The sequence below is a fragment of the Methylobacterium sp. Leaf100 genome (assembly GCF_001422845.1).
GTDB lineage: Bacteria > Pseudomonadota > Alphaproteobacteria > Rhizobiales > Beijerinckiaceae > Methylobacterium.
This window is the reverse complement of the sequence record NZ_LMMW01000004.1, coordinates 1-113,772: the sequence shown is the minus strand read 5'-3', so window position 1 is coordinate 113,772 and position 113,772 is coordinate 1. Positions and strand designations below refer to the sequence as shown.

98 protein-coding genes and 1 tRNA gene (1 of these 99 only partly in view) are annotated in these 113,772 nt (G+C 70.7%); 56 read left to right on the top strand and 43 right to left on the bottom strand.

Annotated elements, in window-relative coordinates:
- A protein-coding gene (gene rarD, locus ASF25_RS05165) for an EamA family transporter RarD (protein WP_056263939.1) crosses the window boundary here: on the bottom strand, nt 1–717 show its 5' portion. 141 nt of this gene lie to the left of the window's left edge; 717 of the gene's 858 nt are visible here — the first part of the coding sequence; the start codon lies at nt 715–717; its stop codon lies beyond the left edge, outside the window.
- A gap of 171 nt (nt 718–888) precedes the next feature.
- A complete protein-coding gene (locus tag ASF25_RS05160; RefSeq protein ID WP_056303688.1) occupies nt 889–1,233 on the bottom strand; it encodes a hypothetical protein in 345 nt (114 codons plus the stop codon).
- 264 nt (nt 1,234–1,497) lie between these two features.
- Between ASF25_RS05160 and ASF25_RS05155 the strand changes: the two genes are divergently transcribed.
- The 5 genes from ASF25_RS05155 (at nt 1,498) to metC (ending at nt 7,261) form a co-directional block, all read left to right on the top strand.
- Nucleotides 1,498–2,598: an amino acid ABC transporter substrate-binding protein gene (locus tag ASF25_RS05155; protein WP_082502498.1), complete on the top strand. Its 1,101-nt coding sequence runs from the start codon at nt 1,498–1,500 to the stop codon at nt 2,596–2,598.
- Between the two features lie 228 nt (nt 2,599–2,826).
- Nucleotides 2,827–3,987 (top strand): ABC transporter permease subunit, encoded by a 1,161-nt coding sequence (locus ASF25_RS05150; protein WP_056263937.1) that lies wholly within the window; start codon nt 2,827–2,829, stop codon nt 3,985–3,987.
- Nucleotides 3,988–4,004: 17 nt separating this feature from the next.
- On the top strand, nt 4,005–5,141 hold the full coding sequence (locus ASF25_RS05145) for an amino acid ABC transporter permease (protein ID WP_244472902.1): 1,137 nt from the start codon (nt 4,005–4,007) through the stop codon (nt 5,139–5,141).
- Nucleotides 5,138–5,893: an amino acid ABC transporter ATP-binding protein gene (locus ASF25_RS05140; RefSeq protein ID WP_056303686.1), complete on the top strand. Its 756-nt coding sequence runs from the start codon at nt 5,138–5,140 to the stop codon at nt 5,891–5,893. The genes ASF25_RS05145 and ASF25_RS05140 overlap by 4 nt, the downstream gene beginning before the upstream one ends.
- Nucleotides 5,894–6,073: 180 nt before the next feature.
- On the top strand, nt 6,074–7,261 hold the full coding sequence (metC, locus tag ASF25_RS05135) for a cystathionine beta-lyase (RefSeq protein WP_056303684.1): 1,188 nt from the start codon (nt 6,074–6,076) through the stop codon (nt 7,259–7,261).
- A gap of 857 nt (nt 7,262–8,118) precedes the next feature.
- Here metC and ASF25_RS05130 read toward each other — a convergent pair.
- The 4 genes from ASF25_RS05130 to ASF25_RS05115 are packed head-to-tail and all read right to left on the bottom strand — an operon-like array spanning nt 8,119 to nt 11,528.
- Nucleotides 8,119–8,724 carry a pyridoxamine 5'-phosphate oxidase family protein gene (locus tag ASF25_RS05130; RefSeq protein WP_056168041.1) on the bottom strand — a complete coding sequence of 202 codons (606 nt, stop codon included), beginning with the start codon at nt 8,722–8,724 and terminating at the stop codon, nt 8,119–8,121.
- On the bottom strand, nt 8,721–9,041 hold the full coding sequence (locus ASF25_RS05125) for a lipid-A-disaccharide synthase N-terminal domain-containing protein (protein WP_056097410.1): 321 nt from the start codon (nt 9,039–9,041) through the stop codon (nt 8,721–8,723). The genes ASF25_RS05130 and ASF25_RS05125 overlap by 4 nt, the downstream gene beginning before the upstream one ends.
- 4 nt (nt 9,042–9,045) lie before the next feature.
- Complete coding sequence (locus tag ASF25_RS05120) at nt 9,046–9,771, bottom strand: glycosyltransferase (RefSeq protein WP_056303682.1); 726 nt, start codon at nt 9,769–9,771, stop codon at nt 9,046–9,048.
- Nucleotides 9,772–9,788: 17 nt separating this feature from the next.
- Nucleotides 9,789–11,528, bottom strand: coding sequence for a glycosyltransferase family 39 protein (locus tag ASF25_RS05115; protein WP_156368866.1), 1,740 nt, complete (start codon nt 11,526–11,528; stop codon nt 9,789–9,791).
- A 251-nt stretch (nt 11,529–11,779) separates the two neighbouring features.
- Between ASF25_RS05115 and ASF25_RS05110 the strand changes: the two genes are divergently transcribed.
- From ASF25_RS05110 to ASF25_RS05085, 6 genes are all read left to right on the top strand, one after another.
- Nucleotides 11,780–12,484 (top strand): DJ-1/PfpI family protein, encoded by a 705-nt coding sequence (locus ASF25_RS05110; RefSeq protein ID WP_056303680.1) that lies wholly within the window; start codon nt 11,780–11,782, stop codon nt 12,482–12,484.
- Between the two features lie 153 nt (nt 12,485–12,637).
- Complete coding sequence (locus tag ASF25_RS05105) at nt 12,638–13,984, top strand: O-antigen ligase (RefSeq protein WP_056303678.1); 1,347 nt, start codon at nt 12,638–12,640, stop codon at nt 13,982–13,984.
- On the top strand, nt 13,981–15,150 hold the full coding sequence (locus tag ASF25_RS05100; protein WP_056303676.1) for an acyltransferase: 1,170 nt from the start codon (nt 13,981–13,983) through the stop codon (nt 15,148–15,150). Before ASF25_RS05105 ends, ASF25_RS05100 begins: the two co-directional genes overlap by 4 nt.
- Nucleotides 15,151–15,159: 9 nt before the next feature.
- A complete protein-coding gene (locus ASF25_RS05095; RefSeq protein ID WP_082478826.1) occupies nt 15,160–17,073 on the top strand; it encodes an acyltransferase family protein in 1,914 nt (637 codons plus the stop codon).
- A 121-nt stretch (nt 17,074–17,194) separates the two neighbouring features.
- Nucleotides 17,195–17,530, top strand: coding sequence for a hypothetical protein (locus ASF25_RS05090; RefSeq protein ID WP_056168026.1), 336 nt, complete (start codon nt 17,195–17,197; stop codon nt 17,528–17,530).
- A 111-nt stretch (nt 17,531–17,641) separates the two neighbouring features.
- The gene (locus ASF25_RS05085) at nt 17,642–19,462 is read left to right on the top strand and encodes a methanol/ethanol family PQQ-dependent dehydrogenase (protein WP_056303674.1); all 1,821 of its coding nucleotides are present in this window, start codon (nt 17,642–17,644) and stop codon (nt 19,460–19,462) included.
- Between the two features lie 133 nt (nt 19,463–19,595).
- Here ASF25_RS05085 and ASF25_RS05080 read toward each other — a convergent pair whose 3' ends face one another.
- Nucleotides 19,596–20,027: a hypothetical protein gene (locus ASF25_RS05080; protein WP_056168020.1), complete on the bottom strand. Its 432-nt coding sequence runs from the start codon at nt 20,025–20,027 to the stop codon at nt 19,596–19,598.
- Nucleotides 20,028–20,133: 106 nt separating this feature from the next.
- Nucleotides 20,134–21,282, bottom strand: coding sequence for a replication protein RepA (locus ASF25_RS05075; RefSeq protein ID WP_056303671.1), 1,149 nt, complete (start codon nt 21,280–21,282; stop codon nt 20,134–20,136).
- Between the two features lie 525 nt (nt 21,283–21,807).
- Between ASF25_RS05075 and mazG the strand changes: the two genes are divergently transcribed.
- Nucleotides 21,808–22,659, top strand: a complete 852-nt coding sequence (gene mazG / locus ASF25_RS05070; protein WP_056303669.1) for a nucleoside triphosphate pyrophosphohydrolase — start codon at nt 21,808–21,810, stop codon at nt 22,657–22,659.
- A 127-nt stretch (nt 22,660–22,786) separates the two neighbouring features.
- Here the strand turns inward: mazG and ASF25_RS05065 are convergent, their stop codons facing one another.
- The 4 genes from ASF25_RS05065 to pabB are packed head-to-tail and all read right to left on the bottom strand — an operon-like array spanning nt 22,787 to nt 26,007.
- Nucleotides 22,787–23,146: a DoxX family protein gene (locus ASF25_RS05065; RefSeq protein ID WP_056303716.1), complete on the bottom strand. Its 360-nt coding sequence runs from the start codon at nt 23,144–23,146 to the stop codon at nt 22,787–22,789.
- A 41-nt stretch (nt 23,147–23,187) separates the two neighbouring features.
- Entirely contained in the window at nt 23,188–24,006 is an 819-nt protein-coding gene (locus tag ASF25_RS05060) for an aminotransferase class IV (RefSeq protein WP_056303668.1), read from the bottom strand.
- Nucleotides 23,993–24,616, bottom strand: coding sequence for an aminodeoxychorismate/anthranilate synthase component II (locus tag ASF25_RS05055; protein ID WP_056303666.1), 624 nt, complete (start codon nt 24,614–24,616; stop codon nt 23,993–23,995). Before ASF25_RS05055 ends, ASF25_RS05060 begins: the two co-directional genes overlap by 14 nt.
- On the bottom strand, nt 24,613–26,007 hold the full coding sequence (gene pabB, locus ASF25_RS05050) for an aminodeoxychorismate synthase component I (protein ID WP_056303664.1): 1,395 nt from the start codon (nt 26,005–26,007) through the stop codon (nt 24,613–24,615). The genes ASF25_RS05055 and pabB overlap by 4 nt, the downstream gene beginning before the upstream one ends.
- 242 nt (nt 26,008–26,249) lie before the next feature.
- Between pabB and rimO the strand changes: the two genes are divergently transcribed.
- On the top strand, nt 26,250–27,596 hold the full coding sequence (gene rimO, locus ASF25_RS05045; protein ID WP_056303662.1) for a 30S ribosomal protein S12 methylthiotransferase RimO: 1,347 nt from the start codon (nt 26,250–26,252) through the stop codon (nt 27,594–27,596).
- Here rimO and pncA read toward each other — a convergent pair.
- From pncA to ASF25_RS05030, 3 genes are all read right to left on the bottom strand, one after another.
- Nucleotides 27,578–28,213, bottom strand: a complete 636-nt coding sequence (pncA, locus tag ASF25_RS05040; RefSeq protein WP_056303660.1) for a bifunctional nicotinamidase/pyrazinamidase — start codon at nt 28,211–28,213, stop codon at nt 27,578–27,580. The two genes, rimO and pncA, sit on opposite strands and share 19 nt — an antisense overlap.
- A 43-nt stretch (nt 28,214–28,256) precedes the next feature.
- Nucleotides 28,257–29,231, bottom strand: coding sequence for a quinone oxidoreductase (locus ASF25_RS05035; RefSeq protein ID WP_056303658.1), 975 nt, complete (start codon nt 29,229–29,231; stop codon nt 28,257–28,259).
- Between the two features lie 114 nt (nt 29,232–29,345).
- A complete protein-coding gene (locus ASF25_RS05030; RefSeq protein ID WP_056303714.1) occupies nt 29,346–30,737 on the bottom strand; it encodes a GntP family permease in 1,392 nt (463 codons plus the stop codon).
- Between the two features lie 193 nt (nt 30,738–30,930).
- Between ASF25_RS05030 and ASF25_RS05025 the strand changes: the two genes are divergently transcribed.
- Nucleotides 30,931–32,154 (top strand): FAD-dependent monooxygenase, encoded by a 1,224-nt coding sequence (locus ASF25_RS05025; RefSeq protein ID WP_056303713.1) that lies wholly within the window; start codon nt 30,931–30,933, stop codon nt 32,152–32,154.
- A 3-nt stretch (nt 32,155–32,157) separates the two neighbouring features.
- Here the strand turns inward: ASF25_RS05025 and ASF25_RS05020 are convergent, their stop codons facing one another.
- Nucleotides 32,158–33,405: a patatin-like phospholipase family protein gene (locus tag ASF25_RS05020; protein WP_082502496.1), complete on the bottom strand. Its 1,248-nt coding sequence runs from the start codon at nt 33,403–33,405 to the stop codon at nt 32,158–32,160.
- A 200-nt stretch (nt 33,406–33,605) separates the two neighbouring features.
- On the opposite strand from ASF25_RS05020, the gene ASF25_RS05015 reads away from it, so the two are divergent.
- Together ASF25_RS05015 and hspQ are read left to right on the top strand one after the other, a co-directional pair.
- Nucleotides 33,606–34,658, top strand: a complete 1,053-nt coding sequence (locus tag ASF25_RS05015) for a CoA ester lyase (RefSeq protein WP_056303657.1) — start codon at nt 33,606–33,608, stop codon at nt 34,656–34,658.
- 68 nt (nt 34,659–34,726) lie between these two features.
- On the top strand, nt 34,727–35,080 hold the full coding sequence (gene hspQ, locus ASF25_RS05010) for a heat shock protein HspQ (RefSeq protein ID WP_056263904.1): 354 nt from the start codon (nt 34,727–34,729) through the stop codon (nt 35,078–35,080).
- Between the two features lie 107 nt (nt 35,081–35,187).
- Here the strand turns inward: hspQ and ASF25_RS05005 are convergent, their stop codons facing one another.
- Nucleotides 35,188–35,964 (bottom strand): invasion associated locus B family protein, encoded by a 777-nt coding sequence (locus tag ASF25_RS05005; RefSeq protein WP_056167979.1) that lies wholly within the window; start codon nt 35,962–35,964, stop codon nt 35,188–35,190.
- A 461-nt stretch (nt 35,965–36,425) separates the two neighbouring features.
- Here ASF25_RS05005 and ASF25_RS05000 point away from each other — a divergent pair, with 461 nt between their 5' ends.
- Nucleotides 36,426–37,634 carry an AMP-binding protein gene (locus tag ASF25_RS05000; RefSeq protein WP_244472901.1) on the top strand — a complete coding sequence of 403 codons (1,209 nt, stop codon included), beginning with the start codon at nt 36,426–36,428 and terminating at the stop codon, nt 37,632–37,634.
- 289 nt (nt 37,635–37,923) lie between these two features.
- On the top strand, nt 37,924–38,265 hold the full coding sequence (locus tag ASF25_RS04995) for a hypothetical protein (protein WP_056167974.1): 342 nt from the start codon (nt 37,924–37,926) through the stop codon (nt 38,263–38,265).
- Nucleotides 38,266–38,392: 127 nt separating this feature from the next.
- On the opposite strand, the gene mfd is transcribed toward ASF25_RS04995, so the two are convergent.
- Nucleotides 38,393–41,992, bottom strand: a complete 3,600-nt coding sequence (gene mfd, locus ASF25_RS04990; RefSeq protein ID WP_056303655.1) for a transcription-repair coupling factor — start codon at nt 41,990–41,992, stop codon at nt 38,393–38,395.
- A gap of 104 nt (nt 41,993–42,096) precedes the next feature.
- Nucleotides 42,097–42,390: a succinate dehydrogenase assembly factor 2 gene (locus tag ASF25_RS04985; RefSeq protein WP_056097355.1), complete on the bottom strand. Its 294-nt coding sequence runs from the start codon at nt 42,388–42,390 to the stop codon at nt 42,097–42,099.
- A 227-nt stretch (nt 42,391–42,617) separates the two neighbouring features.
- On the opposite strand from ASF25_RS04985, the gene recG reads away from it, so the two are divergent.
- On the top strand, nt 42,618–44,762 hold the full coding sequence (gene recG, locus ASF25_RS04980; RefSeq protein ID WP_056303653.1) for an ATP-dependent DNA helicase RecG: 2,145 nt from the start codon (nt 42,618–42,620) through the stop codon (nt 44,760–44,762).
- Nucleotides 44,763–44,871: 109 nt separating this feature from the next.
- Here recG and ASF25_RS04975 read toward each other — a convergent pair whose 3' ends face one another.
- From ASF25_RS04975 to ASF25_RS04950, 6 genes are all read right to left on the bottom strand, one after another.
- Complete coding sequence (locus ASF25_RS04975) at nt 44,872–45,630, bottom strand: DUF502 domain-containing protein (RefSeq protein WP_056167963.1); 759 nt, start codon at nt 45,628–45,630, stop codon at nt 44,872–44,874.
- A gap of 123 nt (nt 45,631–45,753) precedes the next feature.
- A complete protein-coding gene (locus ASF25_RS04970; protein WP_056303650.1) occupies nt 45,754–47,019 on the bottom strand; it encodes a PHB depolymerase family esterase in 1,266 nt (421 codons plus the stop codon).
- Between the two features lie 28 nt (nt 47,020–47,047).
- Nucleotides 47,048–47,467: a hypothetical protein gene (locus ASF25_RS04965; RefSeq protein WP_056167957.1), complete on the bottom strand. Its 420-nt coding sequence runs from the start codon at nt 47,465–47,467 to the stop codon at nt 47,048–47,050.
- Between the two features lie 143 nt (nt 47,468–47,610).
- Nucleotides 47,611–49,452, bottom strand: coding sequence for a glutamine--fructose-6-phosphate transaminase (isomerizing) (gene glmS, locus ASF25_RS04960; protein WP_056167954.1), 1,842 nt, complete (start codon nt 49,450–49,452; stop codon nt 47,611–47,613).
- A 149-nt stretch (nt 49,453–49,601) separates the two neighbouring features.
- Entirely contained in the window at nt 49,602–50,978 is a 1,377-nt protein-coding gene (gene glmU / locus ASF25_RS04955) for a bifunctional UDP-N-acetylglucosamine diphosphorylase/glucosamine-1-phosphate N-acetyltransferase GlmU (RefSeq protein WP_056303648.1), read from the bottom strand.
- Between the two features lie 144 nt (nt 50,979–51,122).
- Nucleotides 51,123–51,368, bottom strand: a complete 246-nt coding sequence (locus ASF25_RS04950) for a hypothetical protein (RefSeq protein ID WP_056167940.1) — start codon at nt 51,366–51,368, stop codon at nt 51,123–51,125.
- 303 nt (nt 51,369–51,671) lie between these two features.
- Here ASF25_RS04950 and ASF25_RS04945 point away from each other — a divergent pair, with 303 nt between their 5' ends.
- The 3 genes from ASF25_RS04945 (at nt 51,672) to ASF25_RS04935 (ending at nt 55,527) form a co-directional block, all read left to right on the top strand.
- Nucleotides 51,672–53,219 carry a glucan biosynthesis protein D gene (locus ASF25_RS04945; RefSeq protein ID WP_244472900.1) on the top strand — a complete coding sequence of 516 codons (1,548 nt, stop codon included), beginning with the start codon at nt 51,672–51,674 and terminating at the stop codon, nt 53,217–53,219.
- Nucleotides 53,220–53,269: 50 nt separating this feature from the next.
- Nucleotides 53,270–55,366, top strand: coding sequence for a glucans biosynthesis glucosyltransferase MdoH (gene mdoH / locus ASF25_RS04940; protein ID WP_200927276.1), 2,097 nt, complete (start codon nt 53,270–53,272; stop codon nt 55,364–55,366).
- 71 nt (nt 55,367–55,437) lie between these two features.
- Nucleotides 55,438–55,527 (top strand) — tRNA-Ser (locus tag ASF25_RS04935).
- A gap of 222 nt (nt 55,528–55,749) precedes the next feature.
- On the opposite strand, the gene aroQ is transcribed toward ASF25_RS04935, so the two are convergent.
- Entirely contained in the window at nt 55,750–56,202 is a 453-nt protein-coding gene (gene aroQ, locus ASF25_RS04930; RefSeq protein ID WP_056303644.1) for a type II 3-dehydroquinate dehydratase, read from the bottom strand.
- A 205-nt stretch (nt 56,203–56,407) separates the two neighbouring features.
- Here aroQ and ASF25_RS04925 point away from each other — a divergent pair, with 205 nt between their 5' ends.
- The 7 genes from ASF25_RS04925 (at nt 56,408) to ASF25_RS04895 (ending at nt 62,098) form a co-directional block, all read left to right on the top strand.
- Nucleotides 56,408–57,238 carry a 3-keto-5-aminohexanoate cleavage protein gene (locus ASF25_RS04925; protein WP_056167930.1) on the top strand — a complete coding sequence of 277 codons (831 nt, stop codon included), beginning with the start codon at nt 56,408–56,410 and terminating at the stop codon, nt 57,236–57,238.
- 114 nt (nt 57,239–57,352) lie between these two features.
- Complete coding sequence (gene rutR, locus ASF25_RS04920) at nt 57,353–57,994, top strand: HTH-type transcriptional regulator RutR (RefSeq protein ID WP_056167927.1); 642 nt, start codon at nt 57,353–57,355, stop codon at nt 57,992–57,994.
- A gap of 321 nt (nt 57,995–58,315) precedes the next feature.
- The gene (gene rutA, locus ASF25_RS04915) at nt 58,316–59,440 is read left to right on the top strand and encodes a pyrimidine utilization protein A (RefSeq protein ID WP_056168112.1); all 1,125 of its coding nucleotides are present in this window, start codon (nt 58,316–58,318) and stop codon (nt 59,438–59,440) included.
- Entirely contained in the window at nt 59,440–60,183 is a 744-nt protein-coding gene (rutB, locus tag ASF25_RS04910) for a pyrimidine utilization protein B (protein ID WP_056263065.1), read from the top strand. Before rutA ends, rutB begins: the two co-directional genes overlap by 1 nt.
- A 23-nt stretch (nt 60,184–60,206) precedes the next feature.
- Nucleotides 60,207–60,599 carry a pyrimidine utilization protein C gene (rutC, locus tag ASF25_RS04905; RefSeq protein WP_056167916.1) on the top strand — a complete coding sequence of 131 codons (393 nt, stop codon included), beginning with the start codon at nt 60,207–60,209 and terminating at the stop codon, nt 60,597–60,599.
- A 3-nt stretch (nt 60,600–60,602) separates the two neighbouring features.
- On the top strand, nt 60,603–61,397 hold the full coding sequence (rutD, locus tag ASF25_RS04900; RefSeq protein WP_056303642.1) for a pyrimidine utilization protein D: 795 nt from the start codon (nt 60,603–60,605) through the stop codon (nt 61,395–61,397).
- A 59-nt stretch (nt 61,398–61,456) separates the two neighbouring features.
- Nucleotides 61,457–62,098, top strand: coding sequence for a flavin reductase (locus ASF25_RS04895; protein ID WP_082502500.1), 642 nt, complete (start codon nt 61,457–61,459; stop codon nt 62,096–62,098).
- 22 nt (nt 62,099–62,120) lie between these two features.
- Here ASF25_RS04895 and hpxZ read toward each other — a convergent pair whose 3' ends face one another.
- The 5 genes from hpxZ to ASF25_RS04870 form a co-directional block, all read right to left on the bottom strand.
- A complete protein-coding gene (gene hpxZ / locus ASF25_RS04890; protein WP_056167911.1) occupies nt 62,121–62,501 on the bottom strand; it encodes an oxalurate catabolism protein HpxZ in 381 nt (126 codons plus the stop codon).
- A 5-nt stretch (nt 62,502–62,506) separates the two neighbouring features.
- Nucleotides 62,507–63,910: an AtzE family amidohydrolase gene (locus ASF25_RS04885; RefSeq protein ID WP_056167908.1), complete on the bottom strand. Its 1,404-nt coding sequence runs from the start codon at nt 63,908–63,910 to the stop codon at nt 62,507–62,509.
- A gap of 11 nt (nt 63,911–63,921) precedes the next feature.
- Nucleotides 63,922–64,122 carry a DUF4089 domain-containing protein gene (locus tag ASF25_RS04880; protein WP_056167906.1) on the bottom strand — a complete coding sequence of 67 codons (201 nt, stop codon included), beginning with the start codon at nt 64,120–64,122 and terminating at the stop codon, nt 63,922–63,924.
- A gap of 81 nt (nt 64,123–64,203) precedes the next feature.
- Nucleotides 64,204–64,893 (bottom strand): isochorismatase family cysteine hydrolase, encoded by a 690-nt coding sequence (locus ASF25_RS04875; protein ID WP_056303639.1) that lies wholly within the window; start codon nt 64,891–64,893, stop codon nt 64,204–64,206.
- Nucleotides 64,894–65,050: 157 nt separating this feature from the next.
- Nucleotides 65,051–65,791, bottom strand: a complete 741-nt coding sequence (locus ASF25_RS04870; RefSeq protein WP_056303637.1) for a GntR family transcriptional regulator — start codon at nt 65,789–65,791, stop codon at nt 65,051–65,053.
- A gap of 305 nt (nt 65,792–66,096) precedes the next feature.
- Between ASF25_RS04870 and ASF25_RS04865 the strand changes: the two genes are divergently transcribed.
- From ASF25_RS04865 to ASF25_RS04840, 6 genes are all read left to right on the top strand, one after another.
- Nucleotides 66,097–67,044, top strand: coding sequence for a hypothetical protein (locus ASF25_RS04865; RefSeq protein ID WP_200927272.1), 948 nt, complete (start codon nt 66,097–66,099; stop codon nt 67,042–67,044).
- A 62-nt stretch (nt 67,045–67,106) separates the two neighbouring features.
- On the top strand, nt 67,107–68,471 hold the full coding sequence (locus ASF25_RS04860) for an 8-oxoguanine deaminase (protein ID WP_056167894.1): 1,365 nt from the start codon (nt 67,107–67,109) through the stop codon (nt 68,469–68,471).
- A gap of 2 nt (nt 68,472–68,473) precedes the next feature.
- Nucleotides 68,474–70,045, top strand: coding sequence for an ABC transporter ATP-binding protein (locus tag ASF25_RS04855; protein ID WP_056303635.1), 1,572 nt, complete (start codon nt 68,474–68,476; stop codon nt 70,043–70,045).
- Between the two features lie 12 nt (nt 70,046–70,057).
- The gene (locus ASF25_RS04850) at nt 70,058–71,146 is read left to right on the top strand and encodes an ABC transporter permease (RefSeq protein WP_056303633.1); all 1,089 of its coding nucleotides are present in this window, start codon (nt 70,058–70,060) and stop codon (nt 71,144–71,146) included.
- Between the two features lie 28 nt (nt 71,147–71,174).
- Nucleotides 71,175–72,101, top strand: coding sequence for an ABC transporter permease (locus ASF25_RS04845; protein WP_056303630.1), 927 nt, complete (start codon nt 71,175–71,177; stop codon nt 72,099–72,101).
- A gap of 58 nt (nt 72,102–72,159) precedes the next feature.
- Entirely contained in the window at nt 72,160–73,245 is a 1,086-nt protein-coding gene (locus tag ASF25_RS04840; RefSeq protein ID WP_056303628.1) for a BMP family ABC transporter substrate-binding protein, read from the top strand.
- A gap of 68 nt (nt 73,246–73,313) precedes the next feature.
- On the opposite strand, the gene ASF25_RS04835 is transcribed toward ASF25_RS04840, so the two are convergent.
- Nucleotides 73,314–73,574, bottom strand: coding sequence for a hypothetical protein (locus ASF25_RS04835; RefSeq protein WP_056167878.1), 261 nt, complete (start codon nt 73,572–73,574; stop codon nt 73,314–73,316).
- A 450-nt stretch (nt 73,575–74,024) separates the two neighbouring features.
- Entirely contained in the window at nt 74,025–74,921 is an 897-nt protein-coding gene (gene uraD, locus ASF25_RS04830) for a 2-oxo-4-hydroxy-4-carboxy-5-ureidoimidazoline decarboxylase (protein WP_056303706.1), read from the bottom strand.
- Nucleotides 74,922–75,097: 176 nt separating this feature from the next.
- On the opposite strand from uraD, the gene ASF25_RS04825 reads away from it, so the two are divergent.
- From ASF25_RS04825 to ASF25_RS04765, 13 genes are all read left to right on the top strand, one after another.
- Complete coding sequence (locus ASF25_RS04825) at nt 75,098–76,501, top strand: nucleobase:cation symporter-2 family protein (protein ID WP_082502492.1); 1,404 nt, start codon at nt 75,098–75,100, stop codon at nt 76,499–76,501.
- Between the two features lie 121 nt (nt 76,502–76,622).
- Complete coding sequence (gene pucL / locus ASF25_RS04820; RefSeq protein ID WP_056303625.1) at nt 76,623–77,462, top strand: factor-independent urate hydroxylase; 840 nt, start codon at nt 76,623–76,625, stop codon at nt 77,460–77,462.
- A 456-nt stretch (nt 77,463–77,918) separates the two neighbouring features.
- On the top strand, nt 77,919–78,170 hold the full coding sequence (locus tag ASF25_RS04815) for a hypothetical protein (RefSeq protein WP_082502499.1): 252 nt from the start codon (nt 77,919–77,921) through the stop codon (nt 78,168–78,170).
- Between the two features lie 341 nt (nt 78,171–78,511).
- Nucleotides 78,512–79,618, top strand: a complete 1,107-nt coding sequence (locus ASF25_RS04810; RefSeq protein WP_056303620.1) for a BMP family ABC transporter substrate-binding protein — start codon at nt 78,512–78,514, stop codon at nt 79,616–79,618.
- An 86-nt stretch (nt 79,619–79,704) separates the two neighbouring features.
- A complete protein-coding gene (locus ASF25_RS04805; protein WP_200927275.1) occupies nt 79,705–80,856 on the top strand; it encodes an ABC transporter permease in 1,152 nt (383 codons plus the stop codon).
- 10 nt (nt 80,857–80,866) lie between these two features.
- Nucleotides 80,867–81,790: an ABC transporter permease gene (locus tag ASF25_RS04800; protein WP_056303616.1), complete on the top strand. Its 924-nt coding sequence runs from the start codon at nt 80,867–80,869 to the stop codon at nt 81,788–81,790.
- A gap of 8 nt (nt 81,791–81,798) precedes the next feature.
- A complete protein-coding gene (locus tag ASF25_RS04795; RefSeq protein ID WP_056303615.1) occupies nt 81,799–82,827 on the top strand; it encodes a formamidase in 1,029 nt (342 codons plus the stop codon).
- Nucleotides 82,828–82,841: 14 nt separating this feature from the next.
- A complete protein-coding gene (locus ASF25_RS04790; RefSeq protein WP_056167850.1) occupies nt 82,842–83,564 on the top strand; it encodes an isochorismatase family cysteine hydrolase in 723 nt (240 codons plus the stop codon).
- Nucleotides 83,561–85,114 carry an ABC transporter ATP-binding protein gene (locus tag ASF25_RS04785; protein ID WP_200927274.1) on the top strand — a complete coding sequence of 518 codons (1,554 nt, stop codon included), beginning with the start codon at nt 83,561–83,563 and terminating at the stop codon, nt 85,112–85,114. The genes ASF25_RS04790 and ASF25_RS04785 overlap by 4 nt, the downstream gene beginning before the upstream one ends.
- Nucleotides 85,115–85,274: 160 nt before the next feature.
- Nucleotides 85,275–85,532 (top strand): hypothetical protein, encoded by a 258-nt coding sequence (locus ASF25_RS04780; protein ID WP_056303701.1) that lies wholly within the window; start codon nt 85,275–85,277, stop codon nt 85,530–85,532.
- Between the two features lie 156 nt (nt 85,533–85,688).
- On the top strand, nt 85,689–86,660 hold the full coding sequence (locus ASF25_RS04775; protein WP_082483570.1) for a LysR family transcriptional regulator: 972 nt from the start codon (nt 85,689–85,691) through the stop codon (nt 86,658–86,660).
- Between the two features lie 101 nt (nt 86,661–86,761).
- Nucleotides 86,762–88,627 carry an allophanate hydrolase gene (atzF, locus tag ASF25_RS04770; protein ID WP_056303612.1) on the top strand — a complete coding sequence of 622 codons (1,866 nt, stop codon included), beginning with the start codon at nt 86,762–86,764 and terminating at the stop codon, nt 88,625–88,627.
- 67 nt (nt 88,628–88,694) lie between these two features.
- The gene (locus tag ASF25_RS04765) at nt 88,695–90,131 is read left to right on the top strand and encodes an acetamidase/formamidase family protein (protein WP_056303609.1); all 1,437 of its coding nucleotides are present in this window, start codon (nt 88,695–88,697) and stop codon (nt 90,129–90,131) included.
- A gap of 6 nt (nt 90,132–90,137) precedes the next feature.
- Here ASF25_RS04765 and ASF25_RS04760 read toward each other — a convergent pair whose 3' ends face one another.
- On the bottom strand, nt 90,138–92,927 hold the full coding sequence (locus ASF25_RS04760) for a molybdopterin cofactor-binding domain-containing protein (RefSeq protein ID WP_056303607.1): 2,790 nt from the start codon (nt 92,925–92,927) through the stop codon (nt 90,138–90,140).
- On the bottom strand, nt 92,924–93,739 hold the full coding sequence (locus tag ASF25_RS04755) for an FAD binding domain-containing protein (protein ID WP_056263078.1): 816 nt from the start codon (nt 93,737–93,739) through the stop codon (nt 92,924–92,926). Before ASF25_RS04755 ends, ASF25_RS04760 begins: the two co-directional genes overlap by 4 nt.
- 290 nt (nt 93,740–94,029) lie before the next feature.
- Between ASF25_RS04755 and ASF25_RS04750 the strand changes: the two genes are divergently transcribed.
- The 3 genes from ASF25_RS04750 to ASF25_RS04740 are packed head-to-tail and all read left to right on the top strand — an operon-like array spanning nt 94,030 to nt 97,522.
- A complete protein-coding gene (locus tag ASF25_RS04750; RefSeq protein WP_056303606.1) occupies nt 94,030–95,166 on the top strand; it encodes a PspA/IM30 family protein in 1,137 nt (378 codons plus the stop codon).
- Entirely contained in the window at nt 95,163–95,819 is a 657-nt protein-coding gene (locus ASF25_RS04745) for an OB-fold-containig protein (protein ID WP_056303604.1), read from the top strand. Before ASF25_RS04750 ends, ASF25_RS04745 begins: the two co-directional genes overlap by 4 nt.
- A gap of 14 nt (nt 95,820–95,833) precedes the next feature.
- Nucleotides 95,834–97,522, top strand: a complete 1,689-nt coding sequence (locus ASF25_RS04740) for a flotillin domain-containing protein (RefSeq protein WP_056303601.1) — start codon at nt 95,834–95,836, stop codon at nt 97,520–97,522.
- 12 nt (nt 97,523–97,534) lie between these two features.
- Here ASF25_RS04740 and ASF25_RS04735 read toward each other — a convergent pair whose 3' ends face one another.
- Nucleotides 97,535–98,599, bottom strand: coding sequence for a YeiH family protein (locus ASF25_RS04735; protein WP_056167824.1), 1,065 nt, complete (start codon nt 98,597–98,599; stop codon nt 97,535–97,537).
- 147 nt (nt 98,600–98,746) lie between these two features.
- Between ASF25_RS04735 and ASF25_RS04730 the strand changes: the two genes are divergently transcribed.
- Nucleotides 98,747–99,001, top strand: coding sequence for a hypothetical protein (locus tag ASF25_RS04730; protein WP_056303599.1), 255 nt, complete (start codon nt 98,747–98,749; stop codon nt 98,999–99,001).
- A 45-nt stretch (nt 99,002–99,046) separates the two neighbouring features.
- On the opposite strand, the gene ASF25_RS04725 is transcribed toward ASF25_RS04730, so the two are convergent.
- The 5 genes from ASF25_RS04725 to chlG form a co-directional block, all read right to left on the bottom strand.
- A complete protein-coding gene (locus tag ASF25_RS04725; RefSeq protein WP_056303598.1) occupies nt 99,047–100,165 on the bottom strand; it encodes a hypothetical protein in 1,119 nt (372 codons plus the stop codon).
- A 135-nt stretch (nt 100,166–100,300) separates the two neighbouring features.
- Nucleotides 100,301–101,029 carry an amino acid ABC transporter ATP-binding protein gene (locus ASF25_RS04720; RefSeq protein ID WP_056168099.1) on the bottom strand — a complete coding sequence of 243 codons (729 nt, stop codon included), beginning with the start codon at nt 101,027–101,029 and terminating at the stop codon, nt 100,301–100,303.
- Between the two features lie 89 nt (nt 101,030–101,118).
- Entirely contained in the window at nt 101,119–101,811 is a 693-nt protein-coding gene (locus ASF25_RS04715; RefSeq protein WP_056167813.1) for an ABC transporter permease subunit, read from the bottom strand.
- A gap of 41 nt (nt 101,812–101,852) precedes the next feature.
- A complete protein-coding gene (locus ASF25_RS04710; protein ID WP_056303596.1) occupies nt 101,853–102,575 on the bottom strand; it encodes an amino acid ABC transporter permease in 723 nt (240 codons plus the stop codon).
- A gap of 534 nt (nt 102,576–103,109) precedes the next feature.
- A complete protein-coding gene (gene chlG / locus ASF25_RS04705; protein WP_056303594.1) occupies nt 103,110–104,006 on the bottom strand; it encodes a chlorophyll synthase ChlG in 897 nt (298 codons plus the stop codon).
- A 265-nt stretch (nt 104,007–104,271) separates the two neighbouring features.
- Between chlG and ASF25_RS04700 the strand changes: the two genes are divergently transcribed.
- The 4 genes from ASF25_RS04700 to ASF25_RS04685 all read left to right on the top strand — a co-directional run bounded on the left by ASF25_RS04700 (nt 104,272) and on the right by ASF25_RS04685 (nt 108,741).
- A complete protein-coding gene (locus tag ASF25_RS04700) occupies nt 104,272–105,651 on the top strand; it encodes an FAD/NAD(P)-binding protein (protein ID WP_056303592.1) in 1,380 nt (459 codons plus the stop codon).
- Nucleotides 105,652–105,841: 190 nt separating this feature from the next.
- Entirely contained in the window at nt 105,842–106,024 is a 183-nt protein-coding gene (locus ASF25_RS04695; protein WP_056167800.1) for a hypothetical protein, read from the top strand.
- A gap of 302 nt (nt 106,025–106,326) precedes the next feature.
- The gene (locus ASF25_RS04690) at nt 106,327–106,710 is read left to right on the top strand and encodes a response regulator (RefSeq protein WP_056168094.1); all 384 of its coding nucleotides are present in this window, start codon (nt 106,327–106,329) and stop codon (nt 106,708–106,710) included.
- Between the two features lie 54 nt (nt 106,711–106,764).
- Nucleotides 106,765–108,741 (top strand): AI-2E family transporter, encoded by a 1,977-nt coding sequence (locus ASF25_RS04685; protein WP_056303590.1) that lies wholly within the window; start codon nt 106,765–106,767, stop codon nt 108,739–108,741.
- 177 nt (nt 108,742–108,918) lie between these two features.
- On the opposite strand, the gene ASF25_RS04680 is transcribed toward ASF25_RS04685, so the two are convergent.
- Together ASF25_RS04680 and ASF25_RS04675 are read right to left on the bottom strand one after the other, a co-directional pair.
- Nucleotides 108,919–111,888: a response regulator gene (locus ASF25_RS04680; protein ID WP_056167795.1), complete on the bottom strand. Its 2,970-nt coding sequence runs from the start codon at nt 111,886–111,888 to the stop codon at nt 108,919–108,921.
- A gap of 77 nt (nt 111,889–111,965) precedes the next feature.
- Nucleotides 111,966–113,363 (bottom strand): pentapeptide repeat-containing protein, encoded by a 1,398-nt coding sequence (locus ASF25_RS04675; RefSeq protein WP_056303699.1) that lies wholly within the window; start codon nt 113,361–113,363, stop codon nt 111,966–111,968.
- Between the last annotated feature and the right edge of the window lie 409 nt (nt 113,364–113,772).

Below are 113,772 nucleotides of genomic sequence, written 5' to 3'. Positions count from 1 at the left end.
GCTCGGGGCGAGGTACTGCATCAGGCCGAGGGTCGCGAGCGTCAGGCGCTCGGCCGCGGCCGCGAACCAGATCAGCGGCAGGGCGGTGGTGACGCCCGTGAGCACGAGGAGGCCGGCCCGCACGGGATCGCCCGTCACCACGGGCGGCGCGAACAGGACGAGGTAGCCCAGGGCCACGGGCAGCAGCACGGCGGTCTCGGCCGCGAAGCCCACCATGGCGTCGACCCCCACCACCTTGCGCACGAGGCCGTAGAGGGAAAAGCTCGCCGCGAGCGCCAGGGACACCCAGGGCAGGTGGCCGGCCACCACCACCGCCAGGAGCACCGCCCCGGCGGCCAGGGACACGGCGGCGACCTGGACCGGGCGCAGGCGCTCGCCGAGCACCGCGGCCCCGAGCACCACGCTCACGAGCGGGTTGATGAAGTAGCCCAGACTGGCGTCCAGCATGTGCCCGGATTGGACGGCGCGCAGGTAGAGCAGCCAGTTCACGCCGATGAGGACGGCCGAGAGCACGAGGAGCCCGTGCCGGGGCCTCAGGGGGAACGGGCTGCGCACGCGGCGGCGCAGGGCCACCAGCAGGCCGGTGACGAGAACGGCCGACCAGACGATGCGGTGGGCCAGGATGCTGGTGGCCGGCACCGCGTCGAGGAGCCGGAAATGCACCGGGACCACGAGGCCCCAGCTGAGATAGGCGCCGAGCGCGTAGATCAGGCCCAAGGTCGTAGGCTCCCGCTCCCGCAGGCCGTCCCGCGGACGGGGCTTATACCAGACGGCGCGGCGTGGAACGCATCGTCGTCTGCCCGCGCGACCGCGCGGCGGCGGAGGTCCGCCGAGCGGCGCCGAGACCGGCCGTCGGCCGGGGGATCGGCGCCGCTCGGTCTGCGAGCATCAGCGCGTGCGCGACAGGGTGACGGCGGGATCGCCGCGCATGAGGGCGTTGAGGCGCTCGGTGTCGAACCCCTCCACCGCCTTCGGCCGCGCGGCCTTGGCGGTCTTCGTCGGGGCGGGCGCCCCGGCCAGGGGGCCCGTGCCGGAGCCGCCCAGGGGCGAGGCCCCACCGGTGCCGAGGGAGCCCGTCGCCAGGGGGTCGGCCATCACCGGGCGCGCCAGGGTGGGCACGGGCGGTGCCGGCACCACCACCGGATGGGCGAGGCGATCGACGCAGGTGAAGCCGATGATCGTCAGGCTGACCCCGAAGAGGCCGCCCACGGCAAGGAAACGCAGGATACGCACGGCGACGCACTTCCGAGATACGCGAACAACACGAACCGCAACAGCTTTAGCCCAGGGCCGTTAACGAACCGCGCGACGCGGCGCGCCCCCGACCCGTCGATCGGCCGGGCCACGCGAATTCACCCTGGCGACGCCACCGCTTCGTCCTGTCTAGGTCCTTGGTACGGCGCGGGTTTTCCGCTCGGAAGCGGGGACCGCTTTTGCGAAACCCACCGAGCCTGCTAGAGCTCGCCCCGATCCCCCCACGAACCCCTACGGAGACGCATGCGCGTGGTTGGACCAAGGCCGGCCCTGCTCCTCGCCCTGGCGCTCCTCGGCACGCCCCTCCCCGCCTGGGCCGAGCCGGCCAAGACCGATTCAGTCAAGACCGATTCGGTCAAGACCGACGCCACCAAGACCGGCACCGGCAAGGCCGAGGGCACCCTGGCGCAGGTGAAGGCGCGCGGGCACCTCGTCTGCGGCGTCAGCCCCGGGGTGGCGGGCTTCAGCGTGCCCGACGGCCAGGGCCACTGGACCGGCCTCGACGTCGATTTCTGCCGGGCGTTGGCGGCGGCGATCTTCGACAACCCGGAGGCCGTGCGCTTCATCCCGCAATCCTCCGCCGCGCGCTTCACCGCCCTGCAATCGGGCGAGATCGACGTGCTCGCCCGCAACACCACCTGGACCCTGTCGCGCGACACGGCGGCCATGAACTTTCCGGCGATCACCTTCTACGACGGGCAGGGGTTCCTGGTCCGAAAGGCCCTGAACATCGGCGCCGTCAAGCAGCTCGACCGGGCGACCATCTGCCTGCAGCAGGGCACCACCACGGAGCTCAACCTCGCCGACTGGTTCCGCACCCGGGGCCTGACCTACCAGGTCGTCACCTTCGCCAACAGCGAGCAGACGCTCGGCGCCTACGAATCCGGCCGCTGCGACGCCTACTCGACGGACCAGTCCTCCCTCTACGGCGAGCGCCTGAAGACCGCCCACCCCGACGAACACGTGATCCTCAGCGAGGCCATCTCCAAGGAGCCCTTCGCCCCGGGCGTGCGCCAGGGCGACGACCAGTGGCGCGACATCGTCGCCTGGACGCACTACGCCATGCTCGACGCCGAGGAGGCCGGCATCCGCCAGGACAACGTGGAGCAGATGCGCCGGGAGGCCCCGAGCCCCGACGCGCGGCGCATCCTCGGCCTCGAGGGCGGCTACGGCGAGCGCCTCGGCCTGACGGCGGACTGGGTCGCCCGGATCGTCCGCCACGTCGGCAATTACGGCGACAGCTTCGCCCGCAACCTCGGCGACGGCACGCCCCTCAAGATCCCGCGCGGCCTCAACGCCCTGTGGAACCAGGGCGGCCTGCAATACGGGCCCCCGATCCGGTGAGGGGCGTTTTGCGGAACGCGGATGCGCCCCCCCTCTCCCCCCTGCGGGATGCGGCACACCTGGCATGTGGAGACGCGGGTCCCCTCTCCTGGAAGGAGAGGGACAGGGTGAGGTGTGTGGGTTCTCCGGAGAGTTCGCACACCTCACCCCAGCCCTCTCCTTCCAGGAGAGGGAGTCCGTCGCGCTTCACGCCCTCGGGCCGGGGCCAATGGCGAGGGACCTCGTCGAATGGCTGAGCCCCGCGTCTCCTCCTGGCGGGCCCTCGTCGTCCAGGCCGCCCTCGTCCTGGCACTGGCGGCGCTGGCGTATTTCGCCGCCACCAACGCCGCCCAGAAACTCGCGCGCCAGGGGATCGTGGCCGGGTTCGGCTTCCTCGAGCGCCCCGCCGGGTTCGACATCGGCCAGAGCCCGATCCCGTACGCGGCCGCGACGGCGACCTATCTCGATGCGTTCCTCGTCGGGCTCCTCAACACCCTGCTGGTGTCGGCCCTCGCCATCGTCCTCTCGACGGTGCTCGGCTTCGCCCTCGGCATCGCCCGGCGCTCGTCGAACCTGCTCGCCCGGTCGTTCGCGGCCGCCTACGTCGAGGGGTTTCGCAATCTGCCGCTGCTGCTGCAATTGCTGGTCTGGTACGTCGCCGTGCGGGTCGCCCTGCCCGCGGCGAGCGATCCCGCCGCGTGGGGCGGCGCGTATCTCAGCCAGCGCGGCCTCTTCCTGCCCCGCCCGGATTTTTCCGGATTGGCCGCCCTTGTGCCCCTAGCTTTCGCCGCCGGCCTTTTCGCGATGGGGCTCCTCCTCCGCATGAGCCGCCGCGCCGTGGCCCTGGGCCGGAAGCCCGTCCCCGTGCTGTGGCCGGGTGCGCTCCTCGGCCTCGGCCCGCCGGCGCTCGCCTGGGCCGGCCTCGCGCTCGCGGGGCATCCCGTGCCGGTGGCGTGGCCGGCGCGCGGCCCCTACGACATCGCGGGCGGCCTGGCCCTGCGGCCGGAATTCGTGGCCCTCCTCGTCGGGCTCTCGACCTACTCGGCCGCCTTCATCGCCGAGATCGTGCGCTCGGGCCTCGACAGCGTGCCGCGCGGCCAGCGCGAGGCCGCCGCCGCCCTGTCGCTCAGCGGCGCCCAAGCCCTGCGCCTCGTGGTGCTGCCCCAGGCCATGCGGGTGATCGTGCCGCCGCTGACGAGCCAGTATCTCAACACGACGAAGAACTCGTCGCTCGCCGTGCTCATCGGCTACCCCGACCTCGTCCACGTCTTCATGGGCACGGTGCTCAACCAGACCAACCAGGCGGTGGAGGTGGTGGCGATCACCATGGGCGTCTATCTCAGCCTCAGCCTCGCGACCGCCCTCCTGATGAACCGGTACAACGCCCGCGTGGCGGGGGGCCGGCCATGAGCCGCGCCGATGGGTTCTTGACCGAGGGTTACGTGCGGAAAACCCTGATCCCGCCGGCCCCGCCGCCGCGCCGCCTCGGCGGGCCCCTCGCCTGGGTTCGGACCAACCTGTTCGCGAGCTGGACCGACGGCCTCGTCACCGTCCTGATCCTGGCGGCGCTGGCCTGGCTCGTGCCCCTGGCCCTGCGCTTCCTCGTGTTCGACGCCGTCTGGACCGGGACCTCCGGCGAGGCCTGCCGGCCCGAGGTGGTGGGCCACCCGGTCGGGGCCTGCTGGGCCTTCATCGGAGAGAAAATCAACTACCTCGCCTACGGTTCCTACCCGGCGGCCGAGCGCTGGCGCCCGAACCTGTTCTTCGCCCTGCTGGCCTTCGGGGCGGGCTGGATGCTGTGGCTCGGCGCCCCGAAGCGCGCCTGGGGCGCGGCCTACCTGTTCGTGGTGTTCCCCGTCCTCGCCTACGCGCTGCTGGCCGGAATGCCGGCGCTGGGCCTCGTTTCCGTCGCCACCGGCCTGTGGGGCGGCCTCCTCGTCACCGTGGTGGTCTCGATGGTGGGCATCGTCGCGTCCCTGCCGCTCGGCATCCTCCTGGCGCTCGGCCGGCGCTCGGACTGGCCGGTGGTGCGCTACGCCTGCATCGGCTTCATCGAGTTCTGGCGCGGGGTGCCCCTCATCACCGTGCTGTTCATGGCCAACGTGATGCTGCCCCTGTTCCTGCCGGGGGACCTCACGGTGGACCGGCTGGTGCGGCCGCTCGTCGGCATCGCGCTGTTCGCCTCCGCCTACATGGCCGAGGTGGTGCGCGGCGGCCTCCAGGCGATCCCGGAGGGCCAGATGCGGGCCGCCCTGGCGCTGGGGCTCACGAAGACCCAGGCCCTGCGCGCCGTCGTGCTGCCCCAGGCCCTCAAGATCGTGGTGCCGGGCATCGTCAACACCCTCATCGGCCTGTTCAAGGACACGACGCTGGTCTCCATCGTGGGCATCGCCGACTTCATCCGCGTGCTGGAGGCGGCCCGCGCCGACCCGCGCTGGTCGGCCCCCGCCGTGCCGGCCACGGCCTACGCCTTCGCGGCCCTGTTCTACTTCGCGATCTGTTTCGGCATGGCCCGCTACGCCGGCTTCATCGAGCGCCGCCTCGCGGCGGGGGATGCGCGATGACGGACACGCCTGCCCAGAATACGCCCGCCGTGGAATTCGCGGGCGTCGACGCCTGGTTCGGCACCACCCACGTCCTGCGCGACATCGACCTCACGGTGGCGCGCTCCGAGACCCTGGTGATCTGCGGCCCCTCCGGCTCGGGGAAATCGACGCTCATCCGCGCGATCAACGGCCTCGTCGCGCACCAGTCCGGCACCATCCGGGTCGCGGGCCTCACCCTCGACGGCAGCGCCAAGGCCACCGACGCCGTGCGCGCCCGGGTCGGGATGGTGTTCCAGCAGTTCAACCTGTTCCCGCACCTCACGGTCCTGGAGAACTGCACGCTGGCCCCCCTCCACGTCCGCCGCCTCGGGCTGAATGCGGCCCGCGACCTCGCCATGGGCCACCTCGCGCGGGTGCAGCTCGCCGACAAGGCCGACCGCAGACCCGCCGAACTCTCCGGCGGCCAGCAACAGCGGGTCGCCATCGCCCGCGCCCTGTGCCTCGAACCGGAGGTGATGCTGTTCGACGAGCCGACCTCGGCCCTCGATCCCGAGATGGTGCAGGAGGTCCTCGACACCCTCACCGAGCTCGCGGGCGCCGGCACCACGCTGCTGTGCGTCACCCACGAGATGGGGTTCGCCCGGGCGGTGGCCGACCGGGTGGTGTTCATGGACGAGGGCCAGATCGTCGAGATCGCCGCGCCGGACGCCTTCTTCGACCGGCCCCGGCACCCGAGGACGCAAGGGTTTCTGAGCCGCATCCTGGGGTGAGGCGGACGGTCTGCGCGCATCCCCCTGCCTTCCGAACGAGTGGACTTGATGCGTCCGATCGATCCGAGGAAGCGAACGAATCTCCCGTCACAGGTCGAGTGCCTGGGAGGCTGACTTGACGGCCCACCCCCCGCCGGGCTGTGGTCGCCCCATCCTCCAAAAATCCGCCCGAAGGCGCCGATGTCCAACTCCCCGCCCCGCGATCCCGCACGCTTCGGCCCGAGCACCCGCCTCGTCCATGCCGGGCGCGATCCCTCCGCTCAGCACGGCTTCGTCAACACGCCGATCTATCGCGGCTCGACGGTGCTGTTTCCCACCTACGACGACCTCAAGCACCGGCGCGGGCGCTTCGATTACGGCACCTCCGGCACGCCGACGACGGAATCCCTGACGCGCGCCTGGAGCGAACTCGCGGGGGCCGCCGGCACCGTGCTGACCCCCTCGGGGCTGGCGGCGCTCACCGTCGCCCTCATGGCCGTGGTCTCGGCCGGCGACCACCTGCTGGTCAGCGATTCCGCCTACCGCCCCACCCGCATCTTCTGCGATGGCGTCCTGAAGCGCTTCGCGGTGGAGGTGGAGTATTACGACCCGTTGGTCGGCGCCGGCATCGGCGCCCTGATGCGCGACACCACCAAGGCGGTCCTGGTGGAGGCGCCGGGCTCGCAGAGCTTCGAGATGCAGGACGTGCCGGCGATCAGTGAAGTGGTCCATGCGCGGGGCGCCGCCGTCATCATGGACAACACCTGGGCGACGCCGCTGCTGTTCCCGCCCCATGCGCGCGGCGTCGACATCGCGGTGGAGGCCGGCACCAAGTACCTCTCCGGCGGCTCGGACCTGCTGCTGGGCCTCACCTCGGCCAACCAAAAATACTGGCCGGCCCTGCACCGGACTTTCGAGCACTTCGCCATGTGCGCAGGCCCGGAGGACGTGTTCCTGGCCCTGCGGGGCTTACGCACCATGGCGCTGCGCCTGCGCGAGCACGGCGCGCAGGGGCTCGCCATGGCACGCTGGCTGCAAGCCAGGCCGGAGGTGGCCCGGGTGCTCCATCCCGCGCTCCCCGAGGATCCCGGCCACGCCATCTGGCGCCGCGACTTCTCCGGCGCCTCGGGCCTGTTCGGCGTGATCCTCCGCCCCGCCCCCGAGCGCGCCGTGGCGGCACTGCTCGACGGCCTCGAACTGTTCGGCATGGGCTTTTCCTGGGGCGGCTTCGAGAGCCTCGTCATCCCGTTCGACTGCCGCACCTACCGCACCGCCACCACCTGGGCCCCGGAGGGCCCGGGCCTGCGCTTCCACATCGGGCTCGAAGACGTCGCGGACCTGCAGGCGGACCTCGACGCGGGGTTCGCGCGGCTGCGCGCGGCGATGTGAACCGCAGAACGCCTGCGCGCGTCCCTCATGGGCCATCGGCCTCACCACGGCAGGATCGGTCCCACCTTGAACACCGAAATTTCTTGACAATATTCCTATTTCGTGGTTCGGTCCKGGCACTCGCCTCCCACGCGGGAGGCCCCCCGGCGAACCGGGTCGGGGGGCTCGGGGGAGGAGACGGCGCCCCGCGTCGATGGCCCGGTCTCGCCATCGCCCCGGGCCGCATCGGCGACGCAAGGTGTTCTGGACGGGGAGGAGCCGTGTTNGGCGCGTAGCGAGCGAGCCGGCAGCGACAGGGGGGCTCGGGGGAGGAGACGGCGCCCCGCGTCGATGGCCCGGTCTCGCCATCGCCCCGGGCCGCATCGGCGACGCAAGGTGTTCTGGACGGGGAGGAGCCGTGTTGAGGCGAGGAACCGGGACCCTGGAGCACACCGAGACAACGGACGGTCCGCCCACTACGAGGCGGGCTCGGGGCTTGACCCTGATCAGTCGGCTGCCGCACCGGCGTTYCCGTAAGGGACGTCGCGTCGCGCGGAGGTGGGCCGCTACTAGCCGAGTCGCCGAGGCCGAGAAGACGCCGTGACGAAACGGATCGGTCCCGAAAGGGGCCGGGCCGGGGGACGCCGGGAGACCGGCTAAACTTACAAAAACAGGGTCTCGCGGCGTCCCGCGTCTCCCGTTTCCTCAGGCCGTCCCCCGCGCCGAACCGGCGGCGGGGCGCTGGCGCGTGNCGGCTAAACTTACAAAAACAGGGTCTCGCGGCGTCCCGCGTCTCCCGTTTCCTCAGGCCGTCCCCCGCGCCGAACCGGCGGCGGGGCGCTGGCGCGTGGGGAGCGCCCCCGGAACAAGGGGCGGCGTCACGGCGCCAGCCAGGCGCCCGTCCACCCCGCCGCCCCGCGTTCCCACCCCGCCCGGCGGTGCCCGCGCCGGTCGAGGAACAGGAAGTCGAGGCGGGTCGCCGTCACCACCACGGCGCAGAAATTCGGGCGCGCGAGGTCCAGGTCGGCGCCGTCCTCGGGCTGGGTGTAGGCGTCGCCCGCGGGCAGCGCCGTGCCGGGGGCCGGAGCGATCCCGTAGCAGGTCCGGCTCATGACCCGCGAGGCGGCCCAGGCGGCCTCGGCCACGGCGTCGTCCGTGTGGAGGCGGGCCGGCCCCGAGACCCGGATCTGGATCTTCGAGGCGGTGTCGTAGCCGTGCAGGGCGGCCCGGCCGGTGGCGGCGATCTCGCCGGCCTTGGCCGAGCGGCGGTCGCAGTGGAACCGGAGCGTTCCCGCAGCGGGATCGGCTTCGCGCAGGACCACGGTCCGCACCTGGGGGTGCCCGTCGGCGTCGACGGTGGCGAGGGCCGGCATGTGGAAGGCGTTGCGGCGCAAGGCCGGCCCCTCGTGCAGGAGGCGCCAGAGTTCGAAGAAGCTGGCGTCGAGGTCGTCGTAGAACGCCGGCAGGGGCGCGAAGGCCGTCATCGGGCGCGCCGCTCGCGCAGGATGAGGACGACGTTGCGCAGGTAGATGAAGGTCGACAGCGCCTGCCCGAAGATGATCACGGGTTCGCGCCGCACGAGGCCGTAGACCAGGGTCATCAGGCCGCCCGCGATGGAGAGGAACCAGAACGCCAGGGGGATCACGCTGCGCCCCGCCCGCTCGGAGGCGAGCCACTGCACCACGAAGCGGGCGCCGAACACCGCCTGGGCGAGGATGCCGAAGACGAGCCACCCGTCGAAGCGCACCACGAAGACGTCGTAGACGTAGCCGCGGATATCCGCGGCGAGCTGGATCAGCATGGGGTCAGGGTCCCGTGATGTCGGTGACCGAAGGCGTGACCCGCTTGCGGCGGATCAGCCACCACACCCCGGCGAGATCGAGGAGGCCGACCCAGAGCCGGTCGAACAGGCCGTATTTCGAGGCCCCGGTGAAGCGCGGGCGGTCGATCACGTCGCGGTGGACCACGGCGTAGCCCTCGCGGGCCACCAGCGCCGGCATGAAGCGGTGCAGCCCGTCGAAATACGGCAGGCGGGCATAGACCTCGCGGCGCACGAGCTTGTAGCCGCAGCCGGTGTCGCGGGTGGCATCCTTGAGGATGCGGACCCGCACCCCGTTGGCGATGCGCGACTGTAGGGTCTTCAACCGGCCGTCCTTGCGCCCGACGCGCTGCCCCTGGGCGAGGCCGACGCGCGGGCCGCCCTCCTCGAGGGCCGCCAGCAGGGTCGGCAGGTAGGCCGGATCGTTCTGGCCGTCGCCGTCGAGGAGGGCGCAGATCGCCCCGCGGGCGGCGGCGATGCCGGTCTGCACCCCGGCGGACTTGCCGGCCGTGCGGTCGTGGCGCAGCACCCGGAGCCAGGGCCGGTCGCGGCGGGCGAGGTCGAGGGCCGCGGCGGTGCCGTCGGTGGAGCCGTCGTCCACGTAGATCACCTCGAACGGCGCCAGGGACGCGCAGGCCGCGCCGATCTCGGCGACGAGGCTCGCGATGTTGCCGACCTCGTCCTTCACCGGCACGATCACGGAGAGACGCATGGGGGATTCCCGGGGGTTCAGGGCGTCGGTTCGGGCGCGTGGGCGTAGGCCGTGAGGTCGACCCTTCGTCCGCCGTTGATGTTGAAGCCCGAGACGGTGCCGACCGGGGCCGGCACGAACCCGACGCCCGCGGCGGCCTCGGCGAAGGCCGGGGCGAAGCGGCCCTCGACGTAGAGCAGGCGGCAGCCCTCGCCCCGGAGGAAGGCGGCGGCCTCGGCGGCCGTGTCCATCATCGCCAGATCCGTCCCGATGAGGAAGACGAAGCTCGGCTCGCGGTAGCCGAGGCTCGCCACCTTCGGCGCCGCGCAGGGCACGCGGTCGCGCAGGGCGGCGAGGCGGGGCGAGACCTTGAGGGCGGCCATCACCGGCTGGGTCAGACCGAACACCGCCGGCGAGAGCAGGGCCGAGGCGAGGATGCCGAGGCACAGGGCCCGCTCCGCCGCCCCCCGGGCGAAGGCGCGCCAGGCGAGGACCGCCACGGCGCAGGCGGCCAGCAGCAGCGGCAGCCCGGCCCAGGGCAGCGTCCGGTCGTAGGTCCAGGCGAAGGCCGAGAGCCCCAGGGTCAGGCCCACCGGGATCAGCACCACGAGGCCGGCCGTGAGCCGCGCCCCCCGGCGTTCGGGGTCGAGGGCGCCGCGCGTCAGGGCGAGCACGGTGAGGATCGCGAGGGCCGGGAACAGGGGCAGCACGTAGTGCGGCAGCTTCGTCGGCACGATCTCGAACAGGAGCCAGGTCGGCACGATCCAGGCGAGGAGGAAGGCGATTCCCGCTTCGCGCCGGTTCGCCCAGGCGAAGGGCGCGCCGAGCGCCGCGAAGGCCGCGCCGGGCCAGAAGGTGCCGAACACCGCGAACAGGTAGGCGCCCGGTGGCGCCCAATGCTTCTCGGAGCCGCCCTGGACCTTGCTCATCATGTCGTGGCCGACGGCCTCGCCGTAGAAGGCGCCGCCGCTCTTCCAGGTGATGGCGACGAACCAGGGCGCCACGATGAGGAGCGTGAGCGGCAGGCCGAGGTCGGGCCGCAGCGCCTGCAGCCACCGGCCGGAGCGGGCGTGGAGCGACAGCACCAGGGCGGGCAGCCCGCAGAACAGGGGCACCATCGGGCCCTTCACCAGGATGCCCACGGCGAGGCCGAGCCAGAAGGTCAGGACGGTGGCGGTGCCGAGGGTCCGGCCGGCCGATCCGTCGGCCCGGCCGAGCCAGGCCCGCGCCAGGGACCCGAAGGTCGCCATGGCGCAGGCACAGAGCAGCGCGTCGGTCTTGGCGAGGCGCGCTTCGGCGGAGAGCACCACGCAGGCGGCGAACAGGGCGGCGGCGAGCAGCGCGCTCCGCCGGGGCAGGAAGGCCAGGGCCGACCAGTAGGCGAGGAGCACCGCCCCGATGGCGCCGAGCAGCGAGGGCAGGCGATAGAGCGCGATGGTGGTGCGGGCGTTCGGGATGCCGAGGGCCTCGCCGGCCCCGACGAAGGCGGCCTGGGCCCAGTAGATCCCCACGGGCTTCTTGTGGCGCGCCTCGGCCTGGAAGCGGATGTCGACGAGGTCGCCGGTCTCCAGCATCTGCTTGGAGGCCTGGGCGAAGCGCGGCTCGTCCCGGTCCATGGGCTGGAGCGAGGCGAGCCCCGGCAGGAAGCAGACGAGGCAGAGCGCCACGAGGAGGGCACAGGCCCGGCCATGGCTCAGCGCCGCGGCGTCGAGGATCGCCTGCGGCCACGCGAACAGGTCGCGACGGCCCGGGCGAGACGCGAAGGCGCGGTCGGTCATGCGGGAGGACGGGCCGGAAAGGCGGGCATGCGGCTCCAGACTGGCACGCGCCCGGCGATTCCGGTCGATGCCGCGAAGGCCGGCGGTGTCGATGATGCGGCCCCGAATGTCAAATTCCGCACGGGCCCGGGCGGGGCCCGCGAGGAAGCGAGAAAAGCGGGCGCCCGGTCGTTTCCGGTCCGGATATGATGGAGCGTGTGCGTGAGCCGGGGCGCCCCGCGAATCACGCACCCCAGAACCAGGGTCCTCACATGAGCCTCCACATCGGCCTCCTCGCCTTCCCGAACGTGCAGCAGCTCGATCTCACCGCGCCCTACGAGGTGTTCGCGATGATCCCGGGGGCGACGGTGCATCTCGTCGCCGCCGGCCTCGACCCGATCCGGAGCGCCACCGGCCTCGTGCTCGCCCCCACGGTGACCATGGCCGCGTGCCCGGTCCTCGACGTGCTGTGCGTCCCCGGCGGGGTCGGGGTGAACGCCCTGATGACCGATCCGGTCGTGCTGGCCTTCGTGCGCGAACGGGCGAAAACCGCCCGCTTCGTCACCTCCGTCTGCACCGGCGCCCTGGTGCTGGGCGCGGCCGGTCTCCTTCGGGGCCGGCGCGCCACCACCCACTGGGCCTCCCTCGACCTGCTCGCGGCCTTCGGCGCGACGCCCGTGGCCGAGCGCGTGGTGCGGGACGGCAACCTCGTCACCGGCGGCGGCGTCACGGCGGGGATCGACTTCGCCCTGGCGCTGGCCGCCGAACTCGTCGGTCAGGAGGAGGCGGAAGCGATCCAGCTCGGCCTCGAATACGCCCCCGCCCCGCCCTTCGACGCCGGCACGCCGGACACGGCGCCGCCGCCGGTGCTCGCCGCGGCCCGCGCGCGCCTCGCCGCCTCCCGGGCCGCGCGCGAGGCCCTGGTGCGGTCGATCACCGGCCGCGCGCCGGAGATCTGGGGCGAGCCGGAATCCTGATCCGGACCGGGGTCCGGCCTTTGCGGGTTCTCAAGTATTCTGCCCGCAGGATACGGAGGACGGATCGCGCTATCCTGGGTGATCCTCGGGGCCGAGTTCCTGTCCCGATGGGGGGCTTTCTCGTCCCGACACAGTTCATGGGAGTTGCAGCCGATGACCACGGGAGTCGCCGACCCCGCGCGACAGGTGTCCGCCCGTGCGCTGGGTCCCGACGCCCTGCGCGTCACCGCCATGGTGGCGATCCTCCTCGTGATGCTGGTGGGCGCCAACCCGTTCCACGACGGCACCGCGCCCGAGAACGCGGCCTCGGGGGCGGGCGGCAACCTCGGCAACCAGATCCTGTTCCTGATCATGGGCGGCCTCGCCGGCACGATTCTCTTCGCCCGCGGCGCCGCCGCCCTACGGCCGCTGGCCAGCCTGCCGATCCTGCTGATGCTCGCCTGGCTCGCCGTATCGACGGTGCTGTCCATCGAGCCCCTGGTCTCGGCCCGCCGCCTGGTCTCCCTCGTGATCGTCACCGCGGCGGCGGTGTCGCTTCTCGTGGCGGCGCGCGACGCGCGCCAGTTCGCCACGGTGCTGGGCGCCACGGTGCTGGGAATCGTGGGCATCAGTTATCTCGGCCTCGTGCTCGTGCCCGAGCGCGCCATGCACACGGCCTTCGACCTCATCGAGCCCGAGCACGCCGGCAGCTGGCGCGGGGTCTACGCGCACAAGAATGCGGCGGGCGCCGCCATGGGGGCGTTCGTGTTCGTCGGCCTGTTCTGGGCGGGGACGGGGCAGCGCATCCTCGGCTTCCTGCTCGCGGGCGCCGCCGCCCTGTTCCTCGTGTTCACGAACGCCAAGACCTCCGTCGCCATCACGCCCGCGGTGCTCGCCCTCACCTGGTTCTGCACGTGGTCCGGGGCGACCGTCTGGCGCCGCCTCGTACTGCTCGCGCCCCTCGCCCTCCTCCTGACGGTGACGGTGGGGTCGGTCCTGGTGCCGGAGATCGGCGCCCTGGTGGCGCGTCTGGCCGGCGACCCGACCTTCACCGGCCGCACGGAGATCTGGGAGTTCGCTGCCGACAACATCGCCAGGCGTCCCATCGCCGGCTACGGCTACGGCGCGTTCTGGGAGAGCGTGTTCTACGGCGGCGGCGCCGACGCGGCGACCTGGGTCAACCGGGCCACGGACGCGCACAACGGCTATCTCAACACCGCCCTCGAATCCGGCCTCGTCGGCCTCGCTCTCACCCTGTGGTGGCTCGTCTGGGCGCCCGTGAGCGACCTCCAGGCCCGGGCCGGGGGCCGCTCCATCGCCCCCCTGACGATGCTGTTCCTGCGCCTGTGGCTGTTCATCATCCTCGTGGCGGTGTTCGAATCGGTGTTCTACCAGGCCACCAACGGGCTCTATTTCCTCCTCGTGGTGTCGGTGCTGGGCCTGCGCTACCTGGCGCGGACCCGGGTGGTCGCGGGTGGGGACCGGGCGGAAGGGGACCGGGCGGAAGGGGACCGGGCATGACGCCGCGCGCGGACCAGGCCGGCCCCGCGGGCCCCCATCCGGTGGTGGAGCCCCTGCCGGCGCTGACCTCCCTGCGCTTCGTGGCGGCGGCCTACGTCCTCGCCTTCCACTTCGCCGGCTACGAGGCAGGCCGTGCGGCGATGCCCGATGCGGTCTTCCTCGGTTACTCGGGCGTGACGTTCTTCTTCCTGCTGTCGGGCTTCATCCTGGCCTACAACTACCAGCGGGTGGACCTGTCGCCGCGCGCCGCGCGCCTGCGCTTCCTGCGCGCGCGGGTGGCACGGGTCTATCCCGTCTACCTCCTGGCCCTCGCCATCGGCTTGCCGTGGTTCGTCGTCTGGACGGCGAAGGTCGTGCCCCCGCTCCAGACCCTGATGGCCTCCGGCGCGGTGCTGGCGCCGCTCGGCCTCCACGCCTGGGTGCCGGGCGCGGCCTGCTCCCTCGACTGTCCGAGCTGGTCGGTCTCGGCGGAGCTGTTCTTCTACGCCCTGTTCCCCCTCCTCCTGCCGCTCGCCCTCAGGCGGCCGGGCCCGACGGCGCTCGTCACCCTCGCGGCCTGGGCCGCGTCCGTCGCCCTCGCGATCCTGGCCTGGAACCGCTTCGCCCCCGGCCTCTCCCTCATCGCGCCGACCACGGACGCGGCGACCCTCCTGGCGCAGGCGATCAAGTACAATCCCCTGCTGCGCCTGCCGGAATTCGTGGCCGGCCTGCTCCTGTTCGTCCTGTGGCGGCGGGTCCGCCTGCCCCTCGGGGTGCTCCTCACCTGGGCGGGAGCGGCGGCCCTGGCTCTCGTCGCGGGGGTCGAGACGATCCCCGAGCCGCTCATGCACAACGGGCTCACCGCCGTGGTCTGGGCACCGGTGATCCTGGCCGGCGCCCAGGTCCGCTCCGGCCCGCTCACGGCCGGGTGGTTCGTCTTCCTCGGCCGCATCTCCTTCGCCCTCTACCTCCTGCACGTGCCCGCCTACGCCTTCGTGTCGAGCCTCGACCGGACCGTCCTCGCCGGCCGCCTCGCCGGCACGCCCTGGCTCACCGTCGCGCTCGCGACGCTCCTGTCGCTCGCCGCCGCGAGCGCCGTGCACCTGGCGATCGAGGAACCGGCGCGCCAGCGCCTCCTTCGGCCCCGCGCGCCCGCGCGCGAGGCGGCGCCCCTGCCCTCGGCCTGACGAACCGGCATGTCGCAGCTCCCTCCGCAGGCCCATTCGCTCACCCTCGCGGCCGGTCCGCCCTCGGCGCCCCTGCACATGGCCTATCGCCCGGACATCGACGGCCTGCGCGCGGTGGCCGTCCTTGTGGTGCTGTTCTTCCATGCCGGCGTGCCGGGCCTGTCCGGCGGGTTCGTTGGCGTCGACGTGTTCTTCGTGATCTCGGGCTACGTGATCACCCGGGGCATCCTCGCCGACGTGGCGGCGGGCCGGTTCTCCCTCGTCCGGTTCTACGAGCGCCGCATCCGCCGCATCCTGCCGATGCTGGTGGCGACGATTCTGGCCACCTACGCCCTCGCCCTGCTCTATCTGCCTCCCGGCGCCATGGACGATTACGCCCGCAGCGTCGTGGCGGCCGCGGCCTTCGCCGCCAACGTGTTCTTCTGGAAGACCACCGGTTACTTCGACCTCGAGGCGCAGACCCGGCCCTTGCTGCACACCTGGTCGCTCTCCGTCGAGGAGCAGTTCTACCTCGTGGTGCCCATCGCCTTGCCGCTGCTCCTCGCCCGCTCGCGGCGGGTCGCGGCGGCGGCTCTTCTCGCGGCCCTGCTGGCCTCCCTCGCCCTCGGCATCGTCCTGACGAACAGCGCGCCCGGCGCCAACTTCTACCTCCTGCCCACCCGCGCCTGGGAACTCCTCGTCGGTGCCCTCCTGGCCTTCGCGGCCGACTGGACGCCGCCGCGCGCCCTGCGCGAGGCCATGGCGACGGGCGGCCTCGGTCTCGTCGCCACCGCGGTCCTGGCCTACGACGAGGCGACACCGTTTCCCGGCCTGAACGCCCTGGCGCCGTGCCTCGGAGCAGCCCTCCTCATCGCCGCCGGGAATGGCCCGACCGCCATCGGCCGGGTCCTGTCGGCGCCGCCCTGCGCCGGCCTCGGGCGGATGTCCTACGCCCTCTACATGGTGCATTGGCCCGTGGTGGTGTTCGCTCGCTATGCCCTGCTGCGCGAGCCGGCCGGGTGGGAGATCTGTGCCGTCGTCGCGGCCTGCCTCGTCTTCGCCTACGCCGCCTGGCGCTGGATCGAGACGCCGTTCCGGTATGGGCGATCCACCGGAACACGGGACGGTCATCGTCCGCTCTTCGCCGCCACGGCCGCTGCCCTGACGGTCCTCGCGGCCCTCGGCCTCGCCGGCACCCTCGCGGAGGGCTTTCCCGCGCGCTTTCCCGACATTCGGCCGGGCGCCCTCGCGGCCCTCGAGCGGGCGGGCTGGAAGGGCGGGCGCTGCTTTCTCGAGAACCAGCGCGTCGCGGACTGGGCGGGAGCCGAGTGTCTGCTGGCCCGGGACGCGCCCGCCACCGCCCTGCTGTGGGGCGATTCCTACGCGGCCCATTACGTGCCCGGCCTCGTGCGCAACGCCCCCACCCTGAGCCACGCCATCCTCCAATACACCTTCGCCGGCTGCCCGCCGCTCCTCGCCTACGCCTCGCGGGCCAAACCCGGCTGCCGCGACTTCAACGCCCACGTCTTCGAGATCATCCGCGCCTACGGCATCGACAGCGTGGTGCTGGCCGCCCGCTGGGACCTCCTGCCCGCCCGGACGCTGGCCAACCTGCCCGACACCATCGCGCGTCTCACGGCGGCGGGGGTCGCCGTCTCGGTGATCGGCCCCTCGCCGCTGTTCGCGTTCGACGTGGGCGTGCTGGGCGCGCGCGGCGCCGGCACCCGGGTCGACGGCTCGGCGGCGTGGTTCGCCCACCGGGGCGATCCGGCGATCCGACGTCTGTCGGCGAAGGCCCGCTTCGCCGACCCCCTGCCGACCTTCTGCGACGGCCCCCTGTGCCGCTACCGCGCGGACGGCACCGACCTGTTCCTCGACACCGGCCACCTGTCGCAGGCGGGCAGCGAGCGGGCGGTGCGGGCATATTTTCCCCTCCTGCGCTGAGCCGGGGATCACAATCGCGCCCAGATCATGTCAGCGAGCGTTCAGCCGGGCGGGGGCATTTTGGTTGGCGATCCGGTCCTCGCGGCCGGATCGCCCTCACAACAGCAGAAGGGTCTGTTCCATGTCTGTGAACGCGCTCGTCGCGGCTCTCGCCGTCGCCTGCGGTGTCGGCCTCGCCTCGGCCGCCCATGCCGCTCCGCTGCCCCCGGCTCCCGCCGGCACCCTCGCGGCCCCGTTTGCCGGTTCCCCCACGGATGCCACGGTGCAGACCGTCGCCTTCGGTTGCGGCCCCGGTTGGGCGCCCAATCGCTGGGGACGGTGCCGGCCGATCTACCGGGGCTACGGCTACGGACCGCGTCCGTTCTACGGCCCGCGGCGCTTCTACGGGCCGGGCTACGCCTACGGACCACCGCGCCCGTTCTACGGCCCCCGCCCCGTCTACGGGCCGTTCTACTGATTCGGCTCCCGATCGAGGACGCGGGCGGGCTCTCCGCCCGCGTCCCTTCGCGCATGAGCCGTGAGGGTTGAAATCGCCTAGACCTCCCCGAACCACACCCGAGGGGATCCCATGCGTCGCGCGCTACCGCCCTGTCCCGGTCTTGGTCTTGGTCTTCTTGGTCTTGCCGCCCTGGCCGGAGCCACCACCCTCCCCGCGGGAGCCCAGGAGCCGGCCCAGGACGCGACGGGCGGGCCGGTGCTCCAGACCGTGGACGCGGCCAACACCCGCTATTCGCCCCTCGACGGGATCACGGCCGAGAACGTCGCCCGCCTCCAGGTCGCCTGGACCTTCTCGACGGGCGTGTTGCGTGGGCACGAAGGCGCCCCGCTGGTGGTCGGTGCGGTGATGTACGTCCACACGCCGTTCCCCAACATCGTCTATGCCCTGGACCTCGACCACGACGGCCGCATCCTCTGGAAGTACGAGCCCAAGCAGGATGCGTCCGTCGTCGCGATGCTGTGCTGCGACACGGTCAATCGGGGTCTGGCCTACGCGGATGGGGCGATTCTGCTGCACCAGGCCGACACCACGCTGGTGTCCCTCGACGCCGCGACCGGCCGGGTGAATTGGGCGGTCCGCAACGGCGATCCGGCCCGGGGCGAGACCAACACCGCCACGGTCCTGCCGGTGAAGGACAAGATCCTCGTCGGCCTTTCGGGCGGCGAGTTCGGCGTGCGCTGCCACCTCACCGCCTACGACGCGAAGACGGGCCGGCGCCTCTGGCGGGCTTACTCCATGGGCACGGACGCCGACATGCGCGTCGATCCCGAAACCACCACCGTGCTGGGCCGGCCCATCGGCCGGGATTCCTCCCTGGCCTCGTGGGAGGGCGACCAGTGGAAGACCGGCGGCGGCTGCACCTGGGGCTGGTACGCCTACGATGCCGCCCTGAACCTCATGTATTACGGCACCGGCAATCCCTCGACCTGGAACCCCGGCCAGCGCCCCGGCGACAACCGCTGGGCGCAGTCCATCGTCGCCCGCGATCCGGATACGGGCCGGGCGCGCTGGCTCTACCAGATGACGCCCCACGACCAGTGGGACTACGACGGCGTCAACGAGATGATCCTGACCGACCAGGCGATGGACGGCCGCATGCGGACGCTGCTCACCCATTTCGACCGCAACGGCTTCGCCTACACCCTGGACCGCGCCACGGGCGAACTCCTGGTGGCGGAGAAGTTCGATCCGGCGGTGAACTGGGCCACGCACATCGACCTCGACCGGGCCTCGAAAACCTACGGCCGGCCCGTCCTCGATCCGCGCTACGCCCCCGAGCGGACCGGCGAAGACGAGACCACCCCGGGCATCTGCCCCGGCGCCATCGGCGCCAAGAACCAGCAGCCGGCGGCCTACTCGCCCCGGACGCGCCTGTTCTACGTGCCGACCAACCACATCTGCATGACCTACGAGCCGTTCCGGGTGACCTACACGCCCGGCCTGCCCTATGTCGGCGCCACCCTGAGCCTGCAGCCGCCGCCGGGCGACGGCCACACCGGCAGCCTCACGGCCTGGGACGGGGTGCGCGGACGGATCGCTTGGTCGATCCCCGAGCCGTTCTCCGTGTGGTCGGGCGTCCTCGCCACCGCCGGGGACGTGGTGTTCTACGGAACCCTCGAAGGCCATCTCAAGGCCGTCGATGCCCGGACCGGCCGGGAACGCTACCGGTTCAAGACCCCGTCGGGCATCGTCGGCAACGTGACCACCTACACCCACAGGGGCCGGCAATACGTGGCGGTGCTCTCAGGAATCGGCGGCTGGGCCGGCATCGGGCTGGCCGCCGGTCTCACGGACCCCAACGACGGCGCCGGGGCGGTGGGCGGCTACGCGGCGCTCGCGAACTACACGGCGCTGGGGGGCCAGCTCACGGTGTTCGCCCTGCCGGACTGATGTCCGGGTTCGAAGGGTCGAGCCCTTCGCGGGTCCAGGCAGAAATTTACAAAGACCGGCCCTGGGTTCTGCGTCGGGCTCTGCCCGACACCCGCCGAAGGGGTGACCCCTTCGGGATCCCGGACCGGAAGGCTCACGCCCGATCGGCCTCCTCCTCCGAGGGTGCGTAGACCGCGTCACCGAGGCGCCGCAGGGGGCCACCGGGGCCGGAGCGCTTCCACAGGCGGGTGTTGAGGGCGGCCACCGGATCGTGGCCGGGCAGGTCGAAGCCGCGCGCCGTCAGGCCGGGCAGGATCTCGCCCGCATGCAGCGGCCGGTTGGCCTCGTGCAGGATGTCGAGGGCGGCGGCCACCAGGGCGCGCCCGTGGCGGCGGGCGGCGGCGATGTCCTCGCCCGGGCGTGCCTCGGGTTCGGCCGTCGGCGCCGGAGATGGGCGGGAGGCCGCACCGAGGCGGCGGCCGAGTTCGAGGTAGAGGGCATGGTCGGCGATCTGCCGGTCGAGGGCGTCGCGCTGTCGACGCAGGACAGCCAGAGCGGCTTCGATCTCGGCCTCGTTCGGAAACATCGCCATTCCATGGAATATTCTAACTAATCCCTGCCCGTAGGATTATCAGAATATTCCATGAAGACAAGAGAATGCGTATTATTCCCTGCCTTCCATCACCGACGCGTCAGGCCGCGACGGCCTTCCGGGCCGGCTTGCCGGCCCGCGGCGGAATCAGCAGGGCGCCGGCATCGGCCGGCTGGAGCAGCATGCCGTTGTCGTCCAGCCGGATCGGCAGCTTCGGGAACACCTCCTGCAGATGGGCGAGATCCGCCTTGAAGGCCTGCCGGAAGCTGCGGATGCTGGCATTGTCGGCGCCGAACTGCCTGTGCAGGTTGTCCCAGGTGAGCCGGAGGGGACGCTGGAGCGCGCGCAGGCGGTAGCCGACCCAGAACAGCAGATCGAGCTTGCGCGCGGAGCCCGAGAACGCCCGAGCCGCGCGGATGTCCACCGGCAGGGCGTGCTGGATAAGATTGTCGTAGAAATCCTGGTGGAACTGGACGCTCTTCTGCCAGACCACCCCGTCGGCGCCCTGCGGCAGCCACAGGTCGAGCTGGCGGAACGGCGGGACGTTGAGGGTGCTGGCGCTGCCGGCACCGTCCCACAGGCCGATCTGCAGGGTGCAGGCGGCGAGCCGCGCCAGCTGCTCCTTGAACTGCCGGATGGTGCCGCGCTCGCCGCCGGTGACGGCGAATCCCATCTCCTTCATGAAGCCCGACAGGCTGTCGGCCACCGCGATGGTGGGGCTTCGCTGGCGCACGGCCTCGGTGCAGAGGTGCAGGAGCACGAGGCGAGCCTTGGGGCCGTAGGGCAGGCCCTGGAACTCCATCTCGCCGGTGGCGGGGTTCTTCAGGCGTCCGGCCAGGAGACTGAGGGAATTCTTGCCGTATTCCCGGAAGAATTCGCGGGCGTCGCCGGGGTCCCGGTAGGGCAGGCCGCAGAGCGCCAGCACCGAGTGGATGTGCTGGAGGTTCTCGGGCCCCGTGGGCTCGTTCTCGATGACCTCGCGCACGGCGTCGCGCCGGCGCTGGTCGCGCGCCATGGCCTGCCGCCGCCCGGCGACGGCCCCGCGGGCGGCGGCCTCGGCGTCCCGCGCCCGCTGCCGGTGCAAGATGGTCTCCGCGATGGTGGCGAACAGGAAGCCGCCACGCGCCGCCTCGACCTCGGCCAGGAGATCGGCGTCGCGGATGCCCGCCAATGTGTCCTCGATCCCCAAAAGCCGCGATCCCGAACCCGTGCCGTCCGCGCCGATGCGGCGCCATGAGGACGGGACCATGCCCGATCCGGGGCACGGGAGTCTCACGGGCGGACGGCGTCATCCCGGCTATCCACCGGTCGGGACTCGTGAATTCGATCCTGCGGGTCGCGCGTCCGGACCGGGCGAGGGCGGCACGCAGAGTTCGATACGGGGTCGGTTTTCGAACTATCCCCGGAGTTCACCGGCCGGATCCGGTTTCCACGCCGAACCCAATACGCGGATGCGCCGAATCCCATACGCCCACCCCCGTTTCCCACGCAGAGTTCGATACGGACCGGCGCAGAGTTCGATACGAAACCACGCAGAGTTCGATACGCGAACAGGGCTCAACCCCTTCCGCGCACGCAGGTTTTCGACTCCCCATATAACCTGCATAACTGACTCTCTGAGAATCTCTTACTGATACCTTTCCTAAGGGGATCGGGCGCCGTTCGGTTTAACGAACACGCCGGGCAAAGGGGGTTTTGGGGGGACTTTTGAAGAGATGCGCACCGCCTGTCCCGGATCTGTCCCCAGCCTCACCCCTCCACGGCCGGATCGGCTATGGGTTCCTTCGCCCTCGCCGCAAACGTCCCGGAGTCTCCCTTGACCATCGACGCGCTCCTGACCCTGATGGCGGCCCTGCGCGACCCGGAGACGGGTTGCCCCTGGGACCTCGCCCAGACGCACGCCTCCATCGCACCCTACGCCGTGGAGGAGGCCCACGAGGTCGTGGACGCCATCGAACGGGGCGACGCGGCGGATCTGCGCGACGAGCTCGGCGATCTGCTGCTCCAAGTCGTGTTCCACGCCCGGATCGCCGAGGAGGCCGGGCGCTTCACCTTCGCGGACGTGGTGGACGCCATCGTCGCCAAGATGGTCCGGCGCCACCCGCACGTGTTCGCCCCCGATGGCGGCCCGGTACCGGCGGACTCATCCTTGCGCGATCCGGCGGCGGTGGAGCGGCAATGGGCGGCGATCAAGGCGGCCGAGCGGGCGGGGCGGCCGACGCGCGACCCGGGTCCCCTCGACGGCATCGCCCGCGCCCTGCCCGCCCTCAGCCGCGCGGAAAAACTCTCGGCCCGGGCGGCGACCTACGGCTTCGACTGGTCGGACCCGGCCGACGTCGTCGCCAAGGTCCGCGAGGAGACCGACGAGGTCGCCGATGCCATGCTCAACGGCACCCGGGCGGACGTGGCCGAGGAGGTCGGCGATCTGCTGTTCTCGGTGGCCAACCTCGCCCGCCATCTCGGGATCGATCCGGAATATTCCTTGAGATCAGGGAATACGAAGTTCGAGCGGCGCTTCACCGCCATGGCGGCCCGCCTCACGGCCGACGGGAATACGCTGGGCGACGCGTCCCTAGACACCATGGAGGCCGCCTGGACGGCGGTGAAGCGAGCCGAGAAGAGGTGAGAGTCAGGGTGCGAAGGGCTAGCCCTTCGCGGGTCCAGGGCGGAGCCCTGGAGGTCTTCGTCGGGCTCTGCCCGACACCCGCCGAAGGGGTGACCCCTTCGGAATCTCGGACACGGACGCCCTGCCCTCACCTGGTCCGGCGGGGCCAGTCGATCGCGTGGGTGGCGTAGAGGGCCCACCAGACGAAGACCGGCTGAAACGCGAGGCGCGGCCCGTGATACCACCACGAATCAGGCAGGCCGGCGACGGGGATGCCCTCCACCGCGTGCTTGATGTTGGCCGGGAACACGCAGACGGCGTAGAGGGCGAGCCCGATGCCGGCCCAGCGCCGGGTCGGCGGCCAGATCAGGCCGGCGACGCCGGCGAGTTCGCAGAGGCCCGTGAGGATCACCACGCGGCGCGGGGCCGGCACCCAGTCCGGCATGATCGGCAGGAACGCGTCGGGGGCGGCGAGATGCACGATCCCGATGAAGCCGTAGGCCGCCATCAGGGCGAGGCGCAGCCACCAGCGGTGATCGCGCGGCCCGGTCACGCTTGCATGGCCGCGCGCAGGGCCTCGCTCAAGGCCGTGACGGCCGGATGCTCGGCAAACGCCGTCGCGCCGACGGCCCGCACGGGGGCCAGCCCGCGCAGGGAATTGGTGAGGAACACCGCCTCGGCGCCGAGGAAGTCCGGGAGTTCGAGGGGCCGCTCCTCGACCACGAGCCCGAGGCCCGGGGCCAATCCTAAAAGTTCGGCGCGGACGATGCCGGCGAGCACGCCCTCCGACAGGGGCGGGGTGACGAGGCGGGTGCCGAACACCGCGAACAGGTTGCCGGTGCCGGCGCAGGCGACGCGCCCGTGGGTGTTGCAGAACAGGGCCTCGTCGAACCCGGCCGCCCGCGCCTCGGCCGCCGCCAGCACGGCGTCGAGGTAGCCGAGCGTCTTCCAGCGCGCGGCCGGCGAGGTGTCGTTGCGGCGGATGTCCGTGGGATGCAGCGTCAGGGAGGCGAAGGGCAGGGCGGGCGGGAGCGGCGCCGCGCTCGCCCACAGGACCGGGTGCGGCTCGGCCGGGGGCGCGAGGCCGCGCGGTCCCGCGCCCCGGGTCACGGTAGTGCGGATCGCCGCCAGCTCCCCTGCCCCGTCGGCCACGGCCCGCATGGCTTGCGTGATGCGCGCCGGGTCGACGAAGAACCCGAGGGCCCGCGTGGCGGCGGCCAGACGCGCGACATGCGCGGCCTCGAACACGATGCGGCCGTCGCGGGCGAGCGCCGTGTCGAACACCCCGTCGCCCAGGGTCAGGCCCCGGTCGGCGAGGTCGAACTGGGCCGTCGGCCCCGCAATGAGGGCGCCGTCAAACCACGGCATGGGACCGCACCCGCTCCTGCCCCTCCCCCGCGCGCCAGGCGCGGGCCAACTCCAAAAAGTTGCCGAACAGGGCGTGGCCGTGCTCGGTCAGCACGGATTCCGGGTGGAACTGGATGCCCCAGGTCGGATGCTGCGTGTGGGACAGGGCCATCACCTCGCCCTCGGCCGAGACGGCGTCCACGGTGAGCGACCTTTCCATGCCGGGCTCCGGCGTGACGATGAGGGAATGGTAGCGTCCCACCTGCATCGGGCTCGGCAGGGCGGCGAACAGGCCTTGCCCCCTGTGGGTGATGGGGGTCGCCTGGCCATGGAGCGGCCGGCCTGCCCGTTCGACGCGACCGCCGAAGGCCGCCCCGATGGCCTGGTGGCCGAGGCAGACGCCGAGCAGGGGGATCGCGCCGGACAGCTCGCGGATGGCGGGGAGCGAGATGCCGGCCTCGGCGGGCGTGCAGGGGCCGGGCGAGATCACGATCGCCTCGGGGGCGAGCGCCCGGATGCCGGCGACATCGACGGCGTCGTTGCGCACCACCCGCACGGTCTGTCCGAGTTCCTCGAAGTACCGCACCACGTTGAAGACGAAGGAATCGTAATTGTCGATGACGAGGATCACGGCGCGCTCTCCCCGTCTGGCTCGAACGCCTGGAACACCCGCGCGGCCTTGGTCAGGGTCTCCTCGTATTCGCGGCCCGGGTCGGACAGCAGGGTGACGCCGCCGCCCGCCTGAAGCACGGCCGTGTGGCCGTCCATCACCACCGTGCGGATGGCGATGGAGGTGTCGAGGCTACCGTCGAAGCCCAGGGCCCCGATGGCGCCGCAATAGAGTTCGCGGGCGTCGCCCTCGATCTCGGTGATGATGTCCATGGCGCGCAGCTTCGGTGCTCCGGTGATGGAGCCGCCGGGGAAGGTCGCCTGGATCAGGTCGATGGCGTCCATCCCGTCCTTCAGGGTTCCGGTGACCACGGACACGAGATGGTGGACGGAGGCGTAGGATTCGAGCCCGCACAGGACCGGCACCCGCACGCTGTGCGGTTCGCAGATGCGCGAGAGGTCGTTGCGCAGGAGGTCGACGATCATGATGTTCTCGGCGCGCTCCTTGGGGTCGGCCTGGAGCGCGGCCCCCAGGCGCGCATCCTCCGCCAGGTCGGCGACGCGGCGCACCGTGCCCTTGATCGGGCGGGTCTCGATGTCCCGCCCCGAGAGCTTAAGGAAGCGCTCGGGGCTGCTCGAGGCGACGCGTAGGGTCTCGAAGGCGAGATAGGCGCCGAAGGTCGCCGGGTTGGTGGCGCGCAGGCGGCGGTAGAGACCGAGCGCATCGAAGCCCGCCGGCAGGCTGGCCTCGAAGCGCTGGGCGATGTTGGCCTGATAGATGTCTCCGGCGCGGATGTAGTCCCGCACCCGCTCCACCGCGGCCTCGTAGGCGCCCTTCGTGAAGTTGGAGTGCCAGACCAGGGGACCCTGCGCCGCCGGCTCGGGCGTCGGACGGGCGCCGGAGAGGCAATGCGCGAACAGGGCGAGGCGCGCCTGCGCCCGGGCCTGCCGGGCGGCGGGGTCTCGCTCGGGAAAGCCCGTGGCCATGAGCCGGCAGGTGCCGCTCTTGTGGTCGATGGTGAGCACCGTGTCGTAGAGGTTGAAGGCGATGTCGTCGCACAGGCCCGCGCGCCGGGCCGGGGCCGCCACCCGCTCCAGGCGTTCGCCGAGATCGTAGGCGAAGTAGCCGATGGCCCCGCCGGTGAAGCCCGGCTCGCCCGGCTCTGGGTCGATCCGATAGGGGGCGAGGCAGGCGCGCAGGGCGTCGAGGCCGGTACCGGGCACGGGCGCGCCGTCCAGGGTGGCCTGACCGTCGCGATACCGGAACCGGGCGAACGGGTCCGCCGCCAGGGTCGAGGTCCGGCCGAGGGTCGGGTGATGCATGGCGCTGTCGAGGAAGGCGAGCCCCGGCAGGTGCGCCAGGGCTTCTGCCGCCGCGACGGGATCGACGAACGGGATGTCTGCGGTCCACATGATGATGGGGGCTTAGAGAGTCACGCGGCAATGGGATACCCGCCCTGCCCTGCGGCAAGGATTCCGGGTTTTTCCGAGTTGGCACGCGCTTGGCCGCCGGGGAAGCGGTCGCGATGCATGGCGCGCCCGAAACGGTGAGGCTCGCAAGCCGGCCCGGATGCGGCTATAGAGTTGTCAACTCACCCGATTTCCTCGAATCACCGGCCGTTCGACACTCGTTCGACCGCTCCCGACGAGTGCCCATGACCGCTTCACCCCTGCTGCCGCCGGCGTCTTCGAAGGCCGCGCCCAAGATTTCGTTCGTGTCGCTGGGCTGCCCCAAGGCGCTGGTGGATTCCGAGCGCATCCTCACCCACCTGCGGGCGGAGGGCTACGAACTCGCCCGGCGCCACGACGGGGCGGACGTCGTCATCGTCAACACCTGCGGCTTCCTCGATTCGGCGAAGGCCGAATCGCTCTCGGCCATCGGCGAGGCCATGGCGGAGAACGGCCGGGTCATCGTCACCGGCTGCATGGGCGCGCAGCCCGAGGAGATCCGCGAGAAGTACCCGAACCTCTTGGCCGTCACCGGGCCGCAGGCCTACGAATCCGTGGTGGCGGCGGTGCACGAGGCGGTGCCTCCGGCCCACGATCCGTTCCTCGATCTGGTGCCGCCGCAGGGGGTGAAGCTCACCCCGCGCCACTACGCTTACTTAAAGATTTCAGAGGGGTGCAACAATCGCTGCACCTTCTGCATCATCCCGTCCCTACGCGGCGACCTCGTCAGCCGACCTGCGGGCGACGTGCTGCGCGAGGCGGAAAAACTGGTGAAAGCCGGCGTCAAGGAACTGCTGGTGGTCTCGCAGGACACCTCCGCGTACGGCGTCGACATCCGCTACGCCACGAGCCCATGGCAGGGCCGCGAGGTCCGGGCGAAGTTCTACGATCTCGCCGCCGAGCTCGGTGAACTCGGGGCCTGGGTACGGATGCACTACGTCTACCCCTACCCGCACGTGGACGACGTCATCCCCCTGATGGCCGAGGGCAAGATCCTGCCCTATCTCGACATGCCGCTGCAGCACGCCTCGCCCTCCGTGCTCAAGCGCATGCGCCGGCCGGGCAACCAGGAGAAGCAACTGGAGCGCATCCGGCGCTGGCGCGAGATCTGCCCGGATCTCGCCATCCGCTCGACCTTCATCGTCGGATTTCCCGGCGAGACCGAGACCGAGTTCGAGGAGCTGCTCGCCTGGATCAAGGAGGCGAAACTCGAGCGCGTCGGCTGCTTCGCCTACGAGCCGGTGAAGGGCGCGCCCGCCAACGAACTCGGTGACGCGGTTCCGCCGGAAGTCCAGGCCGAGCGCAAGCGCCGGTTCATGGAGGCGCAGCAGATCGTCTCCGCGCGCCTGCAGAAGGCGCGGGTCGGCAAGCGCCTGCCTGTCATCATCGATGCGGTGGAGGGCGGCATCGCCAAGGGGCGCTCGAAATACGACGCGCCGGAGATCGACGGCAACGTCCACGTCACCTCCCGCCGCCCGCTCCGCATCGGCGACATCGTCACCGTGAAGATCGAGCGGGCGGACGCCTACGATCTCTACGGCAGCGCGGTGTAGGCCGCGCTCTCGACGAAACCGACCCCGGCCGCCGCCATGGCGGCCATGGCGCGGGCGACCGAACCCTCGATGTCGATGCCCCTCACGGCATCGGTGACGACCACGGCCTCGAACCCCGCTGCGCGGGCATCGAGGGCAGTCCAGCCGACGCAGTAATCCGTGGCGAGGCCGCACACGACCACGCGGGTGAACCCGCGCTCGCGCAGGTAGCCGGCGAGCCCGGTGGGCGTGGTCCGGTCGGCTTCCAGGAACGCCGAGTAGCTGTCGACATGGCGGTGGTGCCCCTTGCGGATCACCAGTTCGGCGCGCTCGGCTCGGAGCCCGGGGGCGAGGACGGCACCGGCCGTTCCCCGCACGCAATGCTCCGGCCACAGCACCTGGCGGCCGTAGGGGAGCACCACGCTCTCGAACGCCGCCCGGCCCGGATGGCTGGTGGCGAAGGAGACGTGGCCCGGCGGGTGCCAGTCCTGGGTCACCACCACGTGGGCGAACCGGTCGATGAGGCGGTTGATCGGGGCGATCACCGCGTCGCCGTCCGGCACGGCGAGCGCCCCGCGGGCCAAGAAATCGACCTGCACGTCGACGACGAGGAGGATATCCGATGATCCGGGGATCACGGCGTCCTCCGATCCCGGGAGAACAGGATCCGAGTGGACAGGATCACGGGATCATCACCGTGGCGCCCGTGGTCTTGCGGCTGGCGAGATCGCGGTGGACTTGGGGGGCCTCCGAGAGCTTCGCCTGGGCGTGGACGGGAATCGTCACCGCGCCGCTCGCCACCACGGAGAACAGGTTCTTGGCCATGGCGTCCAGGGTCTCGCGCTTGCCCGCATGGGCGAAGAGCGAGGGGCGGGTGGCGTAGAGCGAGCCTTTCTGGCCGAGGAGCGCGAGGCTGAAATCGTCCACGGGACCCGAGGCCGAGCCGAAACTCACGAAGAGACCCAGCGGGCTGATGCAGTCGAGGGACGCCGGGAAGGTGTCGCGGCCGACGCCATCGTAGACCACCGGCACGCCCTTGCCGCCGGTGATCTCCTTCACCCGGGCGGAAAAGTCCTCGTCGCGGTAGAGGATGACGTGGTCGCAGCCGTTGGCCCGCGCGAGTTCCGCCTTCTCGGTCGAGCCGACGGTGCCGATGACGGTGGCGCCGAGGTGCTTGGCCCACTGGCAGGCGATGAGGCCGACGCCGCCGGCGGCCGCATGGAACAGGATCGTGTCGCCGGCCTTCACCCGATACGTCCGGTGCAGGAGATACTCGGCGGTGAGGCCCTTCAGCATCATCGCGGCGGCGGTGGTGTCCTCCACCCCGTCGGCGAGATGCACGGCGGCGCTGGCCTGGATCACCACCTCCTCCGCATAGGTGCCGGCGGCCGAGCCGTAGGCCACGCGCTCGCCGGCCCGGAACTCGGTCACGCCCTCGCCCACCGACACCACGGTGCCGGCGCCCTCATTGCCGGGGGTGAAGGGCAGTTGCGGCACCTTGTAGGCGCCCGAGCGGAAGTAGATGTCGATGAAGTTGACGCCGATGGCGCTCTGGCGGACGCGGATCTGCCCTGGGCCCGGCTCGGCCACCGTGACGTCCTCGTAGCGCATCACCTCGGGGTCGCCGTATTCGTGGACTCGGATCGCCTTCGGCATGGGGCTTAGCTCCTCGTGGTATTCAGTTCAGAGCCGACATAGACGGTGTGCTGCGAAGGGCAATGGCGCATCGCCCCTGCCCGGCGGGTGAGCCGTTCGCGGAGCCCCTGCGCCTCATACGATCCCGGTGAGGTAGTAGATTGCGATCACCACGAACACGGCCGTCGTCTTGAGAACCGTGATGGCGAAGATGTCGGCGTAGGCCTGCCGATGGGTCAGTCCGGTGACGGAGAGAAGCGTGATCACGGCGCCGTTGTGAGGCAGCGTGTCCATGCCTCCGCTCGCCATGCTGGCCACCCGGTGCAGCACCTCCATGGGGATGCCGGCCCCTTGCGCCGCCGCGATGAAGGTGCCCGACATGGCTGCGAGCGCGATGCTCAAGCCGCCCGAGGCCGAACCGGTGATGCCGGCGAGCGCCGTCACGGTGACGGCCTCGTTCACCAGGGGGTTCGGGATCGCCGAGAGCGCCTCGCGGATGGCGAGGAAGCCCGGGAGTGCTGCGATGACCGCGCCGAAGCCGTACTCGGAGGCGGTGTTCATGGCGGCCAGTAGCGCACCCGCTACCGCCGCCCGGCTGCCCTCGGCGAAGCCCTGGGCGACGGGCTTCCAGGCGAAGGCCAGCACCGTGAGGATGCCAGCGAGCAGCGCCAGCTCAACGGCCCAAATGACGGTGACCGAGGCGATCGTCGTCACGATGGGCTTGTCGAGGCCGGCGAGCGCCGTCTCGACCTTGGACCCGTAGAGGCGCGGGATCGCTGCCGTGAAGGCGAGGTTCGCGAGCCCCACCACCACGAGCGGCAGGAGGGCGATGGCCGGGTGCGCCCGCGCGGCGACATCCATCACCGCCGGTTCGTTGGTGTGGCCGCTGCCGTAGCCCTCGCCCCTCCGCTTGGCCGCCGCGATGCGCGCATCCAGGTAGGCGACGCCGATGACGAGGATGAAGGCCGCGCCGATGAGCCCGAGCCAGGGGGCCGCCCAGGTGGTGGTGTTGAAGAAGGTGGTCGGGATGATGTTCTGGATCTGCGGCGTGCCCGGCAGGGCGTCCATGGTGTAGGAGAACGCGCCGAGCGCGATGGTGCCGGGGATCAGGCGCTTCGGGATGTCGGAGAGGCAAAACGCTTCGGCCGCGAACGGGTAGACCGCGAACACCACGACGAAGAGCGAGACGCCCCCATAGGTGAGCAGGTTGCACACCAGAACGATGGAGAGGACGGCCCGCCTGGCGCCGACGACCTCGATCACCGCCGTGACGATGGAGCGCGAGAAGCCCGACATCTCGATGACCTTGCCGAACACGGCGCCCAGCAGGAACACGGGCAAGTACAGCTTCACGAAGCCGACCATCTTCTCCATGAACAGGCCGGAGAACACCGGCAGCACGGCGGAGGGATCGGTGAGCAGCACGGCCGCGAGCGCCGCGATGGGGGCGAACAGGATGACGCTGAAGCCGCGATAGGCCACCAGCATGAGGAAGCCGAGCGCGAAGAGCGCGATGGCGAGGTTCACGGGCATCTCCGGCGCGGGCGGACGGGTGTTCTCGCCCGGGATGCTAACCGGCGCTGTTTTCCCGCACCATCGCGTCCCTTGACCGATCCGGGCTCCTCCCTCTGTAAGGGGTGACGGATCGGCCGGTCTGTCCCACGTCGACACCTGCCTTCGATCCCCGCATCGGATGGGCCGTGCCCAGGAGAACAACCCCGTGGCCCCATCGCCTGATACCGTTTCGCGCGTGGGGGCCCCCTTCGCCGTGGCCGTCGTCGGCGCCGGGGCCGCCGGCCTCGGGGCCGCCCTGGCGCTCGCCCGCGACGGCATCCCCACCGCCCTCGTCGGCCGGCACGCGCCCGTGGCCGACGGGCGGACCGTGGCCCTCCTCGACGGGTCGGTGCGCTTCCTCAGGGCGCTCGGTGCCTGGGAGGGCATTGCTCCTCACGCGAGCCCGCTGGCCGAGCTCCACATCGTCGACGACACCGGCAGCTTGTTCCGGCCGCCCCCGGCCCGCTTCGTCGCGACCGAGATCGGCCTCGATGCCTTCGGCTGGAACGTCGAGAGCGCCCGGCTCGTCGAGAGCCTGCGGGCGCAGGCCCGGGGCATGGCCAACCTCACCCTGTTCGAGAGCGACGCGGCCGAGTTCCACGTGGGCGCGGAGGCCGCCGATCTCACCCTCGCGGACGGCACGCGCCTGTCCGCCCGCCTCGCGGTCGGGGCCGACGGTGCCCGGTCGAAGCTGCGGGCTGCCGCCGGTCTCGTCCCCCGGGAATGGTCCTACCCGCAGGCCGCCATCACCACGATCCTCGCCCACACCCGTCCGCACCGGGACGTCTCGACGGAGTTCCACACGCGGCAGGGGCCGTTCACCCTGGTTCCGCTGCCTGGTGGCCACCGCTCCAGCCTCGTTTGGGTGATGGACGACAGGCGGGCGCAGGCCCTGGCGGCCCTCGACGAGGCCGGGCTCGCACGCGCCGTGGAGACCCAGGCGCAGGGGATGCTGGGGGCCATGCGGATCGACGGGCCGCGCGGCCTCGTCCCCATGCGTGGCCTCGCCCTGACGAGTCCGGTTTCCGCCCGCCTCGCCCTTGTCGGCGAGGCGGCCCATGTCTTCCCGCCCATCGGCGCGCAGGGCCTCAACCTCGGTCTGCGCGATGCGGCGGCCCTGCGGGACGCCGTCGTGGAGGCGGTGGGCGACGGACGCGACCCGGGCTCGCGGGCGGCACTGGCGGGGTTCGCCCGGGGTCGCAGTCGCGACGCGCGCCTGCGGACCCTGGCGGTGGACACCCTCAACCGAAGCCTGCTCACCGGCTTCCTGCCCGTGGACGCCCTGCGCGGCCTCGGGCTCCTCGCCATGACGACGATCGCACCCTTGCGCCGGATCGTCATGCGCGAGGGCGTGGTGCCTCGTCTCGGTGCCCCGAGCTTGATGCGGTGACGTTCAGCGCCGGGCCAAATCCTTGACGGCGTGGCCCGAGGACGTGTGCTGCGGCTCCGTCGCCCCCGGTCGCGAGACCGTCGGGCGATCGGCGTCGATGCCCTCCCCGGTGAACGCCGTGCCGGCCCGTCCCAGGGCCTCGCCGTGGGCGAACAGCGCCCTCATGTAGGTCTGGTCGAAGGGCACCGTGCTCGTCCGGGTGAAGCGCCCGTCGATTTCGGCGACACGAAGGTCGAGGCCCGTGCGCTGGGCGAACCCCCGGCTGAGCGCGAGGGCGGCGCGGGTCTGCGCCTTGATCGCCGCCGACATGGACCGGCCGAGCACGCTCAGGGTGGTGCGCGAGGCCATCTGGAAGTGCGGCGCAAGCGTGTTGTTGATCACGAGGTAGACCCGGTGGGTCGGCAGGGCGACCGGGTCGGCGGAGAGCAGCGTCGCTTCGGGGGCGAGGTAGTACGGCGCCGTGGTCCCGCCGTCGTCGTGCATTTCCTGGATCGGCCTGGACCCTGCCATGGCCTGCACCATCACCGGCGGAAACACCCCCGGCACCGCCGAGGACGCGAGGATGATGTCCCGGAAAAGGGCGAGGGCCTTCGGGCCGCCCGTCGCGGCGATGGCGCCCATGTCCCACAGCACCGGCCGCTCGGAATCCACCGCCGTGGTGGCGATGAGGAGACGCCGTCCCTTTGCGTGCTCGGCCGCGATGGCCTGAAGCAGCTTCGGGGTCACCGATTGGTCGATGCGCCGCTTGAGCGGCCAGGTGTCGGTCAGGGCTTCGTTGGTGCCGCCGAATTCGAAGACGTCGGCGGCCGAGATGTCCGTGTAGGCCTTGTGCAAGGCTTCATCGCCGCCCGACCCGACGAAGGCGAAGGGGGCGATCATCGCACCCGTGCTGACGCCCGTGATCACGCCGAAGCTCGGCCGGGTGCCGGCCTCGCTCCACCCCTTGAGGAGACCGGCCGCGAAGGCGCCGTTCTCGCCGCCGCCCGAGAGCACCAGCCAGGGGTCGGCGACGGCCCGCGCGTCGTCGAGGAGCCGGGCGAAGGCGGCCGGATCGTCACCGGGGATGCGCAGGCCCGCGGGAAGTCCGTCGGGTCGCGCCGATGCGGCGTCCGCGGCGGTGAAGACGGTGCGTTCTGGGGGCCTGCCTCGCTCGGCGGCGGAACCCGGCTGTGGGAGGCCGAGACCGATGACGGCCGCGCACACGAGCGCCGTGGACCGGAGGCCGATACGGCTGATCGATGATCCGGACATGGGTCCGTCCTTCGTTCGTCGTCGAGGTGCCCGCCTCGTCCTCAGAACGTGAGGCGGCGGGTCTCGTTCCGGATGGTCCTCTCATCCCGGCCGAGTGGCAAATGGTTTGGTGTGTCCGCGCACCTTTACGACGGGGGCAGGCTTGAACTAACCGCTGGGGCGGGACCCCGACACACAAGAACACGGAGCCTGAGACGCCGATGAAATTGCCCCGCCGCTTCTTCCAGCCGCTCGCCACCGGCGCGCCCGCACCGTTCCGTGAGCTTCCGGTGAAGCTCGAGCGCATGATCCACTTCGTGCCGCCGCACAACGACAAGGTCCGCGCCCGCGTGCCCGAGCTTGCCGCCACCGTCGACGTGGTGCTGGGCAACCTCGAGGACGCCGTGCCCGTCGATCAGAAGGAGGCCGCGCGCAAGGGCTTCGTCGCCATGGCGCGGGCCACCGACTTCGCCGCGTCCGGCACCGGCCTGTGGACCCGCATCAATGCCCTGAACTCGCCTTGGATTCTCGACGACCTGTTCGAGATCGTCTCCCAGGTCGGCGACAAGCTCGACGTGGTGATGGTGCCCAAGGTCGAAGGGCCGTGGGACATCCACTACGTCGACCAGCTGCTCGCCCAACTCGAGGCGCGGCACGGCGTGAAGAAGCCCATCCTCGTCCACGCCATCCTGGAGACGGCCGAGGGTGTGGCCAACGTCGATGCCATCGCCTCCGCCTCGCCGCGCATGCACGGCATGAGCCTCGGCCCCGCCGATCTCGCGGCGTCCCGCGGCATGAAGACCACCCGCGTCGGCGGCGGCCACCCGGATTACCGCGTCATTGCCGATCCGACTTCGGACGGCGCCGTCCGCGCCTCCGCCCAGCAGGATCTCTGGCACTACACGATTGCGAAAATGGTCGATGCCTGCATGGCCAACGGCCTCAAGGCCTTCTACGGCCCGTTCGGCGACTTCTCCGACGGGGACGCCTGCGAGGCTCAGTTCCGCAACGCCTTCCTCATGGGCTGCGCCGGGGCCTGGACACTGCACCCGAACCAGGTCGCCATCGCCAAGCGCGTGTTCGCGCCCGATCCGGCGGAGGTCGCCTTCGCGGTGCGCATCGTCGAGGCGATGCCCGACGGCACCGGCGCGGTGATGCTGGACGGCAAGATGCAGGACGACGCCACCTGGAAGCAGGCGAAGGTCATCGTCGATCTCGCCCGCCTCGTGGCCGACAAGGACCCGGAACTCGCCAAGACCTACGGTCTGACCTGAAGGCGTCGGTTGTCGTCGGCGGCATCGTCGCCGATGACAACCGCGGCGGGCCGGCTTATCTGACGGGGATGAGCGATACGATTTCCACCGCGCCCGAAATGAGAACCGCCAAGTTCGGCTTAGGCGCCGTGGTCCGGCACCGGATCTATCCGTTCCGCGGCATCGTGTTCGATGTCGATCCGGTGTTCGACAACACCGAGGAATGGTGGCTGGCGATTCCCGAGGAGGTTCGGCCGCGCAAGGACCAGCCGTTCTATCACCTGCTCGCCGAGAACGCCGAGAGCGAGTACGTCGCCTACGTCTCCGAGCAGAACCTTGTGCCGGATACCTCCGGCGAGGCCCTGCGCCACACCGGCATCGCCGAGGTGTTCGAGCGCGATGCGGAGGGCACCTACCGGATGCGGACGTCCCAGGCGAACTGACCGCAAGTTCGAAAGCCCCCGAAACGAGAAAGGCCGGGCGATCCTTCGCCCGGCCTTTCTCGTTTCGAATCCCAGCGGATCGCGGCGTGGCCGCGATCCGATCGCTCTCAGGGCTTGGGCGCGGCGGCCGGAGCCGGGGCAGCCGCACCACCGGTGGCGTTCTGCTGCTCGAGTTTCTTGCGCATGTCGTCGCTGCGCTTCTCCAGCTCGGACTGGAGCTTCTTCTGCTGCTCTTCCAGCACCTTCGGGTCGATGGCGGGGCCGTCGAAGGCCTTGCCGAAGCCGGCGAGCGGCACCGCGAAGGTGACCTCGCGCTGGGTCTGGTTCTGGACGCTGACGTTGAGGGTGGTGCCCTTCTTCATCGCATTGACGACGTCGTTGCCGACGCCGCCGGCCTCGGCGAAGCAGCCATTGGGGAAGCAGACAGCGAACTTGCCCGGCGTGCCCTGCTGACCGTCGACGGTGAAGCGGATGCCCGGCTGCAGCAGCAGGCCCAGCGGCAGCAGGTAGCGCACCACGCGTACGTTCTGCTGGGCGTTCTTCATGTCGTAGACGGCGACGGCGAGGACCGGCTGGCCCTGATCGGAGACGAAGTCGCGGGTGGTGTAGCAAACGTCCGTTGCGCTCGCCTGGTCCTTGCCGCAGACCTTGGTCCACTCGGTCTGGGACGGCTCGGACTTCACGTTGACAGTTTGGGGACCGGTCTGCTGCTGCGCCATGCCGCCGCCCGCGGGAGCGGCCGGTGCCGTCGGGGCAGGGGCCGTCGGCGCAGGCGCGCCCGGCTTCGGCTTCGGAGCCTGCGCGAGGGCCGGTCCGGCAAGACCCGCCAGGGCAAGGAACGCGGCGATGCGCAGCGGGCGCGCGGGACGGTTGGCGAAGGACATCAGGTCTGGCCCCTTGGAATCTGGAAATCGACGGACTTGTATGGGAGGCGCGGCCGGGACGCGAGGTCCCGGTGGGCGTTTGGACGCGAAGCGACACGGTGACGACGGACTAGGACCCGCGCACCGGCTTGGCGGCCCAGCGCCGGCAGATCGGGTGTGTCCCGATCCCGCCTGAACGATTGCGCGCCTGCTTTCCTCAGGGAATGCGGCGAAGACATGACACCTGCCCCGTTCGGGCCGTTCGGGCAGGGCGGTTTAAGGCGCGCTTAACCCTAAGGGTTCATGAACGTGGGGCATCGGGAGTTCAAGCGCACGTGTCGGCGCAGCCAGCCATCTCATCCCCTTCACCGGGCTTCGCGACCGGCGCTGCCGCGCCGCACGCTCCGGCCTCGCCCCGTCCCGCCCTGCTGAGCCTCCCGAGGTCCGCGGGCGATGCGACCGCCGCGCCGCGCGACCCCCTCTTGCGCGGCCAGCGCCTGTGCAGCCTGCTGGCCGCCACGGCCCATGCTTACCCGCAACGGATCGCCTTCGTCGATTCGCCGGATAAGCACCGCCGGAGTGGACGCCAATCCATCGTCTGGACCTACGCCGCCGCTGCCGAGATCGTGGCTCGCCTCGCCAACGGCCTCCGCGGCTGGCGGCTTCCGGCGGAGAGCCGGATCGGGATCGCCCTGCCGGACGCTATCGAGGGAGCCCTCGCCATCCTCGCGGTGGAAGCGGCCGGGCACGTTCCGGCCCTCCTGCCCGCAGCTCTGGACGAGGACGGCCTCGTCCTCGCCGTTCAGGCCGCCGGCATCAGCGCGGTCCTGACCCAGGCCCGCTTCGGCGCGACCCATCCGGCCGAGCGCCTGCGCCGGGTGGCCGCCCGGTATTTCGGCCTGCGCTACCTCGCCGCCTTCGGGCCGGACGTGCCCGACGGCGTCATCAACCTCGATGCCATGGTGCTCGACCAGTCCGGTGGCCCGTTCGCCCCGGGACCCGGCGGCTTGGTCAGCTTCGCCGGGGGCGATCCCGCCTGCCCGATCCACCGCAGCGCCGATGCCCTGGCGGCCGCCATCGCAGTGCATGGGATCACCGCCCGGATGGCGCCGGGCGAGCGTCTCCTCACACTCCTGCCCGGCAGCGACCTGCGCGGGCTCGTCACGGGGCTCGGTGCCGCCCTCGTGGCCGGCGCGACCTTCGAGGCGATGCCGATGTTCGAGGCGGCGGGATTCGCCGAGGCCCTGGCGCGCCCGGTGGCGACCCACCTTGTGGTGCCGGCGGCCTTGGAGGCCAACTTCGCCGCGAGCCACCTGCCTGCGACCCTTGCCAGTCTCGTACTCGTGCACCGCACGCCGAGCCGCTTCCCCCAGCGCCGCCTGTCCTCCCGTCCGGACGCGATTCCGGTGATCGACGTGGTCGCCTTCGAGGAGATCGCCCTGCTCACCGGCGCACGCCGTGACAACGATGTCACCCTCACGTTGGCGGCTCCCGAACGGGCCGATCCCCGGTCCATCCTGATGAGCCTGCGCCGCGACCCCGATGGCGCCCTCGCCTTTCGGGGACTCGCCTGTCACGCGGGGCCGCTGCAACGCGGCATTCCCCAACCGGATTTCGCGGATGGGTGGCTGCCCTCGCCGTTTCGCGTGCCCGTCGCCGGCGGCCGCGCCATGGGCGTCGAGGATCACTGAGGCATCGCACGCGAGCGCGTGACCAAATCGATCGCGTCACGTCATAAAATCGAGATCAAGCCGGATCCCAGTCGATCGAATCATCTGAATTTCAAAAATACCCTTTTGAGCAGTGGTTTGCCACGAGATCCGCAAGCCCCGCATGAAGGGCGGTTCTGGTTCGTTGCCGTCGCGCTCCCGTCCCATGATGTGAAAACCATGTTTTCATGTCGGCGAACCAATCGTCGCCGTGTGTGTTGTCACACGGGTCCCTTCCCAAGGGACGATGGATGGACTACCGCTGACGCTCATGGGTGCGCTGCAACAGGTTCTCGTTGTCGATGATGGCCGTCGGGCCATCGACCGATCGCTGGCTGCGGAGCTCGCGGAGCTCGGCTATGCCAGCGTCACCGCCTCCCTGGAGGCGGCACAGGACGTGCTCGCGGTTATCGCGCGCCCGGCTGCCATCCTGCTGCAGGTGTCTTCGCGCGATCCGGCCTATGCGTTGCTGTCCGAGCGCTTGCGCGAGCAGATGCGCCATGCCGGCATCCCGGTCATCGTCGTGGATGAGCTCATGGCCGGCCAAGCCGGAACCCGCATCGATCTGCAGAGCGAGATCGGCCCCTACGTGCTCAACGAGCCCGATCTCTAGAGGCCACCACAAAGCGGTCCGGGCGATTCGGCTCTGAGAAAGAATGTGAGCGTTCGCCCGTAAGCCCTTTATAGAATTCACGGAATCAGGTTCGACGGGCGCGCTGCAAAGCGCGTCCGTTTCACGTTCAGGCCGCCTTCGCCTTCTTGACGCGTGCGATCTTCGACAATTCACGCAGGATCGTGGTGGTGATCTTGAGGCGCTCGGGGATCGAGTCGAGGTCGCGGATGAACACGATGCTCATGTCCGGACGCACCTTGGCGAAGGACGCTTGGCCGGCGACGTAGGCGACGAGGCCCTGCGGGTTGGCGAACGACCGGTCGCGGAAATGCACCACGGCGCCCTTTGGGCCGGCCTCGACCTTCTCGACGTTGCAGTCGCGACACAGGATCTTGATGGTGACGATCTTGAGGAGCTGCTCCACCTCCGGCGGCAGCGGCCCGAACCGATCGATGAGTTCGGCGCCGAAGCTTTCCATCTCGGCATCGTTCTCGAGGGTCGAGAGCCGGCGGTAAAGGCCGAGCCGCACGGTGAGATCCTCGACGTAGTCCTCCGGGATGGTGACCGGGGCGCCCAGCGCGATGGTGGGTGACCAGGCCTCCTCCACCGGCTCCTCGATGCCGGCCTTGAGCGCGGTGACGGCATCCTCCAGCATCTGCTGGTAAAGCTCGTAGCCGACCTCCTTGATGTGTCCCGACTGGGCGTCACCCAGCAGATTGCCGGCGCCGCGGATGTCGAGGTCGTGGGAGGCGAGCTGGAAGCCGGCGCCCAAGGTGTCGAGGGTCTGGAGCACCTTCAGGCGCTTGTCGGCCTGCACCGTCAGGGTGCGGTTGGCCGGCGTCGTGAACAGCGCGTAGGCCCGGGCCTTGGCGCGCCCGACGCGGCCGCGCAGCTGGTACAGCTGGGCGAGGCCGAACATGTCGGCCCGGTGCACGATCAGCGTGTTGGCCGTCGGAATGTCGAGGCCGGATTCGACGATGGTCGTCGAGAGCAGAACATCGTACTTGCCCTCGTAGAACGCCGTCATCACGTCCTCGAGCTGGCCCGCCGCCATCTGGCCATGGGCGACCGCCACGGTCGTCTCGGGCATCTCGGTGTCGAGGAATTTCTTGACCTCGGCCAGATCCTCGATGCGTGGCACCACGTAGAACGACTGGCCGCCGCGATAGCGCTCGCGCAGCAGCGCCTCCCGGATCAGCAGCGGATCGAACGGCGTCACGGAGGTGCGCACTGCGAGGCGGTCCACCGGCGGCGTCGCGATGATGGAGAGTTCGCGGACCCCCGTCATGGCGAGCTGCAGGGTGCGGGGGATCGGCGTCGCCGAGAGGGTGAGCACGTGCACGTCGGCCTGGAGCGCCTTGAGACGCTCCTTGTGGGCCACGCCGAAATGCTGCTCCTCGTCGACGATGATGAGGCCGAGATCCTTGAACGCCACGTTCTTGGCCAGCAGCGCGTGGGTGCCGATGACGATGTCGACGGTGCCGGCGGTGAGACCGTCGCGCACCCGCTTCATCTCGGTGTTGGAGACGAAGCGCGACATCTGGGCGACCTCGACGGGCAGGCCTTTGAAGCGCTCGGCGAAGGTCCGGTAGTGCTGGCGCGCCAGGAGCGTGGTGGGCACCACCACCGCCACCTGCTTGCCGCCCATGGCGCCGGCGAAGGCCGCACGCAGGGCCACCTCGGTCTTGCCGAAGCCGACGTCGCCGCACACCAGCCGGTCCATGGGCCGGCCCGCGTTGAGGTCGGTGAGCACCGCGTCGATGGCGTTGGCCTGGTCCTCGGTCTCGTTGAAGGCGAAGCGCGCCGCGAACTCGTCGGTGAGGCCTTCCGGCGCGTGCAGGCGCGGGGCCTGGCGCACGAAGCGCTCGGCCGCGACCCGGATGAGCTGGCCCGCCATCTCGAGGATGCGCTTTTTCATCTTGGCCTTGCGGGCCTGCCAGGCGCCGCCGCCGAGACGGTCGAGGGCGACCTCGGCATCCTCCGAGCCGTAGCGGGTCAGAAGCTCGATGTTCTCCACGGGCAGGAGCAGCAAGCCGCCCGCATACTGGATCTCGAGGCAATCGTGCGGTGCCCCCGCGGCCGTCACCGTCTTCAGGCCGACGAACCGGCCGATGCCGTGGTCGGCATGGACCACGAGGTCGCCGGCCTGGAGCGCCTGGACTTCGAGGATGATGTCCTGCGGGCGCTTGGCCTTGCGCTTCTGGCGCACCAGCCGGTCGCCGAGGATGTCGCCTTCCGAGATCACCGCGAGCTTGTCGACGGTAAAGCCGCTCTCCAGGCCCCACACCGCCACCGCCACGTCGGTGCCGCGCTTGAGTGCGTTCACCGCCGTCAGGGTGTTGATGGCGATGGGCTTCTTGAGCCCATGGTCGGAGAGCACGCTGCACAGGCGGTCGCGCGAGCCGTCGGACCAGGATCCAAGGATCACGTGATGACCGGATCCCTGCAGGTCCTTGACGTGCGCCACCGCTGCATCGAACACGCTGGCCGATTCGTCGGCGCGCTCGGCCGCGAAGGTGCGGCCTTGCCGACCCTCGCAATCGATGGTCAGGCGCTCCGGGTTTTCGGACAGGGTGAAGGGCGAAAGCCGGGCGATCGCTGCCGCCGCCACCCGGTCGCGCCACTCGTTGGGCGTCAGGTACAGGGCCGAGGGCTTGAGGGGCTTGTAGGGCGCGACCCCCGGGGACGGGGCCTTCACCGCCTCGGCGCGGGCATCGTAATAGTCGCGGATCAGGGTGAGGCGCTCGGTGGCGGCCTCGTCGACCTGCGCGTCGAACACCAGGGGCACGCCGGCGACGTAGTCGAACAGGGTGTCGAGATGGTCGTAGAACAGCGGCATCCAGTGCTCGAGGCCGGCGTAGCGCCGGCCCTCGCTGATGGTCTCGTAGAGACGGTCGTCACGGGTCGCGGCACCGAAGCTTCCGATGTAGCCCTGGCGGAAGCGCCGGATCGTCTCCGTGGTGAGCTGGACCTCGCTCATGGGGACGAGGTCGAGGGAGCGCAGCTGCCCGATGGTGCGCTGGGTCTCGGGGTCGAAGGCGCGGATCGATTCGAGGGTGTCGCCGAAGAAGTCGAGGCGGATCGGGTTGGGCAGGCCGGGCGGCGACAGGTCGAGGATGCCGCCGCGCACGGCGTACTCGCCGGTGTCCCGCACCGTCCCCGTGCGCAAGAAGCCGTTGGCCTCGACCCAGGCGGTGACCTGATCCATGGGCACCACGTTGCCGATGGCGGCCGAGAAGGTCTCGACGGCGATCTTCTCTCTGGGCGGCACCTTCTGAATCAAAGCATTGACCGTGGTGCACAGGATGCGCGGCTGCTCCTCCGACGAGCGCGAGCGGGAGAGCCGCGACAGGGCGGTCATGCGCTGAGCCGCGATGGCGGCGTTGGGCGAGACGCGGTCGTAGGGCTGGCAGTCCCAGGCCGGGACGCTCATGGCCTCGATCTCGGGGGCGACGAACTTCAGGGCGTTGACGAAGGCCGTCGCGCGCCCGGAATCGCGCGCGACGTGGACGAGGACCGCCGGCCCCTCGACATCGCGGCTCAGCGCCCGGGCGAGATCCGCCACCACGACGGCGTCGAACCCTTCCGGCACGTTGGCGAGCGTCGGGCTGTCGCCGCGTTTGAGCGCCTCCAGCGCGCGGGCGAGGGGCCCGGATTTCGGCAGGGCGAAGCGCGCCACGGGGGGCTTCGGGGCGGGCGCGGGGGCTTTGGGTTGGGGTTTTGCCATCGGGTCGGGTGTCTGAACTCGTTCGGTGGGCGAGGCGCAACGCGGCATCCCTCCCCGTAGGGGAAATCGAGGGCGTCGGACGGTCCCGTGCGGTGGCGCGGTGTCTAGTGAATCGGCGCGTCGTGCTTATGGAACGCCTTGAGGCGGCGGTACACGGGGGTATCGTAGTTCTGCGGCGTCTCGTCCTCGCCCGTGAGCCAGCGGAACAGGTCGCGGTCCGGCACCTCGATGAGCGCCTCGAACAGGGTCAGTTCCTCCTCCGTCAGGGTGCCGATCTCGGCATCGGCGAAGCGGCCCATGATGAGGTCCATCTCGCGGATGCCGCGATGCCAGGCGCGGAAGAGGGTGCGGCGGCGGCGTGGATCGAGGTCCGCGCTGGTGCGGGTGGTTCCGGACATGGGCTCGCCTGTGATGCTGTGATCCGGGGATGACGGGAACTCGGTATCAAGGGATCCCGGGATCGGAGGATCTTCGGACCCGGGCCGATGCGGCATCCGCGCCGGGACCAAGCCTTTCAGGACGTATATAGAGGCACCGCGTCGCGTCACCATCCCGCCCGGCGCATGCGCCAACCTCTTAAGGCCACCGCCTTAGCGTCCGCGAAAACCGCCCTCGCCCGAGCCGCATGACCGACGACCCCCGCCCTGCCCCGCTCCGCCCGACCATCCTCGACCCGCTCTTCGCACCGGCGCGCGGCTTGCCGGGCATCGGACCGAAGATGGCGCCGATGATCGAGCGGCTGCTGGGCACCCCCGAGCAGCCGGCCCGCATCGTCGATCTCCTGTTCCACCTGCCCCAGGGCGGCGTGGTGCGAAAGCTCCTCGGCTCCATCGCGGAGGCGCCGCCCGGCGAGCCGGTGTCCCTCGGCGTCACCGTGACCGAGTACCGCCCGCCCCAAGCCGGCGCCGGCAAGCGCCCGTTCCGGGTTCTGGTGGAAGATGCGACGGGCGACATCACCCTGGTGTTCTTCGGCATGCCGGCCCCCCGGGTGGAGAAGATGCTGCCGCTGGGCGCCCACCGCTACATCACCGGCCGCATCGACCTCTACGACGGCCACCGCCAGATGGTGCACCCGGCCCGCATCATCGACGAGGCGGGGCTCGCCGCCCTCCCCGTCGTCGAGCCGGTCTACGGCGCCACGGAGGGGCTAACCTCGCGGGCGATCTCGAAGCTGGCGCACGCGGCGCTGGAGCGCCTGCCGGTGCTGCCCGAATGGCAGGACCCGGCCTGGCTGGCCCGCGAGAATTTGCCGACCTTCGCCGACGCATTGCGCGCCGAGCATCGCCCGGAGAACGCCCCGCCGCCCGTTCCGGACGGCGCGACGAGCGCACCCCGGACGCCTGCCCGGAGGCGTCTTGCCTACGACGAACTCCTGGCTTCGCAACTGGCGCTCGCGCTGCTCCGCGCCCGCAACCGCCGGGCACCGGGCCGGGCCAACGCGGGCGACGGGCACTTGAAGGACCGAATCGAGGCCGCCCTGCCCTTCGGGCTCACGGGTGCCCAGAAGCGCGCCGTCGCGGAGATCCGCGCCGATCTCGCCTCCGATCGGCGCATGCTGCGCCTGCTCCAGGGCGATGTCGGCTCGGGCAAGACCGCCGTGGCGCTGCTGGCCATGGCCTCCGCCATCGAGGTCGGGCGGCAGGCGGCGCTCATGGCCCCCACGGAAATCCTCGCCCGCCAGCATTTCGAGCGGCTCGGGCCCATGGCCGGGAGCCTGCGCCTGCGCCTCCTCACCGGGCGCGACCGGGCCGCCGAGCGCCGCGCGACGCTCGCAGACCTTGCGGCCGGCACCATCGACATCGTGGTCGGCACCCATGCCCTGTTCCAGGACAGCGTGGTCTTTCGCGATCTCGGCGTGGCCGTGGTGGACGAGCAGCACCGCTTCGGCGTCCACCAGCGCCTGGCGCTCGGGGCCAAGGGCCAGGCCGTCGACATCCTGGTGATGACCGCCACACCCATTCCCCGCACCCTGGCGCTGACCTGCTTTGGCGACATGGACGTCTCGGTGCTCGACGAGAAACCCGCCGGCCGCCAGGCCATCGTCACCCGCCTCGTCTCCACCGACCGCCTCGACGAGGTGGTGGCGGGGTTGGGCCGCGCGTTGGCGGCCGGCGACCGGGTCTACTGGATCTGTCCCCTGGTGGCCGAATCCGAGTTCATCGATCTCGCAGCGGCGGAGGAGCGGTTCGCGGATCTGCGCCACAGCTTCGGCGACGCCGTCGGGTTGATCCACGGCAAGATGCCGGGGCCGGACAAGGACGCCGCCATGGAACGGTTCTCCGCCGGCGTCACGAAGATCCTCGTCTCCACCACCGTGGTCGAGGTCGGCGTCGACGTGCCGGAGGCGACCATCATGGTCATCGAGCATGCCGAGCGTTTCGGGCTGGCCCAGCTCCACCAGCTGCGCGGTCGGGTCGGGCGGGGCGCCAGGGCATCCACCTGCCTGCTGCTCTATCGCGGGCCGCTGGGGCAGGTCTCGCGGGCACGCCTGGAGATGATGCGCGAGACCGAGGACGGGTTTCGCATCGCCGAGGAGGACCTGCGCCTGCGCGGCGAGGGCGAGGTACTGGGCACGCGCCAATCCGGCCTGGCCGCCTTCCGCCTCGCGAGCCTGGAGACCGACGCCGAACTGCTGCAGGTCGCCCGCGACGACGCCCAACTCGTGGTCCAGCGCGATCCCGGCCTGAAGAGTACCCGCGGACAGGCCCTCAGGGTGCTGCTCTACCTGTTCGAGCGCGACGCCGCGATCCGGCTTCTTGGCGCCGGATGACCCCTCATACCAACTCCGGTTGATCCCTTCGCGATGCGGATCTGGGCCTCGCTCAAGCGCCGCGCCGGCTGCCTGAGACTGTCTCCGAATGGATCATCCGGAAGCAGTCTCAGGCGTCCACCGGGGCGGCGGGCTTCACCGCCGCTTCCTGCGCATGGCGCAAGGTGGCGGCCATGGCCTGGATCCGTGCGTGCGGATCGTCGGGCTGGATCACGCCCGCCGACATGACGAGTTTGGCCGCATCGTCCACGCTCATGGCGATCTCCACGATGTCGTGGCGCGGCAGATAGAAGAAGAACCCCGTGGTCGGATTGGGCGCGCAGGGCAGGAACACGCCGACATGGTCGCCGCCGGGCGCCAGGGCGTTCTGCACGTCGGGCGCGGCCGGCGCCGACAGGAACACCACCGACCAAGTGCCCTTCACCGGAAATTCCACGAGGCCGACAGTGCGGAACGAGGTGCCGTTGGCCGAAAACAGCGTCTCGAAGATCTGGCGCAGGCCCTTGTACAGCCCCGAGATCACCGGGGTCCGGGCGAGCAGCACCTCGCCGAACTCGACGACGCTGCGGCCGACGAGGTTGGCCGTGAGGAAGCCCAGCAGGGTCACCGCCAGGAAGGCGATGACGAGGCCGAGGCCTGGGATCGAGAACGGCAGGTAATGGTCGGGCAGGTAGCTCGCCGGCACCAGGGGCTTCACCCAGCCGTCGATGAGGCTGATGAACCACCACGTGATGTAGATGGTGATCGCCAGGGGGCCCGAGACGATGATGCCGGTGAGGAAGTAGGTCCGCAGGCGCCCGCGTGCGCTCACCCGGGGGCGGGCGCCTGCGGGCTCTGGTTCGGGGACCGGTGGGATGAGTGTCGCCACGGATGCACTTTCGGCGCGGGGAACGGCGCCCGAGGATCGTCGGCCGGCCCCGGCCCGCTTGCGTAGAGGTAGCCGCAGACGGGGCCGGGCTCAAGGTCGCGCCTGCGCGCCCGGCCCGCTGGTTCAGTGTCGGGTCGGGCGTTCCGCGAGCGTGTGCGCCAGGAAGAAGCGCACCATCTCGGCGCTGGCATCGGGGCCGCGCGGATCGGTGTAGGACCCGTCCGGGCTGCCGCCGGACCATGCGTGGCCGGTGCCGTGCAGGAGCCAATGCTCCAGCACGGCGCGACCGGCCTCGTCGGTCCGGACCGTGCGGGTGTAGCGGGTGCCCCCCGGCGCGGTGCCGTTGGTGACCGTGGTACCAAGAGCCTCGGCGGGCGTCGCCTGGGCGATGACCCGTTCGCCGTTGACGGGATGGACCGTGCGGTCGCCGTCGCCGTGGAAGACGATGGTGGGCACGGCCGGCCCGTTCCCCCGCGCCTGCACCGCCCCGCCCCCGTTCATGGCCGCGAAGGCGGAGGGCATGTCGCGGGCCGCCCCGCAGGCGAGGCCCGAATGGACGCCGACCGCCGCGAACAGGTCGGGATAGGTCGCGGCCATGATGGCCGCCGCCGCCCCGCCCGCCGAGAGGCCGGCGACGTAGACGCGGGTTGCGTCGCCGCCGAACTCGGCCACCACCGCCCGGGCGATACCGGCGATGAGGGCCGGTTCGCCGCCCTCGCGCTGCTGGTCGCCGGCGTTGAACCAGTTCCAGCATTTCTGCGCGTTGGCCGAGGGGGGCTGCGCCGGATAGGTTGCGAGGAAGCCCTGCGTCTCGGCCAGCGCGTTCATGCGGGTACCGGCGGCGAAGTCGTCGGGCGACTGGGTGCAGCCGTGCAGCATCACGATCACGGGGAGCGTCTCGCCCGTCCGGCCACTCGGCACGTAGACCTTGTAGTCGCGGGCGCCCCCCGCACTGGTGAAGCGGCGTGTCTCGAAGCGGGCGCCCTCGGGCACCGGAATCGGCTTCGTGGCGGGGCCTCGGCCAAGTCCCTGACCGAGTCCCTGACCGAAACCTTCGAGGTTCGGCATCGCCGCCAGACCGCCGGCCTTGGTGAAGCGCTCGGATAGGGCGCGCAGGGCCTGTGCGGGGTCGGGCCGTGCCGCCTGCGTGGGGGCGTCGGCGGTGGTGTCCCTGTCTGCCCCCGGCGCCGTCCAGGCCCCGGTGCCGTCCGTCGGGGCCACCATGTCGAGGATCGGGCGCGGGCGCTTCGTGTCCTTCGGTGCGTCCGCCTCGGGCGCAGGCTTGCCCTGGAGCAGGGCCATCGCCTCGGCGAGCCGCCCGGCCTGGGTCAGGCGGGTGACGGCGGCCATGTCGATGGCGGAGAAGTGGGTTGCGTCGAATGGGGCCATGGATCGGAATCCTTGTCGGTGAGGGAGTTCAGGCGATGCGGTCGGCGAGGGCCGCCTTGACCGCCGGGCTCGCCTGGAAGGCACCCAGCACCTGCACGGAGGCGATGGCGGCGCGGGCGAGTTCGGGGGTGACGTCGGGGGCGATGCTGGCGAGGCCGAGCACCTGGATGTGGAGCGGCGCGCCGGCGTCGCGCGCCGCCTCAAGGGCGGCGCGGCTGTAATGGGAGAGCCCGAGTTCGAGGCCCTTGCGGGCCACGGACTGGCGCACGGCCTCGCCCTGGCGTTCGAGCTGGTTGCGCACGGCGGTGCGGATGAAGTCGGCCCGGTTGGCGAAGAAGCCGTCGCGGACCATCAGGTCGATGTGCCCGAGATCGACGAAGCCGAGATTGACCGTGACCTTCTCGCTGTCGGGCAGCTTCGGCCGCAGGGCGTGAACGTTGTTTTCCATCTCCAGAACCCCCTCAGACCATCCGGTTGGATGGTCTGAAGATGGCCACGGGATGGAAAAGCGCAAGGGTCGGCGATCGGTCGCCGTGGGCGGGACTGCGTTTCAGGGCTGGCTGATGATGGAGCGGGACGATTCCCGCGCGGTTATTCCACCGTCACGGATTTCGCGAGGTTGCGCGGCTGGTCCACGTCTTTCCCCATGAACACCGCCGTGTGGTAGGCGATGAGCTGGATCGGCACGGCGTAGACGATGGGCGCCACCACCGGATCGCAGTCGGGCATGGTCACCGTCGCCATGGTCTCGAGGCCGGCCGCCGCGGCGCCCTTGGCGTCGCCGATGAGGATGATGCGGCCGCCGCGCGCCGCCACCTCCTGCATGTTCGACACGGTCTTCTCGAAGATCGCGTCGTGGGGGGCGATGACGATGACCGGCACGCTCTCGTCGATGAGGGCGATGGGGCCGTGCTTGAGTTCGCCCGCCGCATACCCTTCGGCGTGGATGTAGCTGATTTCCTTCAGCTTCAGGGCGCCCTCCAGCGCCATCGGGTAGCTGGTGCCGCGCCCCAGATAGAGCACGTCACGGGCCTTCGAGACCTCGCGGGCCAAAACCTCGATCTCGCCCTCGCGCTTGGCCGCCTCGGCCATGAGGCCCGGCACGGTGATGAGGGCGTCGACCAAGCCGCGCTCGCGCTCCGCGCTCAGGGTGCCGCGCGCCCGGCCCGCCGCGATGGCGAGGCACAGGAGCACGGTGAGCTGGCACGAGAACGCCTTGGTGGAGGCGACGCCGATCTCCGGGCCGGCCAGGGTCGGCACCACGGCGGAGGCCTCGCGGGCGATGGTCGAGGTCGGCACGTTGACCACCGCCAGGGTGTGCTGGCCTTGGCTCTTGGCGTAGCGCAGGGAGGCCAGTGTGTCGGCGGTCTCGCCCGATTGCGAGATCACCAGGGTGAGGCCGTCGCGGTCGAGGGGCGGCTCGCGGTAGCGCGCCTCGGAGGCGACGTCGATCTCCACGGGCAGGCGCGCCAGGGTCTCGAACCAGTATTTGGCCACGAGCCCGGCGTAGTAGGCCGTGCCGCAGGCGGTGATGGACAGCCGCGAGAGCGTGGCGAAATCGAACGGCAGGTCCCCCGGCAGGGCGACGCGGCCATTGGCCAGATCGACGTAGTGGGCGAGGGTCCGGCCCACGACCTCCGGCTGCTCGTGGATCTCCTTCGCCATGAAGTGGCGGTGGTTGCCCTTCTCGACCCGGTAGGCCTGGGCGACGATGCGCTGGCGCGGGCGTTCGACCATGGCCCCGCCGATGTCGCGGATCTCGGCGCCCGCGCGGGACAGGACCGCCCAGTCGCCCTCCTCCAGGTAGGTGATCTCCTCGGTGAACGGCGCCAGCGCCAGGGCGTCGGAGCCGAGATAGGTCTCGCCGATCCCTGCTTCCCTTTGGCCGAACCCGATGGCGAGCGGCGCGCCGTGGCGGGCGCCGATGAGCAGGTCGTCGTGGCCGGCGAACAGGATGCCGAGGGCGAAAGCGCCGTGCAGGCGCGGCAGGCAGGCGGCCACGGCCTCGATGGGGCTTAAGCCCCCCTCCATGGCGTGGCTGATAAGCTGGGCCACGACCTCGGTGTCGGTCTCGCTCTCGAAGCGGACCCCGAGGCCCTGCAGCTCGGCCTTGAGTTCGCGGAAATTCTCGATGATGCCGTTGTGGACCACGGCGAGGCGCGCCGTGGCGTGTGGGTGTGCGTTGGTCTCGTTGGGGCGCCCATGGGTCGCCCAGCGGGTGTGGCCGATGCCGATGGCGCCGGCGAGGGGCTCGTCGCGCAGGCGCGCCTCGAGGTTGGCGAGCTTGCCCTCCGCGCGCCTGCGTTCCAGGCGCCCCTGCGTCAGGGTGGCGATGCCGGCCGAATCGTAGCCGCGATACTCGAGCCGGCGCAGGGCCTCCACGAGCTGCCCGGCCACGGCGTCCCGTCCGACGATGCCAACGATTCCGCACATGGGTCGTGTCTCTCACAAACGGGCCGCCAAACCGCGGCCGAGCCGGGCTTGTATCGGATTGGAACAGGCGCGCCACCCGGTCGACGCCAAGGGTCGCCGGCAAACCCTCAACGCAAGCTTGAGGCAACCGGCCCAACCGCCCGCATGGTTTACGATTTTGCGCGCTTGGCCTTCTCGGCGGCCAGAGCCGCACGCTTGCCCGGCGCCCATCCGGCGAGGTTGCGCTGGCGCGCCCGCGAGACGGCCAGCGCGTCCTCGGGGACATCGGCCGCGATCACCGAGCCCGCCCCGACGATGGCACCGGCCCCCACGGTGACGGGGGCGACGAGGGCGGTGTTCGAGCCGATGAAGGCGCCCGCCCCGATGGTGGTGCGATGCTTGTTCACTCCGTCGTAGTTGCAGGTGATGGTGCCGGCCCCGACATTGGCGCCCGCCCCGATCTCGGCGTCGCCGAGGTAGCTCAGGTGGTTGGCCTTGGCGCCGGCGCCGAGGCGCGCGTTCTTGATCTCGACGAAGTTGCCGACCCGTGCGCCCGCCTCCAGCACCGCGCCGGGGCGCAGGCGGGCATAGGGACCGATCTGGACGCCCGGCGCCAGGGTGGCGCCTTCGAGATGCGAGAAGGCGTGGACGACAGAGCCGTCACCGACGGTGACGCCAGGGCCGAACACCACATGAGGCTCTACAAGAACGTCCTGGCCCAAAACCGTGTCGAAACTGAAGAAAACCGTCTCAGGGGCGATCAGGGTCGCCCCGCCGAGCTGCGCTGCGCGCCGCAGGCGACTCTGGATCTCGGCTTCGGCGACGGCGAGTTGGATCCGGTCGTTGACGCCCTGCGCCTCGGCTTCGTCCACGGCCACCACGGCTACGGTGAGCCCGTCCGCGACGGCGAGGGCGACGGCGTCGGGCAGGTAGTACTCGCCGGCCGCGTTGGCGTTGCCGATGCGCGCGAGGAGGTCGAGGGCGTGCCGGCCCGAGAGCGCCATCAGCCCGGCATTGCACAGGGTCACGGCCCGCTCTGGGGGTGTGGCGTCCTTCTCCTCCCGGATGGCCACCACCCGTCCGCCGTCCGTCAGCACGCGGCCGTAGCCCGTGGGGTTCGGACTGTCGAAGGCCAGCACCGCCACGGCGGCGCCGTCGGCCAGGGGTGCGCGCAGGCGGGCGAGGGTGGCGCCGGTGACGAGGGGGGTGTCGCCGAAGGCGACGATCACGTCGTCGTCGCCGGCCGTCAGGGCGTCGCGGGCGGCCAGCACCGCGTGGGCGGTGCCGAGGCGCTCGGCCTGGGGAAACACGGCGGCGCCCGGGGCCATCCGCTCGATCTCCCGGGCAACGGCCGCCTGCCCCGGCTCCACCACCACGGCGATGCGGCCCGCGCCGGCCTCGCGGGCGGCGGTGAGCACGTGGCCGAGCATGGTCCGCCCGGCCACGGCGTGGAGGACCTTGGGCCGATCCGAGCGCATCCGCGTGCCCTTGCCGGCGGCCAGCACGATGGCGGTGAGGCTGCGCCCGGTCGTCGTCGCTGCATCCATCGGTCGGTCCCAGTCCTTACGCGCGCTGCCGGTGCGCTACTGCGCCACCGCCGGGTCTGGCAAGGCCCCGGCTGACTCCCGCCGGGTTCGCAAACACCTTCCCTGGAACAAGCGCCTTCACTGGAACAAGCACCGCCCTCGGAATCAGCGACCGGAGAGGATCAGCGTGATCAGCACGGCGGCGACGCAGACGAACATGACGCAGCCCAGCGCCAGGCTCGCCAGTGTCGTCGTGGAGATGTAGGTGCCGGCGACGTGGCCCAGCACCCGGGCGATGCCGCCACCCCCGCCCCGCGGGGAATGCTCCTGACCGGGATGGCCGCAGGCGGGGCAAGCCAAGGCCTGCGTGGACACACGGTGCGTGCAGGCGGGGCATGGAATCAGTGCCATGAAGAGCCTCCGTTGCGGCGTCGACGATGACCATCGACGGTCTGGATGTGCCATAAGCGCGCCGGCTCGGCCAGACGGCCAGGCTTGTGTGGGGCGAACCGGCTCCGACGCGTCGAACGGGACCGGGGACTTGGGCGTTGTGTGACACTTAATCTCCAGTTCAGGCCGACGCATGGTAGACCCTGCGCCTGAGCCGCGCTCTCCATCAATCCGGCGCCCGAGCGCGCCCAAACGACAGGTCCCATGACGCTGCCGCTCCCAGGTTCCCACGCTGCCGTTGCTCACCCGTCCGACGCTCCCGCGATGGCAGGTTCCCAGGACCATACCCGCCGCGATCTTCTCCGTGGGGCCGGCGTGGTGGCGTTGTCCGGAGGGCTCGCCGCCCTGCCCGCGCGTGCCTTCGCCGACGAGGCTCCGTCCCTTCCGGCGGCCGGCACGCCATTCCAGGCCGGATTGGTCACCGACCTCGCCCGGGCCCTGGCCGCGCGCGCCTACGTCGCCCCGCGCACGGACGATTTGCCCGAGACCCTGACGGGCCTCAACCGCGAGCAATATGCCGGGATTCGGACCGTGCCGGGGAGCGCGGTCTGGGCCGACGCCGACCTCGGCTTCACCATCGAACCGCTCCATCGCGGCTCGGTGTTCAGGGGACGGGTCGCCCTGGCGCTCATCGAGGACGGGGTCGTGCGCCCCGTGGCCTACGACCGCGCCCGCTTCGAGACGGACACCACCCAGATCCCGACGTTCAAGGACGACCCGGGGTATTCCGGTTTCAAGCTCCGGGCCCGGTTCGCGGGCGGCGAGCTCACGGATTTCGCTTACCTCCAGGGCGCTTCGTTCTTCCGCCTCGTCGCGGCCGGCCAGGGCTTCGGCGTCACCGCGCGCGCCCTCACCCTGCGACCGGCCGATGCACGGGGTGAGGAATTTCCCGAGTGGCGTGCCGTCTGGATCGAACGGCCCGGTCCCGGCGGCCCCCTCGTCCTGCATGCCCTGGTCGATTCGCCGTCCGCCACGGCGGCCCTGCGCATGAGCCTGCGCCCGGGAGCGGCTTCGCTCTGCGACGTCGAGGGAACGGTGTTCGCGCGGACCGCCATCGATCACCTCGGACTCGGGGGCATGACCACGAGCTACCTGTTCGGTCCCCACGACCGTCGCGGCGCCGACGATGCGCGCGCCGCCGTCCATTCCTCGGGCGGCTTGCAGATCCGCACGGGCTCCGGCGAGGCGATCTGGCGCCCGGCGCGCAACCCCGAGACCCTGCAGGTCTCGTCCTTCGTCGACGACAGCCCGAAGGGCTTCGGGCTGATGCAGCGGGCGCGGGATTACCGCAGCTTCCAGGACGACATCCAGCATTGGGAATGGCGCCCGTCCCTGTGGCTCGAGCCCCTCTCCGCCTGGGGACCGGGGTCCGTGACCTTGCTCGAAATCCCGAGCGATTCCGAATTCAACGAGAACATCCTAGCCTATTGGCGGCCGAAAGCCGGCCTCGCGGCGGGGGCCGAGCGGGCGTTCAGCTACCGCCAGCACTGGTGCTGGCAGCCACCCGAGCCGGTGCCTGTGGCCGTGGTTTCCGGCACCCGCGCCGGGCGCGGGACGAACGACAACCGGCGCCTCTTCCTCGTCGACTTCACCGGGGAGGGTCTCGCCGAAGCCGGCGACCTGCGGACCCAGCTCTCGGTCGGCCCCGGCGCCATCACGGCGAGCACCCTCTACCGCTACCCCGACCGCAAGACCGTGCGCGTCGCCTTCGAGCTCGACCCGCGTGGCGAGAAGGCGTGCGAACTGCGCCTCGCCCTGCAACGGGGCGACACCCCCCTCACCGAAACCTGGCTCTACCGTTGGACACCGTGAACGCACCCGCGCCTCAAGTCGCCCCGGCACCCGCCCCGTTCCGTCCGGCGATGCCGCCCGAGGCGCCCCTGGCCATGCCGGTGCAGCGCCTCGACACCTGGGACGAGGGCGCCGGCCACGTGCCTTCGGTCCGCCATGGAAAGCCGTGGCTGGCCCGCCTCTTCGTGTTCGGCGCGGCAGCACTCCTCACCGCCTACGGCGCCATGCAGATGTACGAGGTGGTGGCGGTCTCGGGCGGCACCACGGCCCTGCAATACGTGCTGCTCGCCCTGTTCACCCTGAACTTCTCCTGGATCGCGCTCGCTTTCACCGGCGCGATCCTGGGCTTCTTGGTGCTCCTGCGCCGCCCCAAGGCCCCTGCCCTGCCGACGGCGCTCACCACCCGCACGGCGGTGGTGATGCCGGTCTACAACGAGGCCACGGCCCGGACCTTCGCCGCCATCGAGGCCATGCGCGTCGAGATCGATGCCACCGGCCTGGGCCACGCCTTCGACTATTTCGTGCTGTCGGATTCGACGTTGAGCGACGCCTGGATCGCCGAGGAGCGCGCGTTCCTGGATCTTCGCGCCCGCTGGGGCGACGCCGCCCGTCTGTATTACCGCCACCGGCCGAAGAACCATCACCGCAAGGCCGGCAACATCGGCGACTTCGTCTCGCGCTGGGGTGCCACCTACGACCACATGCTGGTGCTCGATGCCGACAGCCTGATGACGGGCACGTGCGTGGTGCATCTGGCCGCCGCCATGGAGGCCGACCCGGATTCCGGCATCATCCAGTCGCTGCCGCTCATCATCAACCGCAACACCCTGTTCGCGCGCGTCCAGCAATTCGCCGCGCGGATCTACGGGCCGGTCATCGCCACCGGCTTGTCGGTGTGGTCGGGCCGCGACGGCAATTACTGGGGCCACAATGCCATCATCCGCACGAAGGCCTTCGCCGCCGCCTGCGGCCTGCCGGACCTGCCCGGCAAGCCGCCCTTCGGCGGCCATGTGCTCAGCCACGACTTCGTGGAAGCCGCCCTGATCCGGCGCGCCGGCTGGAGCGTGACCATGCTGCCCGACCTTCCCGGCTCCTACGAGGAGAGCCCGCCCTCCCTCATCGATGTGGCCGTGCGCGACCGGCGCTGGGCGCAGGGCAACCTCCAGCACAGCCGCATCATCGGGGCCTCCGGCCTCAAACCGGCCTCGCGCCAGCACTTCGCCACGGGCATCGCCGGTTACGTCGCCTCGCCGCTCTGGCTCGCCCAGCTCGTGGTCGGTATCGCCCTCGTGCTGCAGACCGCCTACGTGCGGCCGGAATACTTCACGAGCGAGTTCGGGCTCTACCCGGTCTGGCCGCGCTTCGATCCCGTTCGCGCGCTCCGGCTGTTCGGGATCACCATGGGCATCCTGCTCGCCCCGAAGTTTCTGGGGCTCATCCTGGCGCTGATCGACGGCCCCGTGCGACGGGCCTGCGGGGGCGCCGTCCGCCTCGTTCTGTCGAGCCTGATCGAGATCCTGCTCTCGGCCCTCATCGCGCCCATCGCCATGCTGATCCAGTCGGGCTCTGTGTTCCAGATCCTCGTCGGGCGCGACACCGGCTGGAACCCGCAGCGGCGCGACGACGGCTCGATCCCGTGGAGCGACATCGTCCGCCGCCACCGCTGGCACATGGCGCTCGGCCTCGTCACCGGGATCGCCGCCTTCGCCATCGCAACCTCCCTGTTCCTCTGGATGTCGCCGACGATCCTCGGCCTCGTGCTCGCGATCCCGATCTCGTGGGCGAGCGGTCAGCTCGCTTGGGGGCTGGCCCTCAAGCGGCTCGGCCTGCTCATGACCCCGGAGGAGCGCGACCCGCCCGCCATCGCCACGCAGGCGGGCCGCCTCGCCGCCCGCAATGCCGCGCAGGGCCTCGACGATGCGGACGCCCTGCGGGCCCTCCACGCCGAGCCCGCTTTCGCAGAGGCCCACGCCGCCATGCTGCCCCAGGCCGCACCCCGGCCGCGCGGCGTCATCGACACGGACCGGGCGCTGGCCCAGGCCAAGGTGGTGGAAGCCCACACCCTCGACGAGGCCGCCGCCTGGCTCTCGCCGAAGGAGCGCATGGCCCTCCTGCACGACCGCGCGCTTCTCGACCGCCTGAGCCGCCTCGAGGCCAGCGCCGCCTGAGTTTTCGATTTCCGACCGCGGCGTTCTCCGTTAGAACCCTCCCACCCCGCCGGCTCCGCGCCGGCGCGGACGGAAGGGTGGCCGAGTGGTTTAAGGCAGCGGTCTTGAAAACCGCCGTGGGGGCAACTCCACCGTGGGTTCGAATCCCACCCCTTCCGCCAAGTTTTTCGACCGGCAAGGTTTTCGTAGGGCTCTCGACCCAAGCCATGGGTCAAGCCATGGCTTGGGTGGAAGAACTTCCGATATAGGCGTGAGGCTGGGGTCGGCCGCCCGTATCGCTTCGGCATGACTTCGATGGGCGACGGAGCCACCCGCAAGCCGCGGCCTTTTTGTGCCCGAGGACGCTCGACCCGCTCAAGACCGGGCGCGGCGGCCTGATCGCGTCAGACTTGGCCCTGCAACCCGCGAAGATGGGAGATGTGGCGAACCGCCAGAACGTAGCCGTGCGTGCCGAAGCCGGCCAGCACCGCAGTCGCGGCGAGCGAGACGTAGGAATGGTGCCGGAAGGCCTCGCGCTTGTGGACGTTGGAGATGTGGCACTCGACGATGGGAACCTCGCACGTGGCGAGGGCGTCGAGGATCGCGATCGACGTGTGGGTGAAGGCCCCCGGATTGATGACGATCCCCGCCGACCCGACCCGGTACTGGTGAATCCAGTCGATGATCTGGTGCTCGGCATTGCTCTGGTGGAAGTCGACCGTGAGCCCGAACGCCTCGGCCTCGGCCCGGCAGAGCGCCTCGACATCGCCGAGGGTCTCGTGCCCGTAGATCTCGGGCTGGCGCTTGCCGAGGAGGTTCAGGTTGGGGCCGTTGAGGATCAGGATGGTGTCGTTCATGGAAGGCTCCATCGTTGAAGGGTCCTGACAACGGCCGTTGCACGGACGCGCAGGTCCCGTCGCGGCTTGCCAAGCCCGCCTTTACGTCTCCGCCGGCCCCGAGGCCACCGCTGCCGTCGGCCTCCCCCTGTCGGGTGACGGTAGGGCGTCCCTTCGGCATCCGACGCCCCGCTGCCGCGTTGACGAAAGCAGGGAGACCCACGCCATGAGCCAGCCCGTCGTCGTCGCCGTCGCGATCACCGGTTCCGTGCCGCGCAAGGCGGACAATCCCGCCCTGCCCGTCACGGTGTCCGAGCAGATCGAATCGACCCATGCCGCCTACGAGGCCGGCGCGACGCTGGCCCACATCCATGTCCGCAACGACGACGAGACCCCCTCCTCCGATCCAGACCGGTTCGCCGCCGTCCAGGCGGGCCTGCGCACGCATTGCCCGGGCATGATCGTGCAGTTCTCCACCGGCGGGCGCGGACGCGACCCGGCGAGCCGGGGGCTCTCCCTCCAGCATGCCCCCGACATGGCCTCGCTCTCGACGGGCTCGGTCAACTTCCCCACCATCGTGTACGAGAACCCGGCCGCCCTCGTCGCCGATCTAGCAGGTCGGATGAAGCGTTTCGGGGTGAGACCCGAGATCGAGATCTTCGATCTCTCGCACCTGCACGGCGCCAGGCGCCTCGTGGAGGCCGGGCTGATGGACGACCGGCCCCACGTCCAGTTCGTCATGGGCGTGCAGAACGCGATGCCGGCCGACGAACACCTCCTCGACATTCTGCTCGCTGAGCTGCGCCGCGTGCTGCCGAAGGCGACGTGGACGGCCGCCGGCATCGGACGCCATCAGGCGCCCGTGATGGATTGGGCCCTGGCACGCGGCGCAGACGCCGTCCGCACCGGGCTCGAGGACAACATCCGCCTCACCAAGGATCGGCTCGCCGCTGGCAACGCCGAACTCGTAGGCCTCGCCGTGGAGGCGATCGCGCGGCACGGCCGGACCGTCGCGAGCCCGGCCCAGGCCCGCACCCGCCTCGGCCTCACCGCCTGATCCGGCGCGGTCGACTGTTCCGGCCCTCGCGTCCCCTTTGTCGCGCCCGCACGGGATCGGGTAGGAACGGGGACGCGCCCGGCTCTCCGGGCGACGTCCCGGGAGGCGAGCGGATTGGCTGACGGCTTTGTGGCAGCGCCCGTGCGGCGTCGGCGGCGCGCCGGAGCGCTGCGGCGCGACGCGGTTCTGGATGCCGGCCTCGCGGTCTTCTCGACCCTTGGCCTTCATGGGGCGAGCCTCGATCAGATCGCCGAGCGCGCCGGCCTCTCGAAGACCAACCTGCTCTATTACTTCGCCTCGAAGGAGGCTCTCTACGTCGCCGTGCTGCGACGGGTGCTCGATGTCTGGCTCGATCCGCTTCAGGCCCTCGATTCCGGGAGTGAGCCGGCCGAGGCGCTCAAGGCCTACATCCGCGCGAAGGTGACCCTGTCGCGCGACGCACCCCAGGCGTCCCGCCTGTTCTGCCTCGAGATCGTCCAGGGCGCTCCGCTCCTGCGGGCGGAACTCGAAGGCCCCCTGCGGGCCTTGGTCGACGCCAAGGTCGCCGTGCTGAGCGGCTGGATGGACGAAGGGCGGATCCAGCCGCACGACCCGCATCACCTCGTCTTCTCGGTCTGGGCGATCACCCAGCACTACGCCGATTTCGCCGTGCAGGTCGACGCGATCACCGGGCACGATCTGTCGGACGAAGCCTTCTTCGAGCGGACCGTGGCCAGTACCCAGAGACTGATCCTGGCGGGCCTCGGACTCGCCTGATTCGGCGGCGTCGCCGGATCCGGGTCCGAGCGCTGCCGTTCTCGCCGTTCCGATGGGCAGGACCCGCACAGCGCGCGCGCATGCCGCGGAGAGTTTGTGCAGATGGTCAAACTTCCTGATTTTGAAGTTTGACCATCTGGTCCGAATAGCTAGCCTGAGGATGTGCCGTACCACTTCGGTCGAGTCCGAAGCCGTACGGCGGAAGACTTGACGGGTCTCATGTCGCGGCACGCAATGCTGCCGTCGGAACGCGAGGGTGCCATGACCGAGCCCAAAGCCGAGACTGAGGCCGAGCCCATGGCCGAACCCATGGCCGAACCGATGAGCATCGGTGTTTTCATTCCGATCGGTAACAACGGCTGGCTTCTCTCGGAGAACGCGCCTCAATACATGCCGAGTTTCGAGCTGAACAAGCAGGTGACGTTGAAGGCCGAAGGGTACGGCCTCGATTTCGCGCTCTCGATGATCAAGCTGCGGGGGTTCGGCGGCAAGACCGAGTTCTGGGACCACAACCTCGAATCGTTCACGCTGATGTCGGGGCTCGCCGCCGTCACCAGCCGGATCAAGCTCTACGCCACCGCCCCGACCCTGTGTCTGCCGCCCGCCATCGTCGCCCGGATGGCGTCGACCATCGACTCGATCTCGAACGGCCGCTTCGGCCTCAACCTGATCACCGGCTGGCAGAAGCCGGAATACGCGCAGATGGGCCTCTGGCCCGGCGACGAATACTTTGCCCGGCGCTACGAGTATCTCTCGGAATACGCGCAGATCCTGCGCGATCTCTGGGAGACCGGCCGCAGCGACCGCAAGGGCGACTTCTTCCAGATGGACGATTGCCGCCTGAGCCCGCGCCCGCAGGCCGACATGAAGATCATCTGCGCCGGGCAGAGCGGCGCCGGCATGGCGTTCACCGCGACCTATGCCGATTACAATTTCTGCTTCGGCAAGGGCGTGAACACGCCCACCGCCTTCGCCCCCACCGTGGCGCGGCTGGAGGACGCCAAGGCGAAGACCGGCCGCGCGGTCTCGTCCTACGTGCTCTTCATGATCATCGCCGACGAGACCGACGAAGCGGCCCACGCCAAATGGGAGCATTACAAGGCCGGCGCCGACGGGGAGGCGATCGCCTGGCTCGGCGTTCAGGGCTCGGCCGATACCAAGTCGGGGGCCGACACCAACGTCCGCCAGATGGCCGATCCGACCTCCGCGGTGAACATCAACATGGGCACCCTGGTCGGCTCCCACGCCACCATCGCGCGGCTCCTCGACGCGGTCATGACCGTGCCGGGCACCGGGGGCGTGCTCCTCGTCTTCGACGATTTCTTAGCGGGCCTCGACGCGTTCGGACAGAAGATCCAGCCGCTGATGAAGACGCGTCGGCACATCACCGGTGATGTCGCGCCCCTGACGCGGGGCGACTCGGCCTCCCTGGCACAGGTGGCGTGATGCGGGGCGAGATCCCGGCGGGCTACCGCGACGCGACGGGCCGCGTCGGCGGCGTGACGCTTCCCGCCCGGCCCGAGCCGATCGCCTTCGACGCGGGCGCGAGTGCGCTCATCGTCGTCGACATGCAGAACGCCTACGCGACGAGGGGCGGCTACCTCGATCTCGCCGGCTTCGACGTTTCCGCGACCGGCCCGGTCGTCGAGCGGATCGCCGCGGCCGTCGCCGCCGCCCGGGCGGCGGGACTCCTGGTGATCTGGTTCCAGAACGGCTGGGACGCCGATTACGTCGAGGCCGGCGGTCCGGGTTCGCCGAACTGGCACAAGTCGAACGCCCTCAAGACCATGCGCCGGCACCCGGAGAGGAACCACAGGCTCCTGGCCAAGGGCACCTGGGACTACGCCCTGGTCGACGCGCTGAGGCCGGAGCCGGGCGACATCGTCCTGCCGAAGCCGCGCTACAGCGGCTTCGCCAACACCGCCCTCGACAGCATGCTCAGGGCCCGCGGCATCCGCACCCTGATCTTCACCGGCATCGCCACCAACGTCTGCGTGGAATCGACCCTGCGCGACGGCTTCTTCCTCGAATATTTCGGCATCGTCCTGGCCGACGCCACCCATCAGGCCGGCCCGCCGAGCCTGCAGGCGGGGGCACTCCTCAACATCGAGACCTTCTTCGGCTGGGTCTCGGACGTCGGCGCCTTCGCCGAGGCGCTCGCCGCCGAGCCCCCCCGCAACGCCGAGTAACTCTTAATCGAAAGCCTCCCAGAATGCCGAAGACCGTCGTGATTCCCCCCGGCACCGGCAAGCCGCTGGCGCCCTACGTGCCCGGAACCCTGGCGGATGGCGTGCTCTACGTCTCGGGCACCCTGCCCCTCGATGCGGAGGCCAACGTCGTCCATGTGGGGGACGCGGCCGCGCAGACCCGCCACGTCCTCGAGACGATCAAGGGCGTGGTCGAGGCCGCCGGCGGCGGCATGGACGACGTCACCTTCAACCACGTCTTCCTGAAGGACTGGGCCGACTACGCCGCGATCAACGCCGTGTATGCCGCGTACTTTCCGGGCGAGAAGCCGGCGCGCTACTGCATCCAGTGCGGGCTCGTGAAGCCCGACGCGCTCGTCGAGATCGCCTCGGTGGCCCATCTCGGCAAGGCTGCCTGAGGGATGGCCGTGCCGGTCCATCACGCGGTCCATCACGCGGTCCATGGCCGGGCCGGCGGCCGAACCGTGCTGCTTTCGCCGGGGCTCGGCGGGGCGGCGGGTTATTTCGCGCCGCAGATGCCGGCGCTGGCCGAACGCCGTCGCGTCGTCACCTACGATCATCGCGGCACCGGTCGCTCGCAGGGCCCCCTGGAGCCCGGCCACGACATCGCGGCCATGGTGCGGGACGTGCTCGTCCTCCTCGACGGGCTCGCCATCGAATCGGTCGACCTCGTCGGGCACGCGCTCGGCGGGTTGATCGGGCTGCAACTGGCGCTGACGCACCCCGAACGGGTCGGGCGCCTCGTCGTCATCAACGGATGGGACAGCATCGACCCGGCGACCCGCCGTTGCTTTGCGGCCCGGAAGGCCCTGTTGACGCGGGACGGTCCCGAGGCCTTCGTCCGAGCCCAGGCGATCTTCCTGTATCCGGCGCCCTGGATCTCGGAGAATGCGGAGCGGCTCGCGGCGGACGAGGCCCACGCGCTGGCGCATTTCCCCGGCACCGACGCCGTTCTGGCGCGCATCGCCGCCCTGGAGGCGTTCGACTTGACGGGACGCCTCGGCGCGGTGCCGCACGAGACCCTGGTGATGGCCGCGCGCGACGACGTGCTGGTGCCGTTCACCGCGTCGGAGCGGCTCGCCGCCGGATTGGCGAACGCCCGCCTCGATCTCGCGCCCGATGGGGGGCACGCCCATTCCGTGACGCGGCCGGAGCTGGTCACCACGGCCCTCCTGCATTTCCTCGATCGGCCGTGACGGCGCGAATGGCGATGGACCCGCGAATGGACCCGCGCTTGGACTTGGAGTCGACCGACATGACCGGGACCGAGGGACCCGACGACGCGCCCGTCGCGGCCGGCGCCTATCGCGATGCCATGGCGCGGCTCGCCAGCGCGGTGCATCTCGTCACCACCGACGGGCCGTGGGGGCGTGCCGGCTTCACGGCCTCGGCCGTCTGCAGCGTCAGCGATGCGCCGCCGACCCTGCTGGTCTGCCTCAACCGCGCGTCCTCCGCCCACCCGGTCTTCGACCGGGCCGAGAGGCTGTGCGTCAACATCCTCGGTGCCGGACAGCAGCACGTCGCGGGCGCCTTCGGCGGCAAGCGGTCGATGCCGGAGCGCTTCGCCGCCATACGCTGGTCCACCGGCGCGCGCGGGCTGCCCGTTCTCGCCGACGCGTTGGCGACGTTCGAATGCCGGATCGCGAGCCGGAGCCGCGTCGGCACCCACGATGTCCTGTTCTGCGAGGTGGTCGGCCTCGGCGAGGCGTCCGGTGCGGACGCCCTCGTGTATGCGGACCGGCGCTACCACGCGGTGCCGTGCGCACCCGTCGCCGAGGCGCCGGGAGAATACGAGCGCATCGTCGGCGTGCACGAAGCCGGCGGCACCGATCGGGCGGTAATCGCCAAAGCGCCCGAGGGGGCGTGGAGCCGCGCCGTCACCGCCGCGGCGAAGTGACGGAGCCTGAGCGGCGTCGGCCTCAGGCGTCGATGACGCTCACATGGGCCGCGACGACCTTCCAGCCATCGGGGAACCGGACCCAGGTCTGGCTCTGGCGCCCGATGCGATCGGGCGCCGTCGGGCGCGTGAACAGCGTCATCGCGACGGCGCAATCGCGGCCGTAGGTGGTGATGACCGTGCCGGAGAGATCGCGCGCCAGACCCTCGGCCGAGCGGGACCGGCGGAAGGCGCGGATCGCGTCCATGCCGTAGAGGTTCTCGCCCCCGCCGTAGCGGATGGTGCGGGGATCGTCGTGGAACAGCGCTTCCAGGGTCGGAACGTCGTTGCCGACGAGGGCCGCCTCGTAGCGGGCGAACGCGGCCTCGACCTCGGCTTTCACGGTGGGATCGTCGATGGGCATGCGGCTCACGCGAAATTGGCGACGGGCGCGCGAACGACGCCCGCGCGTTCGAGATGATGGGCGACCCGGAGCGCCAGATCCTCGCGCCACGGTGCGGCGATGACCTGCACGCCGAGCGGCAGGCCCGTGTCGAGCCAGACCGGCACGGCGACCACGGGCAGGCCGATGAACGAGATCGGCTGGGTGAACAGGCCGATATTGGCGCGTACCGGCAGCGTGACGCCGTCGAGCACGAAGGCTGTCTGCCCCGCGCGCGGCGCCCGGCAGGGTGTGCAGGGCGCGAGGATCACGTCGACCTCGCGGAACAGGTCGAGCACGGCCGCGCGGTACCAGCGCCGGAAGCGTTGGGCGCGCTCGACGAACGGCGCGGGCAGCATCATTCCGGCGATGAGGCGATCCCGCACGGCCGGATCGAAATCGCCGGCCCGCTCCCGCAGGCGGTCGCGATGCAGGGCGGCGCCTTCGGCGGCCGTGATCAGGTAGGCCGCCGCACGGGCCCGTGCGGCCTGCGGGATCTCGACCGTGCGCGTCGCCGACAGGGCGTCGGCGACGGCCGCGACGGCCGCGAAGGCTTCCGCGTCGCCGCCGGAGGCGAAATACCCGCCCGCCACGGCGATCCGCAGATCCCCCACGCCCGCGTCGAGGCCGGGACCGGTCGGTTCGACGGCCCGATCCGTGGCGACGGGATCCGCCGGATCCGGCCCCTGCATGGCGTCGTACGCCAGGGCGAGATCGCGGGTCGAGCGGCTCATCGGCCCGAGATGGTCGAGGCTTCCGACGAAGGGAAAGCTTCCGGCGCGGCTGAGGCGCCCGTAGGTGGGCTTCAAGCCGAAGCAGCCGCAGAAGGCGGCAGGCACGCGGATCGAACCGTTGGTGTCGGAGCCGAGGGCCAGGGGCACGAGGCCCGCCGCCACCGCCCCGCCCGAACCGCCGGAGGAGCCCCCCGCCATGTGTCCGGGCGCGTGCGGATTCCGGGTGTTGCCGTCGTGGCAGTTCTCGCCGGTGAAATCGTAGGCGTACTCGCCCATGTTGAGCCCGCCGACGAGGATCGCCCCCGCCGCTTCCAGGCGCCCGATCAGCGTCGCGTCCCCCTCCGACGGCGCCCGCTCCCGGTTGATCCGCGACCCGGCCCGCGTCGGCAGCCCGGCGATGTCGAACAGGTTCTTTGCCGCGAAGGGGACGCCCGCGAGGGGGCCGGGCGCCCCGCCCCGTCCATGGGCCGCGTCGAGTCGGTCCGCGCGGGCCAGGGCACGGTCCGCCAGGACGTCCGTGAAGGCGTTCACGGCGGGATCGACGCGGCCGATCCGATCGAGGGCCGCCGCGACCACCGTCCGGGCGCTCACCGCCCCGCTCGCGACGGACGCGGCGATCGATGCGGCCGAGGCCGTACTCCAATCCTGCTCGCTCACGGTCCCGGACCTCACGCTTCGAACACCGGGGCGGCTTCGGCCTCGTCCGGCAGGGGGAACGCGCCGACGAGGTCGGCCGCGGCGTGCAGCACGCGCAGGTTGGCCACGATCGCCGGCATCCAGGCGGGGTCGATGGGCAGGGCGAGCATGCCGGACGCGGCCGAGGCGTAGGCCTCGGGATCGAAGGCCGGGATCTCCGGTGCTTCCGTCATGCAACGTCCTCCTTGGTCTGGGCGATGGCGGTCATGCGAATCTCGTTCCGGCGGGCCCCCGGTCCGCGCCGCCGAGAGGGTTCAATCGAGCGTCTCCGAGGCTCGTCCCTCCAGGGCGGCGACAACCCGGTGCGCGTCGGAGACCCAGCCGAAGATGCCGCCCTGCGCCGTGATCATCGCGAGGCCGGCTTCGTGGAATTCCGGGATGTACGACGCGCAGGCATCGGCGATGACGACGCAGCGATAGCCGCGGTCGTTGGCCTCCCGCACCGTCGTGTGCACGCAGACCTCGGTGGTCACGCCGCAGACCAGCAGGGTCGCGATGGCCCGGGCCGCGAGCACGTCGGCGAGTTCGGTGGCGTAGAACGCGCCTTTGCCGGGCTTGTCGATCACCGGCTCGCCATCCTGCGGCGCCAGGGCGGGAACGATGCCGTGACCGGGTTCGCCGCGGATCAGGATGCGTCCCATCGGCCCGGGCTGACCGATCCGCGCCGTGGGTTCGCCGCGCTCCAGCTTGGCCGGCGGCGCGTCGGAGAGATCCGGGCGATGGCCCTCCCGTGTATGCACGATGAGGAGCCCTGCGGCACGCGCCGCGTCGAGCACGGCCCGGCATGGGGGCACGGCGGCGGCGAGGAGGGAGACATCGTTGCCGAGGCTCTCCCCGAAGCCGCCGGGCTCGAGGAAATCGCGCTGCATGTCGATGATGACGAGGGCCGTGCGCGACGCCTCGAAGGGAAGCGGCGACGGCTCGGCGTCGAGAAGGCTGGGCATGCGCGGATCTCTCGCGACCGGGAATCACGGCCTCGAAGCATGTATGCAATCTGGCCGAAATGCGTGCCCAAACCACACACAGCGGTGCGCGAAGTTTCGTCTCTCCTGGCCACCCCATGGGCAGATCGCCGGGATGCGGCATCCGACGCCGGAGACGTCAGCGCTGGGCGCGCGCCCGGCTCGCGCGAATCGGCGGGGCGCGGCGTTTCAGGCGGTCCCGAGCCCGTTCTCCGGCCGCTTCGCGCGCGGCGGCACTTCCGGCATCGAGCGCCTCGAATGCGTCCTCGACCACGCTCATATGGACGAGCATCGCGGAGTTCGCGGCCGCCGCATCGCGGGCGAGCACGGCCCGGACAACGAGGCCGTGTTCGGCATGCGAGCGGGCGAGCCGCCTCGGTGCCTGGAACTGGGCGCGACGGTACGGCGTCAGCCGCCGCCGGAGGTTGCGGGCGATCTCGTCGATCACGCTGTTGTGCGCACCCACGTAGAGAAGGCTGTGGAAGTCCGCATTGGCGAGGACATAGGCGTCGTGGTCGTTCGCCTCGGCGAGGCTGCCCATGCGCTCGTGCAGCATCCGGAGCTGCCCGCGCTCGGCCGGTGTCATGCTCAAAGTCGAGAGCCGCGCGCAGGTCGCCTCGATCTCCCCCATGGCGATGAAGAGCATGTCGAGTTCGTCCGGCGTGATCGTCCGCACGGTCGCGCCCAGGCGTGGACGCAGGTCGATCAGGCCGGTTCCGTTGAGGAGTCGCAGGGCGTCGCGCACCGGTGTGCGCGACACGCCGAAGCGCTTGGCCAGGACCTGTTCGTCGAGATGGGTGCCGGGCGCGAACTCCCCCGACAGGATCGCGTCGGCGATGGCGTCGGACAGGCTCTCGGAGCGGGTTGGGGACGCTGGCACTGTGGTCTCGGGTTCCCGATGCGCCACCGGTACGGGGCCGCGCACGCCACCGATGATAGAGACGAGTTTCCCTCGCCCCGCAACATGACCCGCTGGCCGGGTCTATGGAGATGTGTTGCGGTTATGTGACGGCCGGCTCCGGCGTCCGACCAAGGGCGGGCCATGGCACACCGGTTGCGGTCCCCCGAACAGCATTGGCAGGTTCAGGGGGACGAACGATGTTCGCAAGGACGTTCACGGCTGCGGCTCTGTCGCTCGCCACGGTCGGGGCAAGCATGACCGGGGCAAGCATGACCGGGGCCTGCATGGCAGCCGATCTCGAGACCAGAAAGCTCAACGTGGCGGAGGCAGCACCCCTCAGGGAGCCGTCCTTCTTCCTGTTCTCCGACACGCAGGTGAGCTTTCGCTACCAGTTCCCCGCGGCCGAGCCGGGCGTGCAGATCCAGCGGGCGGATGGCGGCTTCCGCAATCGCGACATTCCGAAATACATCACCAACATCTCGCACGCCGACGCCTGGGTGTACGGCACGAACTTCTTCTCCCTCGACATCCTGAAATCGACCTCGCAGGACCCGGCCGGGACCACCAACGCCCCGGGCGGCTTCGCGCAGTACGACAACGGGGCCACGGAAGCCTACGGCCTCTATCGCGGCACGCTCAGCCTGAACGCGCTGACCGGCACCAAGGCCTTCACCGTGCCGGGCCTCGTCAAGGACGTCTCGCTCGCCTTCGGGTTCGACGCGAACACGAAGAACACCGCGTTCGGGCCGAAGAAGCGCGACGTCGTCGGCGGCCTGACCTTCTCGGTCGACGTGCCCGCCGGCTTCCTCAACATCAGCGCCCACGCCTACAAGGAATGGAACCGGAACGGCTTCAATATCGGCGGCGACCGCGACGTCAGCTTCGACACTGTCCCCGAATTCGAGATCGTCTACAACTTTCCGATCACCTTCTTTCCGAACGTTCCCCTGAGCCTCGCGGGCTTCAACAACATCGTCATGCCCAAGGGCAAGGGCATCCGGGACGCGTTCAATTATCCGGGTGGCTACTATCCCGGAACCGGCGTCGAGTTCCTGTCGCGCACGAACCTCGTGCTCGATGTCGGTAAAATGATCTGGAACCAGCCCAACAAGCTCGATGCCTTCGTGGGCTTCCAGTACTGGCTGAACAAGTTCGGCAACGTGGAGCGCACGACCTTCAAGGGGACCGAGGAGAAGAGCTTCCTTGCCGGCATCGCGTTCCACATCTTCTGAGAAGCCCCGGGGCGGCCTGGAATATGCTCCGCTCGGGACATCGCGTGGAATCGGGAGTCGGAATGAACGCGCACAAGGCCGGGACCCATCGTCTCTGGATCAGGAACCCGCTGGCGATCCTCGCGGAGGATGCGGCCGGTGGCCTCGTCGTCGAAGGGACGCGCATCGTGGAGCGCGTGCCCTCGGGCGGCCAGCCGGCGGCGCCTGTGCACGAGACCTTCGACGCCGCGGGCCACGTGGTGATCCCCGGCCTCGTCAACACCCATCACCACTTCTTCCAGACCCTGACCCGCGCTCATCCGCTGGCGATCAACAAGCCGCTGTTTCCCTGGCTTCAGGCCCTCTACACCGTCTGGGACAAGCTGACCCCGGAGGCCTTCCGCCTCGCCACGCGCCTCGCCTACACCGAACTGCTCCTGTCGGGCTGCACCACGGCGGGGGATCACCACTACCTGTTCCCGAAAGGACTCGAAGCCTCCGTCGACATCCAGGTCGAGGAGGCGAGGGCCCTCGGCATCCGGGCCTTCGTCACCCGTGGTTCCATGAGTCTGTCGGTGCGCGACGGCGGCCTGCCGCCGGACGCCCTCGTGCAGGACGACGACACGATTCTCTCCGACAGCGAGCGGGTGCTGTCCCTGTTCCACGACCCGAACCCCGGCGCCATGGTGCAGATCGGGTTGGCGCCCTGCTCGCCCTTCAACGTGACGAAGCGGCTGATGCGCGAGAGCGCGGCGCTGGCCGAGCGCCATGATTGCCGCCTGCACACGCATCTCGGCGAGACCCTGGACGAGGACGCCTACTGCCTCGCGACGTTCGGGCAACGCCCCGTCGACTACCTCGAGGAGGTCGGATGGATGAGCCCGCGCGCCTGGCTCGCCCACGGCATCCACTTCAACGACGACGAGGTCGCCCGCCTCGGTAAGGCGGGGGTCGGCGTGTGCCATTGCCCGACCTCGAACATGACCCTGGCGTCCGGCCAGTGCCGGACCTGCGAACTGGAGGCCGCCGGCTCCCCCGTGGGGCTCGGGGTCGACGGCTCGGCCTCGAACGACAGCTCGAACCTCATGGAGGGCGTCCGGCACGCCCTGATGCTGAACCGCCTCACCTACGGCGCCGAGAAGGTCACGCACCTCGACGCCCTGCGCTGGGCGACGGAGGGCTCCGCCGCCTGCCTCGGGCGCTCCGATATCGGCCGCCTGGAAGAGGGCCGCGAGGCGGATCTTGCCCTCTTCACCCTGGACGAGCTGCGCTTCTCCGGCGCGCACGATCCCCTGGCGGCCCTCGTGCTCTGCGGCGCCCACCGGGCCGACCGGGTGATGGTGGCCGGGCAATGGCGGGTCATCGACGGACATCCTATCGGCCTCGACACGCGTCGGCTGCGCGAAGACCACAGCCGGTTGGCCCGGCACCTGTTCGGCGCCGTCTGAGGATGGAAGCCGCCCGCTCCGCTTCCGCTTCGCCGCGCCCGCAGGCAGGGCCGACGCCCCTGTTCGGCGCCTACGGCATCGTGAAACGGTTCGGCGGCTTCACGGCGAACGACGGTGTCGATCTGGAGATCCGGGCCGGCGAGATCCACGCCTTGCTGGGCGAGAACGGCGCCGGCAAATCCACCCTGATGAAGATCCTCTACGGCCTGCTGGAGCCGACGGAGGGCGTCGTCACGCACCAGGGCGACATCGTGCAACTGCCGAACCCGGACGCCGCCCGCCGGCTCGGGATCGGCATGGTCTTCCAGCATTTCTCCCTGTGCGAGAACCTCACGGTCGCCGAGAACATCGCCCTCGTCATGCCGCGGGATCTCTCCGGCCGGGCGCTGGCCGACCGCATCGCCAAGCTCGGCATCGATTACGGCCTTCATCTCGAGCCGGACCGTCCGGTCTGGTCGCTCTCGGCCGGCGAGCGCCAGCGCATCGAGATCGTGCGTTGCCTGCTGCAGGATCCGAAACTCGTCATCCTCGACGAGCCGACCTCTGTGCTCACCCCGGGCGAGGCCGAGGTGCTGTTTTCCGTGCTGGAGCGTCTGCGCGCGGAGGGGCGGGCGCTGCTCTACATCTCCCACCGCCTCGACGAGGTGCGGCGGCTCTGCGTACGCGCCACCATCCTGCGCGCCGGCAAGGTCGTGGGCGCCTGCAATCCGCGGGAGGAGACGGCCCGGTCCCTCGCGGCGATGATGGTGGGGAGCGCCGTGCGCGAGGTGACCGTGCGCGGGGGCGGAGCCGTCGGCCGGGAGCGCTTGGCGCTCGACCGCCTCGCCCTCCCCGCCCCCGGCCTGCACGCCGCCGCGCTCCGCGACGTCTCGCTCAGCGTCGCGGGCGGCGAGATCCTCGGGATCGCGGGCATCGCCGGGAACGGACAGGCCGAACTCTTCGCGGCCCTGTCGGGCGAGGTGCGGGCGGCCGATCCGGCTTCCGTGCGCCTCGACGGGGCACCCGCTGGGGACCTCGGCATCACCGCGCGCCGGCGCCTCGGCGCCGCCTTCGTGCCGGAGGAGCGCAACGGCCACGCGGCGGCACCCGCGATGAGCCTGTCGGAGAACGCCCTGCTGTCGCGCCATTCGACGGCGCCCCTGACCCGGTTCGGTCTGCTTCGTCCGGGGGCCGCCCGTGCCCTCGCCCAGCGCGTGATCGCGGCCTTCGACGTGCGCAAGGCGGGCCCCGATCCCGCCGCCGGCACCCTGTCGGGCGGCAACCTCCAGAAATTCGTGGTCGGCCGCGAGATCCTGGCGGAGCCCGGAACGCTCGTGATCAACCAGCCGACCTGGGGCGTCGATGCCGCCGCCGCCGCCCATATCCGTCAGGCGGTGATCGATCTCGCGGCCCGCGGTGCCGCGATCCTCGTCATCAGCCAGGACCTCGACGAACTGTTCGAGCTCGCCGGTTCCATCGCCGTGCTGCACGACGGTACGCTATCGGCGGCGGTGCCTGCGGCCGAGACGACCCGCGAGGCCATCGGCCTGCTCATGGGCGGATCGAGCGACGCGGCGCCGGCCCCCGCGCACTGATCGGGAGACCCCATGCGCCTCGACCTCGTGCCCCGCACCCGCCGCTCCGCGGTGCTCGACATCCTCGCGCCGGCGCTGGCCTTCGTCGCGGCGGTTCTGATCGGCGGCCTCGCCGTGGCGGCCCTCGGTGTCTCGCCGAGCGCGGCGTTCGTGACCTACTTCGTCGCTCCCTTGAGCGAGCTGTGGTCGCTCCAGGAGATCGCCCTCAAGGCGGCCCCCCTGGCCCTCATCGCGACGGGGCTCGCCTTCTGCTACCGCGCCGACCTCTGGAACATCGGCGCCGAGGGCCAGTTCGTCGTCGGCGGATTGGCCGGTGGCTGGGTCGGCGTGGCGACGCACGGATCGGGCGACGCCCCCTGGATCCTGCCCGCCATGCTCGCCGCCGGAGCCCTCGCGGGGGCCGCCTACGCGCTGATCCCGGCCGTGCTGAAGGTCCGCCTCGGGGTCTCCGAGATCCTGACGAGCCTCATGCTGGTCTACGTCGCCCAGCTCCTGCTCGACTACATGGTCCGCGGCCCCTTGCGCGACCCGGCGGGCTACAACTTTCCCCAGAGCGTCGGGTTCGATCCGGCCGCGCGCCTGCCCTACCTCATGGAGGGCGAGACCCTGCATGCGGGCGTGCTCGTCGCCCTGGCCGCCGTGGGGCTGGCGACCTTCGTGCTGGCCCACACCCTGTTCGGATTCGCGGTGCGGGTCGTCGGCGCGAGCCCGCGGGCCGCGCGCTTCGCCGGCTTCTCCGATGCGCGCCTGACTCTGTCGGCCTTCGCCATCTCCGGCGGGGCCGCGGGCCTCGCCGGCATCGTCGAGGTGGCGGGGAAGATCGGGCAGCTCCAGCCCGAGATCTCGCCGGGCTACGGCTTCACGGCGATCATCGTCGCCTTTCTCGGCCGGCTCTCGCCGCCCGGTATCCTCGTCGCCGCCCTCGTCATCGCGCTGACCACCATCGGCGGCGAGGGCGCGCAGATCGACCTGAAGCTGCCCCTCGACCTGACCCGCGCCTTCCAGGGCCTGCTCCTCGGCCTCGTCCTCGGGGCCGACGTGTTCGCCCGCTACCACGTCCGGATCGTGCCCGGCGGGCCGTCGGGCCGCACGGCGTCGTGAGCCCGCGCGAACAGGACCGGAGCCGGTCATGACCCTCGACATTGTCCAGATGGTGCTCGTCACGGTCCTGGCGGCCGCGACCCCCCTGATCCTCGCCGGCCTCGGCGAACTCGTCGCCGAGCGCTCCGGGGTGCTCAACCTCGGCGTCGAGGGCATGATGATCTTCGGCGCGGCCGTCAGCTTCGCGGTGGCGATGCAGACCGGCTCGACCTTTCTGGGGGGGCTGGGCGGTGCGGGAGCGGGCCTCGGCCTCGCCGCCCTGTTCGGCCTCCTCACCGTCGGGCTCGCGGCGAACCAGGTCGCTTCCGGCCTGTCGCTCACCATCCTGGGTCTCGGCCTGTCGGGATTGGTGGGGGCGAACTACGTCGGCATCAAGCGCGATCCGGCGCCCCACCTGGCGATCCCCGGCCTCACCGACCTGCCCGGGATCGGCCGGCTGCTGTTCGGGCAGGATGCGTTCGTCTACACGGCGGTCGCCCTCGTCGCTGCCGTGTCGTGGTTCCTCTGGCGCACCCGCGCGGGCCTGACTCTGCGCGCCATCGGCGACGACCCCATCGCGACCCATGCCCTCGGGCTGAAGGTGCGCCGGGTCCGCTTCCTGTCCGTCCTGTTCGGGGGCGCCTGCGCCGGGCTCGGCGGGGCCTATCTGGCGCTGGCCTACACGCCCTTCTGGTCGCCCGGCATGACGGCGGGCCGCGGCTGGATCGCGCTCGCCCTCGTGGTGTTCGCCTCCTGGCGGCCCCTGCGGGTCGCGGCCGGCGCGCTCCTGTTCGGCGGGGCGACGGTGCTCCAGCTTCACGCCCAGGCCGCCGGGCTCGGCCTGCCGGGCCAGCTCCTCTCCGCCCTGCCCTACCTCGCCACCATCCTGGCCCTGGTCTTGCTCTCCCTGGGACGGCGCCAGGGCGGCTCGCTGGCGCCCGCCGCCCTCGGACGCGTCTTCACGCCGAGCCGGTGACCCGCTTCCACGACGGCACGCCGAAGTTGGCCCACAACGGATCGAAGAGGACACCACCATGCGGGGTAGGTTGATGAGACTCGGCGGTGCGGTCCTGGGCGCGGTCCTCGCGGCCGGACCGGTGCTGACCTGGCAGGCCTCCGCGGCCGACAAGCTGAAGGTCGGCTTCGTCTATGTCGGGCCGGTCGCCGATTTCGGCTATTCCTACCAGCACGACCTCAGCCGCAAGGCGCTGGCGGCGGCGATGCCCGACACCGTCGACACCACCTTCCTCGAGAACGTGCCCGAGGCCGACAGCGAGCGCTCCATCGAGAAGCTCGCCCGCTCCGGCGCCGGCCTGATCTTCACCACCTCGTTCGGCTTCATGGAGCCGACCCTGAAGGTCGCCCGCAAATTCCCGAAGGTGAAGTTCGCGCACGCCACCGGCTACAAGCGCTCCGACAACGTGGCGACCTACTCGGCCCGCTTCTACGAGGGCCGCTACGTGTGCGGGAAGATCGCCGGCAAGCTCTCGAAATCCGGCACCGTGGGCTACATCGCCTCGTTCCCGATCCCCGAAGTGGTGAGCGGCATCAACGCGTTCATGCTCGGGGCGCAGTCGGTCAACCCGAACATCAAGATCAAGGTCGTCTGGGTGAACACCTGGTTCGATCCGGGCAAGGAGGCGGAGGCGGCCAAGGCCCTGCTCGCCCAGGGCGCCGACATCCTCACCCAGCACACCGATTCGGCGGCCCCCCTGCAGGAGGCCGAGAAGCAGGGCAAGCTCGCCTTCGGCCAGTCCTCCGACCAGTTCCGCTTCGCCCCGAAGGCCCAGCTCACCTCGATCACCGACGACTGGAACGGCTACGTCATCGCCCAGGCGAAGGCCGTCCTCGACGGCACCTGGAAGAGCGGCGACACCTGGGGCGGGATCAAGGACGGTATGGTGGTGCTGGCGCCCTTCACCAACATGCCCGACGACGTGAAGGCCATGGCCGAAGTGACCACCAAGGCCATCGCCGACGGCAAGATCCACCCGTTCACCGGGCCGGTGCTGAAGCAGGACGGAACCGTCGCGGTGAAGGCGGGTGAGACCGCACCCGACCCGATGATCCTCGGCATGAACTGGTACGTGAAGGGCATCGACGACAAGCTCACGCAGTAGCGCGCCATCGGACGCGCGGAAGCCCGCCGGATCGCTCCGGCGGGCTTCTTGATCTTACCGGCGACGGATCAGGGGCGCGGTGCCGGCGGCCGGTCGGGCGTCGGGATGCCGGATGGCGGGAGAATCGGCTCGCCGATGCCGGGTGGGGCCGGAATGGCATCGCCGCTTCGAATCGCTTCCCGCTCGTTCCGGGGGCCGGCGCGGCCCTCGGTGCCGCCGGGAGCCGTGGCGGGGTCGCTGCCGGCCGGGGCACCCACGGATTGGGCGAGTGCCGGGCCGGCCAGGCCGAACACCCCGCACAGGGCGAGGACCGAAATCGTCAGGCGCATGATCGGGTACCTTCCAGGTCAGTCGAAGGGGAGGAGCAGGTTTCTGTCGAGGCGACGGAACGCGGCCCTGGCGGTTCCGCCGGGTCAGCGACGACGATGCGTTCCGTGGCGGCGGATCGCTCGTCCGCGAAGGCCGCCCGGGGCCGTGAGGCGCGATTGACCGGCCGGAGGCGTCAGGCTGGCTTGCGCCCGGGCTTCGGGTGCCACTCCGAGGACGCCACCGCCGAACAGGCATCCTGCGAGGAGCCAACCCATCATGGGAAGGCCGAGGCAGATGATTCGGGACGGACGCATCGGATACGCTCCTGCCGCCGGCCCTGGGCCGGGTTCGCGGATCGGAGCACAGCAATAGCCATGCCGGCCCGGCCTCGAGTGCCTCTCACCAAACGCCCGCTGCGCCGCCGTGCTCCAGGCGAGAACCGGCTGCGACCGGGAACCTGGTGAGGTACGCTAACTTCCCCGATACGTCTGATAGCTCCAGGGCGTCGCCACCAGGGGCACGTGATAATGGCCTTCCGGATCGCCGACGCCGAAGCGCAGCGGCACGACGTCGAGGAACGGCGGCTCGGGCAGATCGAGGCCGAGCGCCGGCCCGATCCGCCGGAAGTGGTCTCCGAGTGCGAAGCGGAGCTCGTAGGTCGCCCGCGGCACGGGACGCCCGTGGATCAGGGGCGCGTCGGTGCGGCCGTCCGCGTTGGTCACCGCGCGGGCGACGACGGCAATGTCCGTGTCCGAGATGAACTCGACGAGCGTCACGGCCACCCCGGCGGCGGGCTTCCCCTGGACGGTGTCGAGGACATGGGTCGAGATCCGGCCCGTCGTGGACAACGGCCCCGCGCCCGTCACCAGAGCGTTCAGGCGGATCGCGGCGATCCGCACCACCTCGGCCTCGGCCGTCCGTCGCTCCTCCTCCGGCGACGCGGCCAGCCGAGCCTCGAAACTCGCCAGCAGGGAGGTCCGGCCGTGCCGCTTGACGCACAGGATGAAGGGCAGCCCGAACTTGTCCCGGTAGGCCGCATTGAGGGCTGCGAAACGGGCGGCTTCGGTCTCCGACAGGCGATCGAGGCCCGCCGCGGCCTGCTCGGCGATGGAATTGGGGGCGATGTCCCCGGAGCGGGCGGCGCGTCCGGCGAGTTCGGGATGGTTCGCCAGGAGAGCCTGCCGCCGGGCGTCCGGGGCACCCTCGACCGCCCGGCGCATGGCGGCGAACAGGGCCTCGACGGTGCCGAAGGGCCGTTGCGCGGCGGTCGCCTCGGCGACCCACGGGGCATGCTCGAAGACGGCGCCGAGCACCGCCACGAATTCGGTGGCCGGGGCTTCGTTCAGATCTGCGAGCGTCGTGGGCATGACGGCCGGGTCTCCTTTGAGGCGGGCGATGGTGACGCATCGCAGGGCGGAGGGGTGCAGGCAACGGGCCACGTGCCGTGCCCGAGGCAAGCGCTTCGGCCTCTGGCACACGGTTTGCGCTCTGGGAACCGGCATCCCCGGTGAGGGATCTGCGCGTCGCGGCAGAGGTGTCGACCATGAACAGCGCCACGACGATCGCGGCCCCGCCCGATGCCGTCCTGAGCCCGACCGGCAGCGCACCGCCCGCGGCCGCGGCGAATGTGCGCCCCGTCGCCCTCGGCCTGCTCGGGCTGCAGCACGTCCTGGTGATGTATGCGGGCGCCGTCGCCGTCCCCCTGATCGTCGGCCGTGCCCTGAATCTCGCCCCCGACCAGGTGGCGATGCTGGTGAGCGCCGACCTGTTCGCGTGCGGTCTCGCAACGCTGGTGCAGAGTTGGGGCCTGCCCGGCGTCGGGGTGCGGATGCCGGTGATGATGGGCGTCACCTTCGCCGCCGTCACGCCCATGGTCGCCATGGGGACCAACCCCGCCATCGGATTGACCGGAATCTACGGCGCCGTGATCGCCGCGGGCCTGTTCGCGTTCCTCGCGAGCCCCCTGGTCGGACGGCTGCTGCCACTGTTCCCGCCGGTGGTGACGGGCACGATCATCCTCGTGATCGGCGTCTCGCTGATGAAGGTCGGCGTCAACTGGGCCGCGGGCGGGGTCGGCAATCCCGACTACGGCGCCCCGCTCTTTCTCGCCATCGCCACGTTCGTGCTCGGCGTGATCCTGGCGATCACCCGCTACGGCACCGGCTTCGTCAGTTCGGCCTCGGTGCTCATCGGCATCGTCGCCGGGACGATCGTGGCGGCGTTCTTCGGTCTGGTCGATCTCGGCCACGTCGCCAAAGCGTCCTGGTTCGACGTGGTGCGCCCCTTCGCCTTCGGGTACCCGACCTTCGATCCCGTCTCCATCGTCACCCTGTGCATCGTGATGATCGTGGTGATGATCGAGTCGACGGGGATGTTCCTGGCGCTCGCCGAGATCTGCGCCGACCCCGTGGACGAGGCGCGCCTGACCAGGGGCCTGCGCGGCGACGGCCTCGGCACCATCCTGGGCGGCGTCTTCAACACGTTTCCCTACACCTCGTTCTCGCAGAACATCGGGCTCGTGGGCGTCACCGGGGTGCGGACCCGGAACGTGGCCATCGTCGGCGGCTGCATCATGCTGGGCCTCGGCCTGATTCCGAAGCTCGCAGCCCTCGTGGAGGCGGTGCCCCAATGCGTCCTGGGCGGGGCAGGCCTGGTGATGTTCGGGATGGTCGGCGCCACCGGGGTGCGCATCCTCGGCGCGGTCGATTTCGCCCGCAATCGCAACAACCTGTTCGTCGTCGCGGTGTCCATCGGGTTCGGCATGATCCCGCTGGTCGCCCCGGCCTTCTTCAGGCAGATGCCGCATGCCCTGCACCCGCTGCTCGAATCCGGCATCCTGCTCTGCGCCATCGCGGCGGTGACCCTGAACCTGTTCTTCAACGGCCTCGCCGGTGCCGGGGCGTCGCGGGCGGCGGCCCGGCGGCAGGCGGCCGCCTCCGAGCATTGAGCGTCCCCGACGAACCCTCGGCTGCGCCGTTGCGCGCGAACAGGACACCGGCGCGCCCCGCGGGCACGCCGGAACCGTCGTCCCGTCCCCTCGATTCCCGATCGCACGTGGAGAGAAGACCATGCCCCTGACCGCCTCCCAATACGGCAAGGGCCGCGTGCGGGTGATGCGGCTCGTTCGCGACGGGGATCATCACACCCCGCGTGAACTGTCCCTCACGGTGCTGATGAAGGGAGCCTTCGACGCCGCCTGGACCGGGGCCGACAACCGCGCCTGCGTCGCCACCGACAGCGTGAAGAACATCGTCAACGTGGTCGCGGCCCGGAACCTCGCCCTCGACGCGGAGGCCTTCGTCCAGGCCGTCGCCGCCACGTTCCTCGAGGCGTACCCGCAGATCGAGGAGATGCGGATCGAGGGTTCGGAAACACGCTGGCTGCGGCGTTCCATCGGGGGCGCGCCGCATGGGCACGTCTTCACCCTCGACGGCAACGGGACGGGCTACGTCGCCCTGACGGCCCGCCGCGAAGGGAGCGTGCTCCGCTCAGGGCTGCGGGGCTTCACATTCATGAAGACCACGCAATCGGGCTGGGCGGACTTCGTCGACGACGGGTACCGCACCCTGCCGGACGCGACGGACCGCATCGCCGCCACCGCCATGGACGCCACCTGGTCCTGGGCGGCCGCCCCCGCCGACACCACGGCCACCAACGCGCGGGTGCTCGATATCCTGATCGACGTGTTCGGCACCACCTACAGCGCCAGCGTTCAGGACAGCATGTACCGCATGGGAGAGGCGGTCCTCGCGGCCATCCCGGAGATCGCCGAGATCGGCTTTTCCATGCCGAACAAGCACTACATTCCCATCAACCTGACGCCGTTCGGCCTGGAGAATCCCGGAACCGTGTTCCTGCCGACCGACGAGCCCCATGGGCAGATCGAGGCGACGATCGGGCGGGGCTGAGCCGCGATCCGTCCGTGAGCGAAGCCGTTCGGGTCGATTCCAACGTACTTGAGGAAGGGCCGACCGTGTTCCCGGCGTAAGCTCCGGGTCCCGCCCGCGCCGTGCCCCTGCGCGCGGTGCGATCCCTTGGGTGCCCTCCGGGTGGGCATTCCCTGGAACGCCGAGCGTTCCCGTCGCCTGATGCTTCTCGGAGATGCGGTCCGCCGAAAGATGCGTGCCAGCGGCGGCAGGACCTGGCACAAAAGGCGGCACTGGCGTCCAAGTAACTGCCTGAACTCGGTTTATTCTCGCGAATTTTTACCGGATGGACATCGAATCAAGGGGTGTGCATCAACATGATGCACACGCCTTGCGCACGGAATGTTGCTTTTCGATGCGTTGCTGCACAAATTCTGGGAACTCAGCGAGCCGTTCCGCCTTCTATCGGACCGCGGCTCCGCACTCGGGAACCCAACCATGACCGTACGTATCCTCGTGGGCGCCGCCCTTGGTCTTGCCCTTTCCAGCGCCGCTCTCGCGCAGAGCTACACTGCCCCGGCCGGGATTCCCGCCGCGACCGCACCGGGCGGCCTCGAGGGACGGGCCGCCGACCGGAACTTCCACGCCTACACGGGCCGCTTGTCCCACCCGGTGCCCGGACGGGCCGGTGCTGCGGATGCGGACGTCACCGGTTCGGTGAGGGGCGCCCTGCCGCAGCGCGGGCGCTGAAGGCAGCCGATCCCGCAACCGGTCTGCGTGACGTGCGCGACGGCGTGGAAGTCCGCGTGTGAGAGACATCGATCCTCGTCTCGGTTTGGGCCGGCGGCTTCCATAGGCCTGCCGGCCCTTCCATTTCCGGACGCCCTTCGACGGAACTGGAAGCGGGTCCCTTGCGTGGCCAAAAACCGTGCATACACGGCCGTCATTTTGAGCGCCTGGTCTGTCCAATTGCTGATGCGCGTAGAGCAAAGGCCATCATCGCACTGCCGAAAGTCTTGGCTTTCTCTCCATTGGGGTACGGCTTAGGTTTCGTTCCATCGCAACCATGCGAGTCGAATGGAACGGATGCCGTGACCGCACGCCCTTTCTCTCGCAGACATCTTCTCGCCGGAGCCGGCGCCCTGTCGCTCGGGCTCCTGCCCTCCGGTCGTGCGCGGGCCGCCGGTGCCTTGACCGTCGGATTCATCTACGTCGGGCCCAAGGACGATTACGGGTACAACCAAGCCCACGCCCAGGCCGCGAAGGCGCTCAAGGGTATGCCGGGCCTCGAAATCACCGAGGAGGAGCGTGTCCCCGAGACCAACGCCGTCGAGAAGACCATGGAGAGCATGATCAACCTCGACGGGGCGACGCTGCTGTTCCCCACCTCGTTCGGTTATTACAGTCCGTATCTTCTCGCCCAGGCGAAGAAGAACCCCAAGATCCAGTTCCGGCATTGCGGCGGCCTCTGGACGGACAAGGATCCGAAGAACGCAGGCTCGTACTTCGGCTACATCGCCCAGGGCCAGTACCTCAACGGGATCGTGGCGGCGCATGCGTCGAAGTCGAAGAAGCTCGGCTTCGTCGGCGCCAAGCCGATCCCGCAGGTGCTGAACAACATCAACGCCTTCCTGCTCGGGGCCCAGAGCGTCGATCCGTCCATCACCTGTCAGGTCATCTTCACCGGCGAGTGGTCGCTCGCGGTCAAGGAGGCCGAGGCCGCAAACGCGCTCATCGACGGCGGCGCCGACGTCGTCACCTGCCACGTCGACAGCCCGAAGGTGGTGGTCGAGACCGCCTCCCGGCGCGGGGCCTTCGTCTGCGGCTACCACGTCGACCAGTCGCCGCTCGCCCCGCAGAAGTATCTCATCGGCGCGGAGTGGAACTGGCTGCCGATCTACAAGGACTTCATCGCCGCGATGCAGGCCGGCCGCGTGCCGCAGAACTTCGTGCGCGGCGGGCTCGCGGACGGCTACGTCAAGATGAGCCCCTACGGCCCCGGCGTGAGCGAGGCGGCTCGCAAGAATGCCGACGCGGTCAAGGCCGAGATGATGACGGGCGGCTACGCCATCATCAAGGGGCCGCTCAAGGACAACACCGGGAAGGAAATCCTGGCCGCCGGCCAAGCCTACCCGGAGAAGGCGCCCGAACTCGAGAGCACCAACTACCTCGTCGCCGGCGTGAAGGGCTCGGTATGAGCGCCGGGCCGATCGGGTCTCGGGTGACGTCCCCGATCGCACACGGGAGACCCTGACGCGTGGTCGCGCAGGCCGCCCCTTCGGAGCTGAGCGCCGCCCCGGCGCGCCCCTCGACCGGCCTCCAGGTCCGCGCCTGGCTGGCGCGCCGCGCGGAGGCGGTGGCGATTCCCGTGGCCGCCGCCGTGACGGGCTTCGTGCTGTTCGGTGTCTTCCTCGCCGCCATGGGCAAGTCGCCGGTCCAACTCGTCGAGATCGTCTGGCGCGGCGGCTTCGGCTCGGCCTTCGCGCTCGGCAACAGCCTGCAGCGCGCTGCGCCCCTGCTGTTCGCCGCCCTGTGCGTCGCCCTCCCCGCCCGGCTCGGTCTCGTGGTGATCGGCGGCGAGGGCGCCATCGTGCTCGGCGGCCTCGCCGCGGCGGCCGCCGCCCAGCCCCTCGCCGCCTTGCCGGTGCCGCTCGCGATCCCCCTGATGGCGCTGGCGGCGGCCTTCGTCGGAGCGGTCTGGATCGGTGCGGTGGGCTGGCTCCAGGCCTATCGCGGCGTCAACGCCACCATCTCCAGCCTGCTCCTGTCCTACATCGCCATCGCGGTCGCCAACCATCTCATAGAGGGTCCGCTGCGCGATCCGACGAGCCTGAACAAGCCTTCGACCCTGCCGGTGGGCGAGGCCTTCATGCTCGGTCCGATGCCGGGGATCGGCGTGCATTGGGGGCTGGGCTGCGGCGTGATCGCGTGCCTGGCCGCCTACCTGCTCATGGACCGGACGACCCTCGGCTTCGCGGCCCGCATCGCCGGAGGCAACGTGCGGGCGGCGCAGATCCAGGGACTGCCCGTCGGCCGGCTCATCGTCGGCTTCACGGCCCTGGGCGGCGCCTTCGCGGCGCTCGCCGGCTTCTTCGAGGTGGTCGCCGTGCAGGGCACCGCCAACGGCACGCTCGCAGCCGGCTACGGCTACACCGGCATCCTCGTGGCGTTCCTCGCCCGGCAGAACCCCATCGCCATCGTGCCGGTGGCCTTCCTGCTCGGCGGCATCGAGGCCTCGGGCGGCCTGATCCAGCGGCGAATGCAGCTCCCCGACGCCACCGTCCTGGTGCTGGAGGGCCTGCTCTTCCTCGTCGTGCTCATGAGCGAAACGCTCTACGGCCGGTTCAAGCTGTTCAACCCGCATCTCTGGGCGGCCAAATCCCGGGCAACCGAGCGCGAGACGGCACGGGGATCGACCCCCGCGGGGCCGGCATGAGGGGTGGGCGATGAGCGAGGATCTCGGTCTCTGGTCCGTCCTGATCGCGGTGATCGGCGGGGCGATCCGCGTCTCGACGCCGTTCCTGTTCGTCAGCCTCGGTGAGACCATCACCGAGCGCTCGGGGCGGATCAATCTCGGGCTGGAGGGAACCCTGGTCTTCGGGGCCATGTCCGCCTACGGCACCGCCGTGTTGACCAATTCGCCCTGGGCAGGCGTGGCGGTCGCCGCCCTGGCGGGCGCCGCGTTCGGCCTCCTGCACGGGTTCGTCTGCCGCCTGCCCCGAGTCAACGACGTGGCGGTGGGCATCGCCCTGATGCTGTTCGGCTCAGGTCTCGCCTTCTTCCTCGGCAAGCCCTTCATCCAACCCTCGGCCCCGCCGCTCCCGGCCATTCCCATCGGGTTCTGGTCGAGCCTGCCCCAGGTGCAGGCGGCCCTGCAGGTGAACGTGCTGTTCCTCGCGGGCGCGGCCCTGTCGGTGTTCCTGTGGTGGGCGTTCCGCAACACCAAGGCCGGCCTGATCGTGCGCGTTGTCGGTGACAGTGCCGACGCCGCACGGGCCATGGGCTACGACGTCGACCGCGTCCGCCTGTACGCGACGGCCACCGGCGGTGCCCTGGCGGGGATCGGGGGCGCCTACCTGTCGCTGTACTATCCGGGTTCGTGGAACGAGGGCGTGTCGTCGGGCCAGGGCCTGATGGCGGTGGCCCTCGTCATCTTCGCCCGCTGGAACCCGCTGGCGTGCTTCGGCGCGGCTTTGCTGTTTGGCGGCGCCGGGGCCCTGGGGCCGGCCCTGCAATCGGTCGGCGTCAGCCAAGGCTACTACCTGTTCTACGCCGCGCCCTACGTCCTCACCCTCGCCCTGCTGATCGCCACCGCGTCGCCCGACCGGGCGCTGGCCGGCGCACCGGGCGAACTGTCCCTCTCGAAGTAGGCTCTCGCATGAACGGACTCGGCGGACTGAACAAGTCGCCCGACGGCGTCGTCATCGGCCTCGTGCAGCTGCAATTGCCCAAGGTGGTCACGAAGGCCGATCTGACGGCCCAGACGGACCGCGTCGTCGCCATGGTGGCCAAGGCGCGCGCGAACCTCGGAACCATGGATCTCGTGGTGTTCCCCGAATACGCCCTGCACGGCCTGTCGATGGACACCAACCCGGAGATCATGTGCCGGGTGGATGGCCCCGAGGTCGCGGCGTTCCAGGCGGCCTGCCGCGAGCACCGGATCTGGGGCTGCTTCTCCATCATGGAGTTCAACCCGCACGGAAATCCCTACAACACCGGCCTGATCATCGACGACGGGGGCGCGGTGAAGCTCACCTATCGCAAGATGCACCCCTGGGTGCCGGTGGAGCCGTGGGAGCCGGGTGACCTCGGCATCCCGGTGATCGACGGGCCGAAGGGCGCGAAACTCGGCCTCATCATCTGCCACGACGGCATGTTCCCCGAGATGGCCCGCGAATGCGCCTACAAGGGCGCCGAGATCATGATCCGCACGGCCGGCTACACCGCGCCGATCCGCGAGTCGTGGCGTTTCACCAATCAGGCGAACGCGTTCTCGAACCTCATGGTCACCGCCAACGTCTGCCTGTGCGGCTCCGACGGCGCCTTCGATTCCATGGGCGAGGGCATGATCTGCAACTTCGACGGCGCGATCATCGCCCACGGCACCACGGGCCGCGTCGACGAGATCATCACGGCCGAGGTGCGGCCCGACCTCGTGCGCGAGGCGCGCATCCACTGGGGGGTCGAGAACAACATCTACCAGCTCGGCCACCGCGGCTACACGGCGGTGAAGGGGGGCGCGCAGGATTGCCCCTACACCTACATGCACGATCTGGCCGCCGGCCGGTACCGCGTGCCGTGGGAGGATCAGGTCCAGGTCGTCGACGGCACGGGCTGCGGCTTTCCCGCGCCGACGCGGTCCTACGGCGAGGCGCTGGCGCCGGGCGCCCGCGAGGCGGCCGAATGAGCGTGGGCTCTCCCATGGGCGTGGAGGCCTCCTCCGTGGGCGCACAAACTTCGGCCGGGGGCACCTATGCGGCCGCCGAGCCGTACCCCTGGCCCTACGACGGCAGCCTTCGCCCCGAGACCACGGCCCTCGTCGTCATCGATATGCAGACGGATTTCTGCGGCGTCGGCGGCTACGTCGACGCCATGGGCTACGACCTCGCCCTCACCCGCGCGCCGATCGGTCCGATCGCCCGGCTCCTCGCCGCCGCGCGCGAACGGGGCTTTCCCGTCATCCACACCCGCGAGGGGCACCGGCCGGATCTGGCGGATCTGCCCGCCAACAAGCGCTGGCGCTCGCGCCGCATCGGGGCCGGCATCGGCGATCCGGGACCCTGCGGCCGGGTGCTGGTGCGGGGCGAGCCCGGCTGGGAGATCATTCCGGAGCTGGCGCCGGAGCCGGGCGAGCCGGTGATCGACAAGCCCGGCAAGGGCTCGTTCTGCGCCACCGACCTCGAACTGATCCTCAACGCGCGCGGGATCCGCAACCTCATCCTCACCGGCATCACCACGGATGTCTGCGTCCACACCACGATGCGCGAGGCCAACGACCGCGGCTTCGAATGCGTCATCGTCTCCGACGCCACCGCGGCCACCGATCCCGGCAACCACGCGGCGGCCCTGAAGATGGTGACCATGCAGGGCGGCGTCTTCGGCGCCGTCGCCACGTCCGAGGCGCTTCTCCGGGCCATGGGCTGAGCACCATGGACAGCACCCCCGCCCTGCCCCGCGCCATCGGCATCGAGACCATCGGCATGACGAAGCGCTTCGGCGCGCATGCGGCCCTCGACGACGTCTCCATGAAGATCGAGCGGGGCGGCTTCCACGCCCTGCTGGGCGAGAACGGCGCCGGCAAGTCGACCCTCGTCAAGTGCGTGATGGGCTTCTACGCCCCGACCGCGGGCACGGTCCTGGTCGATGGGCGCGAGGCCGAGATCACCAATCCGAAGGGTGCGCAGGCGCGCGGCCTCGGCATGGTCTACCAGCACTTCACCCTGGTGCCGTCCCTCACGGGCGCCGAGAACCTCGTCATCGCGCGCGCCGACGCGCCGGCGATCCTCGACTGGAAGGCCCAGCGCGCCGTGCTGGCGGATTTCATGGACCGGATGCCGTTCCGCCTGAACCTCGACCGGCCCGTGGCGGAGCTGGCGGCGGGCGAGAAGCAGAAGCTCGAGATCGTCAAGCAGCTCTACCTCGAGGCCCGGTTCCTCATCCTCGACGAGCCGACCTCGGTGCTGACGCCGGCCGAGGCCGAGGAGGTGCTGGGCCTGCTGCGCGCCATGACCGACCGCGGCGACCTCACCGTGCTGATGATCAGCCACAAGTTCCACGAGGTCGAGACCTTCGCGCGGTCCTTGAGCGTCCTGCGCCGGGGCCGCCTCGTCGGCGGCGGTGCCGTCGGGACGCTCTCGCGCGACGACATGGCGGCGCTGATGATCGGCGAGCGGACCGTGCGGACCCTCGCGGCCCGGATCGGCGACGCGGACGCGGGCCGCGAGGTGCTCCGGGTCGAGGGCGTCACCGCCACCGACCCGTCCGGCCTGCGCCACATCGCCATCGACAGCCTGCGGGTGCGCGCCCGGGAGATCGTGGGCATCGCCGGCGTCTCCGGCAACGGCCAGAAGGAACTCGCCGACGTGCTCGGCGGGCAGATCCGCGCCACCGCCGGTCGGGTGATCGTCGCGGGCGCACCCTATTCCGGCACCCGTTCCGAGAGTCGATCGCGAAAGGTCCGGTTCATCCCGGAGGAGCCCCTGCGCAACGCCTGCGCGCCCCGCATGTCGGTGTCCGAGAACCTCGCCTTCCGCGCCTTCGACCGGCGCGGCGACGCGGCCGGCGGCCCCCCGACCCTGTGGCTCGACAAGCGTGCCATGGCGGCCCGGGCCAGGGAGCTGATCGCCCGGTTCAAGGTGAAGACGGCCTCCGCCGAGGCCCCCATCGCGACCCTGTCGGGCGGCAACGTGCAGCGGGCCGTGCTGGCGCGCGAGCTCACCGATCCCGTCGATCTCCTCATCGTGGTCAATCCGTGCTTCGGCCTCGACTTCGCGGCGGTCTCCGAGATCCGCAACCGGATCGTCGCCGCGCGCAATGCCGGGGCGGCGGTGCTGCTGATCAGCGAGGACCTCGACGAGATCCTGGAACTGTCCGACCGCATCCTGGTGATGTCGGACGGGCGCCTCGTCTACGAGACCCCGGCGGCCGCGGCCGAGGCCGGCACCATCGGCCGGCACATGGCCGGGCATCACTGAGATTCAGGCCTTCTCGATCCGACCTTTCGGATCCCGGCCTTTTCGATTTCATCGAACGTTTCCATCGGGTCTTTTCGGGTTTTTCGGAGGGCGGTCCGGGTCCATCTTCGCTCCATCAGAAGCCGGCCAGCGTCGGCACACCGAACCGATGGAGCCCATCATGTCCCGTATCCTCACCCTGTCGGTCCTCGCCCTCACGGCCGTCGCCGGTCTGACCGGCGCCGCGTCCGCCCAGAGCTACACGGCCCCCGCCGGCATTCCGGCCGTCACGGCGCCGGGCGGCGTCGCGGGGGCGCCTGCGAACGACCGGCACCGCCTCGACGGAGCGGTCCCGGCTTGGGTGGTGGGGGCGGACGTCGCCACCACCGGGTCGCTCCGGGCGCCCCACCCCGCAATCCGGTCGCGCACCGCGCGCTGATCCGCGCACGAACACGCCGACGCGACGAAGCCGGTCCTTACGGGGACCGGCTTCGTCGCGTCGGCTTCGCCTTCTTTGGAACCGGCGCTCCCCTTGCTTGCGAAGACCCGCCCGGCGCCGTTGTGCCGTGTGTGAGGCGATGGGCGGGGAAACGACATGCGGACGGCCGGAATCCCGACCCTCGATCAGCTGCGCGTGTTCCTGTGCGTCGTGGAGGCCGGAAGCTTCGCGGCGGCGGGCCGGCGGCTCAACCGCGCCACCTCGGTGATCAGCTACGGGATCGCCAACCTCGAGCAGCAGCTCGGCCTGCCGCTGTTCGATCGGGACTCGACCCGCAAGCCGCAACTCACCGAGGCGGGGCGTGCCGTGCTGGCCGAGGCCCGCACCGTCGCTCACAGTCTCGATGCCCTGCGCGCCAAGGTGAACGGCCTGCTCGGCGGGCTGGAGGCCGAGGTCAGCCTCGCCGTCAGCGTGCTGATGCCGGGCGACCGTCTCGTCGATGCCCTGAAGGCGTTCCAGGCACGGTTTCCGACGGTGGCGCTGCGCCTCAACGTCGAGGCCCTGGGGGCGGTCCAGCACTGCGTCGCCAGCGGCAAGGCCGTCATCGGCATCGGCGTTGAGATCTGGGACAAGACGAGCGATCCCCTCGAACACATCGCCGTCGGAGACGTCGAGATGCTGCCGGTCGCGGCCCCGTCGCACCCCCTCGCGCGGGCGGACGGCGCCCCGCCGGGCCAGGCCCGCGAGCATGTCCAACTCGTGATCGCCGACCGCTCGCCGCTCTCGGACGGGCAGGAATTCGGCGTGATCGCCACCCGCACCTGGCGGCTCTCCGACCTCGGCTCGAAGCACACCCTGCTGCTCGCCGGGATCGGCTGGGGGAGCATGCCGGCCCACATGGTGCGGGCGGATCTCGCGGCGGGACGCCTCGTCGAATTGCGGATGCCGGAGGCGAAGCGCCGCCGCCTGCCCTTCACGGCGATCCACCGCACCGACCGGCCGCCCGGACCCGCAGGGCGCTGGCTGATCCAGCGCTTCGCCGAGCAGGTCGGAGATGCGCCCGGAGATACGCCCGGCGACCCGTCCGCCCATGGACCTGCATCGCGCTACGCGGGCACGCCCGGCTGAGGCGCCTTGGCAACGGGCTTGCTCACGGGGAAGCGGGGAACGCATCGCGGGCAAGGCGGCGTCCGGTGACGTGTCGCGCCGTGTATACAAAGGAGGCAGGGATGCATCGTGGTGAGCACAACAATGCGACTTACGATCCGCGCGTGGATGACGGCCTGCCGCCGGTCCTGACCCTCGCGGCCCTGCGTGCACGCTACGCCGCCGGAGACCTGAGCCCGGCCGACCTCGCCGCCCGCGTATCCGACCGTATGGCGGCCTGTCCCGACCCGGCCGTCTTCATCACGCCCGTCCCCCGCGAACACCTGATCGCGGCGGCCCGTGCCCTGATGGCGCGCCACCCCGAGCCGAATTCCCTGCCGCTCTGGGGTGTGCCCTTCGCGGTGAAGGACAACATCGACGTCGCCGGCCTGCCCACCACCGCGGCCTGCCCGGCCTTCGCGTTCGAGCCGGCGCAGGACGCGCACGTGATCGCGCGGCTGAAGGCGGCCGGCGCCCTCGTCATCGGCAAGGCCAACCTCGACCAGTTCGCCACGGGCCTCAACGGCACCCGATCCCCCTACGGCGCACCCCGCAGCGTCTTCTCGCCCGACCACATCTCCGGGGGGTCGAGTTCGGGCTCGGCGGTGGCGGTGGCGGCGGGGCTGGCCTGCTTCTCCCTCGGCACCGACACCGCCGGCTCCGGCCGGGTCCCGGCCGCCTTCAACAATCTCGTGGGCATCAAGCCGACGCCGGGTCTCGTCTCCACCACCGGCCTCGTTCCGGCCTGTCGCAGCCTCGATTGCATCACCGTGTTCGCCCCGTGCGTCGCGGATGGGATCGAGATCCGACGGATCGCCGAGGGGTTCGACGGGAGCGACATCTACGCCCGGCGCATCACGCCCGTGTCCCTGCCGTCCGCCCCGCGCTTCGGGGTGCTGACGGGGGCGGATCGCGAATTCTTCGGCGACACCGAGGCCGAGCGCCTCTACGACGCGGCCGTCGCCCGGCTCGAAGCCCTGGGCGGCACGCCCGTCGCGTTCGACTACGCCCCCCTGCGTGCCATCGCCGACCTCCTCTACGGCGGCCCCTGGGTGGCCGAGCGCCTCGCGGCGGTCGAGACGTTCTTCGGCACGAACGCCGACGATTTCGATCCGAGCGTGCGCGCCATCGTCGCCTCCGCCGGGGCGTTCAGCGCCGTCGACGCCTTTCGCGGCCGCTACCGGTTCGAGGCCCTGAAGCGCGAGGCGGACGCCCTGTTTTCCGGCCTCGACATCCTGCTCCTGCCGACGACGCCGACGATCTACACGGTGGCCGCCATGCGCGACGACCCCGTCGCGCTCAACAGCCGGCTCGGCCTCTACACCAACTTCGCCAACCTGCTCGGCCTCGCCGCCATCGCGGTGCCGGCGGGGTTCCGGGGCGACGGCCTGCCCCTTGGCGTCACCCTGGTCGGCCCCGGCGGCAGCGACGATGCCCTGGGACCGATGGCCGATGCCCTCCACCGGGGGGCCGCGTGCGGCCTGGGGCGCGACCGCGCCGGGGCCGTGCCGGACTTCGTCCGCCGCCCGGAGCCCGGCCACGCCGGCGTCGCCCTCGCGGTGGTGGGGGCGCATCTGTCCGGCCTCCCCCTCAACGGCGAGCTGCTCGCCCTCGGCGCGACCCTGTTGGAGAAGACCCGGACCAAGTCCGACTACCGCCTCTACGTCCTGCCGCACACCGAGCCCGCCAAGCCCGGCCTCGTGCGCGACCCGGGTTTCGACGGACCCGGGATCGCGGTCGAGATCTGGACGCTGCCGCCGGAGGCCTTCGGCCGCTTCGTCGCCGCGATCCCCGCACCCCTGGGGATCGGCCGGATCGCCCTGGCCGACGGAAGAGCGGTTCCGGGCTTCCTCTGCGAGGCGCACGCCGTCGCGGAGGCCCCGGAGATCACCCGGTACGGCGGGTGGCGCACCTACCGGGCCGCGGCCGAACCGGGAGGCACCGCTTGATCGCCGGTGGAGCTTGGCCGCGCCCTTGCGTACACGGCTCCGGACGCCCCAGCTTCGGAGAGACGAGATGTGCCTTGGCGACGACCCGACCTGCGCCGCCTTCGCGGAGCATCGCCTGCGCTACCGGCGTGACATGCAACCCGAACGGCGAGCCTTCCTGAAGAGCGGTTTCGTCGCGTCCGGGGGCGCGGCCGCCCTGGCGGCCGGCGGGCTCTCCCTGGTGAGTCCCGCCGTGGCCGAGGCTGGTCGTACGAGCGCGGCGCACGCCGCCCACCACCTGCCCGCCACGGCGGAGACGGTGCATTGGGGCTATTTCAGCAAGACCCTGAAACCCCGTATCGAGATCGCGTCGGGCGATTACGTCACCATCGAGACGCTGACCCACCATGCCAACGACGACGCCGAACGCATGGTCACGGGGGATCCGGGCGCCGAGAGCGTATTCCTCTGGACCAAGGACAAGAAGGGCGTCGCCCGCCGGGGCGCCGGCCCCGAGGATGCCAAGCTCGGTCCGGGCGGCGGCCTCGGCGTCCATATCTGCACCGGGCCCGTGGCGATCCGGGGCGCCGAGCCCGGCGACGTCCTCGAAGTCCGCATCCTCGACGTGGCGCCGCGCCCCTCCGCCAACCCGAAGTTCAAGGGCTCGACCTTCGGCAGCAACGCGGCGGCGTGGTGGGGCTACCACTACAACGACATGCTGGAGGGCAAGAAGCGCGAGATCGTCACCATCTACGAGGTCGATGCCGGCGGCGAGCGGGACTGGGCCAAGGCGGTCTACAGCTTTCCCTGGCCCGGCGTCACCGACCCCGACGGGGTGCTGCACTCGATCATCGATTACCCGGGCCTTCCCGTCGATCACACCAAAACCAAGCGCACCTACGACGTGCTCAAGGGAATCCGGGTGCCGATCCGTCCGCATTTCGGCACCATGGGCCTCGCGCCGGCCGAGGCCGACATGGTGAACTCGATCCCGCCGAGCTACACTGGCGGCAACATCGACAATTGGCGCATCGGCAAGGGTGCGACCATGTATTATCCCGTGGCCGTGCCCGGCGCCCTGTTCTCGGTGGGCGATCCCCATGCCAGCCAGGGCGATTCCGAGCTCTGCGGCACGGCGATCGAGTGCTCGCTCACGGGCACCTTCCAATTCATCCTGCACAAGAAGGCCGCTCTCGCCGGCACGCCCCTCGAAGCCCTCGATTTCCCGATGATCGAGACGCGCGACGAGTGGGTGCTATCGGGCTTCAGCTATCCGAACTACCTGCGCGACCTCGGTCCGGAAGCGCAGAGTGCGATCTTCCAGAAATCCTCCCTCGACCTCGCCATGCGCGACGCCTTCCGCAAGATGCGCTCCTTCCTCATGCACGCGAAGGGGCTGACCGAGGACGAGGCCATCTCGCTCATGTCCATCGCCGTCGATTTCGGGATCACCCAGGTGGTGGACGGCAATTGGGGTGTCCACGCCATCGTCAAGAAGGCGATCTTTTCTGAAAGGACGGCCTGACCGGCATCACGGCGCGGCGCGCTCCCGCTCCGCGACCGCCGCCATCACCTGACGAAAGATCCGGTCCGGCGCGAACGGCGTCGCGGTGAGGCGCGCGCCCGTCGCGTCGCGGATCGCGTTGGCCAGCGCCGGGGCGACGGGGTTGTAGGGCGATTCGCTCATGGACTTGGCGCCGAGCGGCCCGATGCGGTCGTGGGTCTCGGCGAACAGCACCCGGGTGTCGGGTACGTCGGCGCAGGCCGGGATGTGGTAGTTGCGGAACGTCCGCGTGAGGACGCCGCCTTCGTGGTCGAGGCGGTAATCCTCGTAGAGCGCCGCGCCCAGCGCCTGCGCCACCCCGCCCTCGACCTGGCCGCGGCACTGCATCGGGTTGATCACCACGCCGGCATCCACGGCCTGGATGCTCGCGAGAATCCGCACCTCGCCGCTCATCGGGTGCACGGCGACGCGGAACGCCTGGACGTTGAAGGCCACCGAGCGCGGACTGCCGTCGGTCTCGGCCCGCGCCTCCAGGGGCGCGAGGGCGGTGAGCGGAACCGGGCCGGCGGGCGTCTCCACGCATTCGCCCGCCAGGCGGCAGTGCTCCGGGGCGACGCCCATCCGGGCGGCGGCCGCCTGCACGAGGGCGTCGGCCAGGGCCGTCGCCGCGCGAAGATTCGCCTGACCCGCCACCACGATCCCGGTGCTTCCGTAGGCGCCCGTGTCGTGGAGGACGGCGTCGGTGTCGGCCTGGATCAGGCGGATGCGGTCGGGCGTGGTGGCGAGGGCCTGCGCGGCGATCTGGGCGTGGACCGTGCTGGTGCCGTTGCCGAATTCGGCCGTGCCCACCGCCAGGGCGTAGCCGTCCCCGTCGAGGCGGATCCGCGCGTGGGCGAAGTGGCCGCGCGGCGGAATCGTATCGATCATCGCCATGGCCATGCCCTCGCCGACGCACCAGTCCGACCCCGGCGGGCGGGCGCCCGGATCCTCCGCGAGGGCGGCTTCGGCGAGGGCGGCCCGAGCGAGGTCGAGGCACTGGTCGAGGCCGTAGGAGCCGTACGCGACGTCGTGGGGCTCGAGGCTGGTGGAAACCATCGGGTCGCCCGGCCGCACGGCGTTGCGGCGGCGCATGGCGAAGGGATCGAGGCCGAGCCCGCGCGCCAATTCGTCCACGGCCGATTCCACGGCGAAGATCGTCTGGCTGAGGCCGTAGCCGCGAAACGCGCCCGCCGGCAGGGTGTTCGTGTAGACGCTGTAGCCGTCCACCCGCTTGTTCGGGCAGTTGTAGGCGGCGATGCTCTCGTTGCAGCCGTGATGCAGCACGCCGCCGGCATGGTTGGCATAGGCGCCGGTGTCGGACAGCACCGTCAGCTGGATCGCCGTCAGGGTGCCGTCGGCCCGGGCGCCCATCCGCACCCGCACCCGCATGGGATGGCGCGTGGTGGCGGCGGTGAACTGCTCCTCGCGGGTCAGCTCCCACTGCACCGGCCGTCCGGTCCTGAGGATCGCCAGGGCGACGAGGTCCTCGGTCAGCATCTCCTGCTTGCCGCCGAAGCCTCCGCCGACCCGGCCGCACAGGACGCGGACCGCGGCCCGGTCGAGGTCGAACAGGGCGCAGAGGGCATCCCGGGTCAGGAACGGCACCTGCGTCGAGGAGCGCAGCACGAGCCGGCCATCCGCGTCGATCCAGCCCACGGCACCGTGGGTCTCCAGATGCGCGTGCTGCACGCGCTGGGAGACGTACTCCGCCTCGTGGATCAGGTCGGCTTGCGCGAACCCCGACTCGACGTCGCCGATGGCACCGTGGGCCTCGGCCGCGAGGTTCGGATGGGGCAGGAGCGGCGGTGCGTCCGCCCCCGGGGGCGGCGGATCGCGGTCGTTCGGGGCTCTGTCCTCGGGATCGTGCACCAGGGGGGCGTCCGGGCGGAGCGCCGCGTCCGGATCGAGGAGGGCCGGCCGCGTCTCGTAGGTGACGACGAGGGCCTGGACGCCGGCCTCCGCGGCGGCCTCGGTCTCGGCCACCACGGCGGCCACCCGCTGGCCGACGAAGCGCAGGACGGGATCGAGGATCAGAGTATCGGGCGCATCGTCGGCCGGGTTTTCGTGCCGGCCCGTCGAGAACCGGCGCTGCGGCACGTCTGCGTGGGTGAACACCGCCGCCACGCCCGGAACGGCCAGCGCCGCGTGCCGGTCGATCCGCAGGATGCGCGCATGGGCGTGGGGCGAGCGCAGGATCTTCAGGTGCAGCACCCCCGGTACCGCGACGTCGAGGGTGTAGGCGGCCGTCCCCGAGACGACGCCGCGGCTCGCCGGTGCGGGAAGGTTGCGTCCGACGGGGTCCGCGCAGGTCTGGGGCGCCTCGGCATGGCGGGTGCCCGCCACCGCGTCGCGGATGGCGCGGTAGCCGGTGCAGCGGCAGAGGTTGCCCTTCAGGGCCGTGTCGAGATCCTGCCGCTGGCCCTGGTCCAGGGCCGCCGCCGTCATGATCATCCCGGGCGTGCAGAAGCCGCATTGGAAGCCCTGCGCCTCGAGGAAGGCGTCCTGCATCGGGTGGAGGTGCTCGGCCGGTCCGCCGCCGGGGGCGCAGGGGCCGCCGAGGCCCTCGATGGTGGTGACGGTGCGTCCCTCGGCCCTGAAGGCGGGCAGGAGGCAGGAATGCACCGGCTCGCCGTCGAGATGCACGGTGCAGGCGCCGCAATCGCCCGCATCGCAGCCCTTCTTGACCCCGAACCAGCCGAGCTCCCGCAGAAGGGTCCGCAGGCACTGGCCGGGCCGCGGCGCGGCGTCCTGTGCCTGCCCATTGACGGTCAGGATCATCGGGTCAACTCCTGCCGGATGTCTTCTGCGAGGAAGAGGGAGACGTGACGCCGCCAATCCGGCGTGCCGTGGACGTCGTCGTACCAGTCCGGGTCGCGGATCGCCGCCAGGATCCGCTCCCGCAGGGCCTGCGCATCGGGCACGGCGTCGAACGCGATCCGCACCGGGCGGCGCGTCGCCGCCGTCACGGTCAGGACGAACGCCCCCGCGCCGTCCCGCGTCCCGATCAGCAGCGCGCCGGAGCGGCCGTTCGGGCTCAGGGAGATGCGTCGGAACGCGGTCCGCCGGCACAGGGCTGCCACCGGCAGGGCGACGCTGCGCAGGAGTTCGCCCGGTTGCAGCGCCGTCCGCTCGGGGCCGAGGACGAAGTCGGGGACGGCGAGGTGCCGCTCGCCCCCGCCCCGCATACGGATGGTGCAGACGCCATCGAGGGCGGCCGTCAGGGCGATCATCGGCCCGGCCGGCAGGGCCATGCAGAGGTTGCCGCCGACGGTCGCCGTGTTCCAGATCTTGAACGAGCCGAGCAGCGCCCGGCAGCACTGCCCGACGAGGGGCGAGGCGACCCAGGCCGGCGGCAGGTCCAGCCGGTCGAGCTCCGCGATGGTGCCCGTCGCCGACAGGGTCAGGCCGCTGTCCGAGACCGCGTGCGTCGGCCAGCCCAGGCCGGCGAGGTCGATCAGCCGGCCGAGCTGCGGTTGCGGCTGCGAGAACAGCCAGGTTCCACCCGCCAGCCACGCATCGCCGGCCTGCCAGTCGGGCAGCGCGTCGGCCGGTCCCGGGGTGATGACGGATGTGACGCCGTTGAGATCCATGGGCCAGCCCGCAAGCAAAACTTCGTCCACCCCGGCGCGCCGGCGGACGCCGGCGTCCCGAACGGCCATCGTGTCGATGTTCGGGGGGCGGGTTCAAGGGCCTTGCAAAATTCTACTTCTGCGAGCGTTATCGTGGGCGCGATCCCGGTCAAGATGCAGGCTTCGACTCGGTCGGGGTCGACCGAACCGGTCGCCGCTCTGGACGCACGGCCGGGGACGAGGATCGGTCTGCGCAGGTCGAAGGCGCCCATTCCCTTGAAAACACCGGATCGGTGTTTTAACTTCTCTGCATGGCCAGATCCGGTACGCTTCCGTCGCGAATCGTCTACCGCCTCCTGCCCGGGGCCGGCGACGTCGCGGCCTTCCACGACCTGCTCGCGGCCTACCGGCGGATGCTCGTCATCCTCGACGAAATTCGCGCTCGGCATCGGCTGCGTGCCAATGTCGTGATCCTCACGGAGCTGGCCTATCAGCAGGTGCGCGCCGAGACGGGCCTGCCGTCGCGGTTCGTGACCCTCGGAATCCGCGACTACGCCCAGCACCTCGGCGACAGTCCCGATGGCGTCGATGCGATCCCCCTCGACGAGAAGCTGTTCTCCGTCAAAGGCCCGTCGCAGGTCAGCATCCTCACCCTCGCGGGCCGCCGCACCCTGTCCTACCGCGTCGAGGGCTACGACGGCCCCTGGCGCGAGGTCTCAGCCGCACGGCTGATCATCGTGGGCGAGACGCTCACCCTCCATGCCGGCGTCGCCCTGCACGCACCGATCGAGGAGCAGACAACCATGACCGAGACCATCCTGACCCGGGTCGGGCGCATCATCGCCGGTGCGTCGAACGCCGCCCTCGATCGGCTCGAGAACCGTGACCCGCAGGGCGTCGCCGATCAGGCCCTGCGCGAGATCGACGAGGTCATCGCCGAGGCCCGCACCGATCTCGGCCGCATCCAGGCCGAGGCGTTCCGGATCGAGCAGCGCCGGGGCCAGCTCGCCGCCGAGGTGGCGGGCCTCGCGGCGAAGATCGCCACCGCCCTCCAGCACGACCGGGAGGATGCCGCGCGCGCCGGGATCGCCCGGCAGATCGATCTCGAAACCCAGATCGGCGCCCTCGACGCGTCCCTGCAGGACGTCGCCGAGCGGATGGCGACGGCCCAGAGCGCCTTCGACGCCGCCAACGCGGCCCGGCGCGACGCCGAGCACCGGGTTGCGCTCCTGCGCCGGCCCAGTCCCGAGGCGGGCGACCTCAAGGGCTACGGCAGCGAGGAGCGCAAGCCCCGCCGCGGCCTCGACGGCCCCCTCCGGGCCATCGACCGGCTCACCGGCCTGCCCTCCGCCCCGGCCTCCGACGATCTCGACGAACTCGACCGCCTCCACCGGTCGAGCGAGATCGACAAGCGGCTCCTCGCGATCCGCCGGACCCTCCCGTCATGATGGCGTTGACCGACCCCCACCTGGTTCCGTTCACGGTCGCGGGCGGGATCATGGCCGGCCTCGTCGCCGTCGAGGCCGTCGCCCTCGTGATCGGCCACTCCGTCTCGGGCCTCGTCGATCAGTGGTTCGAGATCGAGGGCGGGCACGGGCTCGGAGCCGAGTCCCACCATCTCGGTTCGCCCACCACCTGGCTGTCCTGGATCAATATCGGCCGGGTGCCCTTCCTCATCCTGCTCATCGTGGCGCTCGCCGCCTTCACGGTCTTCGGCTTCGCGATCCAGGCGGTATCGGACGCGGTCCTGGCGCCCCTGCCCGCCGCCCTCGCGGCCGTCGCCGCCCTCGGCCTCACGGTCCCGACCCTGCGGGCGTCCACCCGCACCATCGCCCGGCTGATCCCGCGCGACGAGACCTACGCCGTGGACGAGGATCACTTCGTCGGCCGGATCGCCGAAGTGACCCTCGGCCCCCTCGATCAGGGCGCGCCCGGACAGGTCCGGGTTCGGGACGGGCACGGCAACTCCCATTCCCTGAGGGCGCGCGCGGCGCCCGACCGCCCCGCGATCCCGCAGAGCACGCACGTGCTCCTGGTGGAGCATGCCGGCGGCGTCTTCGTCGCCGTCCCCGTCGCCCTCGATCTCACCGCCTCCCACTGAAGGGCTTTCGTCCCATGGATCTCGTGAACATCGCCGTGCTCGTCGGCACGGTCGTCGTCGCCCTCCTGGGCATCGGGTTCGTGTTCGGGCGGCTCTACCGCCGGACGACGCGCGACACCGCCTTCGTCCGCACGGGGCTCGGCGGCCGCAGGGTCGTGGTCGACGGCGGCGCGGTGCTGCTGCCGGTGTTCCACTCCATCGCCATGGTGAACCTCAACACCCTGCGCATCGAGGTGAAGCGCGACGGCGCGGCCTCGCTCATCACCAAGGACCGCCTGCGGGCCGACATCACCGTCGAGTTCTACGTGCGCGTGGAGCCCAAGGAGGATTCCATCGCGCTCGCCGCCCAGACGCTGGGCGACCGCACCAACGACGCGCGCAAGCTCAGCGAGCTCGTCGAGGCGAAGTTCGTCGATGCCCTGCGCTCGGTCGCCGCCGGCATGACCCTGCCCGACCTGCAGGAGAAGCGCTCGGAATTCGTGAAGGGCGTGCAGGAGGCCGTGTCGGGCGACCTGCGCCACAACGGCCTCGAGCTCGAATCCGCCTCCCTCACCCGCCTCGACCAGACCTCCATCGAGTTCTTCAACCCCGACAATTCCTTCGACGCCGAAGGCCTGACCGTCCTCAAGAAGATCACCGAGGATCGGCGCCAGGAGCGCAACAAGATCGTCCGCGAAGCCGAGGTCAACGTCGCCGAGAAGGACCGCGAGACGGCCCTGAAGCAGCTCACCATCACCAAGGAGACGCAGGAGGCCCAGCTCGCCCAGGCCCGCGACATCGCCAACCGTACCGCCGAGACCCGGGCCGAGCAGGCCAAGGCGGAGCAGGCGGCCCAGCAGAGCGAAGAGACCGCCCGCATCGAGCGCGAGCAGGCGGTGAAGCTGCGCGAGGCCGAGGCTCGCCGGGCGGCCGAGACGGCCCGGATCGAATCCGATCTCGCCATCGCCACCCGCACCGCCGAGGCCGAGCGCGACCGGCAGCTCGTGATCCAGGAGAACGCCATTCGGGTCGCCGAGCGCTCCAAGGCGCAGTCGGAGGCTCAGGCGCGGGCGAAGGAGGCCGAGGCGCTGGCCGTGTCCGCCGAGGAGAAGGTCGCCACCGCCAAATCCATCGAGATCGCCGAGCGCGAGCGCCAGGTCACGGTGATCGCGGCGAAGAAGGAGGCCGAGAAGGCCGCCACCGCCATCACGGTCAACGCCGAGGCCGAGCGCAAGGCGGCCGAGGACCGGGCGATGGCGATCACCACCCTGGCGGAGGCCGAAGCGACGGCGGCGGCCTCGAAGGCCGAGGCGATCACCAAGCTCGGCGCGGCCGATGCCGAGCGCGAGCGCGTGATGAACGAAGCACGCAACGCCCTGTCGCCGGAAGCGCGGGACTTCGAAGCCAGCCTCAAGCGCATCGCCATCGTCCCCGAGGCCCTGCGCGAGAGCATGAAGGCCGTGGAGAAGATCGAGTCGATCCGGATCTTCGACGCCGGCGGGATGATGGGCGGTGAGGGGGCGGGCCGGGGCGCGGCCGGCTTCGGGGAGAACCTCTCCGGCCAGCTCATGCGCTACCAGTTCAACGCGCCTATCCTGAAGACCCTGCTGGGCGAGGCCGGCTTCACGGGCGGCGGCCACGCCATCGACAGCCTGCTGGGCGCGGTCGCGGGGGAATCCGAGACCGACCAGGCGAAGGTCAAGGCGGAGGTTGGAACGGCCTGAGCCGGGATCGGATCAGGCGATGCCCAGGACCTTGATGAGGACGAGGCTCGTCGCGATCAGGACGAGGAGCGAGCCGGTCACCGCGGCGGTGACCCGGCCGCCGACGCGGGCGAGAACCCGAACGTCGACGCCGAGGCCCAGCGCCGCCATCGACACGATGGTGAGGAGACCGGCCAGATGCTTCAGCGGTCCGACCAGGGCGTCCGGGATCAGCCCGAGGGACCGCAGCGACGCGAGCACGAGGAAGCCGAGGATGAACCACGGCACGAGCTGGGTCAGGCGCAGGGTGGCCGGCCGTGGGGCGGCGGTCGAACCGTCCACGGGCAGGAAGCGGGCGATCAGCGAGCACGCGACCACCACGGGCCCGAGCATGAGCACACGCACGAGCTTGACCAGGGTACCGACCTGGGTGCTGAGCAGCCCCACCGGCACCGTCGCGGCCAGGACCTGCGGAACGGCGTAGACCGTCAGGCCGGCGAGCACCCCGTACTGATTCTCCGAGAGGCCGACGAGGGGGACGAACAGGGGCAGGCCCAGCACCATGAGGACGCCGAGGACGGCGGTGAAGGCGATCGAGGCGGCCACGTCCTCGCCATCGGCGCCGATGACGGGCGCCACCGCCGCGATTGCGGAGTTGCCGCAGATGGCGTTGCCGCAGGCGACCAGGATCGCCATCCGCGCCGGCAGGGCGAGGAGGCGGCAGATGGCGTAGCTGGCGCCGATGGTCACCACCACCGTGCCGACGATGCCGGTGAGCAGGGCCGGCCCCGAGGCGACGATGGCCCCGAGGCTGAGGGAAGCGCCGAGCAGGGTGACCGCCACTTCGAGCACCTGCTTGGCGCTGAAGGCGATGCCCCGGCGGAAGCGGTCGCCCGGCTGCCAGACGCTGCGTACGGCGATGCCGAGGAGGATCGCCATGACCAGGGCCTCGACATAGGGATGCTCGAAGACGTGTTCCTCGCCGGCCTGCAGCAGCCTGGCGACGCCCGTGATTGCCAGGCACACGAGGAGGCCCGGAAGAAGAGCGGTCGGCCCCGCCTCGCCTTTCGGGCCTGCTCGATGGAGCTGGTCAGACATCGAGGCGGACGTCTGAAGCGCGATTGCCGCCGGGCCGGAAGGAACTTCCCCGCTCGGTGATGAGAGGAGAAGAAGCCCCTCTGAAATCGCACAAGTTCGAAAAACGCATCCATTGATCCGCGAGGTTCGAGCCGCGACATTCTCCCTATGAGCGACCTTCGAGATCTGCGCCAGCCCGCCTTCGACCCCTTCGGTGAGCCGATGGCGTCGGTGTGCCCGCGCGCGGAGCCGAGCGCTGAGCAGAGAGGCTACGGCGAGACACGCCGTGCCGCCCTCGTGTTCTGGGCGCTGGCCGTGTTGTTGGTGGTGAGCCGGATCTACGTTGCCGAGGGACCGTCGGCCGGAACCTTCGCGGCCGATGCGCCCCAGTCCGTCGACATGCAGGTGGCCACTTTGCGCTGAACGCGTCTTTCGCGAAAACCGGTGATTGTGGATCGCTCCGGCCGATCAGGCGGATGCGACCGCTGCGATGGGTAGAGACCTTGCGGCGTTTATGCGTCCGCGCCGCGGCTTCGGCCAGATCAGGCGCCCGATCAGAAGTCCCAAACGGCGGCAGAACAGGGCGAGCCCCCAACACCATCCCAGCGCCAGCCACACGGTCCGCACCAGTTCCATGAGCACGGCCCCGATCACCAGAGCCGCGCGGTCGAGGAGCTTGAGGACGGCCCGCGTCGCGGGGCCCATTCCCTCCGCCAGGCGCACCGCGCGGCCGACCTCGGCCGGAGAGCGCGCCAGCGACAGGACCTGAAACACACCACGCGTTCCGAGCCGGGTCTGCAGGGCGTAGGCCCGACCGCCGAGCGCCGTCAGTTCGGTGACGGCCCCCGTGCGGATGCCGTTGCGCGCAGCGGTGCGGGCGGCGACGAGATCGAAACGGCCGGCGGCCACCGCCATGGATCGCATTGCGGCCGGATCGAGGCTCTCCCGGGCCAATCGGCCGAGGCTCGCCGCGAGGGGACGCGAGAGGCGCCCCGAACGGTGGGCCGTCTTCAGCAGGGTCGCGCCGCCGCGCGCCACGGCGCCGAGGCCGCCCGCATAGGTTGCGGCCGTCGCCGCCAGCCCGACGCTCGCCAGCCCGAGCAGAACCGAATCGTAGGGTTCGTCGCGCACGAGGTGCCCTCCTTCGCGTGCGAGGTCGCGCAGGTCGCCGAGGCCGGTCAGATCCGCCGCGAAGGCGCCGGCGAGGCCGACCCCGCTGTCCGCTTGCCCCGTGAGGGCCCCCTCGGCAAAGGCCCGTGCCGTGCGCAAGGGGGCGACCTGCTGCAAGGCGGCGACTTGGGTTCGCCGCGTGGCATCGACGGGAATCCCGCGCGCATCGGCGAGCTCGAGAAAGCTCTGGGCAAGGCTGTCGTCCTGCGCTGCCAGGGCGGCGTCGATCTCGCCGGCTACGCGCTCGGGCGTCGCCACGGGGTCGAGGCGCAGGCGCGCCAGGGCGGGCGGGTCTTCGGCCGCCCGCAGGAGCCGCCACGCGAGGTGGGCCCGTGGCAGCAGCTCCGCGCCGGTGCCCGCCAGAAGGCCTGCCGCGAGGGCGAGACCGGCCCAAGGGAGAAGCGCTCGTCTACCCATGCGGTCCACTCGACCGACCGCCGGCCCCGCGCCGGCGCATCCATCGAAGTCCGGCCTCAGAACGCGGCTCCGGTCAAGGCCGGCCGTCCGCCGTGGCTGTACTCGGTTCTGCAGGATTCCGTGCCGAGGGATCCTTCAGTGCTGAAGGATCTTGGAGAGGAAGTTCTGCGCGCGCTCCGAGCGGGCGTTGCCGAAGAAGTCGTCCTTGGTGGCGTCCTCGACGATCTCGCCCTTGTCCATGAAGATCACCCGATTGGCGACCTTTCGGGCGAATCCCATCTCGTGGGTCACGCACATCATGGTCATGCCCTCGCGGGCGAGTTGGACCATGACGTCGAGAACCTCGCCGACCATCTCGGGATCGAGGGCCGATGTGGGCTCGTCGAACAGCATGACGATGGGGTTCATGGCGAGCGCTCGGGCGATGGCCACGCGCTGCTGCTGCCCGCCGGAGAGCTGGCCGGGGAACTTCTTGGCGTGGGCGGACAGGCCGACGCGGTCGAGGAGCACCATGCCGCTGTCGAGGGCGGCGCCCCGGTCGCGCCCGAGCACCATGACCTGGGCCAGGGTGAGGTTCTCGGCGATGGAGAGGTGCGGGAACAGCTCGAAGTGCTGGAACACCATGCCGACCCGGGCGCGGAGCTTGGGCAGGTTCGTGCGCTTGTCGCGCACGGGCGTGCCGTCGACCACCACCTGCCCCTCCTGGAACGGCTCCAGGGCGTTGACGCACTTGATCAGGGTTGATTTGCCCGAGCCGGACGGCCCGCAGACGACGACGACCTCGCCCTTGTTCACCGCGGTGGTGCAGTCGGTCAGGACCTTGAAGTCCCCGTACCACTTGCTGACGTTGGTCATGGTGATCATCGGGCCGGTCCCGACGGAAGGAGCCGACGAAGTATTCAGGGGGGCGCGCATGGGGCGATCCTCGATGGAAGGCGTTGAGGGGCGGGCGATCAGCGGATGATGGCGATCTTCTTCTGCAGGTGGCGCACCGCCAGGGAGGCCGCGAAGCACACCGCGAAGTAGACGACCGCCGCGAACAGATACATTTCCACCAGGCGCCCATCGCGCTGGGCGATCTTCGAGGCGGCCCCGAGGAAGTCGGTGATCGAGAGCACGTAGACGAGCGACGTATCCTGGAACAGCACGATGGTCTGGGTGAGCAGGATCGGGGTCATGTTGCGGAAGACCTGGGGCAGGATCACCGTCCGCATGGAGGTCCAGTAGGTCATGCCGAGCGCCGAAGCGGCGGCCGCCTGACCCTTGGGGATCGACTGGATGCCCGCGCGCATGATCTCGGAGAAGTACGCCGCCTCGAACAGGGTGAAGGTCACGAGCGAGGAGGTGAAGGCCCCCACCGTCATCGGACGGTCTGCACCCGTCACCCATTGGCCGAGATACGGCACCAGGAAGTAGAACCAGAAGATCACCAGCACGAGGGGCAGGGACCGGAACAGGTTGACGTAGCCCTTGGCGACTAGAGGGATCACCGGAAGCCCCGAGAGCCGCATCATCGCGATGAAGGTGCCGAGCACGATGCCGCCGACGGCGGCCAGCGCCGTCAGGGTCAGGGTGAAGCGCATCCCCTCGAAGAACAGGTAGGGCAGCGAGTTGGTGATGACGGAGAAATCGAAATTCGCGAGCATGGGAGGCTACCTCTGATGGGGCGAAGGCGAGGATTGCACCCTCAGCGGCTGCCCGGGACGGCGACGCGGCGCTCGATCCAGGACGAGATGAAGATCACTCCGACGTTGATGAGCACGTAGAGGATCGTGGCGGCGGTGAAGGCCTCGAACACCTGGAACGAGAATTCCTGCATGGCGCGGGCACGCGCCGTGAGCTCCAGCAGGCCGATGGTCAAGGCCACGGAGGTGTTCTTGAGATTGTTGAGGAATTCGGACGTCAGGGGCGGCAGGATGATGCGGTAGGCGTTGGGCAGCAGTACGTAGCGGTAGGTCTGACCCACGGTCAGGCCCAAGGCCGTGCCGGCCATCTTCTGGCCCCGTGGCAGGGACTGGATGCCGGCGCGGACCTGCTCGGCGACGCGCGAGGCGGTGAAGAAGCCGAGACACAGCACGGCGGTGTAGAAGGGTGCGTTGGGGAGCTGCTTGAGCCAGGAGCCCCATTGTTCTGGCAGCACCTCGGGGAGGACGAAGTACCAGAGGAACATCTGAACCAGCAGGGGGATGTTGCGGAACAGCTCGACATAGGCCGTGCCCACGGCGTTGGCGGCCCGGTTCGGCAAGGTCCGCATCACGCCGACGAGGGATCCGAGGAGAAACGCGATGATCCAGGAGCAGAGCGCCGTGACGATGGTCCACGCCAGCCCCGACAGCAGCATGTCCGCGTAGGTGCCGGTGCCCTCGGGCGACGCTTCGAAGAAGATGCCCCAGTTCCAGTTGTAGTTCATCGCATCGTCTTCCTTGTGGGCGGGGCTGTCGCGGCGCCATCGAGCGGGCCGCCGGATGGTCTCGCACGCTCAGGGCCCCGAATCGCGCGAGGGGCGCGCGTGACGCGGGGGGACAGGGCGAGCGAGGCGGTGATGGCAGTGAGAGAACGCCCGATGAGGCCCGGATGGACCCGGGTCGGCTCGCCAAGCATCAAACGGACCAAAGCATGGCCGGCGCCGGTCGACCTGCGTCCAGGGCCGGCGCTCCCGGCGCTCGCTTCGCTGGTGTCCCGCATCGCGTCCGCGTCGATCCCCGCCGGCTCTCTTGAGCTGTTCTGTTGCTCGGTTCTGTTGGGAACGCGCATCAACGGCTCGTCCCGCGCGTAGCCTTGCCGACTTCCGCGAGGGCGACAAGGGTTCGTGCGTCGCCCGGGGGCCTCCCGGTTGTGGACGGCGGCCCGATGTCATTCCACAATGGTCGGCGGATCATGATCGTTGCGCCGGGGACGCCTCCCGCGCCGGTCCGTGCGGCGGGCGTGAGACCGGGCCGCTCCGTTACGTCAGGGCGCGCGCCGCGAAGGCGCTCGCCAGCATGCCGAACACGTAGAGGGGCACGCCGAAGCCGCTGTACCAGAGCGCCCGCTCCGTCGGGCTGGCGAGGAAGTGACGCATCATCGCGACCTGTCCGGCCAGGAGCGCCGCGACGATGCCCGCCTCGACGGGACGGCCCCATGACAGCAGGAGGCCGATGACCGCTCCCTGGGGGACGGCCATGACCCAGCACGCCACATGCGCGGCGCGGTCCGGCCCGAGGCTCGCCGGCAGGGAGCGGATGCCCATCTGGCGGTCACCCGCGACGGACTTGAAGTCGTTGAGGGTCATGATGCCGTGGGCGCCGGCGCTGTAGAGGGCGGCCAGGATCAGGGAGGTGGCCGGCGGCAGGGCGCCGCCCAGCATCGCCGCATGCCCCGTCACCCAGGCCAAGCCCTCGTAGCAGAGCCCACAGGCGGCGTTGCCCCACCAGCCGTTCCGCTTCAGCCGCGGGGGCGGCGCGCTGTAGGCCCAGGCCAGGGCCAGACCGAGGACGGCCGCGAGGAAGACCCAAAGCCCGAGACCGGCTGCCACGGCGAGCGAGAGGCCGGTCCAGGCCCACGCGATCGCGAGGCCCCAGCGGCCGGGGATGCGGCCCGAGGGGATGGGTCGGTGCGGTTCGTTGATGGCATCGACCTCCCGGTCGAACCAGTCGTTGACCGCCTGACTCGTGGCGCAGACCAGGGGACCGGCGAGGAGGAGCCCTGTCAGCGCCACGCCCCAATGGCCGGCCAGCGGCACGCCCGAGGCGACCACGCCGCAGCCGAAGGCCCACATGGGTGGGAACCACGTCACCGGCTTGAGCAGCTCCAGCACCGCCGCCGGTGCCGGGTAGCCGGGATGGGGCCGCGTCCCGTTCATGCGTCCCTCGCCTTCGCACCGTACCGGAGGCTACCGGAAGGCCCTGCCGTTTGGTAGGGCGGCCAAGCGGTCGGGAATGCCCGGATCGCGGCGCTCCGGCGTTCGTTTTAAGGAATGTTTCGCCCCTTCGATCGTGCGGCGAATGTGCACTATCGTGTGCGAAGCCACCGTTTCGCGGGGGACTTCCAAAATTCGCCCGCCGGCCTTGTTCGTTTTAAAGGACATCCCTAGTCTGGCGGCCGGTCAGTGGAGCTGGAAAGAACGGATGACATCGAGGGAGTCCCCGCGTCCCATCGCCGTGATCGGCGCGGGCTTCAGCGGCACCATGAGCGCGATCCAGCTCCTGGCGCGCCTGGAGCCTCAGCGGCGCGTGCTCCTGTGCGAGCGCGCGGGCACCTTCGGTCGGGGGCGGGCCTACGCCACCGGCAACCCGGATCACCTCCTCAACGTCCGGGCGGCGAACATGAGCGCCTTTCCCGACCAGCCCGAGCACTTCTCCGATTGGCTCGCCCAATCGACCTTCGACGGCGACGAAGCCTCCGGCATCCGCGTCACGCCCGGCGGCACCTTCGCGGCACGCGGCCTCTACGGACGCTACCTCACCGATCTCCTCACCCGTGCGGTGACGGGGGGCGACGGGCCGCCCCGCCTCGACCTCGTCAACGATGCCGTGACCGACCTCGAGCCGGCACCCGGCGGTTTCACCCTCCGCACGGAGGGCGGCGCGTCCTACCCCATTGCCGGCGCCGTCCTCGCCATGGGCAACCTCGGCGCACCGGGGGCGCCGCGCAGTCGCCACCAGGCCGACCCATGGGCGCCCGAGAGCTTCGGCCGCCTGCACCCGGATCGAACGGTCCTCATCGTCGGCACAGGCCTGACCATGGTGGACGCCGTGGCGGCCCTGCGGCGGCACGGGTTTCCCGGACGGATCGTCGCCCTGTCCCGGCGGGGCCTTCTCCCCAGCGCCCATGCGCCCGTCCAGCCGTGGCCGATGCCGGATCTCACCGGCGTGAACACGGTATCCGCCCTCGCCGCCCGCATCCGGCGCGAGATCGAGCGGGCGGGAGCGGCGGGCCTCGGCTGGCGCGGAGTGATCGACGCCCTGCGGCCGGTCACCGATACCGTGTGGCGCGATCTGCCCGCCTCCGAGCAGGCCCGCTTCCTGCGCCACCTGCGTCCGTTCTGGGACATCCACCGGCACCGCGCGGCGCCGCCGGCCGCCGAGGCCATCGCCGACGAGATCGCCCGCGGCACCCTGGTGGTGCGGGCCGGGCGGATCCGCTCCATCACCGACACGGCGGCCGAGGCCATCGTGACCCTGCGTCCGCGCGGAGCGGCCGAGGACGAGCCCCTCGCCGTCCAGTGCATCCTCGACGCCACCGGCATCGGACGCGTGGCGGAGACCGACGATCCGTTGATTCGCCGATTGATGGAGCGTGGGCTGGTTCGGCCGGGACCGTTCGGGATCGGCCTCGACGCGTCCGCCGACCTCGCGGCCCGCGGTTCGGTGCAGGCTGGCCCCCTCTGGGTGGTCGGTCCGCTCCTGCGTGGCGTGCTGTGGGAGTGCACGGCCGTACCCGACATCCGCAATCAGGCTGCCGGCCTCGCGGGCGCGGTGGCGCGGACGCTCTCCGTCCCGGGTTGAAATTCGATCGGGCGCCGTTCGCATTCGAGCGCCACCCTGCTCCGCCGGGCGGAGTCCGTGACGATTCGGACGTGACAGCCCGTCATCGACAGGACATGACCGCTCGGGCTCTCCGGCGGAGGGTGTCCATCGAACCGGCGGCGCGCGGGCCGGCCTCGCTTCCCTCACCTCTTGTTCCGAGCCTGCTCCGATGCTCACCTTCGTGCTTCTCCTGGCTCTGTTGGTCGTCTTCGTCGTCATGATGGTCTGGCGGCGCCATCTTGGGCGCCTCGCCTCCCTGGCGACGCTGCTGGCGGCGATGCTCGGCCTGATCGTGATGCAGGACAGCGGCCTGCTGCCGGGACCTCAGCCCGCCGCGACCGTCCGGCGCTGAAGCGTCACCGTCTCGTTCGCCCGATCCGCGCGCGGGGTGGGACCGTTCGTGCGACTTGTGCGTTCACAGCACGGTGAAGGGTCGGGCGGCGTCGGCAAGGCGTGGTCCGGCCGGCGACGAGGGCCTGCGTTCGTGGCGGCACAGGCGTGCGGGGTTACCGGTGATCTGACCGGGGCTCCTCCCCGCGCGCCGGCTCGAATGCGGCGATGGAAGGCCCGGTCCTTGCGGACATGGGCAGGCGGAGCCGTTTCGCGCCGACCGGCGCGAGGGACCGTTCGAAGGGACATTCAGGGGAGCGGATGATGGCCAAGATCTTGTTGGTGGAAGACCATGAGGAAATCTGGGACTTCCTGTCCCGTCGGCTGAAGCGCCGCGGGTACGAGGTCATCCTCGCCCATGACGGCGAGGCCGGCGTGCAACAGGCTCGCACGGCCCGGCCCGACGTGATCCTCCTCGACATGAACCTGCCGATCCTCGACGGCTGGTCGGCCGCCCGCGTCCTGAAATCCGGCAGCGACACGCAGGGCATCCCGATCATCGCGCTGACGGCGCATGCCATGTCGGGCGACCGCGACAAGGCGATCCAGGCGGGCTGTAACGACTACCACCCCAAGCCCGTCGATTTCTCGAAGCTCCTGACGCAGATCAACGCCGCCGTCGGTCCGCAAGCGCCCGTCGCCGCCTGAGCCTGTCCGACATACTCCCGTCGCTCTCCCCCTTGACGAGACCATAGCGTACCCATGAGCGACGATCCCATCACCGCCCGCCTGCTCCGGCAGGCGATGCCGGTCTTCACGACCCTGGCGTCGTGCCTGCTCGTCATCACCATCGCGGCGGCCCTGTATTTCGGCCGGGACATCTTCGTGCCGGTGACACTGGCCATCCTGCTCAGTTTCGTCCTCGTCCCGGCCGTTCGCCTGCTGCGGCGCGTTCGCGTGCCGCGGGCCCTGGCGGTGATGCTGGTGGTGATCGCCGCCTTCGGAGCGTTGCTCGGCATCGCGCTGCTCATTGCCAACGAGGCGGCGCAACTCGCCGCCGACCTGCCGCGCTATCAGCTGACCATGCGCGACAAGATCGCCTCCCTGAAGGATGCGACCGCCGGAAGCGGCACCCTCACCCGGGTGATCGACATGGTGCAGGACATCGGCGCGCAGCTTCAGCCCGAGCTGAAGGACGCCGTCACCCAGGGCAGCAACGGCAGCCTCGACCGTCCGCTCCACGTGCAGATCGCGGCGGCCAAGGTTGGGTTTTTGGGCACCCTCGGGGCTTTTGCGGCCCCCATCCTGCACCCGCTCGCCACCACCGGACTGATTCTGATCTTCACGATCTTCATCCTCCTGCAGCGCGAGGACCTGCGCAACCGCGCCATCCGGCTCGCGGGCTCGGGCGACCTGCGGCGGACCACGGCGGCCATCGACGACGCCGTCAGCCGTCTCAGCCGGTTCTTCCTCGCCCAGCTCTGCCTCAACATCGCCTTCGGGTTCGTCATCGGCCTCGGCCTGTGGTGGATCGGCGTGCCCAACCCGATCCTGTTCGGCGTGCTCGCCGCCATCATGCGATTCGTACCCTATGTCGGGGCCGCCATCAGTGCCCTGCTGCCCCTCGTGGTGGCGGCGGCGGTGGACCCGGGCTGGACCATGGTGATCGCCACGGCGGTTCTGTTCGTCGTGGTCGAGCCCATCGCCGGCCATGTCATCGAACCGCTGCTCTACGGTCATTCGACCGGGCTCTCGCCCATCGCGGTCATCCTCGCCGCCACGCTCTGGGCCTTCCTGTGGGGGCCCATCGGCCTCGTCCTCGCCACCCCGATCACCGTGTGTCTCGTGGTGCTGGGCCGCCACATCGAGCGCCTGTGGTTCCTCGACGTGATCCTGGGCGATCAGCCCGCCCTGTCGCCGCCGGAGATCTTCTACCAGCGCATGCTGGCGGGCGATCCGGCCGAGGCCATCGATCAGGGCGAACTGTTCCTCAAGGCGCGCGCCCTCGTGACCTATTACGACGAGGTGGTGCTCGCCGGCCTCCTCCTGGCGCAGGAGGATCTCGCGCGGGGGGCCCTGGACCGCGAACGTCAGGGCGAGGTCGGGACGTCGCTGCGCACCGTGGTGACGCGTCTCGGCACCCGTCCCGTGCGCCGAGCAAAAGGCGGCCGCGCGAAGACCGGCAACACCGAGGCCTCGGCGGCCGTCGCGGCCGTCGGCCCCGATCGCCAGGTGGCTGCCATCGTGCGGGCTCAAGCCGATCTCGCGCCGGGCTGGCGCGGTCCCTGCCCCGTCCTGTGCGTGTCGAGCCGTGGTCCGTTCGACGAGGCCGCCACCCTGATGCTGAGCCAGATTCTGGGCCAGCACGGATTGGCCGCGCAGGTCATGTCCATGGCGGCCCTGCGCCAGGGCGAGCGGCCCGAAATCGTCGGCGGCATCGCCATGGTGTGCTTCTCCTACCTCGAGCCGGTGAGCCTCTCGCAGATCCGGCTCAACGTCCGCCAGGCGCGGCAGGCGATTCCCGGCGTGAAGGTTCTGGTCGGCTTCTGGCGCGAGCGCGATCCCGCCTCCCTCGACCGGCTCCGCCGCACGATCTCGGCCGACGTGCTGGTCACTTCGCTGAACGGGGCGCTCGACGCGGCGCTGCGATTCTCCGAGCGCCGTCCCGATCCCATCGAGGCCGCGCCCGCCCCCACCCAGGCGATCCCACACCTGCTCGGACCGTCCGTGGCTGCGTGACGCCTCACAGCGGCGGATGCGGCTGGCGCTCGCGGCCGCGCCGCGAAGGCACGGTTCCGAGGTCGGTCTTCACGCTACGACAGGCGGCGCATCCGTCGCACCGGATGCGCCGCCTGTCGTAGGCGCGTTCTATGACGTCGTCCGGTGGGCGGAGCGATCACCCGGCACGCACCGTGCTCAGGCCCCCGGCGCCACCAGCGAGCGAAGCGATTCCGAGAGATCGCTGAGGCTGAGGCGGCCCTTCTGGAGCACCCGGTCGGCCTGACCCGCCAGGCGACGACGGTCCTCCGCGGTCACGTCCTTGGCGGTGAGCACCACCACGGGAATGTCGCGCCATTCCGCTTTGCCGCGCAGGGCCCTGAGGAACCCGAAACCGTCCATCTCGGGCATCATCAGGTCGAGGAGGATGAGGCAAGGCTTCTTGGCCGCCGTCGCCTCGAGTCCGGCGATGCCGTTCTCGGCCGAGGCGACCCGCCAGCCCTCGCGGATCAGCATCGCGGACATCCGCTCGCGGGCATCGGGATCGTCGTCGATGATGAGCACCGGTCCCTCGTTCTCCGAAGGTTTGAACCGCTCCATGGCGGTCTTCAGCTGAGTCCACTCGATGGGCTTCTGAAGATAGTCCGTGGCCCCGAGCGAGAAGGCGAGGTTCTGCTCGTCGAGGACGGTCACCATGATGATCGGCGTGGCCCCGAGCTCCGGGTCGGCCCGCAGGGTGCGCAGCACCGACCAGCCGTCCATGCGCGGCATGGTCACGTCGAGGAGAATGACCCGGGGCCGCAGGGTTCGCGCCCGTTCGACGCCCTCGCGCCCGTCGCTCGCCGTCGTCACGCTGAAACCATCGCGCTCGAGGAAGCGTGCGAGGAGGTCCCGCGTCGAGGGGTCGTCGTCGATGATGAGAACGTGGCTGCCCGAGGCGACATCGGGCATGGGCAGGCGGTGACTCGCATGCGGGCCGTCGTGCCCGATGGCCTCCAGGGGCGAGGTGCTGACGTAGTCGGCCGGCACCCGGAGGGTGAAAGTGGTGCCGACACCCTCCTGGCTCGTCACCTCGATGGCGCCACCGAGCATGTCGGCGAAGGCGCGGGTGATGGCGAGGCCGAGGCCGGTGCCACCGAAGCGCCGCGTGGTCGAGGCGTCCGCCTGGGTGAAGCGCTGGAACAGCTTGGCCTGCTGCTCGGGCGTCATGCCGATGCCCGTATCGATGACGTGGAAGTTGAGCCACCCGCTCCCGCTCGCCTCGCTCCGCGTGGCCGACAGGGTGATCTGGCCGCCCTCGGTGAACTTGGCCGCGTTGCTCAGGAGGTTGATGAGGCACTGACGCAGCTTGGTCTGGTCCGTATGCGCTTCGCCGAGGTCGTCGGCGACCTCGATCGCGAGGGTGTTGCCCTTCTTGTCGACGAGGGTCTCCACGGTGGCGGCGACATCCCGAACGATCTCGGCGACGGAGAAGGTCTCGGCGTAGATCTCCATCCGCTCGGCCTCGATCTTCGACAGGTCGAGGACATCGTTGATGAGCCCGAGGAGGTGTCGCGCGTTCGCCTCGATCTTGCGCATGTCGACGAGGAGGCTCTCCTCGCCGAGATCCTCCATCTCCTCCTGCAGCATCTCCGAATAACCGATCACTGCGGAGAGCGGCGTGCGCAACTCGTGGCTCATGTTGGCGAGGAACTGGCTCTTTGCCCGGTTGGCCTCCTCCGCCGCCTCCTTGGCGGCGGCCAGCGCCAGTTCGGCCTCCTTGCGCGCGGTGACGTCGGAATGGGTGCCCACCCATTCGCGGATGCTGCCGTTCTCCTCGAGGATCGGGACGGCGCGGGCGGACATGATCCGCCAGATGCCGTCGTGGCGGCGGATGCGATGCTCGATCTCGTAGGGGGAAAGGCTGTCCACAGCCTTGATCCACGTCGCGTTGGTGCGTGCCCGGTCATCCGGGTGGATCGCCTCCAGCCACCCGGCCCCGGCGGCCGCCTGCGGTGTCTGACCGGTGAAACGGGTCCATTCCGAGGGTGTCACCTCGAAGCCACCCTCGGGCGTCGTCGTCCAGACGATCGCGCTGGTGGCCTCGGTCAGTGACCGGAAGCGCTCCTCGCTGTGGCGCATGCGCTCCTCGGACAGCTTGCGCAGGGTTTCGTCGGACACGACGAGGCCGACGCCATCGGCCTGTGCGCCGCCCGCGCCGGTGCTGTCGCGAAGGGGGTAGAAGCTCATCAGGAAGTGGCGCACCCCACGCGGAGCGCTCGGGGTCGGGACGGCGACATCGACGTTGGTGGTGACGAGGCCTTCGTCCCGGGCGGCCCGGAGCTTGGGGGTCAGCTGCTCCTGCAGGGTCGGCAGCATGGCCCAGATCGGCGCGCCGAGATCGGCTCCGAATCCGCGCTCGTTCATGGTGGCGAGCGCCCGGTTCATGTGACGGATGCGCAAGTCCCGGTCGAGGAAGCCGAGGCCGACGGGGGCATTCGCGAACACCCCGTCGAGGAGGGCGGCCGTGCGCTGTTCCTCACGCCGGCGTACGAGGGCGAGGCGACCGAGCAGCCCCACCGCCGCCAACGCCGAGGCGATGGAGACGAGGAGGAGCACCAGCGACCAGGTCCGGTCCTGGCCCTCGATCCGCTCCAGACTCGCATTGGCATGGTCCTGCAGGGCTTTCGCCGCCGCCCGGACCCCGTCCATGGTGCGCTTGCCCTCGCCGGTCCGCGCCAGCACCACGGCCGGATCGTAGCCTTCGGCCCGCCGCACCGCGATGACGCGGGCGGCGAAGGCGCGCTTGGCCTCCACGAAGGTGCGCAGGCGCCCGGGACCTGGGCCAGAGGAATCCTTGGTCAGAGACTCGATGGCGTCGAGTTGCCCGCCGACGGTGTCCTGGGCGGCCTGGTACGGCTCGAGGTATTCCTCGGACCCGAACAGCATGTAGCCACGCATGCCGGTTTCGAGTTCGACCATGTTGGCGAGCAGGCGATCGCTCAGGGTCAGCACCGCGTGCTGGCGCGTGCCTTCCGTCCGGCGTGCCTCACCCACCCAATAGTTCGCGATCCCCGCCGCCACGGCGATGCCGATGAGCACCAGGGCGAGGGGGGAGCCCGGCAGGCCGCCGAGCAGGCGCGTCTCGCGCCGGCCACCGGCGGAACGCGGAGGGGAGGCTAGGGTCATCGGGCCGCCTGGGCTGGAGATTGGGGAAGGGGTCGGTGCCGCGGGGAACCCGGCGAATCCGGTGCTCGCCGAACGCGTCAGCGCCGGAGGCGGTTGCCGAGGATGAAGCCGAACAGTCCCATGAGGATGATGCCCGCAGCGCCCTCGATGCCCACCAGGAGGTTGGTGAAGCGTCCGATGGGCTTGATGCCGATCTCGGGTGGGTTGGCCGTCATCATGTTGAGGGCGCTGTAGCTCACGAGATCGAGGACGTTGTAGGTCGGGCTGCCGTCGCCGCCCTCGCGGATCAGGCCGCCGGCGACGCCGTAGAGCACGGCGAACAGGCCGATGACGAGGACGAAGGCCCGCGCGATCCGCGACAGGCTCTCGCCGTAATCGCACAGCCACTCGACGAAGCGGTCGGCGACCCACTGGTAGCCGTGCCGCGCCAGATCCCGGCCGGAGCGGGCATGCCAGGCTGCCCGCGCTTCGGTGCCCGCGTGGAACCGGCCCATGCGGCGCCCGCGCTTGTAGGCCCAGCTCGCCTCGTCCTGGGCGCCGATGCTCTTGAAGTTCTGTTCCAGGGCGAGGTAGCTCGCCTGCGCGGCCTTGTACTCGCCGGCGATCTCCTCGCCCACGGCCCCGCCGAGCTGCTCGGCCCGCATCCGCGTGCCGTTGAGCCAGGCTCCGGCGAAGCGCACGTGGCGCAGGGAACAGGTGGAGAGGTTGAGCCGTACCAGGCTGGTCTCGGAGAAATCGGCGCCGTCGAGGATCGCCCCGTCGAGCTTGACCCCGGTGAAGTTGGCGCCCTGCAGGCGCGATCCGGCGAGATTGGCCTTCTTCAGGCTGGCGCCCTCGAAATCCGCGTAGGTGAGGTTGACGTTGCCGAGCTTGGCTTCGTCGAGGCGGGTGCCGCGAAACACCGTGTAATCCGCATCCGCACCCGTGAGGTCGGCCCCCCACAGGTCGGCGCCGGTGAAATCGGCGCCGTCCAGGAGGGCGCGACGCAGCTTGGCGAAACGCATGGAAGCCTGGCCGAAACGGGCGTCTTCCAGCATGGCCTCGTCGAAATTGGCCTCGCCTCCGGCCATTGCGGTGAAGTGGGCGCCGCTGAGATCGGCGCCGCTGAGATCGGCTTCCTCCAGTACGGCTCCATCGAAGCGGGCGGAGCGCCCGAGAGCACCGGAAAGGTTCGCGCCCGTCAGGTTCGCGCCGCCCAGGTCCGTTTCCTCGAGGGTGGCCTCGTGCAGATCCACGTTGGCGAGGCGAAGCCCGTTCTGCTGTCCGTCCCACCAGGCCGGCATCACGCCGGAACCGGCTCGACCCGGATCGAGCGAGCGGCCGAGACCGAGACCCCGCAGGTCGATGCCCCGACAATCGAAGCGGTCGCCATTCGGCGTGGGGGCGTCGGCGAAGGATGCGATTCGGGCAAGCAGTGCGGTGACGCGTGGGTCCGCATCGGCTTGGTCATCGGGTCCCCTGTCCGCTGGCGCAATCGGGATGCGGGCGGCGCCGGATTGCTCCGTCAAGGTTGGCCTCTTTCGTTCCAGGTCGGCGTCCGACGGCACCCTGCAGCGGGGGGGCAGCAGGAGCGGCACCGGCGGTGTCGACGGCCCCCGCGCCGGTGTCAAACCCGAACGGCGTCGCGCCCTCCCCTGTCTGTCCAGAAAGATGACCAAGGACGCTGAGAGAGGTGCGTGCTGAAGACAGATCGGACTGAGCAGCCGGCTTGCAGCCCTGTTTCCCTACGTCTCCAGGGCCGTGTGAGGCGGGATGACGCTTTCGTCGCGAAAATTTCGTTTCCCCGTCATTTGGCCGTTGACGGTTGGGCTGTGGGGCCGTAGAAGCCTGTTCATCGGCGGCGGCCAGCGGGACTTTGGTCTTGGCGGCGGCGCTGGTCATCTT

What these genes read in the sequence shown, in the direction of transcription:
- ASF25_RS04685 (WP_056303590.1), top strand. Translation starts at nt 106,765, where the DNA reads ATGAGCGACGATCCCATCACCGCCCGCCTGCTCCGGCAGGCGATGCCG.
- ASF25_RS05125 (WP_056097410.1), bottom strand. Translation starts at nt 9,041, where the DNA reads ATGCTGATCCAGCTCGCCGCGGATATCCGCGGCTACGTCTACGACGTC.
- ASF25_RS04745 (WP_056303604.1), top strand. Translation starts at nt 95,163, where the DNA reads ATGATGGCGTTGACCGACCCCCACCTGGTTCCGTTCACGGTCGCGGGC.
- hpxZ (WP_056167911.1), bottom strand. Translation starts at nt 62,501, where the DNA reads ATGCCCATCGACGATCCCACCGTGAAAGCCGAGGTCGAGGCCGCGTTC.
- mfd (WP_056303655.1), bottom strand. Translation starts at nt 41,992, where the DNA reads ATGGCAAAACCCCAACCCAAAGCCCCCGCGCCCGCCCCGAAGCCCCCC.
- ASF25_RS04880 (WP_056167906.1), bottom strand. Translation starts at nt 64,122, where the DNA reads ATGACGGAAGCACCGGAGATCCCGGCCTTCGATCCCGAGGCCTACGCC.
- ASF25_RS05080 (WP_056168020.1), bottom strand. Translation starts at nt 20,027, where the DNA reads ATGTTTCCGAACGAGGCCGAGATCGAAGCCGCTCTGGCTGTCCTGCGT.
- pucL (WP_056303625.1), top strand. Translation starts at nt 76,623, where the DNA reads ATGCCCCTGACCGCCTCCCAATACGGCAAGGGCCGCGTGCGGGTGATG.
- ASF25_RS04765 (WP_056303609.1), top strand. Translation starts at nt 88,695, where the DNA reads ATGTGCCTTGGCGACGACCCGACCTGCGCCGCCTTCGCGGAGCATCGC.
- pabB (WP_056303664.1), bottom strand. Translation starts at nt 26,007, where the DNA reads ATGTGGACCGCAGACATCCCGTTCGTCGATCCCGTCGCGGCGGCAGAA.
- ASF25_RS04970 (WP_056303650.1), bottom strand. Translation starts at nt 47,019, where the DNA reads ATGGCCCCATTCGACGCAACCCACTTCTCCGCCATCGACATGGCCGCC.
- rimO (WP_056303662.1), top strand. Translation starts at nt 26,250, where the DNA reads ATGACCGCTTCACCCCTGCTGCCGCCGGCGTCTTCGAAGGCCGCGCCC.
- ASF25_RS04690 (WP_056168094.1), top strand. Translation starts at nt 106,327, where the DNA reads ATGGCCAAGATCTTGTTGGTGGAAGACCATGAGGAAATCTGGGACTTC.
- ASF25_RS05120 (WP_056303682.1), bottom strand. Translation starts at nt 9,771, where the DNA reads ATGCGTCTCTCCGTGATCGTGCCGGTGAAGGACGAGGTCGGCAACATC.
- aroQ (WP_056303644.1), bottom strand. Translation starts at nt 56,202, where the DNA reads ATGAACGACACCATCCTGATCCTCAACGGCCCCAACCTGAACCTCCTC.
- ASF25_RS05085 (WP_056303674.1), top strand. Translation starts at nt 17,642, where the DNA reads ATGCGTCGCGCGCTACCGCCCTGTCCCGGTCTTGGTCTTGGTCTTCTT.
- metC (WP_056303684.1), top strand. Translation starts at nt 6,074, where the DNA reads ATGTCCAACTCCCCGCCCCGCGATCCCGCACGCTTCGGCCCGAGCACC.
- ASF25_RS04965 (WP_056167957.1), bottom strand. Translation starts at nt 47,467, where the DNA reads ATGGAAAACAACGTTCACGCCCTGCGGCCGAAGCTGCCCGACAGCGAG.
- rutA (WP_056168112.1), top strand. Translation starts at nt 58,316, where the DNA reads ATGAGCATCGGTGTTTTCATTCCGATCGGTAACAACGGCTGGCTTCTC.
- ASF25_RS04895 (WP_082502500.1), top strand. Translation starts at nt 61,457, where the DNA reads ATGACCGGGACCGAGGGACCCGACGACGCGCCCGTCGCGGCCGGCGCC.
- ASF25_RS04700 (WP_056303592.1), top strand. Translation starts at nt 104,272, where the DNA reads ATGACATCGAGGGAGTCCCCGCGTCCCATCGCCGTGATCGGCGCGGGC.
- ASF25_RS04720 (WP_056168099.1), bottom strand. Translation starts at nt 101,029, where the DNA reads ATGATCACCATGACCAACGTCAGCAAGTGGTACGGGGACTTCAAGGTC.
- ASF25_RS05075 (WP_056303671.1), bottom strand. Translation starts at nt 21,282, where the DNA reads ATGGTCCCGTCCTCATGGCGCCGCATCGGCGCGGACGGCACGGGTTCG.
- rutD (WP_056303642.1), top strand. Translation starts at nt 60,603, where the DNA reads ATGGCCGTGCCGGTCCATCACGCGGTCCATCACGCGGTCCATGGCCGG.
- ASF25_RS04750 (WP_056303606.1), top strand. Translation starts at nt 94,030, where the DNA reads ATGGCCAGATCCGGTACGCTTCCGTCGCGAATCGTCTACCGCCTCCTG.
- ASF25_RS04715 (WP_056167813.1), bottom strand. Translation starts at nt 101,811, where the DNA reads ATGCTCGCGAATTTCGATTTCTCCGTCATCACCAACTCGCTGCCCTAC.
- ASF25_RS04735 (WP_056167824.1), bottom strand. Translation starts at nt 98,599, where the DNA reads ATGTCTGACCAGCTCCATCGAGCAGGCCCGAAAGGCGAGGCGGGGCCG.
- ASF25_RS04780 (WP_056303701.1), top strand. Translation starts at nt 85,275, where the DNA reads ATGTCCCGTATCCTCACCCTGTCGGTCCTCGCCCTCACGGCCGTCGCC.
- ASF25_RS05005 (WP_056167979.1), bottom strand. Translation starts at nt 35,964, where the DNA reads ATGTCCTTCGCCAACCGTCCCGCGCGCCCGCTGCGCATCGCCGCGTTC.
- ASF25_RS04725 (WP_056303598.1), bottom strand. Translation starts at nt 100,165, where the DNA reads ATGGGTAGACGAGCGCTTCTCCCTTGGGCCGGTCTCGCCCTCGCGGCA.
- rutC (WP_056167916.1), top strand. Translation starts at nt 60,207, where the DNA reads ATGCCGAAGACCGTCGTGATTCCCCCCGGCACCGGCAAGCCGCTGGCG.
- ASF25_RS04845 (WP_056303630.1), top strand. Translation starts at nt 71,175, where the DNA reads ATGACCCTCGACATTGTCCAGATGGTGCTCGTCACGGTCCTGGCGGCC.
- ASF25_RS04775 (WP_082483570.1), top strand. Translation starts at nt 85,689, where the DNA reads ATGCGGACGGCCGGAATCCCGACCCTCGATCAGCTGCGCGTGTTCCTG.
- ASF25_RS05140 (WP_056303686.1), top strand. Translation starts at nt 5,138, where the DNA reads ATGACGGACACGCCTGCCCAGAATACGCCCGCCGTGGAATTCGCGGGC.
- ASF25_RS04875 (WP_056303639.1), bottom strand. Translation starts at nt 64,893, where the DNA reads ATGCCCAGCCTTCTCGACGCCGAGCCGTCGCCGCTTCCCTTCGAGGCG.
- ASF25_RS05115 (WP_156368866.1), bottom strand. Translation starts at nt 11,528, where the DNA reads ATGACCGACCGCGCCTTCGCGTCTCGCCCGGGCCGTCGCGACCTGTTC.
- hspQ (WP_056263904.1), top strand. Translation starts at nt 34,727, where the DNA reads ATGAGCGATACGATTTCCACCGCGCCCGAAATGAGAACCGCCAAGTTC.
- ASF25_RS05060 (WP_056303668.1), bottom strand. Translation starts at nt 24,006, where the DNA reads ATGCCGTGGTTTGACGGCGCCCTCATTGCGGGGCCGACGGCCCAGTTC.
- ASF25_RS04850 (WP_056303633.1), top strand. Translation starts at nt 70,058, where the DNA reads ATGCGCCTCGACCTCGTGCCCCGCACCCGCCGCTCCGCGGTGCTCGAC.
- uraD (WP_056303706.1), bottom strand. Translation starts at nt 74,921, where the DNA reads ATGCCCACGACGCTCGCAGATCTGAACGAAGCCCCGGCCACCGAATTC.
- ASF25_RS05105 (WP_056303678.1), top strand. Translation starts at nt 12,638, where the DNA reads ATGACCACGGGAGTCGCCGACCCCGCGCGACAGGTGTCCGCCCGTGCG.
- ASF25_RS04695 (WP_056167800.1), top strand. Translation starts at nt 105,842, where the DNA reads ATGCTCACCTTCGTGCTTCTCCTGGCTCTGTTGGTCGTCTTCGTCGTC.
- ASF25_RS04865 (WP_200927272.1), top strand. Translation starts at nt 66,097, where the DNA reads ATGGCAGCCGATCTCGAGACCAGAAAGCTCAACGTGGCGGAGGCAGCA.
- ASF25_RS05035 (WP_056303658.1), bottom strand. Translation starts at nt 29,231, where the DNA reads ATGCCGAAGGCGATCCGAGTCCACGAATACGGCGACCCCGAGGTGATG.
- mdoH (WP_200927276.1), top strand. Translation starts at nt 53,270, where the DNA reads ATGCCGCCCGAGGCGCCCCTGGCCATGCCGGTGCAGCGCCTCGACACC.
- ASF25_RS04825 (WP_082502492.1), top strand. Translation starts at nt 75,098, where the DNA reads ATGAACAGCGCCACGACGATCGCGGCCCCGCCCGATGCCGTCCTGAGC.
- ASF25_RS04710 (WP_056303596.1), bottom strand. Translation starts at nt 102,575, where the DNA reads ATGAACTACAACTGGAACTGGGGCATCTTCTTCGAAGCGTCGCCCGAG.
- ASF25_RS04945 (WP_244472900.1), top strand. Translation starts at nt 51,672, where the DNA reads ATGGCAGGTTCCCAGGACCATACCCGCCGCGATCTTCTCCGTGGGGCC.
- ASF25_RS05110 (WP_056303680.1), top strand. Translation starts at nt 11,780, where the DNA reads ATGAGCCTCCACATCGGCCTCCTCGCCTTCCCGAACGTGCAGCAGCTC.
- ASF25_RS04860 (WP_056167894.1), top strand. Translation starts at nt 67,107, where the DNA reads ATGAACGCGCACAAGGCCGGGACCCATCGTCTCTGGATCAGGAACCCG.
- ASF25_RS04790 (WP_056167850.1), top strand. Translation starts at nt 82,842, where the DNA reads ATGGGCGTGGAGGCCTCCTCCGTGGGCGCACAAACTTCGGCCGGGGGC.
- ASF25_RS04800 (WP_056303616.1), top strand. Translation starts at nt 80,867, where the DNA reads ATGAGCGAGGATCTCGGTCTCTGGTCCGTCCTGATCGCGGTGATCGGC.
- ASF25_RS04730 (WP_056303599.1), top strand. Translation starts at nt 98,747, where the DNA reads ATGAGCGACCTTCGAGATCTGCGCCAGCCCGCCTTCGACCCCTTCGGT.
- ASF25_RS05130 (WP_056168041.1), bottom strand. Translation starts at nt 8,724, where the DNA reads ATGACGGCCTTCGCGCCCCTGCCGGCGTTCTACGACGACCTCGACGCC.
- rutB (WP_056263065.1), top strand. Translation starts at nt 59,440, where the DNA reads ATGCGGGGCGAGATCCCGGCGGGCTACCGCGACGCGACGGGCCGCGTC.
- ASF25_RS04925 (WP_056167930.1), top strand. Translation starts at nt 56,408, where the DNA reads ATGAGCCAGCCCGTCGTCGTCGCCGTCGCGATCACCGGTTCCGTGCCG.
- glmU (WP_056303648.1), bottom strand. Translation starts at nt 50,978, where the DNA reads ATGGATGCAGCGACGACGACCGGGCGCAGCCTCACCGCCATCGTGCTG.
- ASF25_RS05065 (WP_056303716.1), bottom strand. Translation starts at nt 23,146, where the DNA reads ATGGCGGCCTACGGCTTCATCGGGATCGTGCATCTCGCCGCCCCCGAC.
- ASF25_RS04760 (WP_056303607.1), bottom strand. Translation starts at nt 92,927, where the DNA reads ATGATCCTGACCGTCAATGGGCAGGCACAGGACGCCGCGCCGCGGCCC.
- ASF25_RS05020 (WP_082502496.1), bottom strand. Translation starts at nt 33,405, where the DNA reads ATGTCCGGATCATCGATCAGCCGTATCGGCCTCCGGTCCACGGCGCTC.
- ASF25_RS04795 (WP_056303615.1), top strand. Translation starts at nt 81,799, where the DNA reads ATGAACGGACTCGGCGGACTGAACAAGTCGCCCGACGGCGTCGTCATC.
- ASF25_RS04755 (WP_056263078.1), bottom strand. Translation starts at nt 93,739, where the DNA reads ATGGATCTCAACGGCGTCACATCCGTCATCACCCCGGGACCGGCCGAC.
- mazG (WP_056303669.1), top strand. Translation starts at nt 21,808, where the DNA reads ATGGGTTCCTTCGCCCTCGCCGCAAACGTCCCGGAGTCTCCCTTGACC.
- ASF25_RS05155 (WP_082502498.1), top strand. Translation starts at nt 1,498, where the DNA reads ATGCGCGTGGTTGGACCAAGGCCGGCCCTGCTCCTCGCCCTGGCGCTC.
- chlG (WP_056303594.1), bottom strand. Translation starts at nt 104,006, where the DNA reads ATGAACGGGACGCGGCCCCATCCCGGCTACCCGGCACCGGCGGCGGTG.
- ASF25_RS04740 (WP_056303601.1), top strand. Translation starts at nt 95,834, where the DNA reads ATGGATCTCGTGAACATCGCCGTGCTCGTCGGCACGGTCGTCGTCGCC.
- ASF25_RS04680 (WP_056167795.1), bottom strand. Translation starts at nt 111,888, where the DNA reads ATGACCCTAGCCTCCCCTCCGCGTTCCGCCGGTGGCCGGCGCGAGACG.
- ASF25_RS04815 (WP_082502499.1), top strand. Translation starts at nt 77,919, where the DNA reads ATGACCGTACGTATCCTCGTGGGCGCCGCCCTTGGTCTTGCCCTTTCC.
- ASF25_RS04840 (WP_056303628.1), top strand. Translation starts at nt 72,160, where the DNA reads ATGCGGGGTAGGTTGATGAGACTCGGCGGTGCGGTCCTGGGCGCGGTC.
- ASF25_RS04985 (WP_056097355.1), bottom strand. Translation starts at nt 42,390, where the DNA reads ATGTCCGGAACCACCCGCACCAGCGCGGACCTCGATCCACGCCGCCGC.
- ASF25_RS05090 (WP_056168026.1), top strand. Translation starts at nt 17,195, where the DNA reads ATGTCTGTGAACGCGCTCGTCGCGGCTCTCGCCGTCGCCTGCGGTGTC.
- ASF25_RS05015 (WP_056303657.1), top strand. Translation starts at nt 33,606, where the DNA reads ATGAAATTGCCCCGCCGCTTCTTCCAGCCGCTCGCCACCGGCGCGCCC.
- ASF25_RS05095 (WP_082478826.1), top strand. Translation starts at nt 15,160, where the DNA reads ATGTCGCAGCTCCCTCCGCAGGCCCATTCGCTCACCCTCGCGGCCGGT.
- ASF25_RS04855 (WP_056303635.1), top strand. Translation starts at nt 68,474, where the DNA reads ATGGAAGCCGCCCGCTCCGCTTCCGCTTCGCCGCGCCCGCAGGCAGGG.
- atzF (WP_056303612.1), top strand. Translation starts at nt 86,762, where the DNA reads ATGCATCGTGGTGAGCACAACAATGCGACTTACGATCCGCGCGTGGAT.
- ASF25_RS04950 (WP_056167940.1), bottom strand. Translation starts at nt 51,368, where the DNA reads ATGGCACTGATTCCATGCCCCGCCTGCACGCACCGTGTGTCCACGCAG.
- ASF25_RS04995 (WP_056167974.1), top strand. Translation starts at nt 37,924, where the DNA reads ATGGGTGCGCTGCAACAGGTTCTCGTTGTCGATGATGGCCGTCGGGCC.
- glmS (WP_056167954.1), bottom strand. Translation starts at nt 49,452, where the DNA reads ATGTGCGGAATCGTTGGCATCGTCGGACGGGACGCCGTGGCCGGGCAG.
- ASF25_RS04835 (WP_056167878.1), bottom strand. Translation starts at nt 73,574, where the DNA reads ATGCGCCTGACGATTTCGGTCCTCGCCCTGTGCGGGGTGTTCGGCCTG.
- ASF25_RS05100 (WP_056303676.1), top strand. Translation starts at nt 13,981, where the DNA reads ATGACGCCGCGCGCGGACCAGGCCGGCCCCGCGGGCCCCCATCCGGTG.
- ASF25_RS05150 (WP_056263937.1), top strand. Translation starts at nt 2,827, where the DNA reads ATGGCTGAGCCCCGCGTCTCCTCCTGGCGGGCCCTCGTCGTCCAGGCC.
- recG (WP_056303653.1), top strand. Translation starts at nt 42,618, where the DNA reads ATGACCGACGACCCCCGCCCTGCCCCGCTCCGCCCGACCATCCTCGAC.